113 protein-coding genes, 1 tRNA gene, 1 other RNA gene, 2 pseudogenes and 1 other annotated feature (2 of these 118 only partly in view) are annotated in these 115,343 nt (G+C 45.1%); of the genes and pseudogenes, 31 read left to right on the top strand and 86 right to left on the bottom strand.

The window, feature by feature from the left end; genetic code table 11:
* From KXD37_RS09870 to KXD37_RS09840, 7 genes are all read right to left on the bottom strand, one after another.
* Window positions 1-1,671 carry the 5' portion of an FUSC family protein gene (locus tag KXD37_RS09870; protein ID WP_263463501.1) on the bottom strand. 228 nt of this gene lie to the left of the window's left edge, so only the first 1,671 of its 1,899 coding nucleotides appear in the window; the start codon lies at window positions 1,669-1,671; the stop codon falls past the left edge of the window.
* Between the two features lie 134 nt (window positions 1,672-1,805).
* Window positions 1,806-2,462 (bottom strand): GntR family transcriptional regulator, encoded by a 657-nt coding sequence (locus KXD37_RS09865; protein WP_127696471.1) that lies wholly within the window; start codon window positions 2,460-2,462, stop codon window positions 1,806-1,808.
* A gap of 6 nt (window positions 2,463-2,468) precedes the next feature.
* Window positions 2,469-3,416, bottom strand: a complete 948-nt coding sequence (locus KXD37_RS09860) for an EamA family transporter (protein WP_106019559.1) — start codon at window positions 3,414-3,416, stop codon at window positions 2,469-2,471.
* A 94-nt stretch (window positions 3,417-3,510) separates the two neighbouring features.
* The gene (locus KXD37_RS09855; RefSeq protein ID WP_095713018.1) at window positions 3,511-3,900 is read right to left on the bottom strand and encodes a YvaD family protein; all 390 of its coding nucleotides are present in this window, start codon (window positions 3,898-3,900) and stop codon (window positions 3,511-3,513) included.
* A gap of 1 nt (window position 3,901) precedes the next feature.
* A complete protein-coding gene (locus tag KXD37_RS09850; protein WP_106019560.1) occupies window positions 3,902-4,255 on the bottom strand; it encodes a DMT family transporter in 354 nt (117 codons plus the stop codon).
* 15 nt (window positions 4,256-4,270) lie between these two features.
* Window positions 4,271-4,825 (bottom strand): TetR/AcrR family transcriptional regulator, encoded by a 555-nt coding sequence (locus KXD37_RS09845; protein WP_044159119.1) that lies wholly within the window; start codon window positions 4,823-4,825, stop codon window positions 4,271-4,273.
* Window positions 4,826-4,938: 113 nt separating this feature from the next.
* Window positions 4,939-5,733, bottom strand: coding sequence for an SDR family NAD(P)-dependent oxidoreductase (locus tag KXD37_RS09840; protein WP_106019561.1), 795 nt, complete (start codon window positions 5,731-5,733; stop codon window positions 4,939-4,941).
* A 474-nt stretch (window positions 5,734-6,207) separates the two neighbouring features.
* Between KXD37_RS09840 and KXD37_RS09835 the strand changes: the two genes are divergently transcribed.
* Entirely contained in the window at window positions 6,208-6,408 is a 201-nt protein-coding gene (locus KXD37_RS09835) for a hypothetical protein (protein ID WP_024122855.1), read from the top strand.
* A gap of 1,004 nt (window positions 6,409-7,412) precedes the next feature.
* Here the strand turns inward: KXD37_RS09835 and ssrA are convergent.
* From ssrA to secG, 5 genes are all read right to left on the bottom strand, one after another.
* Window positions 7,413-7,775, bottom strand: a transfer-messenger RNA (tmRNA) gene (gene ssrA / locus KXD37_RS09825).
* Between the two features lie 175 nt (window positions 7,776-7,950).
* Window positions 7,951-8,421 carry an SsrA-binding protein gene (gene smpB, locus KXD37_RS09820; protein WP_010331890.1) on the bottom strand — a complete coding sequence of 157 codons (471 nt, stop codon included), beginning with the start codon at window positions 8,419-8,421 and terminating at the stop codon, window positions 7,951-7,953.
* A gap of 143 nt (window positions 8,422-8,564) precedes the next feature.
* The gene (gene rnr, locus KXD37_RS09815) at window positions 8,565-10,901 is read right to left on the bottom strand and encodes a ribonuclease R (protein WP_254517879.1); all 2,337 of its coding nucleotides are present in this window, start codon (window positions 10,899-10,901) and stop codon (window positions 8,565-8,567) included.
* A gap of 18 nt (window positions 10,902-10,919) precedes the next feature.
* Complete coding sequence (locus tag KXD37_RS09810; RefSeq protein ID WP_044159124.1) at window positions 10,920-11,660, bottom strand: alpha/beta hydrolase; 741 nt, start codon at window positions 11,658-11,660, stop codon at window positions 10,920-10,922.
* Window positions 11,661-11,791: 131 nt separating this feature from the next.
* Window positions 11,792-12,022 carry a preprotein translocase subunit SecG gene (gene secG, locus KXD37_RS09805; RefSeq protein WP_003220028.1) on the bottom strand — a complete coding sequence of 77 codons (231 nt, stop codon included), beginning with the start codon at window positions 12,020-12,022 and terminating at the stop codon, window positions 11,792-11,794.
* Between the two features lie 152 nt (window positions 12,023-12,174).
* Between secG and KXD37_RS09800 the strand changes: the two genes are divergently transcribed.
* Window positions 12,175-12,939 carry an alpha/beta fold hydrolase gene (locus KXD37_RS09800; RefSeq protein WP_059353555.1) on the top strand — a complete coding sequence of 255 codons (765 nt, stop codon included), beginning with the start codon at window positions 12,175-12,177 and terminating at the stop codon, window positions 12,937-12,939.
* Window positions 12,940-12,982: 43 nt separating this feature from the next.
* On the opposite strand, the gene KXD37_RS09795 is transcribed toward KXD37_RS09800, so the two are convergent.
* Window positions 12,983-13,216, bottom strand: a complete 234-nt coding sequence (locus tag KXD37_RS09795; protein ID WP_024122859.1) for a helix-turn-helix domain-containing protein — start codon at window positions 13,214-13,216, stop codon at window positions 12,983-12,985.
* Window positions 13,217-13,367: 151 nt separating this feature from the next.
* Between KXD37_RS09795 and rghR the strand changes: the two genes are divergently transcribed.
* From rghR to KXD37_RS09775, 4 genes are all read left to right on the top strand, one after another.
* Complete coding sequence (rghR, locus tag KXD37_RS09790) at window positions 13,368-13,775, top strand: transcriptional repressor RghR (protein ID WP_024122860.1); 408 nt, start codon at window positions 13,368-13,370, stop codon at window positions 13,773-13,775.
* 28 nt (window positions 13,776-13,803) lie between these two features.
* Window positions 13,804-14,223 carry a helix-turn-helix domain-containing protein gene (locus tag KXD37_RS09785; protein WP_024122861.1) on the top strand — a complete coding sequence of 140 codons (420 nt, stop codon included), beginning with the start codon at window positions 13,804-13,806 and terminating at the stop codon, window positions 14,221-14,223.
* A gap of 91 nt (window positions 14,224-14,314) precedes the next feature.
* Window positions 14,315-14,641 carry a catDE operon transcriptional regulator CatR gene (catR, locus tag KXD37_RS09780; protein WP_010331897.1) on the top strand — a complete coding sequence of 109 codons (327 nt, stop codon included), beginning with the start codon at window positions 14,315-14,317 and terminating at the stop codon, window positions 14,639-14,641.
* 126 nt (window positions 14,642-14,767) lie between these two features.
* Window positions 14,768-16,468, top strand: a complete 1,701-nt coding sequence (locus KXD37_RS09775; protein WP_024122862.1) for a methyl-accepting chemotaxis protein — start codon at window positions 14,768-14,770, stop codon at window positions 16,466-16,468.
* Between the two features lie 45 nt (window positions 16,469-16,513).
* Here KXD37_RS09775 and KXD37_RS09770 read toward each other — a convergent pair whose 3' ends face one another.
* From KXD37_RS09770 to opuBA, 4 genes are read right to left on the bottom strand one after another with little or no spacing between them, the layout of a single operon-like run.
* Entirely contained in the window at window positions 16,514-17,194 is a 681-nt protein-coding gene (locus tag KXD37_RS09770; protein ID WP_255002008.1) for an ABC transporter permease, read from the bottom strand.
* A 15-nt stretch (window positions 17,195-17,209) separates the two neighbouring features.
* Complete coding sequence (gene opuBC, locus KXD37_RS09765; RefSeq protein WP_263463500.1) at window positions 17,210-18,130, bottom strand: choline ABC transporter substrate-binding lipoprotein OpuBC; 921 nt, start codon at window positions 18,128-18,130, stop codon at window positions 17,210-17,212.
* Between the two features lie 11 nt (window positions 18,131-18,141).
* Window positions 18,142-18,795: an ABC transporter permease gene (locus KXD37_RS09760; protein WP_095713009.1), complete on the bottom strand. Its 654-nt coding sequence runs from the start codon at window positions 18,793-18,795 to the stop codon at window positions 18,142-18,144.
* 14 nt (window positions 18,796-18,809) lie between these two features.
* Window positions 18,810-19,955, bottom strand: a complete 1,146-nt coding sequence (gene opuBA / locus KXD37_RS09755) for a choline ABC transporter ATP-binding protein OpuBA (protein WP_101864778.1) — start codon at window positions 19,953-19,955, stop codon at window positions 18,810-18,812.
* A 284-nt stretch (window positions 19,956-20,239) separates the two neighbouring features.
* On the opposite strand from opuBA, the gene KXD37_RS09750 reads away from it, so the two are divergent.
* Window positions 20,240-20,773, top strand: coding sequence for a GbsR/MarR family transcriptional regulator (locus tag KXD37_RS09750; RefSeq protein ID WP_106019566.1), 534 nt, complete (start codon window positions 20,240-20,242; stop codon window positions 20,771-20,773).
* A 34-nt stretch (window positions 20,774-20,807) separates the two neighbouring features.
* On the opposite strand, the gene opuCD is transcribed toward KXD37_RS09750, so the two are convergent.
* The 4 genes from opuCD to opuCA form a co-directional block, all read right to left on the bottom strand.
* Window positions 20,808-21,476, bottom strand: a complete 669-nt coding sequence (gene opuCD / locus KXD37_RS09745; RefSeq protein ID WP_101864776.1) for a glycine betaine/carnitine/choline/choline sulfate ABC transporter permease OpuCD — start codon at window positions 21,474-21,476, stop codon at window positions 20,808-20,810.
* Window positions 21,477-21,493: 17 nt separating this feature from the next.
* Window positions 21,494-22,360: an osmoprotectant ABC transporter substrate-binding lipoprotein OpuCC gene (opuCC, locus tag KXD37_RS09740; RefSeq protein ID WP_106019934.1), complete on the bottom strand. Its 867-nt coding sequence runs from the start codon at window positions 22,358-22,360 to the stop codon at window positions 21,494-21,496.
* A 64-nt stretch (window positions 22,361-22,424) separates the two neighbouring features.
* A complete protein-coding gene (gene opuCB, locus KXD37_RS09735; protein WP_024122875.1) occupies window positions 22,425-23,078 on the bottom strand; it encodes a glycine betaine/carnitine/choline/choline sulfate ABC transporter permease OpuCB in 654 nt (217 codons plus the stop codon).
* Between the two features lie 21 nt (window positions 23,079-23,099).
* Window positions 23,100-24,239 carry an osmoprotectant ABC transporter ATP-binding protein OpuCA gene (gene opuCA, locus KXD37_RS09730; RefSeq protein ID WP_101859940.1) on the bottom strand — a complete coding sequence of 380 codons (1,140 nt, stop codon included), beginning with the start codon at window positions 24,237-24,239 and terminating at the stop codon, window positions 23,100-23,102.
* A 262-nt stretch (window positions 24,240-24,501) separates the two neighbouring features.
* Between opuCA and opcR the strand changes: the two genes are divergently transcribed.
* The 3 genes from opcR (at window position 24,502) to KXD37_RS09715 (ending at window position 26,718) form a co-directional block, all read left to right on the top strand.
* Window positions 24,502-25,059 (top strand): opuC operon transcriptional regulator OpcR, encoded by a 558-nt coding sequence (gene opcR, locus KXD37_RS09725; protein ID WP_044159138.1) that lies wholly within the window; start codon window positions 24,502-24,504, stop codon window positions 25,057-25,059.
* Window positions 25,060-25,240: 181 nt separating this feature from the next.
* Window positions 25,241-25,855 (top strand): PH domain-containing protein, encoded by a 615-nt coding sequence (locus KXD37_RS09720; RefSeq protein WP_024122878.1) that lies wholly within the window; start codon window positions 25,241-25,243, stop codon window positions 25,853-25,855.
* A gap of 161 nt (window positions 25,856-26,016) precedes the next feature.
* On the top strand, window positions 26,017-26,718 hold the full coding sequence (locus KXD37_RS09715; RefSeq protein WP_106021992.1) for a zinc ribbon domain-containing protein: 702 nt from the start codon (window positions 26,017-26,019) through the stop codon (window positions 26,716-26,718).
* A 39-nt stretch (window positions 26,719-26,757) separates the two neighbouring features.
* Here KXD37_RS09715 and KXD37_RS09710 read toward each other — a convergent pair whose 3' ends face one another.
* Window positions 26,758-28,575 carry a zinc ribbon domain-containing protein gene (locus KXD37_RS09710; protein ID WP_263463499.1) on the bottom strand — a complete coding sequence of 606 codons (1,818 nt, stop codon included), beginning with the start codon at window positions 28,573-28,575 and terminating at the stop codon, window positions 26,758-26,760.
* 126 nt (window positions 28,576-28,701) lie between these two features.
* On the opposite strand from KXD37_RS09710, the gene KXD37_RS09705 reads away from it, so the two are divergent.
* Entirely contained in the window at window positions 28,702-29,169 is a 468-nt protein-coding gene (locus tag KXD37_RS09705) for a GNAT family N-acetyltransferase (protein ID WP_081638366.1), read from the top strand.
* Window positions 29,170-29,214: 45 nt separating this feature from the next.
* Here KXD37_RS09705 and KXD37_RS09700 read toward each other — a convergent pair whose 3' ends face one another.
* The 14 genes from KXD37_RS09700 to KXD37_RS09635 all read right to left on the bottom strand — a co-directional run bounded on the left by KXD37_RS09700 (window position 29,215) and on the right by KXD37_RS09635 (window position 44,810).
* On the bottom strand, window positions 29,215-30,447 hold the full coding sequence (locus tag KXD37_RS09700; RefSeq protein WP_151174516.1) for an MFS transporter: 1,233 nt from the start codon (window positions 30,445-30,447) through the stop codon (window positions 29,215-29,217).
* Complete coding sequence (locus KXD37_RS09695) at window positions 30,425-31,342, bottom strand: TIM barrel protein (RefSeq protein WP_095713004.1); 918 nt, start codon at window positions 31,340-31,342, stop codon at window positions 30,425-30,427. The genes KXD37_RS09700 and KXD37_RS09695 overlap by 23 nt, the downstream gene beginning before the upstream one ends.
* 3 nt (window positions 31,343-31,345) lie before the next feature.
* Window positions 31,346-32,023: a PIG-L deacetylase family protein gene (locus KXD37_RS09690; RefSeq protein WP_024122884.1), complete on the bottom strand. Its 678-nt coding sequence runs from the start codon at window positions 32,021-32,023 to the stop codon at window positions 31,346-31,348.
* A complete protein-coding gene (locus KXD37_RS09685; protein ID WP_101859935.1) occupies window positions 31,986-32,744 on the bottom strand; it encodes a WbqC family protein in 759 nt (252 codons plus the stop codon). The genes KXD37_RS09690 and KXD37_RS09685 overlap by 38 nt, the downstream gene beginning before the upstream one ends.
* Entirely contained in the window at window positions 32,717-33,598 is an 882-nt protein-coding gene (locus KXD37_RS09680) for a GNAT family N-acetyltransferase (protein ID WP_106019568.1), read from the bottom strand. Before KXD37_RS09680 ends, KXD37_RS09685 begins: the two co-directional genes overlap by 28 nt.
* 16 nt (window positions 33,599-33,614) lie before the next feature.
* A complete protein-coding gene (locus KXD37_RS09675) occupies window positions 33,615-34,859 on the bottom strand; it encodes an aminotransferase class V-fold PLP-dependent enzyme (RefSeq protein ID WP_106021988.1) in 1,245 nt (414 codons plus the stop codon).
* Window positions 34,825-35,754, bottom strand: a complete 930-nt coding sequence (locus tag KXD37_RS09670; protein ID WP_095713000.1) for an NAD-dependent epimerase/dehydratase family protein — start codon at window positions 35,752-35,754, stop codon at window positions 34,825-34,827. The genes KXD37_RS09675 and KXD37_RS09670 overlap by 35 nt, the downstream gene beginning before the upstream one ends.
* The gene (locus KXD37_RS09665) at window positions 35,751-36,881 is read right to left on the bottom strand and encodes a DegT/DnrJ/EryC1/StrS family aminotransferase (RefSeq protein ID WP_106019570.1); all 1,131 of its coding nucleotides are present in this window, start codon (window positions 36,879-36,881) and stop codon (window positions 35,751-35,753) included. The genes KXD37_RS09670 and KXD37_RS09665 overlap by 4 nt, the downstream gene beginning before the upstream one ends.
* A gap of 48 nt (window positions 36,882-36,929) precedes the next feature.
* Window positions 36,930-38,264: a nucleotide sugar dehydrogenase gene (locus KXD37_RS09660; RefSeq protein WP_188323310.1), complete on the bottom strand. Its 1,335-nt coding sequence runs from the start codon at window positions 38,262-38,264 to the stop codon at window positions 36,930-36,932.
* Window positions 38,265-38,525: 261 nt separating this feature from the next.
* The gene (locus tag KXD37_RS09655) at window positions 38,526-39,803 is read right to left on the bottom strand and encodes a M20/M25/M40 family metallo-hydrolase (RefSeq protein ID WP_101864767.1); all 1,278 of its coding nucleotides are present in this window, start codon (window positions 39,801-39,803) and stop codon (window positions 38,526-38,528) included.
* Window positions 39,804-39,985: 182 nt separating this feature from the next.
* Window positions 39,986-41,278 carry a phosphopyruvate hydratase gene (gene eno, locus KXD37_RS09650; RefSeq protein ID WP_007409956.1) on the bottom strand — a complete coding sequence of 431 codons (1,293 nt, stop codon included), beginning with the start codon at window positions 41,276-41,278 and terminating at the stop codon, window positions 39,986-39,988.
* 27 nt (window positions 41,279-41,305) lie between these two features.
* A complete protein-coding gene (gpmI, locus tag KXD37_RS09645) occupies window positions 41,306-42,841 on the bottom strand; it encodes a 2,3-bisphosphoglycerate-independent phosphoglycerate mutase (RefSeq protein ID WP_106021986.1) in 1,536 nt (511 codons plus the stop codon).
* A complete protein-coding gene (gene tpiA / locus KXD37_RS09640; RefSeq protein ID WP_010331914.1) occupies window positions 42,834-43,595 on the bottom strand; it encodes a triose-phosphate isomerase in 762 nt (253 codons plus the stop codon). Before tpiA ends, gpmI begins: the two co-directional genes overlap by 8 nt.
* A 30-nt stretch (window positions 43,596-43,625) precedes the next feature.
* Window positions 43,626-44,810, bottom strand: coding sequence for a phosphoglycerate kinase (locus tag KXD37_RS09635; RefSeq protein WP_095712992.1), 1,185 nt, complete (start codon window positions 44,808-44,810; stop codon window positions 43,626-43,628).
* Between the two features lie 48 nt (window positions 44,811-44,858).
* Between KXD37_RS09635 and KXD37_RS09630 the strand changes: the two genes are divergently transcribed.
* A complete protein-coding gene (locus KXD37_RS09630; protein WP_188323311.1) occupies window positions 44,859-45,011 on the top strand; it encodes a hypothetical protein in 153 nt (50 codons plus the stop codon).
* Window positions 45,012-45,123: 112 nt separating this feature from the next.
* On the opposite strand, the gene gap is transcribed toward KXD37_RS09630, so the two are convergent.
* The 3 genes from gap to araE all read right to left on the bottom strand — a co-directional run bounded on the left by gap (window position 45,124) and on the right by araE (window position 48,892).
* Window positions 45,124-46,131, bottom strand: coding sequence for a type I glyceraldehyde-3-phosphate dehydrogenase (gene gap / locus KXD37_RS09625; RefSeq protein WP_010331916.1), 1,008 nt, complete (start codon window positions 46,129-46,131; stop codon window positions 45,124-45,126).
* Window positions 46,132-46,177: 46 nt separating this feature from the next.
* Complete coding sequence (cggR, locus tag KXD37_RS09620) at window positions 46,178-47,200, bottom strand: gapA transcriptional regulator CggR (RefSeq protein ID WP_106019573.1); 1,023 nt, start codon at window positions 47,198-47,200, stop codon at window positions 46,178-46,180.
* Window positions 47,201-47,497: 297 nt separating this feature from the next.
* A complete protein-coding gene (gene araE, locus KXD37_RS09615; protein ID WP_024122896.1) occupies window positions 47,498-48,892 on the bottom strand; it encodes an arabinose-proton symporter AraE in 1,395 nt (464 codons plus the stop codon).
* 203 nt (window positions 48,893-49,095) lie between these two features.
* Here araE and araR point away from each other — a divergent pair, with 203 nt between their 5' ends.
* On the top strand, window positions 49,096-50,184 hold the full coding sequence (gene araR / locus KXD37_RS09610) for an arabinose utilization transcriptional regulator AraR (protein ID WP_263463498.1): 1,089 nt from the start codon (window positions 49,096-49,098) through the stop codon (window positions 50,182-50,184).
* 48 nt (window positions 50,185-50,232) lie between these two features.
* Here the strand turns inward: araR and KXD37_RS09605 are convergent, their stop codons facing one another.
* Complete coding sequence (locus KXD37_RS09605) at window positions 50,233-51,243, bottom strand: LLM class flavin-dependent oxidoreductase (RefSeq protein ID WP_188323312.1); 1,011 nt, start codon at window positions 51,241-51,243, stop codon at window positions 50,233-50,235.
* 227 nt (window positions 51,244-51,470) lie between these two features.
* On the opposite strand from KXD37_RS09605, the gene KXD37_RS09600 reads away from it, so the two are divergent.
* Window positions 51,471-51,884 (top strand): hypothetical protein, encoded by a 414-nt coding sequence (locus tag KXD37_RS09600; protein ID WP_103671304.1) that lies wholly within the window; start codon window positions 51,471-51,473, stop codon window positions 51,882-51,884.
* A 62-nt stretch (window positions 51,885-51,946) separates the two neighbouring features.
* Here the strand turns inward: KXD37_RS09600 and KXD37_RS09595 are convergent, their stop codons facing one another.
* Window positions 51,947-52,828 carry a LysR family transcriptional regulator gene (locus KXD37_RS09595; RefSeq protein WP_188323313.1) on the bottom strand — a complete coding sequence of 294 codons (882 nt, stop codon included), beginning with the start codon at window positions 52,826-52,828 and terminating at the stop codon, window positions 51,947-51,949.
* A 98-nt stretch (window positions 52,829-52,926) separates the two neighbouring features.
* Here KXD37_RS09595 and KXD37_RS09590 point away from each other — a divergent pair, with 98 nt between their 5' ends.
* Window positions 52,927-53,844, top strand: coding sequence for a DMT family transporter (locus KXD37_RS09590; RefSeq protein WP_254517881.1), 918 nt, complete (start codon window positions 52,927-52,929; stop codon window positions 53,842-53,844).
* 42 nt (window positions 53,845-53,886) lie between these two features.
* Here KXD37_RS09590 and KXD37_RS09585 read toward each other — a convergent pair whose 3' ends face one another.
* The 9 genes from KXD37_RS09585 to KXD37_RS09540 form a co-directional block, all read right to left on the bottom strand.
* Complete coding sequence (locus KXD37_RS09585) at window positions 53,887-55,230, bottom strand: amino acid permease (RefSeq protein ID WP_151174520.1); 1,344 nt, start codon at window positions 55,228-55,230, stop codon at window positions 53,887-53,889.
* Window positions 55,231-55,299: 69 nt separating this feature from the next.
* Window positions 55,300-55,538 (bottom strand) — a binding site (T-box leader).
* A gap of 97 nt (window positions 55,539-55,635) precedes the next feature.
* Window positions 55,636-56,670 carry a glycosyl hydrolase family 18 protein gene (locus tag KXD37_RS09580; RefSeq protein ID WP_263463497.1) on the bottom strand — a complete coding sequence of 345 codons (1,035 nt, stop codon included), beginning with the start codon at window positions 56,668-56,670 and terminating at the stop codon, window positions 55,636-55,638.
* Window positions 56,671-56,776: 106 nt separating this feature from the next.
* The gene (gene lutC / locus KXD37_RS09575; RefSeq protein ID WP_106019579.1) at window positions 56,777-57,499 is read right to left on the bottom strand and encodes a lactate utilization protein LutC; all 723 of its coding nucleotides are present in this window, start codon (window positions 57,497-57,499) and stop codon (window positions 56,777-56,779) included.
* Entirely contained in the window at window positions 57,499-58,938 is a 1,440-nt protein-coding gene (gene lutB, locus KXD37_RS09570; RefSeq protein ID WP_188323316.1) for a lactate utilization iron-sulfur protein LutB, read from the bottom strand. Before lutB ends, lutC begins: the two co-directional genes overlap by 1 nt.
* Window positions 58,939-58,965: 27 nt before the next feature.
* Window positions 58,966-59,682 carry a lactate utilization iron-sulfur protein LutA gene (gene lutA, locus KXD37_RS09565; protein ID WP_185848606.1) on the bottom strand — a complete coding sequence of 239 codons (717 nt, stop codon included), beginning with the start codon at window positions 59,680-59,682 and terminating at the stop codon, window positions 58,966-58,968.
* 434 nt (window positions 59,683-60,116) lie between these two features.
* Window positions 60,117-60,719 (bottom strand): two-component system response regulator YvfU, encoded by a 603-nt coding sequence (yvfU, locus tag KXD37_RS09555; RefSeq protein WP_024122907.1) that lies wholly within the window; start codon window positions 60,717-60,719, stop codon window positions 60,117-60,119.
* A gap of 16 nt (window positions 60,720-60,735) precedes the next feature.
* Window positions 60,736-61,851, bottom strand: a complete 1,116-nt coding sequence (locus tag KXD37_RS09550) for a sensor histidine kinase (RefSeq protein ID WP_198098032.1) — start codon at window positions 61,849-61,851, stop codon at window positions 60,736-60,738.
* A 3-nt stretch (window positions 61,852-61,854) separates the two neighbouring features.
* The gene (locus KXD37_RS09545; protein ID WP_024122909.1) at window positions 61,855-62,592 is read right to left on the bottom strand and encodes an ABC transporter permease; all 738 of its coding nucleotides are present in this window, start codon (window positions 62,590-62,592) and stop codon (window positions 61,855-61,857) included.
* Between the two features lies 1 nt (window position 62,593).
* Window positions 62,594-63,496 carry an ABC transporter ATP-binding protein gene (locus tag KXD37_RS09540; RefSeq protein ID WP_095712985.1) on the bottom strand — a complete coding sequence of 301 codons (903 nt, stop codon included), beginning with the start codon at window positions 63,494-63,496 and terminating at the stop codon, window positions 62,594-62,596.
* Window positions 63,497-63,803: 307 nt separating this feature from the next.
* Here KXD37_RS09540 and KXD37_RS09535 point away from each other — a divergent pair, with 307 nt between their 5' ends.
* Window positions 63,804-64,616, top strand: a complete 813-nt coding sequence (locus tag KXD37_RS09535) for an alpha/beta fold hydrolase (RefSeq protein ID WP_095712984.1) — start codon at window positions 63,804-63,806, stop codon at window positions 64,614-64,616.
* 29 nt (window positions 64,617-64,645) lie between these two features.
* On the top strand, window positions 64,646-65,845 hold the full coding sequence (locus tag KXD37_RS09530) for a PP2C family protein-serine/threonine phosphatase (protein ID WP_106019581.1): 1,200 nt from the start codon (window positions 64,646-64,648) through the stop codon (window positions 65,843-65,845).
* A 49-nt stretch (window positions 65,846-65,894) separates the two neighbouring features.
* Here the strand turns inward: KXD37_RS09530 and KXD37_RS09525 are convergent, their stop codons facing one another.
* The 7 genes from KXD37_RS09525 to lutR form a co-directional block, all read right to left on the bottom strand.
* Window positions 65,895-67,181 carry an arabinogalactan endo-1,4-beta-galactosidase gene (locus tag KXD37_RS09525; RefSeq protein WP_254517883.1) on the bottom strand — a complete coding sequence of 429 codons (1,287 nt, stop codon included), beginning with the start codon at window positions 67,179-67,181 and terminating at the stop codon, window positions 65,895-65,897.
* Between the two features lie 64 nt (window positions 67,182-67,245).
* Window positions 67,246-69,309, bottom strand: coding sequence for a beta-galactosidase (locus KXD37_RS09520; protein ID WP_263463507.1), 2,064 nt, complete (start codon window positions 69,307-69,309; stop codon window positions 67,246-67,248).
* Between the two features lie 18 nt (window positions 69,310-69,327).
* Window positions 69,328-70,179, bottom strand: coding sequence for an arabinogalactan oligomer ABC transporter permease GanQ (ganQ, locus tag KXD37_RS09515; RefSeq protein WP_263463496.1), 852 nt, complete (start codon window positions 70,177-70,179; stop codon window positions 69,328-69,330).
* Between the two features lie 3 nt (window positions 70,180-70,182).
* Entirely contained in the window at window positions 70,183-71,439 is a 1,257-nt protein-coding gene (gene ganP, locus KXD37_RS09510) for an arabinogalactan oligomer ABC transporter permease GanP (protein ID WP_024122916.1), read from the bottom strand.
* A gap of 39 nt (window positions 71,440-71,478) precedes the next feature.
* Window positions 71,479-72,744, bottom strand: coding sequence for an extracellular solute-binding protein (locus KXD37_RS09505; protein ID WP_106019584.1), 1,266 nt, complete (start codon window positions 72,742-72,744; stop codon window positions 71,479-71,481).
* 150 nt (window positions 72,745-72,894) lie between these two features.
* The gene (locus tag KXD37_RS09500; protein ID WP_106019585.1) at window positions 72,895-73,887 is read right to left on the bottom strand and encodes a LacI family DNA-binding transcriptional regulator; all 993 of its coding nucleotides are present in this window, start codon (window positions 73,885-73,887) and stop codon (window positions 72,895-72,897) included.
* A gap of 172 nt (window positions 73,888-74,059) precedes the next feature.
* Entirely contained in the window at window positions 74,060-74,782 is a 723-nt protein-coding gene (lutR, locus tag KXD37_RS09495; protein ID WP_024122919.1) for an L-lactate utilization/bacilysin biosynthesis transcriptional regulator LutR, read from the bottom strand.
* 224 nt (window positions 74,783-75,006) lie between these two features.
* On the opposite strand from lutR, the gene lutP reads away from it, so the two are divergent.
* A complete protein-coding gene (lutP, locus tag KXD37_RS09490) occupies window positions 75,007-76,698 on the top strand; it encodes an L-lactate permease LutP (protein ID WP_254517885.1) in 1,692 nt (563 codons plus the stop codon).
* Between the two features lie 26 nt (window positions 76,699-76,724).
* Here the strand turns inward: lutP and rpoN are convergent, their stop codons facing one another.
* A complete protein-coding gene (gene rpoN, locus KXD37_RS09485) occupies window positions 76,725-78,035 on the bottom strand; it encodes an RNA polymerase factor sigma-54 (protein WP_127696458.1) in 1,311 nt (436 codons plus the stop codon).
* Window positions 78,036-78,113: 78 nt separating this feature from the next.
* Between rpoN and yvfG the strand changes: the two genes are divergently transcribed.
* Complete coding sequence (yvfG, locus tag KXD37_RS09480; protein ID WP_024122922.1) at window positions 78,114-78,332, top strand: protein YvfG; 219 nt, start codon at window positions 78,114-78,116, stop codon at window positions 78,330-78,332.
* A 9-nt stretch (window positions 78,333-78,341) separates the two neighbouring features.
* Here yvfG and KXD37_RS09475 read toward each other — a convergent pair whose 3' ends face one another.
* From KXD37_RS09475 to KXD37_RS09405, 15 genes are all read right to left on the bottom strand, one after another.
* Entirely contained in the window at window positions 78,342-79,310 is a 969-nt protein-coding gene (locus tag KXD37_RS09475; RefSeq protein WP_106019588.1) for a polysaccharide pyruvyl transferase family protein, read from the bottom strand.
* Window positions 79,289-80,455, bottom strand: a complete 1,167-nt coding sequence (locus KXD37_RS09470; RefSeq protein ID WP_254517886.1) for a DegT/DnrJ/EryC1/StrS family aminotransferase — start codon at window positions 80,453-80,455, stop codon at window positions 79,289-79,291. The genes KXD37_RS09475 and KXD37_RS09470 overlap by 22 nt, the downstream gene beginning before the upstream one ends.
* Window positions 80,456-80,471: 16 nt before the next feature.
* Window positions 80,472-81,110 carry an acetyltransferase gene (locus tag KXD37_RS09465; RefSeq protein ID WP_188323320.1) on the bottom strand — a complete coding sequence of 213 codons (639 nt, stop codon included), beginning with the start codon at window positions 81,108-81,110 and terminating at the stop codon, window positions 80,472-80,474.
* Window positions 81,107-81,715, bottom strand: a complete 609-nt coding sequence (locus KXD37_RS09460) for a sugar transferase (RefSeq protein ID WP_101864748.1) — start codon at window positions 81,713-81,715, stop codon at window positions 81,107-81,109. Before KXD37_RS09460 ends, KXD37_RS09465 begins: the two co-directional genes overlap by 4 nt.
* Window positions 81,712-83,229: an MATE family efflux transporter gene (locus KXD37_RS09455; RefSeq protein WP_151174527.1), complete on the bottom strand. Its 1,518-nt coding sequence runs from the start codon at window positions 83,227-83,229 to the stop codon at window positions 81,712-81,714. The genes KXD37_RS09460 and KXD37_RS09455 overlap by 4 nt, the downstream gene beginning before the upstream one ends.
* Window positions 83,226-84,260 (bottom strand): glycosyltransferase, encoded by a 1,035-nt coding sequence (locus KXD37_RS09450; protein ID WP_106021969.1) that lies wholly within the window; start codon window positions 84,258-84,260, stop codon window positions 83,226-83,228. The genes KXD37_RS09455 and KXD37_RS09450 overlap by 4 nt, the downstream gene beginning before the upstream one ends.
* Entirely contained in the window at window positions 84,257-85,333 is a 1,077-nt protein-coding gene (locus KXD37_RS09445) for a polysaccharide pyruvyl transferase family protein (protein WP_263463495.1), read from the bottom strand. Before KXD37_RS09445 ends, KXD37_RS09450 begins: the two co-directional genes overlap by 4 nt.
* 4 nt (window positions 85,334-85,337) lie before the next feature.
* The gene (locus KXD37_RS09440) at window positions 85,338-86,372 is read right to left on the bottom strand and encodes a glycosyltransferase (protein WP_263463494.1); all 1,035 of its coding nucleotides are present in this window, start codon (window positions 86,370-86,372) and stop codon (window positions 85,338-85,340) included.
* 24 nt (window positions 86,373-86,396) lie between these two features.
* Entirely contained in the window at window positions 86,397-87,500 is a 1,104-nt protein-coding gene (epsG, locus tag KXD37_RS09435) for a biofilm exopolysaccharide biosynthesis protein EpsG (protein ID WP_024122931.1), read from the bottom strand.
* 2 nt (window positions 87,501-87,502) lie between these two features.
* Entirely contained in the window at window positions 87,503-88,651 is a 1,149-nt protein-coding gene (locus KXD37_RS09430) for a glycosyltransferase family 1 protein (protein ID WP_099043507.1), read from the bottom strand.
* A complete protein-coding gene (gene epsE / locus KXD37_RS09425) occupies window positions 88,644-89,480 on the bottom strand; it encodes a glycosyltransferase EpsE (protein WP_263463493.1) in 837 nt (278 codons plus the stop codon). The genes KXD37_RS09430 and epsE overlap by 8 nt, the downstream gene beginning before the upstream one ends.
* Window positions 89,477-90,622, bottom strand: a complete 1,146-nt coding sequence (locus KXD37_RS09420) for a glycosyltransferase family 4 protein (protein ID WP_106021965.1) — start codon at window positions 90,620-90,622, stop codon at window positions 89,477-89,479. The genes epsE and KXD37_RS09420 overlap by 4 nt, the downstream gene beginning before the upstream one ends.
* An 11-nt stretch (window positions 90,623-90,633) precedes the next feature.
* Complete coding sequence (locus KXD37_RS09415; protein WP_174754434.1) at window positions 90,634-92,454, bottom strand: polysaccharide biosynthesis protein; 1,821 nt, start codon at window positions 92,452-92,454, stop codon at window positions 90,634-90,636.
* Window positions 92,455-92,687: 233 nt separating this feature from the next.
* The gene (epsB, locus tag KXD37_RS09410; RefSeq protein ID WP_024122936.1) at window positions 92,688-93,371 is read right to left on the bottom strand and encodes a protein tyrosine kinase EpsB; all 684 of its coding nucleotides are present in this window, start codon (window positions 93,369-93,371) and stop codon (window positions 92,688-92,690) included.
* Between the two features lie 22 nt (window positions 93,372-93,393).
* Window positions 93,394-94,086: a YveK family protein gene (locus KXD37_RS09405; RefSeq protein ID WP_106021964.1), complete on the bottom strand. Its 693-nt coding sequence runs from the start codon at window positions 94,084-94,086 to the stop codon at window positions 93,394-93,396.
* Between the two features lie 245 nt (window positions 94,087-94,331).
* On the opposite strand from KXD37_RS09405, the gene slrR reads away from it, so the two are divergent.
* The 3 genes and pseudogenes from slrR to KXD37_RS09390 form a co-directional block, all read left to right on the top strand.
* The gene (slrR, locus tag KXD37_RS09400; RefSeq protein ID WP_101859908.1) at window positions 94,332-94,790 is read left to right on the top strand and encodes an HTH-type transcriptional regulator SlrR; all 459 of its coding nucleotides are present in this window, start codon (window positions 94,332-94,334) and stop codon (window positions 94,788-94,790) included.
* A gap of 74 nt (window positions 94,791-94,864) precedes the next feature.
* On the top strand, window positions 94,865-96,325 hold the full coding sequence (locus KXD37_RS09395; RefSeq protein WP_254517888.1) for a carboxylesterase/lipase family protein: 1,461 nt from the start codon (window positions 94,865-94,867) through the stop codon (window positions 96,323-96,325).
* 10 nt (window positions 96,326-96,335) lie between these two features.
* A pseudogene (locus tag KXD37_RS09390) lies at window positions 96,336-96,522 on the top strand (hypothetical protein); the annotation flags it as partial.
* A 28-nt stretch (window positions 96,523-96,550) separates the two neighbouring features.
* Here KXD37_RS09390 and padC read toward each other — a convergent pair.
* The 8 genes and pseudogenes from padC to KXD37_RS09350 all read right to left on the bottom strand — a co-directional run bounded on the left by padC (window position 96,551) and on the right by KXD37_RS09350 (window position 102,822).
* Window positions 96,551-97,036, bottom strand: coding sequence for a phenolic acid decarboxylase (gene padC / locus KXD37_RS09385; RefSeq protein ID WP_003235304.1), 486 nt, complete (start codon window positions 97,034-97,036; stop codon window positions 96,551-96,553).
* Between the two features lie 22 nt (window positions 97,037-97,058).
* Window positions 97,059-97,512: pseudogene (locus KXD37_RS09380) on the bottom strand (DUF3237 domain-containing protein).
* Between the two features lie 107 nt (window positions 97,513-97,619).
* The gene (locus KXD37_RS09375; protein ID WP_263463506.1) at window positions 97,620-98,324 is read right to left on the bottom strand and encodes an aspartate/glutamate racemase family protein; all 705 of its coding nucleotides are present in this window, start codon (window positions 98,322-98,324) and stop codon (window positions 97,620-97,622) included.
* A gap of 7 nt (window positions 98,325-98,331) precedes the next feature.
* Window positions 98,332-99,696, bottom strand: a complete 1,365-nt coding sequence (locus KXD37_RS09370) for a serine hydrolase (protein ID WP_151174534.1) — start codon at window positions 99,694-99,696, stop codon at window positions 98,332-98,334.
* Window positions 99,697-99,828: 132 nt separating this feature from the next.
* Window positions 99,829-100,395 (bottom strand): C1q-like domain-containing protein, encoded by a 567-nt coding sequence (locus tag KXD37_RS09365; protein WP_024122943.1) that lies wholly within the window; start codon window positions 100,393-100,395, stop codon window positions 99,829-99,831.
* 333 nt (window positions 100,396-100,728) lie between these two features.
* Window positions 100,729-101,148 carry an arsenate reductase (thioredoxin) gene (gene arsC, locus KXD37_RS09360; RefSeq protein WP_106019603.1) on the bottom strand — a complete coding sequence of 140 codons (420 nt, stop codon included), beginning with the start codon at window positions 101,146-101,148 and terminating at the stop codon, window positions 100,729-100,731.
* Between the two features lie 22 nt (window positions 101,149-101,170).
* The gene (locus tag KXD37_RS09355; RefSeq protein ID WP_254517889.1) at window positions 101,171-102,469 is read right to left on the bottom strand and encodes an arsenic transporter; all 1,299 of its coding nucleotides are present in this window, start codon (window positions 102,467-102,469) and stop codon (window positions 101,171-101,173) included.
* Between the two features lie 11 nt (window positions 102,470-102,480).
* Window positions 102,481-102,822 (bottom strand): ArsR/SmtB family transcription factor, encoded by a 342-nt coding sequence (locus KXD37_RS09350; RefSeq protein WP_105990931.1) that lies wholly within the window; start codon window positions 102,820-102,822, stop codon window positions 102,481-102,483.
* A gap of 595 nt (window positions 102,823-103,417) precedes the next feature.
* On the opposite strand from KXD37_RS09350, the gene sacB reads away from it, so the two are divergent.
* From sacB to KXD37_RS09320, 6 genes are all read left to right on the top strand, one after another.
* Window positions 103,418-104,839: a levansucrase gene (gene sacB / locus KXD37_RS09345; protein ID WP_095712955.1), complete on the top strand. Its 1,422-nt coding sequence runs from the start codon at window positions 103,418-103,420 to the stop codon at window positions 104,837-104,839.
* Between the two features lie 77 nt (window positions 104,840-104,916).
* A complete protein-coding gene (locus KXD37_RS09340) occupies window positions 104,917-106,467 on the top strand; it encodes a glycoside hydrolase family 32 protein (protein WP_151174536.1) in 1,551 nt (516 codons plus the stop codon).
* 127 nt (window positions 106,468-106,594) lie between these two features.
* Window positions 106,595-108,157: an aspartate/proton symporter AspP gene (gene aspP / locus KXD37_RS09335; RefSeq protein ID WP_024122949.1), complete on the top strand. Its 1,563-nt coding sequence runs from the start codon at window positions 106,595-106,597 to the stop codon at window positions 108,155-108,157.
* A 96-nt stretch (window positions 108,158-108,253) separates the two neighbouring features.
* Entirely contained in the window at window positions 108,254-108,838 is a 585-nt protein-coding gene (locus KXD37_RS09330) for a TetR family transcriptional regulator (protein ID WP_024122950.1), read from the top strand.
* Window positions 108,839-108,915: 77 nt separating this feature from the next.
* Entirely contained in the window at window positions 108,916-109,251 is a 336-nt protein-coding gene (locus KXD37_RS09325) for a DMT family transporter (protein ID WP_044160350.1), read from the top strand.
* Window positions 109,251-109,565, top strand: a complete 315-nt coding sequence (locus KXD37_RS09320) for a DMT family transporter (RefSeq protein ID WP_024122952.1) — start codon at window positions 109,251-109,253, stop codon at window positions 109,563-109,565. The genes KXD37_RS09325 and KXD37_RS09320 overlap by 1 nt, the downstream gene beginning before the upstream one ends.
* Before the next feature lie 44 nt (window positions 109,566-109,609).
* On the opposite strand, the gene KXD37_RS09315 is transcribed toward KXD37_RS09320, so the two are convergent.
* Both KXD37_RS09315 and KXD37_RS09310 read right to left on the bottom strand, forming a co-directional pair.
* On the bottom strand, window positions 109,610-110,125 hold the full coding sequence (locus KXD37_RS09315) for a DUF3231 family protein (RefSeq protein WP_024122953.1): 516 nt from the start codon (window positions 110,123-110,125) through the stop codon (window positions 109,610-109,612).
* A gap of 149 nt (window positions 110,126-110,274) precedes the next feature.
* Window positions 110,275-110,350 (bottom strand) — tRNA-Arg (locus KXD37_RS09310).
* Window positions 110,351-110,630: 280 nt separating this feature from the next.
* Here KXD37_RS09310 and clpP point away from each other — a divergent pair.
* On the top strand, window positions 110,631-111,227 hold the full coding sequence (clpP, locus tag KXD37_RS09305) for an ATP-dependent Clp endopeptidase proteolytic subunit ClpP (protein ID WP_003219849.1): 597 nt from the start codon (window positions 110,631-110,633) through the stop codon (window positions 111,225-111,227).
* 34 nt (window positions 111,228-111,261) lie between these two features.
* Here clpP and KXD37_RS09300 read toward each other — a convergent pair whose 3' ends face one another.
* A complete protein-coding gene (locus KXD37_RS09300; RefSeq protein ID WP_263463492.1) occupies window positions 111,262-111,837 on the bottom strand; it encodes a TIGR00730 family Rossman fold protein in 576 nt (191 codons plus the stop codon).
* Window positions 111,838-111,953: 116 nt separating this feature from the next.
* On the opposite strand from KXD37_RS09300, the gene KXD37_RS09295 reads away from it, so the two are divergent.
* Entirely contained in the window at window positions 111,954-112,274 is a 321-nt protein-coding gene (locus tag KXD37_RS09295) for a MazG nucleotide pyrophosphohydrolase domain-containing protein (protein WP_024122956.1), read from the top strand.
* A 27-nt stretch (window positions 112,275-112,301) separates the two neighbouring features.
* On the opposite strand, the gene KXD37_RS09290 is transcribed toward KXD37_RS09295, so the two are convergent.
* Both KXD37_RS09290 and KXD37_RS09285 read right to left on the bottom strand, forming a co-directional pair.
* Window positions 112,302-113,912 (bottom strand): SulP family inorganic anion transporter, encoded by a 1,611-nt coding sequence (locus tag KXD37_RS09290; RefSeq protein ID WP_106019611.1) that lies wholly within the window; start codon window positions 113,910-113,912, stop codon window positions 112,302-112,304.
* An 18-nt stretch (window positions 113,913-113,930) separates the two neighbouring features.
* Window positions 113,931-114,515 (bottom strand): beta-class carbonic anhydrase, encoded by a 585-nt coding sequence (locus KXD37_RS09285; protein WP_095712951.1) that lies wholly within the window; start codon window positions 114,513-114,515, stop codon window positions 113,931-113,933.
* Between the two features lie 403 nt (window positions 114,516-114,918).
* Between KXD37_RS09285 and KXD37_RS09280 the strand changes: the two genes are divergently transcribed.
* Window positions 114,919-115,343, top strand: partial view of a 2-hydroxyacid dehydrogenase gene (locus tag KXD37_RS09280; protein ID WP_095712950.1) — the beginning only. The gene runs 553 nt beyond the window's last position; the window shows 425 of its 978 coding nt (coding positions 1-425); the start codon lies at window positions 114,919-114,921; its stop codon lies off the right edge, out of view.

The following is a 115,343-nucleotide window of genomic DNA, read 5'->3' as shown; positions in this document are numbered from 1 at the left end:
CTGTACTCCAGAGATCGCCGGCCACAGCGTATCCGCTTTCGCTTTTGGAAAATCTCCAAGTGCTTTATCATATGCATCCCGAAGCCTGACTAAGCTCACTCTAAGCTGATGTCCGTCTATTTGCTGTCCGGCTAACAGTTTCTCCATAAACTGCCCTTCCAGCCTGATCACTTCCCACATGTATTCAGGCAGGCGTTTTGCTGAAAAACGTCTCCACAAAAGCATTGTTCCCAATAGGCCAATTGTGCTGCCGACAGCCACATCGGTCAGCCTCGCCGCTATAAAATAACCGGCCCCCAAGCCGCCATGCATGCTTTCTGTGATAACAAGCGCGTTTGCGGTCAGAAAAGGAACAGCCAAAGCATAATTGCGGACAATCAGCATTTCAAGAAGAAATTGAAGCATTGTGATACATAAAGCGATATACACGCCGGATGGCTTAAAGAACAGGATCGCCCCTGCCAGCATCACGCCAATTACGGTTCCTGCCGAACGCTGAATGGCTCTTTGCAGCGTAAAGACAACAGTCGTGCCCAGCATCACCGCCGCTGCCGAGAGCGGAATCCAGTAAGAACGGTGAAAACCGAAAGCATTGGCAAACAAAGCCGCCGCAAACAGCACAATCCCATACTTTAATGCCCGAATCAAAACAGGTGACTCCCAGTCAAAGGCATTTCTCAGAAAGTAATAGGAGGATGGCAGACGGCTTGGCTCCGCGTCCGATGGATCATCATTCTGTCCTGAAGCGATACTCAAAACCTCGTTGATTTCTTCATACAGCTTCCGGGCTGGCTCCGCTTCATCCTCCTGAATAGGAAACGCATCGGAAACACGAGATTGCCCCAGCATGTCGGCAGTTTGGCGAAGTGCCTTTGCGATCTGCGCCTTATCTGCGTTTGGTGTGTCGGCAGAAAAATGGATGATCGAGATGAAGAGATCATCCGCTTTTTCCAGCAAGCGGATAAAACGTTCATCATGAGGCGATTTTCTCCATCTATTCCCTTTGCCGAGCACCGTTTGACGGGCTGTTCTCAGCATCAGCACGGTCTGATGCTGCGCGTTATGAAAATCAGGAGTTCCGACATCGGAAAGGCAGGATGCAAGCTGGCGGTATGTTCTATTCAGCACTGTATTTTCCGGTCCATGCCTGTTATTGATCCAGCCAATCAAGGCGATTCCTGTGGCGAAAAGCCCGCCGGCAAATGTCAGTCCCGCTCTGAACGGAGCTTCTGAAGGATCTGCCGGCAAACCCGAGCTCACCAAAAAGGCAAGGACAAAAAACATCGGTGCTGGCCCTTGTATCCCAAGCGCGCCAAAAATAAACATTGCAGCTGCCCCGATAAGCCCCAGAACAGCCGCCATGCTCCAAAAAGTCCCTGCCAAAAGCGTCCCTAATCCAAACGATGCGGCGATCCCCATTGAAACTAACAGCAGCTTCAGAATACGTTTCGTATACGATTCCCCGCCTGCATATAAAAAAACAAAGCCGCCGATGCTAGCGGTCAAACCGAAATCCGTGTGTCCCGACAATGCGCCGACAAACACAGGAAATCCTGAAGCGACGCCTGACCCGATTGCCTTTTTCCATGGGAAAGGGGTTGCATGAATGCGAAAGGCATCCTTGACGGCACTTGGCACTGTTCTTCGATTTTGATCAGAAGACTTGTTCATATTACATAACCTCTTTAACGACATGATGTTGGTCTCTTCCCGTTTATTCGCCATAGTATGCCCAGAAACAGACCCATCTTCTCATTGGATATGCTCTCATCAAAAAAGACAGAGACATATCTTCTCTGCCTTCATTACACAAGTTTTTTCGCAATGTCATGCATTGGTTTGATCCAGTTGCTGTATGTCAGCTCAGCCGCCTTTTTCCGGTCTTTCTCCTTATATGCCTGAATGATTTGGTTATGTTCTTCAATAGAATTCTGCGGAGACTTGAAAAAGAGATACTCAAGCCGAAGAATATGCATGTGAAGAACTGAGGTAAAATTGCTGATATATTCATTATCAGCCGCCTCAATTATCACATCATGAAACGCTTTATCAATGCCAAGCACTTCATAGATTTCGTTTCGGTCAATTGCCGCTTTCATTTCGTGATTGATGGCTGTCAGCTGCTCTATATGAGACGAATGAATGTTTTCAATTGCCAATTCGGCAGCGGTGGACTGGAGAGACGCCATCGGCGGATAGACTTTGAAGACATCATTTTTTTCAATCTGTGAAATTCTTGTTTCTTTCCCCGGAGACATTTCAACAAACCCCTGCATCTCTAATAATTGCAAAGCCTCTCTGACCGGTGTTCTGCTGACGCCAAGCGCTTTGGCCAACGCATCGTCATTCAATTTTTCTCCGGGCACAAGCACTCCTTCCACGATCCACTTTTGAATTTGCTCAAAAGCAAGCTTTTTGGCAGTCTGCCGTTTCGGCTTTGGGGCATTGGACGGTATCGGCACAAAGCATCACCTCTGAATATGGGTTTGGTTTTTTAATGCTGCCGTTTTGCCGGCACTTTTCTTCTGTGAAAGGACAAAAATCATGACTAAAATGCATGCCGCTCCTGCTGCTTGAAACAACCCAAAGGACACGCCAAGCCAAAGAATAGAAGACGCTACTGCGGCAACCGGCTCAGTGCATCCCAGCATGCTTGCTTCTTGCGGGAATAAATATTTCAAACTTTCTAGGTACATGCAGAATCCCAATAACGTTCCGAAAATAACAATAAAAGCCACCGATACAATTCCAGAAACCGTCCAGCCTTCTGCCTGTACTGCCCAAGGCGGATGAATAAAGCTCATGCCGACGCCCCCGATCAGCATCCCCCAGCCAATGACGAGAGCCGACCCCCATGTTTTCAAAAGAGAACTGGAATACAGCGTATAGAAGGCAAGTGCGCCAGCAGAAAGAAGACCCCATACAACAGATAAAGGAGAAACTGTTAAATTGCTGATGTTTCCATTCGTCAGCAGCAAAAAAGTGCCTGTTAAAGCCAATAATAGCCCCAAAAAATCGGAAAACTGAAATGAATTCTTTCGGGTCAGAAGCAAATACAGCATAATCAGAACAGGCGCTAAGTATTGGAGCAGCGTGGCTACCGCTGCGTTTCCGGTTCCGATTGAAGCTAAAAACGTATACTGAACACCCAGCATGCCGGCAATCCCGAAAACAATAAGCTGGACAGCCGCTTTTTTATCTTTCCATATGCCCCAAACTGCCCTCCTGTTTTTACCGGCGGACACAATAATCAGCACCAACAGGCCTGATAACAGTAAACGCACCGTTACAAGCCACTCCACCGATACATCACTCGTTTCAAATAAATGCTGGGCAACCGTTCCCGATAATCCCCAAAAAGCAGCTCCGACAATCACCATTAAAAAGCCGTACAACCGTTGTTTCTGAGTCGCCAACGTATATCCTCCTGACATGTAATATGCAATATATTACATATTATATCGTTTTACTTTTCAGAAAACAAAGTGTTTTCAAAAAATAAAAATAGTGCTACTCGCACTGCTTAGATAAAAGTCTGTGAATAAAAAATAAAGGATAAATCAAAAGGTATCCATTAAACAGCCACCATGCAAGATCAAAATCCCCGCTAAATGTCCAGAATGATAAAGCCTGAAGGCCTGAACAGAAGGTCAGCACAAGAGAAATCAGCGCCAGCTGCCTCCATATTGCTCTTTTGACGCGCTGCAAATACAAGCTGTACAAACCAGTCATGGAGATTAAGATATCCAAGGGAAAAAAGGACCAATTCCAGGCGATCATAAACGGATCTTGATAATGTTTAAAGGCCCAGCTTTCCGGCATTAATGAAAAGCCGGCAGACAGCCAGTACAATATAAAACCGATATCAGTCACGAGAAAGAACAGTTTCATCACTCTCATGTTACTGCTCACTTTTATGTACCGTTTGAGGCTCCGCCCCTTGATCGATCAGGTTTAAAGACACAACACCGGCAATAATCAGCCCGATTGAAATCAGTTTCATGACACTTATATTCTCTTGAAAATACAAAAACCCGACAACTGTGATCAGGACAATGCCCATCCCCGACCAGACAGCGTAAGCAACAGATACATCGATAGATTTGAGCGTAAGCGTCAGAAAGAAAAGACTCCCGCCATAAAAAAACAGCAATAGCACACTCGGCAGAAGCCTCGTAAAACCCGATGAAAGCTTCATACTGACTGTTCCGGCAACTTCAAATAAAATGGCCAAACATAAAAACATCCACTGCACGCGCCACCAGCCTCCTCATTTTTCTGTTATCCCGTTACATAATACATCTACGATTGATTCAAGAACTTCTCCTGTCGTGTACTGATGTTTGAGCGGATAATCAGGATCATATACTTGGTTGATGCTTCCTATATACATTTGAACCAATAAATCAATGTTGATGTTTCTGATCTTCTTTTGCTCCCTGCACTCGTTTAACAATCCAATAACAACTGACCATTCTTCCTTCATAAACGTGTCTAATTTGAGCCACGCATCGTAATGGGATTTCTTCAGCTCTTGTAATAACCCCATGTTCAGCAGCTCCATTTCCTTTGGAAGACCGATCAGCATTTGCTTCACCTTTTCAAGCGCATCTAGGGTCTCATCTTCATAGATGCTTTTTTCCATTTGCTTCATCTCTGCGATAAACTGCGCCACGACGGCCTCCGCAAGCTGATCTTTCGACGGGTAATGCGCATAAAGCGTCCGCTTGCTTGTTCCAAGCGCTCCCGCCAGATCGTTCATTGTAAATGAAAAACCTTTCTGTCTGATCAGGCGAATGGTTTCCGCCAATATTCTTTTTTCCAAATCAATCACCTCGCTTTCGGTACTAGAAAAACTTTTTCGGTACCAAAATTATACGACAGCAGGTTCTGGAAATCAATACAATAAAAAAACCTCTTCCCAAAGGGAGAGGTTTTCTAAAAAACGCTGCGGACCAAGCCGCCGTCCGCCCGAAGTGCCGCGCCATTAATCGCGGAAGACAGCGGGCTGCTTAGGAATGTAACAAAGTGGGCGATTTCTTCCGGCCGGATCAGCCTTTGGATAATTGAAGTCGGACGGTTTTCCTTCATAAAACGGGTCTCGGCTTCTTGAACAGTCAGGTTTTCACCAGGATAAAGAGAGTTCAGCATTGTTTCCACTCCCTCTGTTAAGGTTGAACCCGGCATGACTGTATTTACCGTTACATTTGTGCCTGTTGCCAGCTCCGCCAAGCTGCGGGAAATGGAAAGCTGCATCGTTTTCGTCGCGCTGTAATGGGCCATTTCCTGAGAAGGCATGATTGCCGCTTCACTGGCAATAAAAATCACCCGGCCTTCTTTCTTCTCTATCATTTTGTGTAAATACTTGCGTGTGAGCCTCACACCGCTCATAATATTCACTTCAAAAAATCGGAACCACTCATCATCGGGAATATCAAAATACTCCGCCGGTTCAAAAATCCCTAAATTATTGACCAAAATATCAACCTGCGGATATGCCTGAAACAGGTCATTGCAGCCTTCTTCGGTTCCAAGATCAAATGCGGCCGGATAAAACACAGCCTCTGCATGCTGTGTTTTCAAATCGTCTATCGTCTGATTCACTTTTTCTTCCCGGCGTCCGTTAATGATAACCGCCGCGCCTTCTTCCGCCAACGAAGCGGCAATCGCTTTGCCGATCCCCGACGTTGAGCCGGTCACCAGTGCGGTTTTTCCATGTAAATTCAGCTTCATTCGTTCATCCCTCCGTTTTTGTTTCCTCTTATTTATTAACAGAAATGCGATTGGTAAAACATCTGCTGTAAAACCAGTATGAAACAGCTGGGATTCAAGTGGAAGTACGCACTTTTTGGTGCCTGTTATACGAAAAAAATGAAGCAGAACCTGTAAAAGGTACTGCTGGATAAGGGAAACGACATTCCTTTATACCATTAGACATATTACAAATTACTAATTTTCACATAAATATTGGAAATTCCCTTTCCATTTGCGATAATAAAACTAATATGTAATGGATAAATTGGGCGAATAAGGATATGGCATTTTAAAACAATAGCATTAAGCCTTTACTTTATTAACCGACGTGCAAGCCATTTCACCCTCTAGCAATTTTTAAACCGAAGAAAATGGGTACTTTGGATAAGCGGTAAGTAGACTCTCTGCAAGTCTGCTTTATTTTTTTCTCATAAATAAACGAGGTGAAAATCAATGAATGGTATAGAATTTTTAGAATCTGTGTCGCAATTTGGACAAATCATTTTATTGTTCTCCGGCTACGCCCTGTATTGGAGATTAGGTAAAACAAAAAGAGAACGAAGACTAACAAAATATGAGACTTTTCTTAGGTTCTTTGTAATGTTCGGCATATTGGCATGGGCGTTTTCGTTTCTTGCTTTGCATTTGTGGTAACAATCTTCTGTCGATATTTGACTTATTATGATTAAAACCCTTTTTTTGAAAAATGTATGTTGCTTTTACCATTTCAAAAAAGGGGGAGTTCACACATGTTGAAAAGATTGTTTTTTCTAGCGTCGGTTTTCTTTCTTGCTATTGCGACAATAGCACCAGCAGTTCAGCAACCCAATTGAATTCGGAGGACGGTTTAGATGGCTTAACTGAATAACAAATTGAAAAATCTCTAGCAGAAGTTGAGTACATCTTTACTAAGATTTTAGTTTTTGACAAAGAGACGGGGTATACAGTCAAAGAGATGGTATGATCGCTTTCGCTTATTATATGAATAAAGAATATAATTATACGAATGTCAAAATCAATAGTGTTCAAGGATGTTTAGAAGATGCACTTAACTTAAGTAAAGGTGCTTTGAATCAAGTTCAGGCAACACTGTATATTTACTAAAATCCAGTGAGTACGCAGTGCCCCTACAAGCTTGTTTAACCTCCTTTGTTCTTTTTCATGTGTACAGCTCCCCTAACACTAAGCCACAAACCTCCCATAGCATCTCAATTGCATCTCCCGAATAATTGAGATTAAGGATAAAATTCACATGCAGATTCAGATAGAGTCGATAGAGTAACTGTCTCTTTTAAAAGACATAAAAAATAGCGCTGAAAACACAGCGCCAGTAAAATCAGATTATAGGATTTTTGGTTCTTTTTACGATAGCATAGCGACTAGCGCAATTGATAGACGGTACGAAAAATACCTTAGAAAATCAGGGGTTAAAAAAATAGTGCTCCACGACTTCAGACTTCACATGCATCATACTTGATCAATAAAAAATGCAATCCATTGGTCATCGCATTGAACAGGTATAGTCACCTTTACCCGTCTGCACAACATGAAGTTATTGGCTTCATGGAAAACGAAAAATTTTAAAAGTGTTACCAAAAAGTAACCGCAGTGCCCTCGAAAGCTTTAGAAGCTTTGATAGCACTGCGGTTTCAAAGTATGTATGGAGACGGTGGGAGTCGAACCCACGTCCAGAAACATCGATTACTTAAGCGTCTACGAGCGTAGCCTGCATATTTGTGTTTTCACTCATCTTCTTGCCTGCGGGCGGGCCTTCCGAGAGCTAGTCTGTTTGTCTCTTCTTACGTTCTCAGACGGGAACGCAAGCGTAGCCTACTTGGATGTGCTCTTCACAGACACATAGGCAATGTCAGGAAGAGCTCGCTGCGCTTATTAGGCAGCTAATGCTACGTTTTGGTTAAAACTGTTAGTTTTGCCAGTTATATTTATGTGCGTGTTTACGAGATCGCCTCTCGGCTCGCAGCTCAAGCTCGATCCATCCCTGTCGAATCCGTAACGTCCCCTTGTTATAAGGGAAATACGGGAGAAATATCAAGCTCTCACTCAAACTGGCTACATTCTTATTATAACATGATCACGGCTCATTTCAATTGACAAATCCTTCAAGAAAAGACCGTGTCATCTTATCGTGAAATCAGTATAGCACAGGCTGGATTCCAGTATCAAGCGTTATGCTTTTTAGAACCCTTTTTGACTGTCTCTGAACGCTCTTTCAATTTCACGCTTGGCATCCTTGCGCTTCAGATCTTCACGTTTGTCATAGTTTTTCTTCCCTTTACCCAGACCGAGAAGAACTTTGGCAAAGCCGTTTTTCAAATATAGCTTGAGCGGAACGAGAGAATAACCTTTTTCCTTCGTTAAGCCGATCAGCTTGTTAATTTCCTTGCGGTGCATTAACAGCTTTCTCGTCCGGAGTGGATCGTGGTTATAGCGGTTTCCCTGCTCATACGGGCTGACGTGCATATTGTGGAGAAATACTTCTCCCCGTTCGATTTTGGCGAAGGAATCCTTAAGGTTCACGCGGCCGGCGCGAATCGCTTTGATTTCTGTTCCTTGCAATACAATGCCTGTTTCATATGTTTCTTCTATAAAATAATCGTGATTGGCTTTTTTATTTTGTGATAATACTTTTCCTGACCCTTTCGGCATGCCAGAACCTCCTCTCACTAAGGAAAAACTGTCCACCTTTGCGATACGCTCTATTTTACCAAATGTCACGCATGGCTACAATGAAAAGCTGTTTCCGAAAGAAAGCAAATAGAGCGCTGCGGCCCTATTTGCTGGTTGAGCTGCTATTTCTTCTTTTTCCGTTTCTGCTTCGGTGCGTTTTGAAAGCCGCGTTTTTTCTTTTTCTTCTTCGGCTTTGTGAACCACTCTCCTTTTTCCTCGGAAGGAGCAGGAGATACAGGCGTATTTGTGCTTAACACGCGTTTTCTGGCAGGTTTTCCGCGTTTTCGGCTGCGGCTGTCCATTTCTCTCGGACGGCGCGGGGTGCCTTTCATACCGACGATTTCGAAGTCAATATTGCGCTCGTCTTTATTGACGTCAACGACTTTGACTGTAATTTCATCCCCGATGCGGAACACATTTCCCGTTCGCTCCCCGATCATCGCAAAGTGCTGCTCGTCAAAGCGATAGTAGTCATCCGTCATAAAGCTGACGTGGACGAGTCCTTCAATTGTATTCGGCAGCTCGACAAACATCCCGAAGTTTGTCACAGAGCTGATCATGCCGTCAAATTCTTCACCGATTTTATCAAGCATATATTCCGCTTTTTTCAGATCATCTGTTTCACGCTCTGCGTCAACTGCACGGCGTTCCATTGATGAAGTATGTTCAGCGATATCCGGAAGCCGTTCAGCCCACTTCTCCTGTGTCGCTTCATCGACTTTGCCGTTGATTAAGTACGTTCTGATCAAACGGTGAACGATTAAGTCCGGGTAACGGCGGATCGGCGATGTGAAATGGGTATAGAATTCAGTTGACAGGCCGAAGTGCCCCAAGCTTTGCGGGTCGTATTTCGCCTGCTTCATGGAACGGAGCATGACAGTAGAAATCACTGTTTCCTCTGGTCTGTCACGAACTGCGTCAAGAATGCTTTGCAGCGCGCGCGGATGAATATTTCCGGCCGTTCCTTTTACAACATAGCCAAATGTTGTCACAAACTCTAAAAACTTTTGCAGTTTTTCAGCATTGGGCTCTTCGTGTATCCGGTAAATAAACGGAACGTTCATCCAATGGAAATGCTCTGCAACGGTTTCGTTCGCAACAAGCATAAATTCTTCAATCAGTTTTTCGGCGACAGAGCGTTCTCTGATCACAACGTCTTTGACCGCGCCTTCTTCATCAACAAGCACCTTTGCTTCTTTAAAGTCAAAATCAACGGCGCCGCGGTTCATCCGCTTTTCGCGAAGAATTTCTGCCAGCCGCTCCATGTCTTTGAACATTGGCACGAGCGGTTCGTATTTTTGCTTTAATTCTTCATCATCATCAACAAGAATCTGATTCACATCGGAATATGTCATTCTTTCCGTTGTTTTGATGACGCTTTGGAAGATTTCGTGCTCTGTGACTTCTCCCCGACTGTTGATGGTCATTTCACAAGAAAGTGTCAGGCGGTCAACCTTCGGATTTAATGAACAAATACCGTTTGACAGTCTGTGCGGAATCATCGGAATCACACGGTCAACCAAATACACACTCGTTCCTCTTTCCATCGCTTCTTTGTCAATCGGCGAGTTTTCAGTCACGTAATGGCTGACGTCGGCAATGTGAACGCCAAGCTTATAGCTGCCATCATCCAGCTTTGTCACTGTAACCGCGTCATCCAAGTCCTTCGCGTCCGCTCCGTCAATGGTGACAATGACCTGGTCACGGAGATCACGGCGGTCTATCAGGTCTTTTTCATCAATCGTATCAGGCGTGCTTGTCGCCTGTTCCATTGCATCGGCAGGGAATTCACCCGGCAGTCCGTGCTTATGGATGACTGATAAAATATCAATGCCCGGATCATTTTTATGGCCGAGAATGGATTCAATCTCACCCTCTGCATTCATTCGGCCTTCAGGATAGCTGGTCAGCTTAACAACCACCTTATGCCCTTCAGCCGCGCCATTTTTCCCGCTATTAGGAATGAAGATATCGCTTGTGATTTTTTTGTCATCCGGAATGACAAAACCAAAGTTTTTTGTTTCTGTATAGGTTCCGACTACCCGCTGAATCGCTCTTTCTAAAATACGAATGACGGTGCCCTCTTGTCTGGAGCCGCTTGACTGCGAATTCAGGCGTACCATTACGATATCGCCGTTCATAGCTGTATTCAGCTCATTAGGGGGAATAAACACATCGCTTAACGACGTATCCTCAGGCAGCAAAAAGGCAAATCCCTTCGGATGCGCAGAAAGCTTTCCTTTAATTAAATTCATTTTTTCCGGAATGCCGTAGCGGTCGCTTCTCGTCCGCACGATAAGCCCTTTTTCCTCCAGCGCAACCAGCGCTTTGACGAGCTCTTTAAATTCCTCGGCATCCGTAATCTGTAACATCTCCTCAAGTTCCTGAACAGTCAGAGGCTTGTACGCCTCTTCCTTCATAAACGAGAGAAGCTTATCCATAAATGCTTCTTTTTCCATAATCCGACCTCCTGTTGGTTACCAATCCAGCTTCTCTAAAAATTCATACACATCTTGATGTACGATGTCCCGTTCCTTGTCCAGCGTGATAACATGGCCTGATTCCTCATACCATTTCAGCTGTTTATCGTCAGTTTCCACTTCATTGTAAATAATATTGGCACTTTCGGTATTAATCATGTGATCATGACGGGCTTGCACAACAAATGTCGGAGAATAGATCATATCGACATTCTTTCGCACATCGGCAATCAAGTCTTGCAGCGCCTTAAGGGTATTCATCGGCGTTTTTTCAAATTCCTTCATTTCCTCTTCTATTTGCTCCGGGCTTTTCCCCTCGAATTTTTTGTAATTGCGCGCGTAGGAAAGGACGCCCTGATACATGACCTCTTCGCTTTTAATATGCATTGGCGCGCACATTGGAACAATTCCCTTTATGGGTACAGTGTAACCCAATTTCAGCGAAAAAACCCCGCCAAGCGACAGTCCGCAGGCAGCAATGTCCTCATAGCCTTCAGATTTTAAATATTCATAGCCATCCATGACGTTTTTCCACCAGTCTTCAGGCCCCGTATGTACCAATTCTTCAGGCGGAACGCCGTGTCCTTCATATTGAGGCGCGTGGCACGTATAGCCCCGTTCATTCAAATAACGTCCCAGCATTCTCACATCCGCTGTATTCCCTGTAAAGCCGTGCAGCAAAAGCACCGCTTTGTCTCCGCCTTTAAATGTAAATGGTTTTGGTGTCACAACTTTCATGCTCATTTCTCCCTTTCTTTCTGCACGATCATTTTAGTTTTCCACAGTTTGATCAGAAAAAAACGCTCTGAATAACAGCCAGAAACGTGAAAAAGGCCTGACTTTACATCAGACCTTATACAAACATTGCCCTATAGGATATAAGCAAGCGCAATCGTCAACACGAAAAACAAGACTGCCAGCACAACCGTAATGCGGTGCAGAATCAAATCAAGACCTCTTGCTTTTTGTTTCCCGAAGAGCTGCTCCGCTCCGCCTGAAATCGCACCAGATAATCCGGCGCTTTTACTGGATTGAAGCAAAACGACAATAATAAGTGCAATACTGACGATAACCAATAAGGTAATCAAAACCGCGTGCATCCCTTACACCTCCAGACTCACTGGCCTACATTACTTCTATTTTACATGAAAAGGTTTGCCATGTCACGCCGTATCAGACGCCAAAAGACCGGATAAGACATTTTGTTTTGGTTAGCCTATTCGTATGAATTGAGCGAAAAGGGAGAACAACAATGCCGATCATCAGCACAGCCAATAAGAAACATCTATATTATGAGGAATATGGACAGGGAATCCCTATCATTTTTATTCACCCGCCGGGCATGGGCCGCAAGGTTTTTTATTATCAGCGCCTTCTGGCGGATCATTTCAGGGTGATATTTCCCGATTTAAGCGGACATGGCGACAGCGATCATGCAGACCAGCAAATCTCGATTTCCTATTACGCAAACGAGATCGTGCAATTTATGGATCGTTTGCACATTGATCAGGCTGCAGTATTCGGGTATTCCGCCGGCAGCTTAATTGCACAGCACATCGGCTTCACCCGGCCGGACAAAGTATCTCATTTGGTGTTGGCCGGCGCGTACCCCGCTGTTCATACCATGGCCGGTCAGCAGCTTCACAAAATGGGAATGTATCTTCTTGAAAAAAGTCCCGGCATGCTGATGAAAATTATCGCCAGCAGCCATACGAAAAACAGACAGCTCCGAAATCTATTAACGAGTCATATGAAAAAAGCTGACCTCGGCCATTGGTATCAATATTATCGGGATTCTCTCCGCTACAGCTGCCTTGAACAATTGCCCCGTTTTAACATGCCGATGCTGTTTATGTATGGCGGCCTGCGCGACTGGACCTTTACACATGCAGGCTATTACCGGAAAGCATGCAGCCACGCTGAATTTTTCAGGCTGGAATACCAGGGCCATCAGCTGCCGACAAAACAATGGAAAACATGCAATGAACTTGTGACGGGTTTTGTTTTGACACATTGATGATAAGGCTTAGAAAACGCTTGGTTCCCCAGGCGTTCTTAAGTTATTGACTTTTGTCAACAAAATCATAGTAAAAAAGATCCTCAAACTTCAAGTCAAAATAGTGAAGCATTTTTCCGATCACAAGCTGCCCCGGCCGTCTTTCTCCATTCAGCACACGGCTCAGTGTGGCGGGTGAGACTCCGATTTCCAGCGCAAGCTGATTGAGGGAATAATCGTTATTGACCATATACTGCAATACATAATCACGTCTAATCTGTATCTTTTCTACTGGCACTTTCCTCACCTTCCGTTCATGAAAAAACTTTTTCTATACATTTACATTACGGCGTATGTTAACTTTTGTCAATACATTTCCAGCCCACCTATTCCCTTTAGTCAATAAACATACTAAAATATGAGTAACAGTGAGGGACGGGGTGAGACATATGGAAAGCTTCGGCGAACAATTACGGGCATTGCGTGAGGAGAGAAAGCTGACAGTCAACCAGCTGGCGACTTATTCCGGTGTAAGCGCGGCCGGCATCTCCAGAATTGAAAACGGCAAACGCGGCGTTCCTAAACCTGCCACCATCAAAAAACTGGCGGAGGCCTTAAAAATTCCTTATGAAGGGCTTATGTATAAAGCGGGATATATCGAAGAGATTCATGAAGCCAGAGCGCCTTATGAAACGAAGTGCCAGCTGCTTGAAAAGGCGGAGGCTTATGACCTGAAAAATCTTGCCCTTCTTGAGAGTGAAAAATGGCAGTATCTCAACAAAGAGGATTTGCTCATGCTGGATCATTATTTCTCTTTTATTTCAGACGAAGCCAAAAAACGATCTGCTGATCAATAACTCTTTCCAGAAATGCGAGGCGATCATCATGTCAACATTCGGACAGGAATTAAGGGCGCTGCGCCGCGCCCGCAAACTGACAGTAAACCAGCTTGCGGTGTACTCGGGCATCAGCTCAGCGACCATTTCAAAAATAGAAAACGGCAAGCGCGGCACACCAAAGCCCGCGACCATAAAAAAGCTCGCAGCGGTGCTGAAAATACCGCACGAAAACCTGATGGCAGCCGCAGGGCACATTACCGCTTTTCCTGAAGAAATTCGAGAGGCTTCGGAAAGCTATCAGTCTATTTATGCGATTTATCAGACGGCTGTCACTCGAGGAACGGAGAACCTGTCTCTTTTTAACAGCGAAAAATGGCGGCATCTCTCCAAGCAGGATATTGAAAATCTCAGCAAATACTTCGATTTTTTAGCTTCCGAAGCGAAAAAACGCTCCTCTTCCACGTAATCTTCTGCATCTCTTTCCGCATTTTATCAATCACGCATGCATACGTTCCCTCGTTATTTGCGTTATAATAATGACAGACGAGGTGAAAAGTATGAACCAATCAGAAATGTGTCCTAGATTTGAAAAAGCAGTCGACATCTTGAGCAAACGCTGGGTTGCTTTAATCGTTTTTCAACTGTTGAACGGTCAGCAGCGATTTAGCGAAATAGAAGCAGCACTTCCAAATCTAAGCGGCAGAGTTCTGTCAGAAAGGCTGAAAGAACTTGAGCTTGAAGGAGTTGTTAAGCGGGACGTCATCCCCGAAACTCCGGTTCGCATCGAATATTCATTAACCGACAAAGGAATGGCGTTAGCGCCCATTCTGGGTGAAATCTCCAAATGGGCGACTGAATGGATTGACCCTTCCTTTCATATGTAATTGCTAAAACGGTTCTATCTCCACGGAGAGAAGAGCCGTTTTTTATTTTTTATTTCCAGGTGAAAAAACAATTTCTCAGCCGATATATAGTACATCACATCACTTTTTTAAAAGGAGAACACGTAAATGCGACTGACGATTTCCCGCAAATTCAGCCTGGTATTTTTGACACTGATCCTCATCAATCTGCTTATAGGCGGAATAGGCGCTTTCAATATGCAGCACATCATCAAAAAGACAGATGAAATCAACACGAAATGGATAGACGGCATTAAAGAAATTACATCTATTAATTATTTGACAGAGCACCTTTCCTCTAAGGAAAAGGATTTCCTGATTTATACAGACAAAGATAAAATGGATACGCTGGACCAAGATATGAACCAGATCCTTAAGGATATCAATGAAAAGCTTGATAACTATGAAAAGACAATCTCTAATGACAAAGAACGCAGCATTTTCGAACAGCTCAAGACTGAAGTCAACTCATATACGAATATTCATAACCAGATTTTAGAGAGCGGACGCACGAATGATATAGATAAAGCAAGGGGGTTATTGGTACAGACTGAAGCAAGCTTTGAGGATATGAAAAAATCAATCACTGAACTTGTTGACTTTAATAAAGAAGGCAGCAACACGGCGGTGAAAGAAACCAAGGATGTTTATCATAAAGGTCTCAGTTACACGGCTTTGCTTCTGGCAGCTTCCATCGCCATCAGCATATGTATTTGGCTTTATATCAATCGCAGCATTGTAAAACCGATTATTCGAATGAAGTCATCTGCGAATGAGATCGCCGAAGGCAATCTGTCAAATGACATAGAGCCGCTGGCCTCAAAAGACGAGCTCGGCGATCTGAACGAAGCGCTTCAGAAAATGGTAGGGAATTTAAGAGATATCGTCGGATATTCAAAAGAAATCTCCACCCGCGTGCTTTCTTCATCACAGGTGCTGACCACTGCAACGAATGAAACAAGAACCGGCAGCAGGCATATTACCGAAACGATGAACGAAATGGCTGAAGGCTCCGAGCAGCAGGCGCAAGACGCTGTGACAATCGCCGAATCAATGAATGAATTTACAGAAAGCATTGATAAAGCCTACAATCACGGCATGACGATCAGCGATACGTCTCAAAACGTTCTCGAACTCGCCGTAAACGGAAACGAAAATATGGATACGTCAGTGCAGCAAATGAAAACAATCCATCATATCGTTCAGGAGGCCGTTCATAAAGTGAGATCGCTGGAACAGCATTCTCAGGACATCAACAAGCTTGTTCAGGTCATCAACGGCATTGCCGAGCAAACGAACTTATTGTCACTTAATGCCGCAATTGAGGCAGCCCGCGCAGGAGAAAGCGGCAAAGGCTTCGCCGTTGTGGCTGAGGAGGTCCGAAAGCTCGCAGATGGCGTATCTGACTCCGTTCAGGATATCACTAAAATAGTTGGCGGCACACAGCAGGAAATCAACACTGTCATCCAGTACCTGGAAAGCAGCTTTACCGAAGTAGAAAAAGGTACTGAAAACCTGACTGACACCGGACAGGCCATGCAGAACATTAAGCAATCGGTCACCTATGTAGCGGACAGTATTAAGGAAGTAACGGACGGATTAAAGCAGTTAACAAACCAATCGATCACAATTAACCAATCGATTGAAAATATCGCCTCCGTTTCTGAAGAATCCGCCGCCGGCATTGAAGAAACATTTTCCATTACCGAGCAATCCGCCCATTCAATGGATCAAGTGCTTCAAAATGCTGAGGAGCTTGAGCGTTTGGCGAAAGAACTTAATGAGAAAATGGATCAGTTTACAATCTAAATAAGAAAAAAGAGGCTGGAATCATCCAAGCCTCTTTTTTTGTTCTTATGCAGCTGTTTGAATACGTCTCACCCTGGTTCTTTTTTTCTTGACCGGATGTAACGCCCGCTCCACCCAAGCCATGAGCAAATCAGCCGCAACCGCCATCACCGCAGTCGGAATCGCGCCGGCTAGAATAATCGCCGTTCCGTTTGTGGCGTTTGACCCGCGGACGATCATATCCCCAAGGCCGCCGGCGCCGACAAATGTGCCGATTGCTGTAATGCCGATAGCGATGACGAGAGCCGTTCGAAGGCCTGCCATAATGACAGAAAGCGCGAGCGGGAGCTCAACCATCCGAAGAACTTGGAATTTCGTCATCCCCATCGCTTTTCCTGATTCTAAGTATGCGTGTTCAATGCTGACAATGCCTGTGTACGTGTTTCGGATAATCGGTAGCAGGGAATACAGAAATAATGATAAAATCACTGTGTTTGCGCCGAGCCCCATGACAAGCATCAGGACTGCCAGCATGGCGAGCGCCGGAATCGTCTGAATGACATTTGTTACGGCGAATACCCATCCTGACAAGCGGCTGAAATGCGCAATGAGGATTCCGACCGGAACCCCGACGACAGCAGCAAACAAGACGCCGTAAGCCGACATGAGAAAATGGCGGCCGAACTCTTCCATTACATAGCTGCCGTTCTGTGCATAATACGTCATTAACTGTTCAAGTACATTCATTGGTCAATCCTCCTTTCACGATTCGAAGTAGTGATGCTTTTGCAAATATTCCTTGGCAACGACAGACGGTTCTTTTAGGTTACCGTCGACTTCATAGTTAAGCTCCTGCATCGTGGCTGTATCGATTTTTCCGATCATTTTCTGAATGATGCCTTCCAGTTCAGGATGTTCTTTAAGCACCTGTTCCGGAACAACAGGAGAGCAGTCGTACGGAGGGAAAAATTGTTTATCATCCTTTAGCATTTTGAGATCATAGGACTTGATCCTCCCGTCCGTGGAGTAAGCGAGGACAATGTCCATTTTTCCGCTTTTCACCGCGTCATACACAAGCCCGATCTGCATCGGATACGTGCCGCCGAATGTCATGCCGTAGGTTTTCGTAAAATCCTGATAGCCGTTCCCTTTAAGCTTCATCCAATAATTATCGACGCCCAGCTTTAATTGCGGCGCCCATTTTTTGACGTCTGATACATTTTCTAAATGATATTGGTCTGCAAGCTTCTTGCTGACGGTAAAGGCATACGTATTATCAAACCCGTAGGAGTCATACCATTTTAAATCGTATCTTTTTTTAAACTCCTGCTGTGTCAGCGCCAGCGCTTTGTCCGGATCTTTTTCAGGTTTCATCCTCAGCGTGCCTGTCAGCGCGTCACCTGTATATCTTGTGGCCGCAATATCGATTTCTCCGTTTATTAAGGCCTGCTGCTGCACCGCGTTGGAGCCGAGATTTTTAATGGTTGTTGTTTTTAGATCCGTATGGTGTTCGATCAGCTGGCCAAGCATGCTTGCGATGATTTCTGATTCACTCATGCTTTGCGCGCCGATTTTAATGGTCTGGTCTGAAGCGGCACTGAGCCCGGGAAGCGAACAGCCGCTTAGCATCAGCATTACTGCGAGCGTAAAACCGCTCAGCCATTTAAGATGTTTTCTTTTCATGAGCAGCCTCCTTATGAAACTTCCTTCATTCCCTGCAGTCCGGCAGGCGTGATTTTTCGTTCCGTCAACGCAAGCACATAATCAATGACAATCGCCAATATCGTGACGGGAACCGCTCCTCCGATGATATATTCCGGCTGATATAAATTCAGGCCGATGAAAATATAATCACCCAATCCGCCGCCTCCGATAAAGGATGCAAGCGTCGCCCAGCCGATTAAATAAATCGTGGATGTTCTGATCCCCGCCATGATGACGGGCGCGGCAAGCGGCAGTTCCACGAGGCGGATTTGTTCAGCTGCCGTCATCCCGATGCCTTTTCCTGATTCAAGCAGATTTTTGTTAACGCCGCGAATCCCGGTATACGTGTTGCGCAGGATCGGCAAAACGGAATAGAAAAACAAGGCCACAATAGCCGGAACTTTTCCGACTCCCAAGAGCGGGATAAAGAAAGCGAGGATTGCCAGACTGGGCAGCGTCTGAATGATATTCACAATGCCGATAATGGTGCCGGCTCCTTTTTTCATTCTGGTAAGCACAATCCCAAGAGGCACAGCGGCAGCCACGCCTAAAATGACGGCGATGAGAGAAATGGTGATATGCTCATATGTTTTGTAAAGCAGTTCGCCTCCGTTGGTTTGCAAAAATTCAATGATATGATTCATGTCTGACAACCTCCCTATGACAATACTGCGAGCTGTTTTTCTTCTCCCCAGATGGACTCATACACAATGTCAACCAGGCTCGCTCTCGTCACAATTCCTATTAAACGGCTGTCTTCATCTACAACCGGCACGTACTTTACACCCCGTTTTAAAATTTTGTGTACTGTATCCCGCAGCAGTGTTGCGCCCAAGACGGTGTAGATGTCTTGATGCAGGACCTCGCCTACGAGCTCGGCTTTCTTCCGGCATTGATCAATGATTTCCACATCTACATAGCCTAGAAGAACATGGCTGTCATCTACAACCAGGAGCGAGTCGACACGCTCCTGCCTCATCAGCTGGATCGCTTCAGAGAGCGTTTTATCCGCCGTAATAGTCACCGGGTGTGTACTCATAATTTGATCAACCCGCTCAACATCAGGACTTGATGACTGAATCAGGCGCTCCTTGCCGATAAACTCCTCAACAAATTCGTTTGCCGGATTTCTCAGAATATCATCAGGCGTTCCGATCTGCACAATCTCTCCGCCTTTTAAAATGACGATCCGGTCTGCTAGCTTAATCGCTTCATCCATATCATGGGTAACAAATACGATGGTTTTATGTAAGGTTTTTTGCAGTTTTTTAAATTCTTCCTGAAGGGAATCCCTCGTAATCGGGTCAAGCGCCCCAAACGGTTCATCCATTAAGATAAGCGGCGGTTCCGCGGCAAGTGCCCGTAATACACCTATTCGCTGCTGCTGTCCCCCGCTTAATTCATGAGGATAACGGTCTAAATATTCAGGTCCCATATCAACCAATTTTAAAAGCTCACGCGCACGTTCTTTCCGCTGCTGCTCCGGCCATTTCAGTAGCTTAGGCACAAGTGAAATGTTCTGCTGAATGGTCATATGGGGGAACAGTCCGATCTGCTGAATGACATAGCCGATCTTACGCCTGAGTTCTACCGGGTCCTGTTCCATCATGTTCTCGCCGTCAATAAAAATCTGACCGGCTGACGGCTCAATTAATCGGTTAATCATTTTCATCGTTGTCGTTTTTCCGCAGCCGCTTGGACCGATAAAACAAATAAATTCACCTTTTTCAATTTCCAGATTCACGCTGTTCACAGCTTTTTTGCCGCCCTTATATGTTTTCGAGACATTTTTTAATGTCAGCAAACATCGCACCTCCAAAATTAAATTCATTCAATTCGTTCAGTTTGTATTTAATTTTTCAGACAATTGAATGCTTCCCATTATAGAATAAAGTTTATAAAATAAAAAGTTTACAATTTGTTCATATTATTTATAAAGTATGTGTAAACCCTGATTTACCCGTATTGACCGGTAATGATCTCCTTATTGCTCCAATTTCCTGCCAAATTCTATGATTACAGCATTTCCGCCGCATCAAAAATGTGGTATATTGACATCGGAATTGTTAGCTGAAAGGATTGAAACTGTTGGAGAAAAATCCGTTAACGATAATTGAACAGACTGAAGACCACCTCATAGAAAGAATCGCGGAAAACATGCATGCATTTGGAATGCCCTCTACCGTTGGACGTGTGCTGGGCATTATTTATATGAATCGCAAGCCGATGACGCTGACGGAATTATCAGAAGCGACCGGCATGAGCAAAACGCGAATGAGCCAGGTCGTGCGGGACATGCTCGATGCCAACATCGCCGAGAAGGTGTTCGAAAAGGGCGTGCGAAAAGACTTATACGATGTTGAAGAGGATTACTACCAAACCTTTATCACTCTGTTTACAGCCACTTGGAGCAAAGTCGTCAGCAAAAATAAAATGATGCATAAAAAACTCAACCGGGAGCTGCTCAGTATCTTGGATGAAGAGCTTTCTCCTGAAGCGGAAGAAAAGGTGAATGAGCTGTTGAAGGAATTAAAGGAATGGCTCGACTATTACAATTGGCTCGGCCGTCTGATTGAGTTTTTTGAGAGTGAAGAGATTTTTAAATATGTGCCGAAACCGTAAAAAACGCCCTGTCATGAACAAGGCGTTTTTTTTATTAAGCTGCACTGGCCAGTTTTTTCTTCTTTTTAATCGGGCTTAACGCGCGTTCAAGCCAGCCCATGACCAAATCAGCTATCACCGCCATAAGGGCTGTCGGGATCGCGCCAGCTAATATAATCGCGGTCCCGTTCGTTGCGTTTGACCCCCTGACGATGATGTCTCCAAGGCCTCCGGCGCCGACAAATGTCCCGATGGCAGTAATGCCGATAGCAATGACGAGCGCGGTGCGGAGGCCGGCCATAATAACAGAAAGCGCCAGCGGAAGCTCTACCATCCGCAGCACTTGAAACTTTGTCATGCCCATCGCTTTTCCTGATTCAAGATAGGCATGTTCAATGCTGACAATGCCTGTGTACGTATTTCTGATGATCGGCAGCAGCGAATAAAGAAATAACGATAAAATGACCGTATTCGCGCCAAGCCCCATCACTAGCATCAGCACGGCCAGCATGGCGAGCGCCGGCACCGTCTGGATCACATTCGTGACGGCGAAAACCCAGCCGCTTAATGTTCTGTATCTGGCAATCAGGATGCCAAGCGGAATGCCGACGATGGCCGCAAACAAAACGCCGTACACCGACATCAGAAAATGGCGGTAAAACTCTTGCAGCACATAACTGCCGTTTTGCGAATAGTAAGTGCCAAGCTGCTGTAATACTTCCATTTGGTCTGCCTCTTTTCTTAGTCAAAATAATGATGTTTCTCTAAAAATTCCTTTGCCACAACAGATGGCTCCTTCAGTTTGCCGTCCACTTCGTAGTTGAGCTCCTGCATGGTTTCCGTGTCAATCTTCCCGATCAGTTTATCAATAATGCCTTCAAGCTCCGGATGTTCCTTAAGCACCTTTTCCGGAATCACCGGCGAACAGTCATACGGCGGGAAAAACTGTTTATCGTCTTTTAGGATTTTCAGATCATACGCCTTAATCCGGCCGTCTGTGGAATAAGCAAGAACAGCGTCCATTTTCTCGTTTTTGACTGCGTCATAAACAAGTCCGATTTGCATCGGATAGGTTGTTCCGAACTCAAATCCATACGTGCTGACAAAACCTTGATATCCGTCGCCCTTCCGTTTCAGCCAGGCATTGTCGACCCCCAGCTTATATTCAGAAGCGTTTTTCTTCAGATCAGACACGGTGTTTACATGCTCCTTTTCCGCAAACTTTTTTGTTACGGTAAAGGCATATGTGTTATCAAACCCGTAAGAATCAAACCATTTATATTTAAAACGTTTGTCAAATTCTTTCTGTACAATGTTCAGCGCTTTTTCCGGATTCTTCTCCGCCTCCATTCCGAGGGTGCTCGTTAAATCCGTGCCAGAATAGCGTGTGGCGGATATGTCAATGTCACCGCCGAGCATCGCCTGGTGCTGAACATAGTTTGATCCGAGATTTTTGACTAAAGCCGTATTTAAATCCGTATCGTGTTCAATAAGCTGCGCAATCATATTCGCTAAAATTTCTGATTCTGTTATACTTTGCGCCCCGACCTTGATCGTATCTTGTGAGGCGCCGCCAAGTCCCGGCAGAGAACAGCCGCTCAGCAGCATGACAAAGGCGAAAGCGAGCGCGCCGATCCATCTGATTTTTTTCGTTTTCAATACAGCCAACTCCTTAAGAAACTTCCTTCATCCCTTGCAATCCCTTCGGTGTCACTTTTCGTTCCGTCACGGCTAGCAAATAATCAATGATAATGGCTAAGATTGTAACCGGCACAGCACCGCCAATGATGTATTCAGGCTGATACAGGTTCAGTCCGATAAAAATGTAATCACCAAGACCGCCGCCGCCAATAAATGAGGCAAGGGTCGCCCAGCCGATTAAATAGATCGTGGATGTGCGGATGCCTGCCATAATAATCGGAATCGCCAGCGGAATCTCGACGAGCCGGATCTGCTCCCAGCCGGTCATTCCAATCCCTTTTCCTGACTCAAGCAGATTTTTGTTTACACCTTTAATGCCTGTATACGTATTGCGCAGAATCGGAAGCACCGAATAGAAAAATAAAGCGACGATCGCCGGCACTTTTCCAACACCGAGAAGCGGGATAAAAAATGCCAGAATCGCCAGACTCGGCAAGGTTTGCACAATGTTGACGGCACCTATAACCGCGCCTGCGCCTTTTTTCATTCTGGTCAGCAGAACGCCGAGCGGCACCGCAACGATAATACCCAATACAACAGCAATAAGAGAAATATATAAATGTTCACCTGTTTTATACAGCAGCTCTCCGCCGTTCGTCTGTAAAAAAGTCATCATTTGATTCATGTGTAAGAGCTCCTCCCCTGATCAGATCGTCATTAGCTGGTTTTCCTCGCCCCATATGGAATCATATACGATGTCCACAAGGCTTGCTCTTGTCACAATCCCTGCTAAATGGTGCTCTTCATCAACAACGGGAACATACTTAATTCCTTGCTTCAAGATTTTCCGGACGGTATCGCGGAGAAGGGCTCCTTTTTGCACGGTATACATATCCGAGCGGTACACATCACCAACAACGCTCGCTTTTTTGCGGTTTTGATCAATGATTTCAACATCTACGTATCCCTTCAGCACATTTTGCTCATCTACAACAAGCAGCGAGTCGACGCGTTTTTCTCTCATCAGCTGAATGGCCTGAGAAAGCGTTTTGTCCGCTGTAACCGTGACAGGCATTCTGTTCATCATCTGCTCAACCCGCTCAATTTCAGGCCTTGTCTGGATCAGGCGCTCTTTCCCGATAAATTCTTCTACAAATTCATTTGCCGGATTTCTGAGAATCTCATCAGGTGTGCCGACCTGAACGATTTCACCCGCTTTTAAAATCACAATCCGGTCAGCTAGCTTAATGGCTTCGTCCATGTCGTGGGTCACAAACACGATGGTTTTGTTTAACGTTCTCTGCAGTTTTTTAAATTCTTCCTGAAGGGAATCCCGCGTGATCGGGTCAAGCGCTCCGAACGGTTCATCCATTAAAATGAGAGGGGGTTCCGCAGCCAGTGCGCGCAGCACGCCGATTCTTTGCTGCTGTCCGCCGCTGAGCTCGTGGGGATAACGGTCTAAATATTCAGGGCCCATATCAACAAGCTTTAACAGCTCTCTCGCCCGTTCTTTCCGTTTTTCTTCAGGCCATTTCAGCAGTTTCGGAACGAGTGAAATGTTCTGCTGAATGGTCATGTGGGGAAACAAACCGATCTGCTGAATCACATAGCCGATTTTTCTCCGCAGTTCAACCGGGTCCTGTTCCATTATGTTTTCTCCGTCGATAAAGATCTTTCCTGACGACGGTTCAATCAGTCGATTAATCATCTTCATCGTCGTCGTTTTTCCGCAGCCGCTCGGGCCGATAAAACAGATAAATTCGCCCTTGGCAATATCTAAATCAATGCTGTTCACAGCTTTTTTGCCGCCTTTATATACTTTTGACACTTGTTCTAATTTCAGCAATCCGTGCACCTCCGCAGGTTCCGTTAATTTTTCTGAAAAGTATAATCTTTATTATAATTTGAACTTTGTAAAATAAAAAGTTTACAATGTGTTGAAATTATATGTTATTTACAGATTATTTATTGTTATGACTCAGGCAGAGAGGGTGTTCTTACAATTACGCCGGATACCTCTCGCTTCCTCCGCATACAGCTGTTTTCAACAACTGGCAGAAATATGATATATTGACACCATCAATTGCCATTTGAAGGGATGATCAGCTGTGGAAAAAACTGCTCTCGACATCATTGAACATGCTGAAGAGCATCTCATCGAGAAGATTGCCGAAAACATGCATACGTTTGGAATGCCTTCTACTGTCGGGCGTGTGCTCGGGATTATTTATATGAATCGAAAACCGATGACGTTAAGCGAGCTGTCAGAAGCAACAGGCATGAGCAAAACACGGATGAGCCAGGTCGTCCGTGAAATGATTGATGCCAACATTGCCGAAAAGGTGTTTGAAAAAGGCGTAAGAAAAGATCTTTACGACGTAGAGCAGGATTATTATCAAACCTTCATATCTTTATTTGCGGCGAACTGGACAAAGGTCGTGAGCAAAAACAAAGTGCTGTACAAAAAATTAAACCGGGAGCTGACGGATCTTTTACAAAGGGACGAGCTTCCCCGAGAAGCCGAAGAGAAAGTCAATCAGCTGCTGAATGAATTAAGAGAATGGCTTCATTACTATGATTGGCTGAGCCGCTTAATTGAGTTTTTTGAGAGTGAAGAAGTATTTGAATACGTGCCGAAAACAGCTGAAAGCAGCTCCCTGAAGTAAGGGAACTGCTTTTCTACATGATGAGATTAATATTGGAAACATCATATATGAGAACATCGTATACTTCCTCCATGTGACATTGGCCTTACCAAGAGGCTGATTCTTCGCAAACGTTTATAGCCGTTCGGAAACGCCGCGTGCTACAATGAAGTGACTATGTAAATAGGAAGGATGTATCTATATGTTCAAGAAAATTGCAGCAGATGCACTCGGATTATCAGATATCGGAAAAATTATCGAACCTCAGGATTATGACAAAACAGATGCTGATGACTATGTCATGCATGAAGACAACGAAAAAATTTATTTCCTGATTAAAACAAAAGCCGATGAATATTGCTTCACGAATCTGGCGCTGATCCATGTTGACGGCGAACGTGCCACTTCCTCCAAACGAACGCTGAAACGCTACCCTTATTCCCAATATAAAATCTCTGATGTTTTTCTGGAAACCGCCGGGAAGGTCGATTTGGATGTTGAAATCAAGTTCAAGCTGGGCTCTGAACAATTTGACATCGATGTGCATAAAGAGCAAATTGAAAAGCTGAAAGATTTGTATAAAGCCCTTCTCCGTATCTCTGAAACGATCTATGAAAATGACATTTTGATCAATCAGGCTGAGCAAAGTCTGGAACGAGCAGTCACCATCCTTCAGCATACCCGCCCTGAGCACGTCAATATTGAAACACAATACAAAGAGCTGACCGAATTCGGGTTTACATGGGTCACTTCCGTCCGCTCGCAGTACCATATTAAAGATTTCGGTGACGTATTTGAAAAATATATGAATAACTAGAAACAAGACACGGGTTCGCATCTGGCAGCTCGTGTCTTGTTTCTGATACATAATCTTGGAGAAAATTTTTTACCTGGATATTGGTTACTTTTCTACTTTTTTCTTTTATAATGACATTATTAGTCTATTTTCCCTATATTACATGTAAAAGGAGTCATCATATGTTTTGTCCTCAATGCGGCCATCAAGCAGATGGCGGAAAGTTTTGTGAGAAATGCGGATCGCCTCTTCCGCACCAAGCCGGCGAAAATCAAGGAGCACAGGCGGGAGCTGAAGCTGCAAAACAAGCAGCAAAGCAGTTCGGTTCATTTGTTCTGGCTGTTCTGAAACGCCCTTATCAGGAGTGCAAAACAACAGGCGGCGAACAGCTGATCAGCGGAATCATTACAATGGTGCTTTTCAGTTTACTAACTCCGCTGATGTTTTATATTCTTTTTTCAGAAGGTCCCGGCAGTGCGAGCTTTACAGAAATCTTTTTAAAGCCAACCATTTACTTTGCCCTTTTTATTTTCGGGTTGCATGCATTGATCTTTTTTTCCTTAAAAATCGCGGGAAACCAAGTCTCATTTAAAGATTCATTCTCCAGATTTGGTGCGTTTCTTATTCCGTTTACAGCTATTTTGATTCTTGCACTTTTATTGTTTTTATTACATACAGATCTTTGTTTCACCGTGTTAGCGATTGGTTTAATCGGCGCATTCTTCGCTATTCCCCCTGCGATGCTGAGCAGTTACCAGCATTCGTATAAAGGAAAAGCTGATATCATTTACTCAACCATTGTGATTTATCTGATCACGTGCGTTGCGTTTCGGTTCATCATCGAACATTATATCAAAGAGATTTTCCGTTATATCTTTTTTTAAAAAACACCCCCATCGCCTGCTGGTGATGGGGGTTTGTTTTTATTGAATAGATGTTAAATAAATTCTTCCGTCTTTCACTACGCCGGTGTAGGTCCAGTTGTATGTTCTGCGCTTTGTACTGCCGCCTGATTTTGTAATATCAAATTCTTCATATGTTTTAATTGTGATATTCGAGCCGCTTTGATTAAAGCTTTTTACCTCTACATCAATAAATACTTCAGTCGTCCCCTCGCTGTACAGCTTCTTAACCAATTTCTGCTGATCATTATATAATGAACTTCCTTTTTCCAGATTGCCTTCCATGACCGCAAATTCATTTAAATTCACTGCGGTTGATTGATTTGTCAGATAATTAACCATAAATGATGTCACTTGTTCATCCGTGACATCGTCGGCCGATGGGCTTACGCTTGCTTTCTTGCCTTTCGAGTCTGCCCAGGCTGACGTGTACGTCTCTGCATGATCATTTTTTATTTTCTTTATATTTGTTCCGGCAGAATCAAAAGTTGATTCTGCATCTTCGAACATCCACTTTTTCTGTTTTTTATCATATGAAAGCAGATATTCATAGCTCGGGCTCTCATCCGACATTTCAGGTTTTGTATAGTCATTATAATTAGCCGACTGGTGAAGTTCTTTTCCTTTTACTGACGCCTGCCATGTACCGTCATTTTTCTGGGATAGAGCAAATGTATCCAAATCAAAGTCTGTTTCCAGATATTTATCTTTTAAGTAAGAATCCGTGTTTTTCATCGAATCCACGTTATCTTTTACTTCGGCTTTCCAACTGGCACTTGCCTCTGTCATCTGAGCTGTATTTCCATCAGAAAGCGCTTTGGAATATTGCTTTGTCGTTTTGACAATCGTATTCATGATTGTTTCTTGTGTATCTTGGTCAGGAATTAACGTTAACTCCATTTCTTTGCTATCAATCGGCACACCCGCTGTTTTTGTTTTTCCCCATGGAAACTCCGTTTCAACCGCAGCTGTCATTGATCCGTCTGTCAGAAGCGGTCCGTATGTGACAGATTTGAACGGATCCTTATGGATGGATTTACCGTTAATCAGCAAATCTCCCTTTCCATCCTTCATGTCGTCCGCTAAGCTGAATGTTACATTATCTGCTTCCAATGAGAGATCAACACGAAAGCTATTGTCACCAACCGCCTGAATGTCTTCCTTTTTCACAAGATCGACTACATCGTTTTTCAGTTTGGCTGAGACTGTATATTCGCCGGGAATGTACGGTCCGAGGGTTTGTGCTTGATCTGCTTTCTTTACAGATCCGGCTTCCTCTTTATTCACATAGAGATCCGTATGTTTATAATTGCTGGTTACTTCAAAATAAACAGGTGCTATCTTTAAATCATAATGGTCAAATACTAGCAAAGTTTTCCCGTCTTTCTCCGCGTATACAATATCCTTTTGGACTGTTTCAGCACGCAGCGATGAAAAAAGCTCATCTTTTTTGTCAGGATGATCCTTTAAATATGTAAGAAACGGCTTTACGTTTTGTTTAGTAAGCTTGAGCCTGTCATTTGCCGGTGTTAGCAGCGAAGCGATTTGGTCTTTATCCTCATCATTTACAGCCTGCTCAAATTTGTCGACTAACCTGTCCTTAGAAGTAAGGTACGCTCCGGTTTTATATGCAGCGAAGAATATGACGCACGCTGCGGCAATGCTGCTCCATAAAATGATAGTTTTCTTAGGGATTGGTTTTCGCGGAGCCTGCCTCGTTTCAGCAGTGCTTGCTGTTTCTTTATTTGCCTGTCTGCTGCTCCCTCCGATCGGGGTGCCGCATTCTTTACAAAACTTGGCCCCTTCATTATTTTTTTGACCGCATTCCTTACAAAACATGTGACTTTCCTCCTATTTTTTATCCACTATTTTGTACAGATTTCCTATGTTACATATTTTATAATAGAATGGTATGAAATTGGAGGAAATCATGAAAATATCTCTATAAACATATGAAAAGGTGGAATGTACGTGCAAAAGCTCAGGATTCAAATAAGAGAAAAAGCAAATGACGAATTATACGATCTATTGCTGCTCGCCGATCCGTCGAAAGACATTGTAGATGAATATCTTGAAAGAGGAGAATGTTACACAGCTTGGGCCGGTGATGAACTTGCCGGTGTTTATGTATTGCTAAAAACAAGGCCGCAAACAGTTGAAATTGTAAATATTGCCGTAAAAGAGTCTCTTCAAAAGAAGGGTTTTGGCAAACAGCTTGTCCATGACGCCATCGAAAAGGCAAAGGAGCTGGGTGCGGACACGATTGAAATCGGCACGGGAAATTCCAGCATTCATCAGCTTTCTCTCTATCAAAAATGCGGTTTCCGCCTGCAGGCCATCGATCATGATTTCTTTACCCGACATTATGATGAGGACATTTTCGAAAACGGCATACAATGCCGTGATATGGTGAGACTTTATTTGGATCTTTAATGAAAGAGCTGCCGTATGATAATCGGCAGCTCTTTCATATAGAAATTAAAAAAACTGATTCGCTTTTTTCCCGGCATCCCGTTGCATTCCCTGCCTCACTGACAGTATGAAAAAAGTCAGCACGAGGGTCAGACCGACAGCCAGAAAAATATAATCAGCGTCCATAAACACAAGAAGCACTGTATAAACAGCTGCTGAAAGAGGTTCTCCCATCTTTACAATAGAAAAAATAAGCGCGAAAATTCTTCCGAAGTATTCAGTCGGAACAGTCTTTTGAAAAAACAGAACTGTTTGCACATCAATATACGAGATAATAACACCTAGTATCAAAAAAATGACACATTCAAGCCCGCTAAGCTGAAAAAACAAAAACATTATGAGCAATCCGACAGCTGTTAAAGTTCTGGGATAGAGCCGTTCAAGCCGCTTAGTATTCCACTTAAAAAATACAGCAAGATTACCTAAGAGCATTCCGCCCTGAAACATTGCATACATGACGGCGAACCACACAGAATAGTTTTCATGAAAACGTTCCACTGCAAGAATCGGCCCCATAACCGAAATAAACCCGGCAATGACAAGATTCACGATAAAAAAATAACCGACAGAAGTCATCCAAGATGAGTTGCCTTTCAGCATTCTGTATCCTGTCTTAAGGGCTTCTGCCCCTTTGCTTTTTAGGCCGGCAGGTTCTGAAATGTGGATAACTGCAATCAATGCAGCGGATACAAAAAAGGCGGTTCCATTAATGAAAAACAGCAGCCCGAACGGAATGGCCGCAAGCAAAACGCCGCTGATCAGCTTTCCGACGATCAGACCAATAAGTTCGCTTGTATTCATTAAAGATGTCGCTTGATCTAGATGTTTCTGAGGGACAAGTATCGGGATAAGCGCGACTTTCGCCGGGGAAAAGAGCATCGATTGCAGCGATAAACAAAATGCGCATACACCGATGATCCATACAGTTAAAAAACCATTTGCGCTAAGGACTGCCAAGAGAATCATAATGACTGCCCTTCCTGTATTACACATATACAATATGGTTTTTTTTCGAAAAGAATCAATTAAGGGGCCTGTAAACATTCCGAAGGTCAGGGGAACGAGCTCGATAAAAGAAATCACCCCGACCAATATTTTACTTCCGGTCAAATCGAGTACAAGAAGCGGAAGCGCGATGAGCCAGACGCCATCCGCCGCGGAAGAAAATACTTGTGCAGCCCAAAGTTTGGCATAATTTGGTGTTCGATATGCCGAATCACGGCCGTTTTTGATCTTCATCAGAAGCACCGCCGAACCATTCTAATGTTCTCCATGATTCTTTTCTTTGTGTATAATCCTCTTCCATCACTTCAAATACGATACCTGTGCCATCACCGCGGTGTATCTCTTTTAACATCTCTGCTGCTTGTCTGAGCAATGTTTCATCTATCGTTCCTTCTGCGGGATGACGCCCTTCAAAACAGCGGACACCTCCATGCGGGAAGGCTAGCTGGCAAAACGAACTGAAATGATAATGTTTAATGCTGTCCTTTAAGGAAAGAAATTGAAAAAAGTCAGGGTATCTCAGCTTTTCATTCCTGAACATAAGTGATGATGATAAATGTGTCTGATAGGTAATGGCCCAATGACACAGATCCCATGTAATCCCGATATGTTTTAAACCGAGCTGAATCAGTTCCTCAAAATCCTCAGGATAAATGAATATCGGGTCAAAGTCTTCGCCCAGATTCCCGATAATCGGCAGATTTTCGACTCCAATCCATATATCTGTTCCTTTTAGCTCTTCATCAAACTCTGCAAAAAATTCAATGACTTTTCTGCGGTTTCCTTCTAAATCATAGCCTTGAAATTCTTCAACGGACATAAATTGATTGGCATGAACAATTATCCCCTTGGCGCCATATACATCCGCAAGCTCTGCAAAATGAAGCAGACGGTCCTTTATATGCGCTTCATGAACATAATCCGCATTGTCGGTGGGAAAATGAAGTGTCAATAATGACGGCTCAAGCTGTTTTGTGTAATCAAGTGTCCGCTTGAAGGTTTTAACATAATCTGTTGCTTCAAACGATTTTCCGTCAAAAATATTGGCTTCAAGGCCATATCCTGCTTCGACCCACTTTTTATCAATTTGCTTCGGGTCTAACCCGAAAAACGGTATTTGCGCAATCATCCGTCACCACGTCCCTCTCACAAGCATAAAAGCTTCTGCTGCAGAAAAACCGGATTTAGCTCCCCAAACATATGCATTATTTTCAATCGCTTGCAAGGACCGCGGATGCGGGAAATCCCTCAGCTCCGAATCGTAGCACGCCATAGCCTTCAGCTTCAGTTCAAGCTCTTCTTCTATATTAATGAAGAAATTCGCGTGGAATTGATCCTTATTCAAATAGTTCCACTCTGTCGAGGATAATGTTTCGTATGCCAGGACCTGTTTTACGGAATGACCTGGAAGCGGGCGGGTTGCCGTCATCACCGCTCTGAATACTACGGTATGGTCAATATTAATATCACCGCCGTATTGTGTATATACAATATCCGGCTGAAAGCGTTCAATTTGTTTTTCTGCTTCTTTTACGACATCCAGCAAATCCAGTGAATCAAGCCTGTTATCAGGAAGATTTAATCTGACAAAATCGCTTATGCCGAGCGTGCTAAGCGCTTGTTCCGTTTCACTATAGGAATGCTGCATGAGCGAATCACAAGGTTTTTCATAATCTTCTTTTCTGGACGATTTTCCCTCAGCCATAATGACAGCCGACACACTGTCTCCTTGACGGACATGTTTCGCCAGAGCTCCGCCGACGCCGATAATTTCATCGTCCGGGTGCGCCGCAAATACCATTACTTTCATTATATTGTCCCCCTTTGATTAACGTTTCGGAAATATCCGCCCCGCAATTCATAAGCATATCAAGCATAGAGAGATGAGGAATGTGCTCTCCGAATAACTGCGGATAATGTATTGTCCTGATTTGCTGGTATTCGATTGTAATTCCGCTTCTATCAAAATCACTTTCTATTAAATAGTCTGATCCTTGGCTGCCTGAATAATAATGATCAGCCCCTAGTTCCTTACAAAGTGCGAGCACAAAATCACTCTTTTTTTCATTCCGGCATTCGAGCTCCGAAACATAGCAAATTGGCGTTGAAATACGAAGTTCACGCAGAAAAAAATCAATGATGTACATATTCAAATCGTGAAGGTACTCCCATTCCTGCTGATAGACATCTTTAAAAAACATTTGATATTCCTCGAAATAGGGAGCCTTTGCATAATTCATTTTTATCGCCATCCAGTGTTTCTTTCGCCAGTCTTGTTCTTGATCAATTTTCATATCACGTAGCTCAATATCCTTATAATTTTTCATCTGCAGAGGAACAGTCAGCCACGTAGGGCCTTGAGACGTTTTTATCCTGTTCCGATTGAGAAATCCTTTTTTCTCAAACTGGGCTGTATCGTGAATCGCAAATACATCTGATTTATGAATTTTTTCAAAAAAACCATACCAAGGGAGATAACTGGACTGATGGCCGCTTACCACTTTTACTCCGTTTCTGTGAAATGTCGACATCGTTTCTCTTCAGCTCCCCAATATCGTTTCGGTCTGGCAATTTCTTTACTGTGAGAATATCCAAAATCAACCCATTGAAGCTTCTTGTCGATGGCGAATGATAAAGCGTTCCGCATTAACAGATAAGAAGCCTGCGTTTCTTTACCGGCAGGGCTGTTTACATTCTGCCAATAATAGAAATGAGAATGGTCATATAGAAAAATACTGCTGCTGATCATTTCATTCTCAAGAAATGCCCCTACCCAAAAGACTTGTCTGCCAAGGCTTTCATGCAGCCTCTGAAAAAAATCCTGGCTTAGCATATATGCTGCGCCGATAGCTGCTATATGCGCCTTATACAAATCGTAAAACTCATGAATCGACTCCTGTCCGATTAAGCGGACGGATACATTTTTCTTTTCCGCATATCTGACTGCAGTCCGTGCTTTTCCCGAACAGTTTGTCCATAGCTCTTCAAATGTATCGGGAAGCGACAAAATGTGTGTTGTTTTCTCCACCCATTGTTCTCCCGTTTCTTCGATAAAAGGGGTTTGGTCATGCGGAAGCAGGAGCCGCGATAGTTTCTGTCCAAATAATGCTTTGATTTCGCTTTGCAGCCATTCGAATGAAATTGGACGGTCTGAAATGACGCCGCCGTATCCTATCATATTACCGCTGAGCGAGCCATTCTGCTCAAACACCGGAACATATATCACTTGTCCGCCGTCCGATGTCAGCCTGACGGGGTGAAACGAGGTATTGGGGAGCTCTTCCATGAGCTTCCCCCAATCATAGCTTTGAAACAACCCAACCTGAAATATGTCAGCAGCCCGATCCCATGCTTGAGGAGTTACGGAAAATGCTGTTTTTTCCACGATATATCACCAACATTCATTTCTTATTCTTTTGCTTTGCATACGTTAAAACAGTTTCAGCAATATACTTCACCTGCTCTGTACCAAGAGGCGGTTTGAACGGCAGTGAAAGAACTCTTTTCCAAAGAGAATTTTCATCCTCAAGTTGTGAATAAGGCTGATATAGCGGAATCAGGTGAAGAGGAAGGTAGTTCCAGCATGTTTGAATGCCTTTTGCCGCTAAATAAACGGAGCAATCGTACCTTTCGCCTTCATGAGGAAATACGATTGTCAAATAGTTCAGGCTCTCTCCCGCCTGAGGCTGAATCATCTTGATCCCGTATAACTCTTCTGCCTCCGCAAAAATGTATCTTGCCGTCTCCAAATTTCTTGATGAGTCTTTCACCAACCGCTCCATCTTGGACAGCTGGTATTCGATAATGGCTTGTCTCACCGGATGCATTCGCAATAAAGGGACAGTAGCAGGTTTTTTCGGAAGGACTTCAAGTTTGCTCGCTTTTAAAGAAGTACGAACACCTGCTTTTCTGAATAAGAAAGATAGAGCCTTAGAACTCATCAAGGCCTGCATTCGCTGCTGTCTCATATAAGCATCATAATCAGCATCTACTTGCTTTCGCTGTTCCATCGGCAGCCTGCTGATTTTGTCCAGCACATCTTTCCGAGCGATTAATGCTCCGCCCCCTATACTGCCGAGAGGCTTCGACATTCCAAAGCTCAAGATACCAAAATCCCCCAAACCGCCTGCAAATGTTCCGGCTTGTTTTGTAAACATAGCCTGAGCAGCATCGTCGATGACACGAATACGCTTCGCTTTCGCCCACTCAATAAGATTCATGTTTTCCTTCCGACCGTAGACGTGCGTCAAAATGACAGCGCATGTCCTCTCGGTCACTTTGTTTTTCACATCTTCAAAAGACAAGGATAAATCATCATCCAGATTAGCGAAAACTGGAGAAGCCCCGGATTGAAGCACAGCATCAATTACATTCGGACAGCTGAAAGAAGAAAAAATAACTTCTTTTCCAGGCTCCGCTCCGGAAAGTTTCAGTGCAAGCACCAACGCCGCACTTCCGCTCGAAGTCAATTCGATACCCTTTCCATAGCGTTTTTCCAGTTTTTCTGCCAACCTGGTTTTTTTAGCTGAGATGAAATGAGTGAATGCCGGGAAAAGACTTCTGCCTGAAAGCTGCCTCGCATAAATGGGAAACTTGATCTGTTTGGGATTCTCAGGATAATGGAAGTTTTTGTTTTTGTCTTTCAACTTTAATCATCCTCAGGCCTTCATCAAGGTGAACTTTAGGAGCATATCCAAGCATTCGCTTTGCCTTCTCGATGGAAGGAGCACGTTTGAAAATTTCAATGTCTTTACCTCGGACACCATCCTCACCCAGCTTTTTAAAGGTGTAATTCTCTTTCTTCCTGCCTGTCATTACGTTGATTTTCTCTGCCAGCCCTTTTATGCTGATGGGCATATTGTTTCCTATGTTGAAATCTTCAAAAACACTGCCTTTATGCAGAAGTGCCAGATATGTTCCGTTAACGATATCACTAATGTAGCTGAAGCATCTGATTTGGCCGCCGTCTCCATAAAGAGGAAGCTCTGCACCAGATTCAGCCAAACTGAAGAACTTGTTAATGACAAAGTCCTCCCGCTGCTTCGGGCCGTATACATTAAAGTACCGGACAACTCTGACATTCAACGAGTTTGATGCCTGCTCCCTCAAATATTCCTCTGACTTCAATTTTGCTTTTCCATAAGCAGATTTAGGGAGCTTCTTACTCGATTCCGTATACGGATAATCGGGTGAGTCCCCGAATACCTCTGAGCTGGAGGAAAAAAGAAGGGTTTTGATGCCTAGCTCCTTGCATACCTCCGTTACGTTTTTCGTTCCCTCAAAATTTACCTTGATGACGTCCTCTTCATTGCTGCGGCAGCTGTCTACTCCGACCATTGCCGCTAAATGAACAATAGCATCTGCTCCTTTTAATGATTCCTTAAGCGATTGCCGATCTAAAATATTCGTTTGTCGGAACTCCGCCTGAAAATCCGGTTTTTTTTGATCAGCGATGATCGCATGATAGCCTTTATTCTGTAATAACCCGGCTAATTCACTTCCTATAAAGCCTGCTCCACCTAAGATAGCAATGTGTTTCATTGTCCGACCTCCTGGCTTAAAGATAAAACATCTTTAATTGATTGAACGATATATTGACAATCTTCCTTCGATAGCTGGCTATAAAGAGGCAGTGATACAATTTCAGGAAAGATGCGTTCAGTTACCGGCAGCTTTGCGGGAAAATGCTCACTATAGTAGGGATGCATATGCACAGGGATAAAGTGGACACTCAAGCCAATATTTTTCGCTTTCATATTTTCAATAAACTGGTCTCGCTCCATTTCCCCGCGTTTTTTCACCCGCAGAATAAACAAATGCCAAGAGTGGGTGATATAGCTGGGGATGTCTGTCAAAGGAAGTTCTGCTCTTTCTGATTGATTTGTAAGCTCAGACGCATAATACTTTGCGATTCTTGTCCGTTTTTCTTGGATCTCAGCAGCACGTTTCAATTGAATGAGCCCGAGCGCAGCCTGGATATCTGTCATGTTGTACTTAAAGCCGGGAAGTAAAACATCATATCGCCAGCTGCCCTTTTCACCGTATCGATTCCAAGCATTTTTTGTAATGCCATGCCACCCATACAGTCTCGCTCTCTCGGCTGCCTCTTCATCCTTAAGAATAAGAGCTCCTCCTTCTCCCGTCGTAATATTTTTGGTTGCATAAAAGCTGAAGCATACTGCATCTCCATGTGTGCCGATCATCTTCCCGTTATATCTTGTCCCAAGCGCGTGAGCGGCATCTTCAATCAAGTACAGTCCATTTTCCTTGCATATGCTGCTAAGCTCATCCAAATTTGCCGGATAACCTGCAAAATGGACCGCAATGACTGCTTTTGTGCGCGGTGAAAGCTTTTGTCTAACATCTTCCGGATCTATACATAAATCATCCTCGCAGATGTCCGCAAAAACCGGGGTTGCTCCGACATGCAAAATGACGTTTACACTTGAACAAAACGTGAAGCTTGGAACAATAACTTCATCGCCTTTTCCTACACCGAGTGCAAGCAATGCCATGTGTAAGGCAGCTGTTCCTGAATTACAGCTGATTACGTGTTCCGCGCCTAGATATTCGCCCAGCTTTTTTTCAAATTCAATCACTTTCGGACCTTTTGAAATCCATCCTGACTTGATTGTTTCGGCTACAGTTTCCAGTTCTTCGTTTGTGATATCAGGTCTGTGAAAAGAGATAAATCGTTTACTAATGGTAGTTCCCTCCTATAGTGTGACAAGCTTTGCATTGTCAGCCATTTTTTCTCTGCAAATATTTCTGGTATCGAAAATAATAGGGGCTGTATCCCGCAATATGCTGTAATTTATATCATCATGATCAGTATGAATAATGACGACATCATATTGGTTGATCTTCTCCTTAGTGAAAGGGACGGAGCGCTTGATGCTGCCGTCTTCCAGGCGAATTTCACTGATAAAAGGATCATAGTAATCTATCGTGCATCCCTTTTTCATCAGATCATCGATAATTGCAAATGCAGAAGACTCACGAGAATCATTGGTATTTTTTTTATAAGCAGCACCTATTAATAAAATGCTGCACGGTTCTTTATCAACCAGCTTCATGGCATAGTCGGACACTGAAAACGGCATTTCAGAATTAATTTCATCAGCTAAATCAATCAGCTTTGTCTGCAATCCCTTTTGATTGGCTATCCATTTAAAATAAAAAGGATCAATCGGTATACAATGGCCGCCTACGCCAGGGCCGGGGCTGAATTTTTGAAACCCGAACGGCTTTGTGTCTGCTGCATTGATCACTTCCCATATATCAATATCGAGTTCTCGGCAATTAAGTGCCATTTCATTGATGAGAGCTATATTTACATAACGGTAGGTATTCTCTAGGAGTTTAGCTGTTTCTGCTACTTCAGGTGAGGTTACTGGATGAATGCTTGTAACGATAGTGTTGTAAAACGCTGAGGCAAGTTTTGTACAATTCCGGGTCATTCCGCCGACCACTTTAGGGATATCGGCAACTTCATATTGGCTGTTCCCAGGATCAATTCGTTCAGGAGAATAAGCTATAAAAAAATCTGAGCCTATGTTTACCTGCCGCCCTGTTGCCATTTTATCGGCGATTTTTTGTTTGGTTGTACCCGGATAGGTTGTACTTTCTAAAATTAAGAGCTGATTTGTTCTTCCGTAAGCCAACATACTGTCAACTGCACTGTCTATGTAGCTTAGATCGGGAATTTTATCTTTTTTGTTCAAAGGTGTCGGAACACATATCACAATAATGTCGCAATGTTCAATGAGAGACATATTCTCACTCACTTGAAAACGCTCTGTTTGTAATACCGCTTTTAATTGGTTATCGTCTATATCCCGAATATGGCTGTGCCCGTCTTTCAGCAAAGAAACTTTTTCGCTGTTCCTATCGAAGCCGATGACGCTGTATCCTTTATTGACACATTCCAATGCAAGAGGAAACCCCACATATCCCATCCCTAATACACCTACAACAGCCTGTTTTGTTTCAATCAATTCTAAAAGCCGCTTATGACCTAGGTTTCGAGCTTCTTGTGTGACAGGATTCATTTTTGGACCCCCTATAAGATAGAAAAGGATATATTTTTACAAAATTAAACAATTATCGATCGATACTGCAATTATAACAAAAGTAAAAAAACGGTAAATGAGTTTTGTATCCTTTTATTTTGTAGGACATTATGTTGTGATTTACTAGTAATTGGTATTTTACGTACCTATGATAAGGTATTTATTAGGAGAATGGTGAGAGAATCTCCCTTAATTGAAAGAATTTAGTGAAAAATTAAAAAACAGGCCGAAGCCTGTTTTTTATTCTATATTCGCCTCTTTTACAGCAGATAGCAAGAGCTGCCCCGCTTCCTTCAATCTATCTTTGCTGATATGTGTTATATTATCATTTTCAGTGTGATACCATGAACCAGGCTCTTGTGTATCCGGGCTGAGCCAAATCCAATTAGCTGAAGGTATGCCCGCTTCATAAAAAGACACGTGATCCGAGTATCCCAGTTGTGTGAGGCGAGGTGCTTCAAGCTGTGCTTTCCGGGCAGCGTTTACTGCATAATTGACACTTGCATTTTTTTTGCCATCCGGAGTGGTTATATACATTTGGCTGGCTTCTTTCCAGTCAGTCGCAATCATATCAGCGTTAAAGTTTGCCCGGCTGTGTTTGATTTCATCTGATGTAAGCGTACTGACATAATATGAGGAACCCGCTGACCACAGCTCTTCAGCTCCGAATAAGATAAAACGGATTTCTTTGTTTTTAGGAAGATCCTTGCTTTGCTTACTCATCTCCAGCACAGCAGATGTGCCTGATGCATTATCATCAGCCCCAGGTGCACCTTTAACTGTGTCATAATGGGCAGTTACATAAAGAATATCCGGGTGTTTTGTGTGCTGCGCTTTGCGTGTCGCTATTATATTCTGTGAAGTGCGGTTTTGATAGTTCTTAAATTGAATGACAGCCTGCTTTTCTTTCAGCAAAGCTTCTCCGTCTTCTTTTTTCATTCCCGCTGTCGGTATTGTGGTGTGTTTTGGTTTTACCGGACGGATCGCGAGAGGTTTTGTCTTGCGGTTATAAATAATGACAGCTTTCGCACCAGCATCTTGGGCGTTTTTTATTTTTTGAGATACTGATATTTTCCCCTCTCTAATAACGGCTATTTTTCCTTTTGCTTCTTTTACTTCAAGGTTTAACCCATAGCCTCCGTCAAAGACGGCAGCCTCTATTTTTTCTTCATCTTCCACAAAGTTCTTATCTGCTGAGCGTATTGGATATTCATGATCGCCTGCCATTACTGAACCAGTAAAATATGTTTTCACATGAAATGGCTGAATCCGAACAGTTAACCCCTCATCTTGAAGCCGTTTCGATATGTATGATGCCGCTTCTTTTTCTTTCTCTGTCCCTGTTTCTCTCGGACCTATGACTTCACTAAGCTCATGAATGGTTTCATACGCATGCTCTTCATCAAACAACGGGGCCATTTCAGACACAGAAAGAGGCTGCTTCTCATTCAGCTGTTCAGCCGAAGCTCCCCATATGACGCTTCCGGCCAGTGCTGCGGCCATTAATATCAGTTTCATTCTTACATTCCTCCTCTTATTCACTCCTTTCTTTTCGGTTCTGCTGTGTTGATTCCTTTAAAAAGCAATAAAATGAATACTAATTACCAAATCAAGGTAATCATATAGAAGGAGAATAAGAATGACAGCTAGGAAAGTTTGCATAAAAAAAGCCGCCGAGACATATCTCGGCGGTCTTTTTATTACTTATTCAAGTTGTAGAAAGAGTTAATACCGTGGTATTGAGCAGTTTCAGCCAACTGATCTTCGATGCGAAGAAGCTGGTTGTATTTCGCTACACGGTCCGTACGTGACGGAGCACCTGTTTTGATTTGTCCTGCGTTTGTTGCCACAGCGATGTCAGCGATTGTGCTGTCTTCAGTTTCACCAGAACGGTGAGAGATAACAGCAGTGTAGCCTGCGCGTTTCGCCATTTCAATCGCATCGAATGTTTCAGTCAATGTACCGATTTGGTTTACTTTGATCAGGATAGAGTTGCCTACGCCGTTTTTGATACCTTCAGCAAGTTTTTTCGTGTTTGTAACGAAGAGGTCATCACCAACAAGCTGAACTTTTTTGCCAAGACGCTCAGTAAGAAGCTTGTGGCCTTCCCAGTCGTTTTCGTCAAGTCCGTCTTCGATAGAGATGATTGGGTATTTAGAAACCATTTCTTCGTACCAGTCAACCATTTCAGCAGATGTTTTCACAACGCCTTCGCCAGACAGATGGTATTTGCCGTCTTCTTTGTTGTAGAACTCAGAAGATGCAGCATCCATTGCAAGTTTTACTTCTTCGCCAGGTTTGAAGCCGGCTTTTTCGATTGCTTCAACGATTGTTTGAAGCGCTTCTTCGTTAGAACCAAGGTTTGGAGCGAATCCGCCTTCATCACCTACAGCTGTGTTCATTCCTTTAGCAGAAAGAACTGATTTCAGGCTGTGGAAGATTTGAGCGCCCATGCGAAGTGCTTCACGGAAGTTAGGAGCACCTACTGGCATGATCATGAATTCTTGAATATCTACGTTGTTGTCAGCATGCTCTCCGCCGTTGACGATGTTCATCATCGGTACAGGAAGCGTTTTTGAGTTGAATCCTCCAAGGTATTGGTAAAGAGGAATCTGTAAGAAATCAGCAGCAGCACGTGCACAAGCCATAGATACGCCAAGGATTGCGTTCGCACCAAGTTTGCCTTTGTTTTCAGTACCGTCAAGCTCGATTAAAAGCTGGTCGATTGCATTTTGTTCAGTTACATCAAAGCCAAGAAGCTCTGGAGAAATGATTTCGTTTACGTTGTTAACAGCTGTTAACACGCCTTTTCCAAGGTAACGGTCTTTGTCGCCGTCACGAAGCTCAACTGCTTCGTATTCACCTGTAGAAGCTCCGCTTGGCACTAATGCGCGGCCGAATGCTCCTGTTTCTGTATATACTTCAACTTCAACTGTTGGGTTGCCGCGGGAGTCTAATACTTCGCGTGCATAAACATCAACAATGTATGGCATGAGTTTGTCTCTCCTTTGATTTTCAGCTTATTTTTGAATTAAAGATGTTCCAGTCATTTCTTTCGGTTTTTCAACACCGAGAAGGTCTAATAACGTTGGTGCAAGGTCGCCTAGGATTCCGCCTTCACGCAGCGTGATGCCTTCTTTCGTAACAATTACAGGGACTGGATTTGTCGTATGTGCAGTGTGCGGTTCGCCTGATTCTGTGATCAGAATATCAGCATTACCGTGATCAGCGGTAATGATAGCGTGTCCGCCTTTAGCGAGAATCGCGTCAACGACTTCGCCTAAGCATTCGTCCACTGCTTCAATCGCTTTAATTGTAGGTTCAACCATTCCGGAGTGGCCGACCATGTCTGGGTTTGCGAAGTTAAGGATAATCGCGTCATGCTTGTCAGCTTCGATTTCTTTGACAAGCGCGTCCTTCACTTCATACGCACTCATTTCAGGCTTCAAGTCGTATGTTGCGACTTTCGGCGAGTTGATAAGAATACGCTCCTCACCCGGGAATTCAGCTTCACGGCCGCCGCTCATAAAGAACGTGACGTGCGGATACTTTTCAGTTTCTGCAATTCGAAGCTGTTTTAATCCTTGCTGAGATAATACTTCTCCGACTGTATTATCAAGATTTATCGGTTTAAACGCCACATAGCCGTCAACTGTTTCACTGAAGTGAGTCAGGCAGACGAAATGCAGGTTTTTCGGATAATTCTCGCCGCGGTCGAAATCGCGGAAGTCTTTGTTCGTGAACGTGTTGGAAATCTGGATGGCGCGGTCCGGTCTGAAATTATAGAAAATCACAGAATCGCCGTCTTCGATTTTCGCAACAGGCTCACCGTTGTCTTTTGTGATGACAGATGGAATAACGAATTCATCGTGGATTCCATTCGCATATGAATCATCAACAACATCCAGTGCGCTGCGGTATGTCGGGCCTTCGCCGTATGCCATTGCACGGTACGCTTTTTCTACACGGTCCCAGCGTTTGTCGCGGTCCATTGAGTAGTAGCGTCCGGAAATGCTGGCGATTTCTCCGACACCGATTTCCTCGATTTGTTCGTTCAGCTGGTTGATGTACGTTTTCGCTGTTTGCGGACCTACATCACGGCCGTCAAGGAAGCCATGGATATATACCTTTGTCAGCCCTTCTTTTTTCGCAAGCTTTAACAGCGCGAATAAATGATTGATATGGCTGTGCACGCCGCCGTCTGATAATAGACCGAACAGATGCAGGGCTTTGTTGTTTTCTTTCGCATTGCTGATCGCGTCAAGGAATGTTTGATTGCGTTCGAACTCTCCCTCGCGAATGGCAACATTTACGCGTGTTAAGCTTTGGTACACAATACGGCCCGCACCGATATTTAAGTGGCCTACTTCGGAGTTCCCCATCTGTCCGTCAGGAAGACCTACAGCCTCGCCTGAAGCAGTCAGTGTCTGATGAGGATACTGATTCCAATAGCGGTCAAAATTCGGTTTTTTCGCCAAAGCGACTGCGTTCCCTACTGTTTCGTTTCGTAATCCGAACCCATCAAGAATGATGAGTGCAGCTGGTTTTTTACTCATATTGACCTTCCTCCAATAATTGAACGAATGACTGTGGCTCAAGGCTCGCGCCGCCGACCAAAGCACCGTCAATATCGGACTCTGCCATATATTCTTTAATGTTTGCAGGCTTTACGCTTCCGCCATATTGAATGCGAAGCTTGTCTGCCGCTTCTTGGCCGAAGCTTTCAGCGACGGTTTTACGGATATGCGCACACACGTCGTTCGCATCTTTAGATGTAGAAGATTTGCCTGTTCCGATTGCCCAGATTGGCTCATAAGCAATAACAGAAGCTGCAACTTGTTCTTCAGAAAGACCAGCAAGGCCTTTTTTCACTTGGTCAGCCACAAGATCATTTGTTTTGCCGGCTTCGCGCTCTTCAAGCGTTTCACCAACACAGATGATCGGCACAATGCCGTGTTTGAAAGCAGCATGTGCTTTTTTGTTAACTGTTTCATCAGTTTCAGCGAACATTTCACGGCGCTCAGAGTGGCCGATGACGCAGTAGTCAACGCCAAGGTCTTTCAGAGCAACCGGGCTGATTTCGCCTGTGAACGCGCCGCTTTCTTCGAAGTGCATGTTTTGGGCGCCGACTTTAAGGTCAGTGCCTTTAACAGCAGAAGTCAGCTTTTCTAGGAAAAGCGCTGGCGCGCAAACAACAGCTTCCGCTTTGTCTGCTGCTGGAATGGAAGATTTCACTTCTTCAACGAAGCTGACAGCCTCGCCGAGTGTTTTGTTCATTTTCCAGTTACCGGCTATAATTGGTTTTCTCATCTGTTCCACTTCCTTATAGCAGTTTTAAAATTATTTATCGTTCAGTGCAGCTACCCCTGGAAGCTCTTTGCCTTCCATGAACTCAAGGGATGCGCCGCCTCCTGTTGAGATGTGGCTCATTTTGTCAGCTAGGCCGAATTTTTCAACCGCTGCTGCAGAGTCTCCTCCGCCGATGACAGAGTATGTATCTTTTGCCTCTGCCAATGCTTCCGCAACCGCTTTTGTTCCTTGAGCGAACAAGTCGATTTCGAATACGCCCATCGGTCCGTTCCACACGACAAGTTTGCTGTTTTTGATTACATCAGCATACGTTTCGCGTGTTTTTGTACCAATGTCAATCGCTTCTAAATCACTAGGGATTTCAGAGATCGGCACAATTTTTACGTTTGCATCGTTAGAGAAATCATCTGCAACGAGTACATCTTCAGGCATGTAGAAGTTAACGCCTTTTTCTTTCGCGCGATCCATAAATGTTTTCGCAAGCTCGATTTTATCTTCTTCAAGCAGAGATTTACCAACCTCATAACCAAGCGCTTTAACGAATGTGTAAGCAAGACCGCCGCCGATGATCAGGTTGTCTACTTTATCAAGAAGACTTTCGATGACGCCGATTTTATCTTTTACTTTCGCTCCGCCGATAATGGCAGTGAACGGACGATCAGGGTTGGAAATTGCTTTTCCGAGTACGTCAAGCTCTTTTTCCATTAAGAAACCTGCAACCGCTGGCAGATGCTCGGCAATTCCAGCTGTAGATGCATGAGCACGGTGGGCAGCACCGAATGCGTCATTCACATATACATCTGCAAGCTCAGCAAATGCTTTTGCAAGCTCAGGATCATTTTTCTCTTCACCAGGGTAGAAACGTACGTTTTCCAATACAAGAACGTCTCCGTCCTTCATGTCGGAAATTTGTGATTTTACAGCATCACCGTATGCTTCATCCGCTTTTTTCACTTCTTTGCCAAGCAGTTCGCCGAGGCGTGCAGCAACAGGAGTTAAACGAAGCTCCTCAACAACTTCGCCTTTCGGGCGGCCTAAGTGGCTCGCAAGAAGGACTTTCGCGCCTTGGTCTGCAAGGTGTTTGATTGTCGGAAGTGCAGCACGGATACGTGTATCGTCTGTTACTTCCCCGTCTTTCATTGGAACGTTAAAGTCAACGCGGCAGAATACAACTTTGCCTTTTACGTCGATGTCTTTGAGAGTTTTCTTATTCATGCTTTAGGAGATCCTCCTTCAAAATGGTTTGCATGCAGCACGAAAAACGTGAAACCGTCTGATCAAGCGATTACTCCGCGAGGGCAGATCGCATACTTTTCGGCACAGGGCAGATCGTCTGAAGCCAGGGCAGTGGCCGCAGGCAAAGGCGCCGGAAAGCTGCAAAACGCAGATGCTTCTCTTTCACAGAACGTTTTCTGAAAGCCGGTCTTCATGGAAAAAGGGAAAGGGAGTCCGTCCCCTTCCCTTGTCCGCTTTCATTATAGCGCTTCTATTCAAAAGAACCAAGTCAGGTCCTTTTTTCAGCTATGAATTAAAGACCTTTTTTAGCGATGTAAGCTGCAAGGTCAACAACGCGGTTAGAGTAGCCGCTTTCGTTATCGTACCAAGAGATTACTTTTACCATGCTGCCTTCCATAACCATTGTAGAAAGAGCATCGATTGTAGAAGAATTTTTGTTTCCGTTGTAGTCGCCAGAAACTAATGGCTCTTCGCTGTAGCCTAGGATTCCTTTAAGATCTCCTTCAGCTGCTTCTTTAAGAGCTGCATTTACATCTTCAGCTGTTACTTCTTGGTTCAGTTCAGCTACCAAGTCAACTAAAGAAACGTTTGGAGTTGGAACACGCATTGCTCCGCCGTTCAGTTTGCCTTTTAGTTCAGGAAGAACTAGAGAAACTGCTTTAGCAGCACCAGTTGAAGTTGGGATGATGTTTTCAGCTGCTGCACGCGCACGACGGTAGTCTTTGTGCGGAAGATCAAGAATTTGCTGATCGTTTGTGTAAGAGTGAACTGTTGTCATCATACCGCGTTTGATGCCGAATTTGTCGTTAAGTACTTTTGCAAACGGCGCAAGGCAGTTTGTTGTGCAAGATGCGTTAGAGATAACGTCGTGGTTAGCCGCATCGTATTTATCTTCGTTAACACCCATAACGATTGTGATATCTTCTTCGTTAGCAGGAGCAGAGATGATTACTTTTTTCGCGCCAGCTTCTAAGTGCTTCGCAGCGTCTGCGCGTTTTGTGAAGAAACCAGTAGATTCAACTACGATTTCAACGCCTTGTTTACCCCAGCTAAGTTTAGCAGGATCGCGTTCTGCAGAAACTTCAATTGTTTTACCGTTAACAACAAGGTTGTTACCGTCAACTGAAACCTCAGCGTCTAATTTTCCGTGTACAGAATCATATTGTAAAAGGTGAGCGAGCATGTTAGCATCTGTTAAATCGTTAACCGCTACTACCTCAACTTCAGGATTGTTTAATGCTGCGCGGAATACGTTACGTCCAATACGACCAAAACCGTTAATACCGACTTTTACTGCCATGATTGTTTCCTCCTTTAAATAAGTGAGAGATATTTATATTGAGGGATTATTCATCCCTTAATAACTTCTTTGCGGCTCCTTCGTCAGTGACGAGAACCGTGTTGCGCGGCTTTTTAAAGTAAGCCTCGATCGCCTCGGCTTTTGATGATCCGCCCGCTACCGCTATTATATCGGGAATGGCGTCTATGTCATCCAGCTGCATTCCGACAGAATGCACTTTATGGACCACTTCGCCGTCCGCGTTAAAATAGTAGCCGAACGCTTCTGTCACCGCGTTGTTATCATCTATTTTCTTTAAGTCTTCTAAAGGTGTGTTTCTCCGCTCAGCCATAGTTTTAGCTTCGCCGATTCCGTGAACCAGCATACTCGCTGATTTAATCGTGTTCAGCACCTCTTTGACAGAAGGTTCTTCAATAATAGATGAATAGGCGCCTTGTGACAGCTGTCCCGGAACAAACAAAAGCCGGTAAGTGCCTGAAGCCTTTTCCGCCATATGCGCGCATATGGTGTTCGCCTGGTTTTTTACGTCTTCGCCTAAACCGCCTCTTGCAGGCACAAACAAAAGCTCGCGGTTTTTAGAATCCGGCGTCATCATCTCGGCGACAGCTTCAATTGTCGTACCGCCGGTCACAGCGACGATATTTTTGCCTGAAAATCTTTTTTTCATACATGCGGCAGCCGCTCTTCCCATTTCTTTTTTGACCCATGGGGATTGATCGCTGTCTCCGGATACAATAATGACGTCCTTTAGATTTAAACGTTCTTTTAATGTCTTTTCCAAAAGCGTCAAACCTAAAACATCTTTCATCGTATCTTCTAAAACGGAAAGCAGTTCATAACCTTCTTCTGTCAGCGTCATGCCGTTTGTTTTAATATCGACCAGATTCTGTTCCTTCAAAAACTGAACCTCGCCTCTCAGCACACGCTCGCTGATTCCGAGACTGGCAGACAGGCTTCTGCGGCCGATGGGTTCTGTCAGCCTGATATACTGCAAGATTTCGAACCTCTTTTGCATAACGAGCAGAAGATCAGGCAATAATTTTTTTTGAGCTTGTATTAACTGGTTCATGACTCAAACGTTCCTTCCTTTTTTGCTGGACACCAAACGTCCCGCTATGACAAAAAACGTCCCATCATAGCCAAAAAAAATCATTTCTGCTTTCTTTAATTATTTTAACAGGGTGGAAATGTTTATTCAACTGTTAAGAGCCAATTCATCGACAATATTCGCGCAGTTTTCATGCAGCTGCGTTTATTATTCAATATTTTTTCCTTTATATCTCTATCTTATACAGCAAACCGTTAATGGTGCGCACAAAATAAAAGAGCCCTCTCAATCGAAAGGGCTACATATTTTAAAGCGTTTTCATTTTATCCATAGCTTTTCAATCTCTTCGAGCGATTTATTCTTCGTTTCCGGACAGATTGTGACGACAAACAGGAAGCAGAGAATGTTAATGACGGCAAAGATCCAGAACGTGTAGGCCAGTCCGAACGAGCTGATCATCATCGGCACAAACTGCCCGATCGCCCAGTTTGCTCCCCATAAAAAGATGGTGGCGATCCCTGCGGCTCTCGCCCGCAGATGGTTCGGGAAAATTTCAGAAATCATAATCCATGTGATCGGCCCAACCGATACACAGAACGCGGCGACAAACCCTAATATAAAGAAGATCAGCATAAATCCGCTTGTTAACTGAAAATAAAACGACGTCCCGATTAAGATCATAAAAATAGCCATGAAAGCAGAACCGATGGACATCAGTTTTTTGCGCCCGACTTTATCAATCAATAAAACTGCGATGACGGTAAAAATGACTTCCACGACACCGACAATACAGGTTGTCACAAATCCGGCATTTTGTCCGAATCCCATCATTTTAAAGATTTCCGGTCCGTAGTAGGTGATGGCGTTCATGCCGATCACTTGATTAAAGAGCGCCAGCAGGATTCCAATGATAAGCGCTTTTCTGAGACCTGGTTTGAAGAGCTGTGATAGTGACCCCATTTGTTCTATTTTTAAAGAGTTTTCAATGTTCTTCAATTCTTCTTTTGCGACAGTTTCTCCATTAATGCGTGTCAGAATCGATAACGCTTCTTTTGTTCTGCCTGCTTTCGCCAGCCATCTTGGACTTTCCGGCACGACCAGCAGGACAAGGAAAAAGATAACGGATGGCACCATTCCGTAAGCGAGCATCCATCTCCAGCCGGTTTGCACGCCCCATTCATATGTTCCGGAGCGCTGGACAGCGAGATTAATAAAGTACGTTGCGGAAATACCTAGTATCGTAAAGAGCTGATATAAGGAAGATAAACTTCCGCGTATGGCGGGCGGCGCCGCTTCCGTAATATAAGTGACGGATAATGACGAACCCATTCCGATCCCCAAACCTCCGATAATTCTCGCAATGATTAAGGTCGACACGTCTTGTGAAACAGCAGAAACAACTGCTGATACCGCAAATAACAGGGCCGCTGTCATTAAGATTTTTCTGCGCCCGAACCTGTCGCTTAAAAACCCGGATACCCCGACTCCCGCAACTCCTCCAATCATAATGCTTGAAATCACCAGCCCCTCCATGAACGGACTCAGGCTGTATAAATCCTTTAGAAAACCAATAGCACCGGAAATAACTGCAGTGTCATAGCCGTACAATAAACCGCCAAGCCCCGCCGCGCATGATATCAAAATCACAAATCCCATTGAATGGCTTCTTGTTACAGGAGCATTTGGTTCTAATTGAGTTGGAGTATTCTTCATTTCTCTGCCCTCCCGAAAGTTGAGTAAAGCGTTTACATTTTTCGTTCCAATTGTACGTACTTATTTAAAAATTTAACGAAAATTACTGTTTATTAGTACGTACAAATATAGAATAATCCCGTTTGCATTTTCTGTCAATGTTTTCTTGTATAGATCACTGTGATATACTGAAATTTGTCCGTATACATTTTGGAGGAATGGATATGTTACCAAAATATGCTCAAGTAAAAGAAGAAATCAGTTCATGGATTAATCAAGGCAAAATTCTGCCCGATCAAAAGATCCCTACCGAAAACGAGTTAATGCAGCAATTTGGCGTCAGCCGGCATACCATTCGTAAAGCCATTGGAGACCTCGTATCGCAAGGCCTGCTTTACAGCGTGCAAGGCGGGGGCACCTTTGTCGCTTCACGCTCTGCTAAATCAGCGCTGCATTCCAATAAAACGATCGGCGTTCTGACGACCTACATATCAGACTATATTTTTCCGAGCATCATTAGGGGAATCGAGTCTTATTTAAGCGAGCAGGGATATTCTATGCTTCTGACAAGCACAAACAACAATCCGGATAATGAACGCAGAGGATTAGAAAACCTGCTGTCACAGCATATTGACGGATTGATTGTAGAACCGACAAAAAGCGCTCTGCAAACGCCGAATATTGGCTACTATCTCAATTTAGAAAAAAACGGCATTCCTTTTGCGATGATTAATGCGTCATACGCCGAGCTTGCCGCACCGAGTTTTACTCTGGATGATGTGAAAGGCGGCATGATGGCGGCCGAGCACCTGCTCTCTCTCGGCCATACGCACATGATGGGTATTTTTAAAGCTGATGACACGCAGGGTGTCAAACGGATGAACGGATTTATACAGTCGCATCGCGAGCGTGAGTTATTTCCTTCTCCGGATATGATTGTGACGTTTACGACGGAAGAAAAGGAATCAAAGCTGCTGGAGAAAGTAAAAGAGACACTGGAGAAAAACAGCAAAAACATGCCGACTGCTATTCTTTGCTATAATGATGAAATTGCACTGAAGGTTATTGATATGCTTCGGGAGATGGATATCAAGGTGCCTGAGGATATGTCCATCGTTGGGTATGATGATTCCCATTTCGCACAAATCTCCGAGGTGAAATTAACCTCTGTGAAGCACCCGAAGTCTGCGCTGGGAAAAGCGGCTGCAAAATATGTTATTGACTGTTTGGAGCATAAAAAGCCTAAGCAGGAAGATGTCATTTTTGAGCCTGAGCTGATCATCCGCCAGTCCGCAAGAAAGCTGAATGAATAAAAAAGCAATGTATGGGTTTCCCCTTTACATTGCTTTTTTTTATGGCCTTTATCTGTTTTTCCAAATGTCAGCCACGATTTCAAATGAACGCATTCTGTCAGCGTGATCAAAGGTTTCTGAGTTGACCATAATTTCATCGGCCTGAGTTGTTTTGACAAAGTCTTCAAGCTTTTCCTTCACTTCTTCAGGACCGCCGACGATGGTTGAACTAAGCTGCTCATGAACCATTGCCTTTTCATATGGGCTCCAGATTTGATCCATGTCTTCTACTGGCGGCTTCAGCTGGTTCGGCGTGCCGCGGACAAGATCAAGGAATCGCTGGTAATGCGATGTAGCCAGATGCTGCGCTTTCTCGTTTGTATCTGCGGCGATAATCGTTACGCCGACCATCGCATACGGTTCATCGAGCACTTCTGACGGTGTAAAGGAATTGCGGTACAGCTCCAAAGCGGGAACCGTATTCGCCGGTGAGAAATGAGCAGCGAATGCAAACGGAAGGCCCAGCTCACCTGCAAGACGGGCACTAAAATCGCTTGAGCCCAGCAGCCAAATCGGCACATCTATGCCCTCTCCCGGAATGGCGCGGACTTGATTGCGCACGTTTCCTGACGGTTTAAAGTAATTGCGCAGTTCCTCTAATTGTTCTGGGAAATCTTCACCGCTGCCGATGTTTCTGCGGAGCGCCCTTGCAGTCAATTGGTCTGTTCCCGGTGCACGTCCGAGCCCCAGATCAATCCGTCCGGGATACAGTGTTTCCAGTGTGCCGAATTGTTCAGCGATGACAAGTGACGAGTGATTCGGAAGCATAATACCGCCGGAACCGACGCGGATTTTCTTTGTGCCGCCGGCTATATGGCCGATCAGAACCGCGGTGGCAGAGCTTGCGACACCTTCGATATTATGATGCTCTGCAAGCCAATAGCGGTGATAGCCCCACTCCTCTGCACGGCGCGCCAAGTCCATGCTGTTTCGGAATGACTCTGCTATCGTTCCCCCTTGAACAACAGGAGATAAATTCAAGACAGAAAGCAAGGTATCTTTGCGTTGGTTGTTAGACATATTGTTCTCCTTTGCAGTTGTGATATAAGTAAACAGCCTCATGCTGTTATGTCTTTATCGAAAGGACTTCTATCACACCATAACACAACTGCGTTTAGGATGAAAAGAATTTGATTCGATGAAATTCGAACAATTCTCTATAGAAATTACAAAATTCTTAATCATTCTTGCTACCAAATGTTACTAATGTTAATATAAGTAATATAATAAAATGAAAGGAAGTTTATATGTTTAAAAAATTTTTATTGATGGGGTTCACCGTAATCTTATTAGCAACATTAATTTCAAGTGGTAACACTAATAAAGCCTTAGCTGCTGATTGGATCTGGTCTGGTAATCAACAAAACTTAAATGTAAATGGATTTACTGATGCCTCTTACTACACTAAGAAAGCAACAACAGTTGATTTTACTCTTGGATCACCGTATCCAGGTGGTCATACATTTAAAGGAAATCTGTACTTACAACGAAAGTCCGGTAGTAAATGGACTACATGCAAGAAAACAACTTTTTCTTTTAAAGTATCTGTAACTAAATCATTCTCTCTAAAAGGTTGTAAAACAGGCTATTATCGTGTTAAAGCTACCTTTCAGGGTTCTAAAGCAACAAATACTACCAATACTTTTAAGATAAATCGATAATAATTAAGATATATATCTATTAGCAAAGGAGCTCAAAAAAATGAGCTCCTTTATTAACATTCTTATTTTCCCACAATAAACAGTTCCTGTGCCATCTCAATGAAAAGCTTAGCCGCCAAAGAAGCCTCCTTCAGCGACGGAACAGCAAGCTGCACATCGCGGTATACCTGCGGGTCCAGATCCCGCGTCACCACATGCTCCGGCAGCAGCATGCCCGACATGGACATTTCTGATAAAATCGCCAGCCCCAAGCCTTCTCTGATCATATTGATCGAGGTGTTCATGTTATAGACTGTAAAAGCGGCGTTCAGCGTAGCGCCCGCCTGCCTGAACATATCGTGAAAAGGTGATTCATAGCCGCCGTCACAGACGATTATCGGTTCATGATCGAGATCTTTCAGCGTAATGGCTGAACGGCTGCAAAGCGGATGATCATCTTTGAGCACGACGGCCATTTTGTCTTTTTTCAGCCGAATGTACTCCATCTCGTTTGCCGGATACAGAAGAATGCCGGCATCGATCATCCGCGTGTGAAGCCACTCCTTGACTTCATCTACGGTTCCTTCATGCAAAACAAGCTCTAATTTCGGATACCTTTGTTTAAACTCGCTGATCAGCTTTGGCATAAAATAAGCGGAAGCGGTTGGAAATGTGCCGATATGAATCGTTCCCAGCTCAAGCCCTTTTTCTGCCGCTGCGACCTGCTCAACTTTTTCGATTCCTTTTAACACTTCTCTGATATGGACTAAGATCTTTTTTCCCGTGTCCGTCAGCATCAGGCCGTTTCGGCGGTCACGGATGATCAGTTTCACATCAAGCTCGGCTTCAATTGCGGAAATGGCATGGCTGACAGCCGGCTGTGTCATGTTCAGCGCCTGTCCCGCTTTTGTAAAACTCCCCGTTTCAGCTACTTTGACGAAAACTCTTAATTGTGTAATGGTCATAACAATTTACTTATGCTCCTCATAAAAAAGATTCATTTTATTTATCTTATGTTCTACCGTATCATATGATGGAAATGTTCTACAAGGAGTGATCAAAAGTGAAGCAGCTATCAAAAACGCGGACAGCGCTCCTTCTCGCCTTTCTCGTTATCATGTGGGGGGTCAATTGGCCGCTGTCGAAAGCCGCGCTCGCCTATTCGCCGCCTTTATTGTTTGCGGGCATCCGGACGCTGATCGGCGGGCTTTTATTAGTGATTGTCGCATTGCCGCGTATTCATAAACTGCGTTTTAAAGAGACGTGGCCGATTTATCTTGTTTCTGCTCTTTTAAATATTACGTTATTCTACGGCCTGCAAACGATCGGGCTGAATTATCTTCCAGCCGGCTTGTTTTCCGCTATCGTCTTCTTTCAGCCGGTGCTGATGGGTGTGTTTTCTTGGCTGTGGCTTGGCGAATCGATGTTTGCGATGAAAGTGATCGGGCTGATCCTCGGTTTTGCAGGTGTAGCGGTCATTAGTGCCGCGGGCTTTGGCGGGCATATTTCTGTCATTGGGGTTCTGCTCGCTCTCGGTTCCGCAATCAGCTGGGCGTTCGGGACGATATATATGAAAAAAACAGGGAGCCGCGTCGATTCCATTTGGATGGTCGCCTTGCAGCTGACGATCGGAAGCGTGTTTCTGTTGATATCCGGCTTTGGGACAGAAAGCTTTTCCGCGATCCAATGGACAGCTCCTTTTATCACGAGCCTGCTGTTCATCTCTGTATTCGTCATCGCGCTCGGCTGGCTTGTCTTTTTTACCCTTGTCGGTTCAGGAGAAGCAAGCAAGGTCGCATCATATACTTTTTTGATCCCGCTCATATCAATCGTGGCCAGCTCCATTTTCCTGCATGAACCGCTCACCTTAAGCCTCTTGGCGGGTCTGCTGCTGATTGTCACGAGCATCTGCCTCGTGAATTCGAAATCCAAAGCACAGAAAACCGCGTCGATTGGTGTAAAGGAGAAGGCCGCACAATAAGAAAAACCCTCTTGCCGGATGTGACAAGAGGGTTTTTCTTATTTACTGATACTTGCGTCCTTTGACCAAATATGCAACTGTAATCAAAAGGTAGATCGCCGCAGTGATGAGCGTAATGACAATTGACGTTGTCATGATGACCCCGATCAGAATGGCGAGTAATGCCAGAACCGCAAACCATGTCGTGTACGGGAACCATTTGACATAATAAGCAGGTGTTTCTGTTTGATGTTTTCTTGATTTCAAATGGGCCAATCCGATGATCAGCCAAATAAATAAGACTGTATATCCCAGTGATCCCATTAAGTAATTAAATGTCTGGCTTCCGGCGAACAGAGAAATCAATACGCCAATATATAAAGAAGAAGTGCACATCAGTATCGCAAACATCGGGACGTTTTTCGATGAAAGCTTAGAAAAGATCCGCGGCAGTCTTCCGTCAGTTGCCTGTGTATACAAAATGCGGGACGATCCGTATAAACCTGAGTTCATTGAAGAAATGATCGCCAAAAGGATGACTGCGTTCATGATATGATCCGCGCCCGGAATGCCAACCATTTTAAAGACCATCACGAAAGGACTTTCCGGAACGGAATTCACTTGATTCCACGGGATCAGGCTGACGATGATGAAAAACGGCAGCAGGTAGAACGCGACAATCCGTGTCAGTGTGCTGCGGACAGCTTTCGGAACAACCTGTTCCGGGTTCTTTGTTTCAGCAAGCGTCACACCGATAATTTCTGTACCGCCGTAAGAGTAGATGACGACAAGCATCGCCGTAATCAGCCCTGTGCCGCCGTGCGGGAAAAATCCGCCGTGCTCTGTCAGATTCGAAAACCCGGCCGCTGTATGATCACCGAATGATACAAATAAGAGCAGCAATCCTAATAAAATAAAGATAACAATAACGGTAATCTTGATCATAGCCAGCCAATACTCAGTTTCGGCGAAGATTTTTACAGAAAGCAAGTTCACAATCGTAACAACAAGAGAAATTGCTAATGCCAGCACCCAGATCGGGCAGCCCGGCAGCCAATATTGAATAAAGATCGCAGCTACAACAGCCTCAGCCGCAATGTTAAGCACCCACATTTTCCAGTAGATCCAGTCCAAGAAATATGCAGCGTAATTTCCTAACACCTGCTGCACAAGATCACGGAAGGTTCTCGCGTTTCGGTTGCGCACAGCCATTTCTGCGAGCCCCTGCATTATAAACAGCAAAATAATGCCGCCGAGCAGGTATGCGATAATGACCGATGGCCCTGCCACATCAATTGCCGAACTGCTTCCTTTAAATAAACCTGCTCCGATTGCACCGCCCAGCGCCATCATCATAATATGGCGGGACGTCATCGTGCGTTTTAACGTCTGATTGTCCTTTTTCATCCTCTTTTTCCTCTCCTTCTCGTCTTCAAAAACAAAAAAAGCCCGCCGTCTCTTATCTATACGAATAGATAAAGAGACGACGAGCCTTCGGCTGACCGCGGTACCACTCTTGTTGATCCTTCCTAGAAGAATCCAGCTTTTTGACCCTGTAACGAAGGTTAGCCGTTAAAACATGGGGAATATTCAATCTATTCCGTTTCGTCCTACCACTCCCGGGCGAGTTCAAAGAAGAATCAGGCTGCGTCGCACCATCCCGCAGCTCTCTGTACTGATACCTTTCTTTTACTGCTCCCAATCTATGTGTTTTAGTTTTCTGAAAAACTTAAATTTTATGATCTGAATATATTAACATAATATACGTGCTTCTCTTTTCTCTGTCAATAACTTGCGAGAAAAAAGAAATTGTTATTTTGTCCCTTTCTGAATGGCCTTCCAGAAGGATTCCGATTCGTGTCCTAAAGCATAGACAGAGACACCGGCTATTTTATATTGTTTCGCCAGACGGCTTTTTGTTTCGATTGTTTTTTCATTTTCATACCAAACGACATGTTTATGTTTCTTTTTGTCAGTGTAAGAAAACGTCATAGAACCTGTTTTTTTATTGAATGCCGGCTTTGCTTTCTGCTTCTTAATGAGGGACTTGATGTCATTCCATTCCTGCGCTGAGCTGCTGCTTCCGTCTTTCAGATCCCAATCATAGCCGTACGCAGGGACCCCCATGATCACTTTGTTTGCTTTGATTTTTTTGACAGAAAACTGCAGCGAGCGCTTGATCCAGCCTGTGCTTGCCACTGAGCCCGGTTCGCCCCAAATGCCGTGTTCGTCGTAAGTCATGACTTGCACATAGTCGGCATATTTCCCGATTTTCGCATAATCATACGGCCAGCTCCAGTCATCGTTTTTATCATCGGCGCTTTTGGCCGGAACGGAAACCATTGTTTTGATATGTTTCTTTTTCAAAGCTTGTGAGACATATTGAATGAAGCTTGAGTATGCAGAACGGTCTTTCGGATTAACTGCCTCAAAATCAATATTGACTCCGTAATAGTGGTGCTTTTTTGCCAAAGAAATGAGCTGGTCTGTGAATCGTTTTCTCGCTGTTTTGTCAGTCATGACCCGATTCGCTAAGTTTCCGTCAAAATCATAAATAGCGTCATTATAATTGGAAATGACGGCCCACGTTTTGATTTTATTTTTCTTCGCGTATGTAAGCTGCTTGCTCGGGGCATCGCCAATCACACGTCCGTTTTTATCAAACGCAAACGTATCAGTGGCAATGGAGCTGATATATTTATGGTACTTCGTAAGAGAATTGTATGATGCCGTATCCCCGGTTGTATAGCCTAATGTCATACCGGCCGCCTTTGCTTCTGTTTTTGTATACATAAACAGAACGATCGCAATCGCTAGTGAAACAGCTATGATCAGCCATTTTTTCATTTCGTTCCCTCCTTTTTGACGTCATATTCTTCTCATCGGCCAAATTTTTGGAAAATGAAGTTTTTTCAAGCAGAAAGCCCGGCATAAGTTGCCGGGCTTTTTCAGATCAGCGGTCAGATACGAGAATATAAGCCGCTTTAACCGGACCGTGAACACCGACCACCAAATCCATTTCGATGTCGGCGGAGTTGCTCGGTCCTGTAATGTAGTTAATGCATGAGGGAACCGTGATACCGTCAGCCATATTTTGCCGGATGATATCACTGGCTTGTGTCATTCTCGGCACTATGCTTGATTTCGGCACAATGGCAATATAGGTTGTCGGCAGAAGACTGACAGAGCGGCCGATGTCTTTTGAAGAATAAAGGACAACCGTACCCGACTCGGCCAGTGTGATTTCACTGAATGTAATCCCCACATTGGCTTGCTCCGCTTTTTTGATATTTTCTTCACCTTGGTCAGCATCCCATTCCCAGACTTGCGTTCCTTCACCAGGCCAGTCTTTGGTGAGCAGGCTATTTAAACCGTAAGCCTCAAACCGGGGGTCCTTCGGAATGATGACAGGCCCTCCGGAAAACCGGCTGACTTGTTCGCGCAAGGCATCGTACAAACCGGTTGAATCCGTCTCAATCAGCTCAGTATGGATTTTGACACAATGGTTTTTGAGCACCGTGACTAAGTCATCGGCCGAATACCCTTCAAATGTTTTATATTGCGGCTGATGCGCCCACTCAGGGACGGCCACGCCACCCGTTCTTCTGTCTCGGCCAAGGCGTGACGCGATCCGGTTTAAAAAGCTCTCTTGATTCTGAATGGTTCCCTTCGTCATCACTGCTCCTCCTTCGTGCGTTCACTTGTTTCTCTGTCTGAAAACCAGTCTCTGAATCTTGATTTATGCGGTGCCGGGAAGTCGCGGATTTGCGTCCAGCCTTTAAGCGGGCCGGGCCCTTTTGAAATTTTGTCATCCTCTGTAAAAGGCGTCATGGCGGCCGGCGCCCATTTTGAGCCCATTTTATAAAGCGACAAAGAGGAAGACCCAAGACCGAACGCTTTCATCGCAAGCTTTTCACTGATCGGCGCTCTGCCTTCTTTTTCGACGATGTTCTGACGATGCTTGAGAAGCAGCTCATGAAGCGGGATTTTGACCGGGCACGCTTCTGAACAAGCCGCGCACAGTGTAGACGCGTACGGCAGCTCCTTATAATCGTCATAACCGCCGAGCAGCGGCGATAAAACGGCCCCGATCGGCCCCGAGTAAATCGAGCCGTATGAGTGTCCGCCGACATGGCGGTACACAGGGCAGACATTGATACAGGCAGCACAGCGGATACATTGCAGCACAGACTGAAATTCGGTGCCGAGAATGTTGGACCGGCCATTGTCAACAATGACAAGATGGAATTCCTCCGGGCCGTCGATTTCGTCTTCCAGTTTGGGGCCGGTTAAGGCCGTGATATAACTCGTCAGCCGCTGTCCGACAGCACTTCTTGTCAGCATGCCGACAAGCACTTCAAATTCGGAAAATGACGGGACAATGCGCTCCATTCCCATAACAGTAATTTGTGTTTTCGGCAATGTCGTGACAAGCCGCCCGTTTCCTTCATTGGTTACAAGGCTGACTGAACCCGTGTCGGCAATGGCAAAGTTGCAGCCGGTAATGCCGATATCGGCTTCCAGAAATTTTTTCCGAAGGATGCCGCGCGCATGCATGACGAGCTCTTCCGGTTTTTCTGTCTGTTTATAATCCAGTCTTTCCTTAAACACATCGCGAATCTGCTCTTTATTTTTATGAAGAGCCGGCGCCACAATATGTGACGGCGGGTCATGATCATCAATCTGCAAAATATATTCGCCGAGGTCAGTTTCGACGACTTCGCAGCCTTCCTTCTCCAGCACTTCATTCAGATTGATTTCTTCTGTCACCATAGATTTAGACTTTACGATTTTTTTGCCGTTTTTCTTTTGAATCACGCTGCGGATATAAGAGGATGCTTCTTCAGCTGTCTCAGCAAAATAAACGTGTCCTCCTCTGCTTGATACATTGGATGCAAGCTGCTCCAAATAAAAATCAAGATTTTCAAGGACATGCTGTCTGATCTCCTCAGATAACGAACGCCATTCTTCCCAGTTTCCCAGCTCTTCGGCTGCTTCCAGCCGTCTCGTCCGCAGACGCTCCTGCGCACCCGAGACAGCGCCTCTCATAAATTCATTATCGATCCCCTGTGATACCCGCTCTTTAAAAGCGTCAGTACCGATTTTCATCGCCATGATCCTTTTCCCCCTCTGTATCCAGTGTTATCTGCTGTTGAGCACTTCGGCGATGTGCATCACTTTGACATTCTTGTCTTTTCGGCCGAGCCGTCCCCCGATATTCATCAAACAGCCGCAGTCAGCGCCGATGAGCACCTCTGCTCCCGTTTCCTCCACACATGCGACTTTCTCATCAACCATCTGTTCAGAAATCTGCGCCATTTTAACAGAGAACGTTCCTCCGAATCCGCAGCAGTTGTGTTTTCCCGGAAGTGACGTGAATTCAAGCCCCTTCACATGGCTCAGCAGTTTCATCGGCTCCTCAGATACGCCGAGCAGCCTCGTCATATGGCATGACGTATGTAAGGTCGCTTTTTTATGAAGGGTCGCGCCGACATCCTCTACCCCAAGGACGTTGACGATAAAATCTGTTAATTCATACGTTTTATCCGCCAGCTTCTGCGCTTTATCCGCCCATTTCGGATCATTTTTAAACAGGTGCGGATACTCCCTGAACATTGTGGTGCAGGAACCGGATGGACTGACGACATAATCTGACTCCTGAAACGTTTCAATCATTCGTTTCATTGCTTTTTTGGCGTCATTGACGTAACCGCTGTTGTAAGCCGGCTGGCCGCAGCAGATCTGCCCCTCCGGAAAATCAACCTCACATCCGAGCCGCTCAAGCAGCTCTACCGTTGCTTTTCCTACGTTTGTTTGAAACATATCAACAAGACAAGTGACAAAAAGTGAGACTTTCATGATGAACCCCTCTCTCATCCCCAATATATGATCCGGTCATCTGATGACCTGAAGTTAAAGCTTTTACCAATATCGTACACTATTTGGACACAAAATTGAAAGCATTTTCTAATGATTTCAGCAATAAAAAAACGCTTGCACATAGGACAGAGCGTTCAAAAGGGCTGATATTGCTTTTTAATGTTCCTGCGTATTTCTTATATGTTTTCGCAAAGAGATAAAGGAACGAAAGAGCACTGAGAAGGACGATCCAACCCGCGCCTCCCCTCATTAGCGCAAAAGCCGTTTCAAACAAAAAGCACCGATGAACGCTGATCCTGACATATCCCATAACCCCGGTGTATAGTACAAGCTTTTGCGGACAAATAGACCAACCAAAAATAACCATGTAAATAAAAAGGAACCTGGTTATGTATGATTAACCAGGTTCCTCATTAAATCCATCCTTTCTCCTCAGCAATACTAGCCGCTTCTGTCCGATTTTTCGCATTCAGTTTTTGGATGATTTCTGAAATATAGTTTCGGACTGTGCCTTGAGATAAATAGAGTTCAAGTGTGATGTCTTTTGTTGTCTTGCCTAAAGCAGCCAGCCGCAGTATTTCTTGTTCTCTTACAGTCAGCGGATTTTCATCACGAATCATGTTGAAGGTTAATTCCGGGCTGAACATCCGTTTTCCCTTTACACACTTTCGTATGGCATCTGCCAGATCGTCAATTTCCCCATCCTTCAAAAGATATCCGTGTACGCCGGCTTTGACGGCGCGTTCAAAATATCCTGGGCGGGCAAAGGTTGTCAGAATAATGACCTTGCTTTTACAGCCTTTTTTCATTAGCTCCTCTGCAACCTCCAGCCCGCTGTGAACCGGCATTTCAATGTCCATGATGCAGACATCCGGCTCCAGCCTGAGAATGGCTTTCAGCGCCTCTTCTCCATTTAACGCTTGTCCGATGACCTTCATATCCTCTTCCAGGTCAAGCAAGGATCCCAGAGCGCCTAAAAGCATTCGCTGATCCTCAGCAATAAACAGACGAATCATCTATTTCGTCCTCCTATCATTCTGCTTTTCTAATGAGCGGAATCGTCAGTGTCAACACCGTTCCGTTATGGTCTGAAAGAGTCATCTCTCCGTCAATAAACATCAGCCGCTCTTCCATTCCCCGCAATCCATTCCCAAACATCTTCTCCTTCACCGCTCCTGTTCCGTCATCCCTTATGAGAACGGTCATTTTGTCGGCATATTGAGAAATGGTGACTGCACAATGGGTCGCTTTGCTGTGCTTGATGATATTTGTCACTGCCTCCCGCATACACATACTGACAATATTTTGAGTGACGGGAGATATGTCTGTAAAATCTTCGGCCCCTTCGTATTGAAAGGTAATATTACCCGCTCTTAAAATGTGCCGAATGTTGGCTAGCTCCTCCGTCATGGTGACCGTTCTCATATCCGCTACAAGCTCACGAACTTGTTTGAGTGCCGCACGCGAGCTTGTTTCCATTTCTTTCGCTTCAAGCTTGGTCCGTTCTGCATCTGCTGCCGCCAGCCGCTGAATCAGCTGGCTTTTTAACGTGAGGAGCGAGAGGGTATGGCCGAGTGTATCATGAAGATCGCGGGCTATCCGAACACGTTCCTCTCTTTTGGTGAGTTCCTTTATATGTTCGTTGGCTTGGTCAAGCTTTTTTTCAAGCTCTATTCTTCGAAACATGGAACGAATTCCGAAGGGAGAAATCAGCATAATGACCAGAAACGGAAGAACAGAAAACAGCTCCCTGATCGAAGCAGAATCCGCCAGAAAATGATACAGGCAAGGAAATATCAGCATGAAGACAAGCCCAAAGAAAGCACGGTTGAACTTCGTTTTCTCACGGTAATAGCCTACAAAGTTTGCCGGGAAAAAGCCTAAATAAATATAGCTGATATGATAAAACAAACTATAAATAAAAATAATGGCCATTTGCGCGCATAACCAATACGTAAATGAAGGTCTGTCCGCACTGACGAACAATTGACGATATGTCACAACAAATAGGAGCAGCATGCCATATCCCAGCACTTGTTTGCTGCCTGATTCTCTCAATAAAGAAAGAAACGGCATAATGGTATACACCAAAAAGATATAAGGGAAAAAACCGAAATGCTTTGGAAATATGGAATTTATGAGTTTCATGTATTACACCGCTTCTTGTTTTCTTCTTATATACTTAAATAGTAGCATGAAGATCACTAAATAAGCGATTAACATCAGAATATTTTTCCAGGTTGGAAGCTCGCCTTGAACAAGAGCCCACGCTCCGCTCCCAAAATGATAAGACGGGAGCCATTGACCTATGTTTTTCAATATGTCCGGCATGACCTCGATCGGCATCCACATGCCCCCGCTTATCGCCAGCAGCATGTAAAGCACATTACTGACCCCGGCTGCCGTTTCTACTTTTCTCATGAGACCGATTAATGTCCCTAACGCTAAAAACGGAAATGCCCCAATTAAAATCCAAAGCCCGCTCATGACCCATTCAAACGGTGACAAGTCAATGCCGTTTATGATGGCGCCGGCAAGAAAGATGACAGTAATAGATAAAAGATGAATGACACTTTGCCCGATCATCTGAGCCGCCAAATAAATATGATCCGGCAGAGGCGTGATGCGGATAAAAACTGACCAGCCTTGTGCCCGTTCTTGTACCAAACGGATTCCAAGCGTCATCATAGACGAACCCATTACGCTGAAGGTGGTCATTGACATTAAATAATGGGCATTCCAGGCATCCTTGTCAGGAACATTGGTATTCACTACGTTTGTAAAGAGATAGTAAAAGGCAATCGGCATAACAAGCGACCAAAACACAAAGTATTTATTCCTGAGCACCCTTTTCATTTCAGCTATGCACTGTTTCCGCAGCATGTTCATCTCACATCGCCTCCCTGTTCCCGTCAGCAAGCTGTCGAAATGCCTCATCGAGCGTTCCTTGTTCGATTCGAATATCATGTGCATTGATGTTTTCTTGAAAGATGAGCCCTAACACTTTATCAGTATTTGACGTTTGAATGCTGACTCGCTGATGCTTTTGAGTCACTCGTTCTACTTCCGGATGCCGATAGAGCTTTTCCAATGATTCATCCGATGAAACCTTAAAGGAAACAGACTGCTTCTGAATCCTTGCTCTGATTTGCTTCGGCGTTTCGTCTGCGGCAAGCCGTCCTTCAGCAAAAAACAAAATGCGCTGCGCGGCATCATCTGCTTCCTGTAAATAATGAGTTGAAAAAATAATGGTCTTTCCTTGATCCGCCAAGCTGTTCACTGTCTTCCAAAACTGGTGTCTTGATGTCGTGTCCATTCCGACAGTCGGTTCATCAAATACAAGTAACTCCGGATTGCCGGCAAGTGCCAAAGCAAAGCTCAGACGGCGTTTTTGTCCGCCGGATAATTTCTCTGCCGGTGTTTTCAAATCTTCTTTTGTGAGTGCTGTCAGCGAGACAAGCTCTTTCATGGATAATGGATGGGGATAATAACTGCGGATAAGCTCGAGGGTTTCGCAGACCTTTAATCCCGGCATGACACTTACTTCCTGCAGCATGGTACCGATTTTTTCACGCACCTGTTTTTCATCAGGCTGACGGTTAAATAATTTGATTTCACCCTCACTTGGCTTCAGCAATCCCAGCATCATAGAGATCGCTGTTGTCTTCCCTGCGCCATTCGGGCCAAGGATGGCCACGATCTCTCCTTTTCCTATGCTGAAATGAATGTTCTTCACTGCTGTTTTTTGCTGAAAATGTTTTGTGACATTTCTTACTGACACAACCTCATTCATTTTATGAGCACCTCCTGATTGCTTACATTGATTGTAAAATACCGGATCAGATGATTTTAGTAAGGGGTGTCATGATTTGAGATGACAAATGTCATTTGTGTCATTCAGATGATATTACCGCTTTATATTATATCCGGCACCTAGGCAATCCTTCCGCTACATCTTCCAATCAATCCAGCTCTCCATGCCGCATGTCCTCTTTCTGCAAGACGCCTATTTACTTTCATAGAAAGCCCGCAATTCACGCCTTGAAGTGGTATGATATACATATTAATCTTCATGTCGTTTTAGCTGAAAGGAGCCGACTATGGATCAAGCTATTTTGACTAGGAATCATGTGAAGGTGAGGGGGAACGGCACAACACCAATTGTATTTGCACCTGGATTCGGGTGTGATCAAAGCGTGTGGGATGCCGTAGTTCCTGCCTTTGAAGACGAATACCAGCTGATTCTATTTGATTATGTAGGTGCGGGAAATTCTGATTTGCACGCATATGATATGGTTCGTTACCGCACACTTGACGGCTATGCCCAGGATGTTCTGGATGTTTGTGAAGCGTTAGATCTGTCAAAAGCCGTTTTTGTGGGGCATTCTGTGGGGGCTGTGATTGGCATGCTTGCATCATTACGACGTCCCGAGCTTTTTTCACAACTGATTATGGTGGGGCCTTCTCCTTGCTATTTAAATGATCCGCCTGAGTATTACGGGGGTTTTGAGGAAGAGCAGCTCCTTGGGTTAATAGATATGATGGAGAAAAACTACATAGGCTGGGCAACCGTTTTTGCGGCGACCGTAGTGAATCAGCCGGATCGGCCAGAAATTAAGGAAGAGCTGGAAAGCCGTTTTTGTTCTACTGATCCTATCATCGCACGGCAATTCGCGAAGGCGGCGTTTTTTTCAGATCATCGAAAAGATCTTCCAAAGGTGACCGTGCCTTCGCTTATCCTGCAATGTTCGAATGATGTCATTGCACCGTCATTAGTAGGTGAGTATATGCAAAAGCATCTCCCTTACAGCACACTCATACAGATGAAAGCCAACGGGCACTGCCCGCATATGAGCCATCCCGAAGAGACAATACAGCTGATCAGCGATTATTTGAACGCATACGTGATTTAGGAACGAAAGGGATAGAGGTGACCCTCTGAATGGATCAACAATTGAATTATGCACCATGCGGTTTCCTTACTTTATCTGAAGAGGGTACAATTTTAGCTGTCAATCACACCTTGCTTAAGATTCTTGATTACGAATCGGAACAGGTGATCGGCCAGCATGTCAATGCTCTTTTAACCGTTCCTGCAAAGCTTTTTTATCAGCTTTATTTTGTTCCGCTTTTGCAGCTTGAACAACACATTGAAGAAATGTACATCTCCCTGGAAACAAACAATGGGGAAGAAGTCCCCGTCCTTGTAAACGCAGTTCGGAGAGCGGATCAGGAAGCCGCTGTAACAGAATGCGTTGTCATTCCGATGCGGAAGCGAAACGAATATGAAAATGAGCTGCTGATTGCCAGAAACGCGGCTGAGGAAGCACTGCTCGCCAAACAGAAAGCAAATGCGGAGCTGGAAATTGCTTTGCAGACGCTGAAGGTGAAACAAGAAGAGCTTCTTGCGATCAATAAGCAAAATCAGCAATTCAGATCGAATACAAAAAGAGAGCTTGAACTCGCCAGAAAGATTCAAGAAAATTCATTGACCGAGCCGATCTTGAATGATCAAATTCAGATTGATTCGTATTATAAAGCATCCAGTGACTTATCAGGCGACTTATATGGATTTTATCAAATCGATGAGCACCGCTACGGCTTGATCCTCCTTGATGTAATGGGACACGGCATTTCTTCTGCATTAGTTACGATGTCCCTCCATCCTTTATTCCAGCGATTAATGACACAAGGGATCAGTCCCGACAAAGTCATGAAGGAACTAGACTACCATCTTCACAGTTTGTTTCAAAACGACGAGGAAGCAAGGCATTACTGTACCGCTATTTGCCTCATCATTGATACAGACCGGCAAAGAATTGATTATGTCAACGCGGGCCATCCGCCCGCGTTATGGCAGGATGCCGAGGGAACCCAATCAACGCTGGACGCAACCGCACCGCCGATTGGGATGTTTGAAGAAGCGGTGTTTCAGTCAAGCACCCTTCACTATACACGCGGCGGAAGGCTGCTTCTTTATACAGACGGTGTGATGGACCCGACGGCATCATGTTATTTACACCGTTTAATAAAGGATCATCCTGATTTGCCTATAGCTGAGCTGAAAAACAAAATCCTCTCATCTCTTCAAGCTGAGCCCAAGAACGATGATGAGTGTTTTATTTTAGTAGATGTAAAATAAAAGAATCCATGAGAGATAACAATGCGTTGTTACACCTCATGGATTTTCATTATTTTTTCGGGATATGACCTGTTTCCGCGTATTTGAATACCTGTAAGGACGGCAGCGGATGTCCGTTGAAATCAAACAAAGCTTGATTATCCACTGCACTTCCTCCATACCACTTACCTGCGTCTTCAGGATCGTATTCGGCTGCATAGCTGGAGGCCCATCCGGAACCATATGTTTCCCATATCGTTTTATTTTTCTCCAATTGCGTCTTCGGGCCGACCGGAATCCACGCAGGCTCCCAATAAAAAACGCCCAATCCGGCTGTTCCTGTCTTTGCCACTGCGTCCATCACATCTCTTACGGCATTTGCCTGGCCTTGCACTGAAATCGGGTATGGCAGCGTCTGACCGCTTTTAGGCGCTGTGTTTTCATGTCCGTCTCCGTCTTCAGCCGTATAGGTGTATGACGTTTCCGCCACCATGACTTTTTTGCCGTACGTATCCGCAACAGCTTTCAGCACGGAGGACAAATTGTGTAACGTACCGTGCCAGAATGGATAATATGAGCTGGCAAATACATCATAATCGACTTTGTTTTTGTTGAGGGTTTCAGCAATATATGAATATCGTCCTGACGTTTCTGGGTTGGTGAAATGCAGCGCGACCAATATGTCACGATTTGTTTCCCTGACTGCCCGGCTTCCTTCATTGAATAATTGACTCATCTTCTTCCAATCCGTTTCACCGGCAAATGCTCCTGTTGTTTCGTTTCCGACCTGTACCATACCGATATCAATGCCTTCCTTGACCATGGCTTGCAGACTTTGTTTTGTAAATTCATAGAGCTTCGCTTTCTTAGCTTCGAAGCTTAAGTTCGCCCAAGCCTTTGGCACCTTCTGTTTTGCAGGATCTGCCCAGAAATCGGAGTAATGAAAGTCTGCCAGCAGCTTCATCTCGTTCGCGGTTGCTCTTTTTCCGATTTGGATGGCTTTTTGAACATCATTATTGCCTCCCCCATAACCATTGCCATAAGCGTTATACGGATCATTCCAAATGCGGACGCGGACATAGTTGACGCCTGCTTGCTTTAAGGTTGTAAAGATGTCCTGACGTTTCCCGCTTGCATTGTAAAAGGTTACACCGCTGTTTTCTAAAGCAATAATGCTCGACACGTCAACTCCCTTGATAAAGTCCTTGTTCATGCCCGCTACCTTTTTAACAAAAAGGGCATTTGCCTGAAGCTCTGACACATATTTCTCCCCCTCTGCGGCGGCATATCCCGTCGAACTTCCGATCCCGCTCCAGACGATGACAGCGGCTAACAGCACGATGATTCTGCTTTTCATATTTCCACCCTCTCACGTAAGCGATTTCAAAAAAGACCCCGCCCATATAGAGCTGAGGCACACCTCAATGTGAGTTCACGACAATTCTCACTTCATATTTTTCCAAGATCAGGTCTCCTGAAAGCATTTCACCAGTAACGATATCCTTCACACGCTTATCAAACGAAACCAGCTGCTGTTGTTCCGTAAAATTCATGATGAAGATATAGTCATTGTGCTGATCCTGTCTCGCCTGTACGGAGACGCCTTTACCATGCTTAACCGGAAAAACCGGAGACAAAGACAGTTCTTTTATCAAACTTTGATAAAAATCCTGGTGAAATTGATCCTCTAAACGCGCGCCGATAAAATACGCTTTTCCTTGTTCATATTGATGGCTTGTAACCGCAGGGGTATGCGCATAAAAGTCATCCTGATACACACCCTCTGCCGTTGCGGCTTTCAATTCGATCACCGTTGCATAATCTTTCATTTCATACGTTTGATTGCGGTAGCTGACGGCATTTCGGTCTTTCGGATACAGCGTATCTGTTTCGAGCGGCTCAATTCCAAATATCGTTTGCAAGTCTGGGTGCCAGCCGCCTGTGTACGTTAAGTCATGCTCGTTGACGATTCCGCTGATATAGGTCATCACCAAGGTTCCGCCGTTAGCCGTAAACTTCTTTAATCGCGAAATGGTTTCTTCACTGATTACATACAGCATGGGGACGATCAGCAGCTTATACGCTGAAAAATCGTGTTCTTTTGTAATGACGTCGACCGGGATATCCTGTTCCCAGAATGTGCGGTAATGCTGCTGCAGTGTTTGCGGATAACGCTTTGTCGCTTTTGCAAATCCCTGAGCGTCCTCAAGCGCCCAATTATTTTCCCAATCATACAAAATAGCAGCTTCAGACGGTCTCTTCGTTCCAACGACTTCAGACAGCTGTTCCAATGTCTCCCCGACTTTTGCCACTTCTTGAAAGACGCGGTTCTTTGTGCTGTTGTCATGATCCACAATCGCCCCATGCAGTTTTTCCGATGATCCTCGTGATTTTCGAAATTGGAAATAGAGGACGCTGTCTGACCCGTGGGCAATCATTTGCATAGATGAAAGCAGGTTCATGCCCGGGCGTTTTGCTTTGTTTACGTTATGCCAATTGACAGCGCTAGGCGTACACTCCATTAATAGAAAGGGCTGCTGCTTCAGGCTTCTGTACAGATCATTGATAAAGCCGACCTTCATCGCCAAATCTGCTGTGCTTTCCCAATCATTGTGCCACACAGGATAAGCGTCCCAGCTGATAACATCCACATGCTTTGCAAATTTGCTGTAGTCGAGACCCTGATAAGGAATTAAATCTGGTGTATCACCCATAAAATTCGTTGTTATCGGAATGTCCGGCGTCAGCTCTTTCAGCGGTACGATTTCATTTTCATAAAAGGAAATGGTTTGATCCGTGACAAACCGGCGCCAGTCTAAGTTCAGGCCGTGCAAGCCATTTTCTCCAATCGGGGAAGGGCTTTCAATTTGTGACCAGTCATTAAATGTATGACTCCAAAACGGCGTCCACCACGCCTTATTTAATACCTTGAGACTATTGTCATATTTCGTTTTCAGCCACTCTCTGAAAGCGTGCTGACATTGGTCACAGTGGCATTCTCCTCCATATTCGTTGGAAATATGCCACATGAAAAGCGCCGGATGTCCGCGGTATCTTTCTGCTAATAAACGGTTGATGTGCCGCGTTTTTTCACGATAGACCTTGGACGTCAGGCAGTGGTTATGCCGTCCGCCGTGCAGCTGTTTCACTCTGGAGGCATTGACCCGCAGCACCTCAGGGTAGGTTTGCGACAGCCAGGCAGGACGCGCTCCGCTCGGCGTTGCTAAAATGACACGGCCGCCGATACTGTGGATACGGTCAAAAACATCATCAAGCCATTCAAATTGATATACACCTTCCTCCGGCTCAAGCGCACTCCATGCAAAAATGCCGACAGAAAACGTATTGGTATGGGAAAGCTTCATCAGCTTTATATCGTCGGCTAAAATATCCGGCCGATCCAGCCATTGATCAGGGTTGTAGTCTCCTCCGTGGAGCATAAACTTCGCTTTTGTAACGTGCTTTTTTTCAAGCTTTGACATGATTTTCTCCCCCTTATTCTCTTATCCTTTCGTTCCGCCTGCGGTTAATCCGGACACAAAATTCTTTTGCAGCATGATAAAGATGACGGCAACCGGAATGCTGATGAGCAAGGCACCCGCCGCAAATGTCGTATAGCTTGCTCCCATGACATCATTAACTAAATTGAATAAGCCTACGGGCAATGTATATGATTCAGGCGTTCTCAATATCGTTGATGATAAAACAAAATCTCCGAGCGGGCCGGTAAATCCATTCATCGCAACCACTGCCGCCATCGGTTTTGACAAAGGCAGGATGATCTGCAAAAAGATCCTCGTGCTGCTTGCCCCGTCAATCTTTGCGCTTTCGTCTAAATCAATCGGAATGGAATCCATATATCCTTTCATCAAGTACGTATTCATCGGGATCAGGCCGCCGATATAAAGCAGGATCAGCAGCCAATGGCTGTTGATCATTCCTAACATTTGAGCCAGCACAAACAAGGCGATCAATGCAGAAAACTGAGGAATCATTTGCAGCAATAAAAAGAGCGTTAATGCGTATTTCCTCCCTTTAAACCGAAAGCGGGAAAACGCATAAGCCGTAAACGTCACACAGATCAGTGAGCCAGCCATCGTAAACAGGCTGATTTTTATCGAATTGATATACCACTGCACATATTGAAGGCTTTCTTTGCCCGCAAATAATTCTTTGTAGTGGTCAAATGTCGGATTCTTCGGAATGAGGGATGTACTGATTAAACTGTTGCCGGGATTAAAGCTGGCGCCTGCCGTCCAAAGGAGAGGATACACAATGATGGCCGCCATGCAGGCTAAAAACAAGTAAGAGAAAAGGAGCCGCATAAATTTTCTGACCTTCATATCTGCCAGCATGTCTCAGCCCTCCTCTTTAAAAGACTTCGTCTGTCTGAATTGCCACAATGCAATGGCAATCACAAACACAGACAATAAAATGGTTAAAGCAGCCGCAAGGGAATATTGGCTGGACTGCATCGTCAATTTATAAATCCACGATACGAGGATATCTGTTCCGCCGGCTGTTGATCCCGCAACAGCCGGACCGCCTCCATTGAAAAGATAAATAATATTGAAGTTATTAAAATTAAATGTGAACTGCGTAATGATAATCGGAGCCATCGCAATGAACACCATCGGGAGCGTGATGTATCTCAGCTTTGAGAAGATGGAAGCACCATCAATTGTCGCCGCTTCATAAAGATCTTCAGGAATCGATTGCAAAACACCCGTTGAAACAAGGAAGATATACGGAAAACCAAGCCAGCCTTGCATGAGGATCAGCGCCAGCCTCGACCAATTCGCATCTGTCATCCACGGAAGCGGATCAATGCCAAAGAAAGCCAAGATGTCATGATTCATTGCGCCGAAACTATCGTTAAACAAACCTGCAAAAATTAAAATCGTGACAAATCCGGGAACAGCCCATGGCAAAATCAAAATAGTCCGGAAAAACCGTTTAAACCGGATGTCTTTCTGATTCACAATGATCGCCAGCCATATCCCCAGACTGACTTGCAGAGTGGAAGCACAAAGCGTCCACACCACCGTCCAAGCCAGCACATCAAAAAAGGTCGAGCGCCAAATATCGACAGTAAAAATATCAGTGAAGGTTTGAAAACCAACCCAATCTACTAATTTAGCAGGAGGAGAATGATATAAATCATAGTTTGTAAAAGCTAAGGCAAAGCTGAATAAGATGGGAAAAATCACCGCGAAAACTAAAATAAACAGAGATGGTCCGCTGACGACATATGGATAGCCCTGAGCGACGATATTTTGATATTGTTCCTTGAGAGAGCTCAAGGGCCTCTTTTCATCACGGCGTTTTCCGCTTTGATAAGCGTCTCGCAAATTCACATAATATACCGCAAGTCCAAAGCATGTCACAATGACAGCGATAATGCCTTCCGCCAGCAGAAACACCGAGTTATCCCGCGGCACCTCTGTTCCCAGCGTAAAGATTCCCCAAAGCCCCATATTCAGCAAATCTCCAAATACCGCAAAAAACGATGCGCCCAAAAGGAGAAACAGGAGGCCTTTAATCCATTGTTTGTTGTAGAATTGACCAAGGCCCGGAATGATTGACAATAACAAAGCGACTTTACGATGCTGCACCGTTTTCACCTCTCTTACAATACAAATCTACTTTTCTCTTTATGTTCCGCTATGCTTTGCCTTCATCTGCCCTTTGGCTGTTTCGGCAGCCTGATCTAAGGCTTTTTTCGGGTCCGCTTTTCCTGTTGCAATCGTTTGTAATGCCGAATCAGCCGGGGTCCATATTTCATTCATTTCCGGTATATTCGGCGTCTGCTCTGAGAAGCGGGATTGTTCGGTGACCGCCCGTGCCGCTTCGCTTTTCATGATCGCCTTGTCACTCGCTAATGATTGAACGGCCGGAACTTCTTTCGTTTGTTCATATCGTTTTTTGGAATTCGTTTCATTTGTCAGAAAAACGGCTAACTCTTGCGCCAGCTCTGCATGTTTTGAAAATGCGCTGACATTGTAGCTTTTGACGCCGATAAAGGAGCTCATGTTTTTGCCGTTTTCCAGCTTCGGAAGCTTGGTGATGCCATAATCAATTCCCGCTTTCGAAAAGGCTTCTACATTCCACGGGCCTGAGATAATCGCAGCAGCCTTTCCTTCTGTAAACAGTGATTCGAGTACATTGATTCCCTGCTCTCCGACAATGCCAGCCGGGAATAAGCCGTCTTGATAAAACTTCTGAATCAGCTCAGCACCTTTGACAGCGCCTTCATTATTGATTCCAAGATCAGACGGATCATCGTTTCCATCCTTATCCTTTCCAAAGATATATCCGCCGTACCCGCCCATGACACTTTGCGCGTAATAAATTTGATCAAATAAGGCTAAAAATCCAAATTTGCTGCCATCAGCCGTTTTTTTAGAGTAGTCGTACCACTCTTCCAGCGTTTGCGGCAATTCGTCCTTTGAGATGAGATCTTTGTTATAAAAAAGCACTGTTGTTTCGACGGCTTTAGGTAGGCCATAAAGCTTCTGATCCACCATTTGAGACTGAATGGATGCGTCTGTGTAGAGCGATTGAACATCCTTTTCGACGTTTAATTCTTTGATTAATCCCTCTGTGACAGCCGTTCCGATCTGGTCACCGGGCATTGTTAACACGTCAGGCCCTGTGCCGGCCGGGCCGTCCATACGCAAATCTTCAATCTGCTGGGCATAAGGTTTTTCAACAACTTTGACCTTTACATCATGTTCTTTTTCAAATTCGGCAACAGCGTCTTTAATGCCGATGCTTTTTTCTTTATCCTCCCACACGACAAGCTCTGAGCCCTTTGAACTTGTTTTTTCGCTGCTGCTTTCCTGCGGTCCGCAGGCGGCTAAAGATAAACTGACAGCCGCGCAGAGCATGACACCGGCGTACTTTTTTATCATTTTCATCAATTGTCACCCTTCCGTATTAGATGAAAGCGCTTTAAAAATAATATAGCATGACTAAGAAAATGTGTAAACAAACTATTTACTCTTGTAAGTAAATTTTTTTACCAAACAAAAAATGACTTAGAATACTAAGCCATTTTGAAATACGATTTAATTCATGCTCTTTCTGACGATTAATTCAGCTCCCATATATAACGTTTTAACCGTTTTCCGCTTTTCCAGCACTTGCTCAAGCAATAATTCCACAGCGTTTTTACATAGTTCCTTGATATCAATATGAAAGGTCGTCAGCGGCGGAGAGACGTACTTGGCAAAGCTGATGTTATTGATGCTCACGACGCTCACTCTGTTTGGTATCGCGATTCCTTTTTCATTCAGGGCCTGCAGACAGCCGACCGCAATCGGGTCTGCCGCGATAAAAAAGGCGGTCGGAAGCTGATCACCCAATGCTTCAATCGCTTTAGTCATCAGGCGGTAGCCATTTTCGACGGAGAAGCTGCGGTGGCATAAAATATAGCGCTCGTCCAGCATCCCTTTTTCCTGCATATAGGATCGGAACGTTTTTTCACGAATATCCATTTCATCTTGATTCGTGTTCGGATTTTTGTACGTGCCGCCAATAAATCCGATATTCTTATGCCCTTTTTCAACTAGGATGTTTACCGTTCTCTTCGTCATTTGCGCTAAGTCCGGCCTTACCGAATCAAAATGGTCGGGATCAGGGGAAGAGTCAATAAAAACGCCGTTCTCCGTCAGATTTCTGAGAAACGCTAATTCTTTATCAGAAAAGGTGCCCACGGCAATAAAACCTTCTGTATGAGCTGGAATGCATTCAATACCGTCCGTTATTTTATAGGTCGTCATGTCGACATTGAAGGTTTTCGCCAATTTCTCTACTTCTAATCTCATTGTTTTGAAATAGACATCTTCCAGCTCCTCTTGATCTGTCAGCCAATATAAAAAAGCGATGTGTTTCACCAGCGGCCTTACAGTTTTCTTGCGATAATTAAGTTTCTCCGCGGCTTCATATATCTTTTCACGCGTCTCGTCCGGTACAGAAAGGCTCTCATCGTTATTTAAAACACGGGAAACGGTTGAAATCGAAAATCCCGCGGCTTGTGCGATATCTTTAATTGTCGCCATTATATCTGCCTCCATTTTCAAACATGCCAGTGTTCGTTTTAGTAAAATATTTTACTTTCTTTTTCGTAAATGTCAAGCTGTGTCAGCCGCACAATGTAAATAAGACTGAACCATTACAGCTCAGTCTTGGTTGTGTGTATGCACCGGCAGAATTGCCCGGGAAATGAGTCGGTTATTGCACGTTTTCCTCAAAATATCCCGAAAGGACATCTTCCACATTCGTCAAGTGTGCCAGCATCGCTTCTTCCGCCTGTGCTCCGTCTTGGGCAGCCACGGCATTATAAATCCGTTCATGCTCCTCATAAAGCCGCTGTACCGAGGTCTTCTTGGAAAACAGCCAGATTTTCCGCGTTTCTCTCATCGTTTCCAGCAGCAATGATGATACGTGATTCATCAGATGTTTGAGCAGATCGTTTTGTGAAGCGTCAGCGAGTGCCAAATGAAAGGCGAAGTCTGCTTTTTCACCTAGCTCCCCGTCTGCTTCGATCTCCCCCATTTCCTTTAACGCCGCATGAATGCTTTGGAGATTCTCTTCTGTCCGTTTTTCGGCAGCTAATGAAGCCACGCCGATTTCAAGCAGCTTTCTGACCTCGAGCAGCTGTTTGACATCTTCTTTTTTCATTAAAAGGGCGGCTGACAGAGGCTGAGAAATTTGATCAGGTTCAAACTCCTTCAGATAGGTGCCTTCTCCCTGTTTCATTTCGACAAGCCCCATCGCTTTTAATGCGGAAAGCGCTTCGCGCACCGCTGAACGGCTGACTTGAAAGCTTTCGGAAAGCGCCTGAACGGAGTCAAGTTTATCCCCCGGCTTCAGTTGGCCGGTTTTGATCATATCTAATAATGCATCCGCTACTTCTTCATATATCTTTTTTGTTTTAATCTGTTTATATTTCAATGCAATTCACCCCGCAACTTGTAGGTCTGGCTGTTTACGATCTATTATACTCCCTTTTGGGCGCCGCCAAAAGATTTAGACAATTTCGTCAAAAAGTCTTGTACTTTGATTTTTTTCAAAATATAATGCTAGGTAACTGGTCTTATTATCTAGTCATCAGATGATCATATCATCTTTAGAAACCGCTTACACATAGCCAGTTATGTTTGAAGGAGGGGTTTGGGATGCAATGGACACAGGCATATACGCCTATAGGGGGAAATTTGCTTTTATCTGCGCTTGCCGCACTTGTACCGATTATTTTCTTTTTCTGGGCACTCGCAATTAAACGAATGAAGGGGTATACAGCGGGATTGTCCACCTTGGGAATCGCGCTGCTGATTGCTGTATTGATTTACGGGATGCCGGCGGAAAAAGCGCTGATGTCCGCTACACAAGGAGCCGTATACGGCATTCTGCCAATCGGCTGGATCATTGTGACGTCTGTTTTTTTGTATAAAATCACTGTCAAAACGGGACAGTTTGATATTATTCGCAGCTCTGTTCTCTCCATTACCGATGACCGCCGGCTTCAGGCGCTGCTGATCGCTTTCTCATTCGGGGCTTTTTTAGAAGGAGCGGCGGGCTTCGGGGCGCCGGTCGCGATTTCGGCCGCACTGCTTGTCGGCCTCGGTTTTAACCCTCTTTATGCGGCGGGGATCTGTTTGATTGCCAATACGGCACCAGTAGCCTTTGGGGCGATTGGGATTCCGATTACAGCTGTAGAAGGGCCGACAGGGATTCCGGCGATGGAGATTTCTCAAATGGTCGGGCGGCAGCTGCCGTTTTTATCTGTATTTATTCCTCTTTATTTAATTATCATTATGAGCGGATTCAGGAAAGCCTTTGAGGTATGGCCGGCGATTCTTGTTTCCGGTGTTTCCTTTGCCGCTGTTCAGTATCTCAGTTCCAACTTTCTGGGGCCGGAGCTGCCGGATGTTTTGTCGGCGCTAGTGTCGATGGCTGCGCTAGCTGTGTTTTTGAAATGGTGGAAGCCGAAGAAGACATTCCGGTTTGCGGGGGAGCGGGAATCGGCCGCCGCGATTGAAACGGCAAAACTGCACCCTGATGCACCGGCTTACACCGGCGGGCAGATTTTTAAGGCCTGGTCGCCGTTTCTGCTGCTGACGGTGATGATTTCTGTTTGGGGCATTCCTTCGGTCAAATCCGCGCTGACAGGGCATTATGAAGGCACAGCCATTGTCTTAAAATGGCTGAATGTGATTGGAGAACAGCTGACTTTTGCTCCTGGGGTGCCTTTTTTGAACAAACAGATCGTCAATGCTGACGGCACTCCGATTGAAGCGGTTTATAAGCTTGAGGTGCTCGGTTCGGCAGGCTCCGCGATTTTAATTGCCGCAGTGCTGTCAAAATTCATCACGTCCATTTCGTGGAAAGACTGGGGAGCTGTTTTTAGCGAAACACTGAAGGAATTGAAGTTTCCGATTTTAACGATCGCCTCGGTCGTTGGTTTTGCATATGTCACCAACTCCTCGGGAATGAGCACGACGCTCGGCATGACGCTGGCGCTGACAGGCTCGATGTTTACCTTCTTTTCGCCGGTTCTCGGCTGGCTCGGCGTCTTTATTACCGGCTCGGATACGTCGGCTAACCTGCTGTTTGGAAACCTGCAGAAAGTAACGGCCTTATCGGTCGGAATGGACCCTGTCCTATCGGTCGCGGCCAATTCATCAGGCGGCGTCACCGGCAAAATGATTTCCCCGCAGTCAATCGCGGTCGCGTGTGCGGCAGTCGGACTCGCCGGGAAGGAGTCGGATCTTTTCCGCTTTACGATCAAGCACAGCTTGTTTTTGCTGCTGCTCGTCTGTATCATCACCTTTTTGCAGCACCAGTTTTTCAGCTGGATGATCCCGTAAAAAAATCCTCCCTTACAGGGAGGATTTTATTTGTACCGTTTTCTTGCTGCCGATGACGGAATGTTCAATTGATCGCGGTATTTCGCCACTGTGCGTCTGGAGATTTGGATGCGATGCTGTTCATATAACAGGTCGGCAAGCTTTTGATCTGAGAGGGGTTTTGTTTTATCCTCTTGCTGAATCAATGCTTGAAGATGCGTTTTGACCGCATAGTTGGATGTATCGCCATCCCCAGAGGCCTCTGCTTTTCCTGAGAAGAACATCTTCATCTCAAACAATCCGTAAGGCGTTTGTATCGTTTTCCCTTTAATGGCCCGGCTGATGGTTGATTCATGCAGGCCCAGACAATCCGCCACCTCTCTCAGTGTCAGCGGCTTCATGGCGCTCCGCCCTTTCAGGAAAAAATCTTTTTGACGTGCGGTCAGCTCATTTACAATTCTGGTGATCGTCTGCTTCCGCTGCCTCAGCGCGCGGCTCAGCCAGCGCCACTCCTGATATTTCGCAGATAAATAGGAAACCGTATCCTGACAGGCGCCCGACGATAGAAGCGGCCTGTACTGCGGATGCAGCTCAATCTCCGGGAACGAGCGGCTGTTCAGTTCCGCTGTGATCTGGCCGTTTTTAACGATGATGAAAATGTCAGGTTCAATATACATATCCTGCTCCGGACTGGCAAACAGAAGGCCGGGTCTTGGGTGAAGCGCAGCAATTTTATCAGAAATGTCCTGAATCGCGTGAAGCGGGATTCCAGTTTCTTTTGAAAGCGCTTTCCAGTTTTTTTGCGCAAATACATCAAAGTGTTCTGAAACAAGCAGTTCCGCCTGTTTATTTCTGTTCGGAAGACGCTGTAATTGCAGCAGAATACACTCTTGAAGAGATCTTGCGCCGATTCCCGCTGGTTCAAGCGACTGAAGTTTTCTCAGCACCGCTTCCGCTTCCTCTGCCGAAACAGACAGGCGCCGGGCTGCCTCCTCCACATCTTCCTCCAGATATCCGTTTGAATCAAGCGAATGTATCAGATAATTAAAAATCTTTTTTTCAGTGTTAGACAGATTCATATCCAGCGACTGCTGTTTGAGGACATCCTGCAGTGTTTTTTGCGGATTGCTTAATTGAAGGCCCGTCTCCTGCCTGCTGATCCTGTTTTTGCTTGTTTTATGGTAAGATAGTGGCGGTGTGTCTGTTTCCTTTCGTTCAATAAGAGGGTTTTCCAGTGAGAGCTCATCAATGTATTCGGCCAGTTCCGCCGAATGATAGCCAAGCAGCGTGATGGCCTGCCTGAGCTCCTGTGTCAGTTGAGGCTTTAGTACTTGTACTTGCTGAAGTTTCATATCCATCTTGCTCACTCCCCTTTCTTCATTGTACATGATTGGGATGACACCGTATACATTTATGAAAAAGGAGCTGCCAAAGAAATGTCTGAACTTTTTTCTGTACCGTATTTTATTGAAAACTTAAAGCAGCATATTGAAATGAACCCGTCTGAGGATAAGATCCACGCAATGAACAGCTACTACCGTTCTGTGGTCTCAACACTTGTGCAGGATCAGCTGACAAAAAACTCAGTTGTCCTGAAGCGGATTCAGCATTTAGATGAAGCCTACAACAAAGTAAAACGCGGAGAATCAAAATAAACCTTCCGCTCACATGTGAGCAGGAAGGTTTTCCTTCTTTGAGGCGTCCCGAATGATTTGAGTATTTGGCACTCCCTCCATCCAAGTATGATAGTAATTGGCGTTTTTTCCGTAGGAATTATCAATGACCGTGTTTTCTTTTTGAAGAAGAGAAGACAAAATATGGCCGTGCAGCCTTGACGTTTCCACCGATTTGTAACGGCTGAAAAAGCGAATGGCTTTGGTGACGATGTAATCCGAGTATTTTCTCCATATAAATGCGATCGGCAGAGGATTGCCCGCTTTTTTGTTCAGGACGTTCAGCGTTTGGAGAAAAGCGATTGTCCGGCGGTCTGAAGCTGACAGCACTGTACGCCAGTCATAGCTTTCCGCTTGCGCATGTCTTTGAAGCTCATCATTTGCTTCATGATCTGTTCTGATAAATCTCAGCTTTTGGCCGGTCGGCTGCTGTGTCGGAATGATGGGAAACAGCTGGTGGGCCATATCAGGCAAAAGCTTGATATGATTGTTTTGAAAGTACGCCTGTGCCGTGGCATAGGAGGCTTTTTCCCTTGTGATGATATGCAGATTTGAATGGGCAGAGAAAATGTCAGCTGTCCGTTTTAAGTTATCTTCATTCTGATAATAGATCGATTGCGGCAGGATGACAATTTTGTGGTCCGGATAGGTTTGAACGATTTTCTCTCTAAATCCTTGATAGTACGGATATAAATCCCCGAAGTTGCCGCCTCCCTGACAGACGATGATCAGATTCGGATCAAGCTTACGCCCGATTGGGAAATTGTCTGGATTCCAGCGGTTTCTGACCCGAATGTCATTTTCTTTAAAAAAGGCTTCCGTTCCTTTCATTATAAATAGATCCCCTACATTTCCGTATAGAGGATAGTCGGCGTAAATGATTTCGGATTGCTTCGGAATCATTTCGAGCAGCCCGGCCAGTTTTTTCTTCAGGCTGATTATTGAATGCTTGCTGTCCATCTCTTCACCTCTGTTGTTTGGAATAAGTGTAACAACACATCGATTACTCGGTCTTGATCTTCTTCGGTCATATTTGTTCCGGATGGGAGGCAGATCCCTCGCCTGAATAAGTTTTCGCACACACTTTCAGAATCTGAATGGGAATAAAATGCAGACGAAGTAAACAGAGGCTGGGTATGCAGCGGCTTCCAAAGCGGTCTCGCTTCAATCTGTTCTTCAGCAAGATGCTGAACTACCTCATATGGAATCAGCCCGTTATCGAGCGTGAGTGCAGTAAGCCAGCGGTTGGACACGCCTTCCGAGTATTCCGGCATAAAGCAAACGCCATCTATGCTGCCAAGCGCTTTTTCGTACCTCGCAAAAATCTCCCGTCTTTTCTCCACCCGCTCATCCAGCACCTCAAGCTGGGCAATGCCGACTCCGGCAAGGATATTGCTCAATCTGTAGTTGTGCCCGATTTCACTGTGCTGATAATGAACAGCAGGATCGCGGGCCTGTGAAGCGAGAAATCTTGCTTTTTCAATGGCGGCTTCATCGTCTGATACAAGCATCCCGCCTCCTGAAGTGGTAATGATTTTGTTTCCATTAAATGAATAAACGCCGAAACGGCCGAATGTCCCGCTCTGCTTCCCTTTATAGACCGAACCGAGGGATTCAGCCGCATCCTCAATGACCGGCACGCCGTATAAGCCGCACAGGCTTACAATCTCATCCATTTTCGCGCTTTGTCCGTACAGGTTGACGGCAATGACCGCTTTTGGCGGATTTCCATTTCGTTTCGCTTCCCCCAGTGCTCTTTCAAGTGCTTTCGGAGACATATTCCACGTATCCGGCTCAGAATCTATAAAAACAGGCACCGCTTTTTCATATAAAATCGGGTTTGCCGTTGCCACAAATGTAAAGGACGGACAAAACACGATGTCTCCCGCTTTTACATCCAGCAAACGTAGCGCCAAATGAATCGCGGCGGTGCCTGAGCTGACCGCAGCCGCCCCTTTGGCGCCGACTCGTTCAGCCAGTTTTTCTTCAAATGTATTCACAAGCGGCCCAAGCGGCGCAATCCAGTTAGAGCGAAAGGCTTCTGAAATATAGTGCTGCTCCCTGCCGCTCATATGAGGGGCGGATAAGTAAATTTTTTTATGCATGTAACCATCCTTTGCTTTAGGTTTGAATAGAGGAAATCACGCGCGCCGGGGTGCCGGCTGCCGTTACTCCGTCAGGGATGGAGCGGATCACCGCGGAGCCTGCGCCGATAATGCTCCAAGAGCCGATAGTAACCTGCGGAATGACGGAGGCCCCGGTGCCCACATGAGCCCCTTCTTGAACCGCAATACCACCAGAAAGCGTGGCGCGCGGAGAAAGATGAACAAAATCGCCGATCTGATTGTCGTGCTCTGCAATCGCGCCCGTATTGATGATACAATGGGCGCCGATCTGAACATCAGCCTGAATAATCGCACCGGCCATAATAACCGTTCCCTCCCCGATGACAGCCGATTTGCTGATGATGGCTGACGGGTGGATTAATGTGATGAAATCTTCTTTGTATAACCCCAGCCGCTCCGCCAGCTGTTTCCTGACGCTGTTGTTTCCAATTGCAATCACAAACATGACGTCAGGGATCAGTCTGCGCAATTCAGGAATTGCTTCCGAGGGGCCTGTGTACAGCTCTTTCTCAGCATCAAATGTGCTGAATTTATCGTCCAGCACCGCAGCTAAGCGCGTGTCTGAACGGGCGCTTATGAGTTCTCTGATCACCTTTCCGTGACCGCCGTCTCCCACAATGGCCACGTTTCTCATGAGGACACATCTCCGCTTCCTGTGAAGCGTTCTGCGGTCACATGATTGGTTTGCTGTATACCTTCTGACACAAGAACTTTGCGTACCGTCAGACATAAAATTTTCAAATCGATCAAGAATGAACGGTTGTCAACGTACCAAACATCCAGTTCAAATTTCTTTTCCCAGGAAATCGCGTTTCTGCCGTTGACCTGCGCCCAGCCTGTAATCCCGGGTTTCACCTCATGGCGCCGTGCCTGCTGTTTCGTATAAAGCGGCAGATAGTCCATCAGCAGCGGCCGGGGACCGACGAGGCTGAGGTCTCCTTTCAAAACGTTCAGAAGCTGTGGCAGCTCATCAATGCTCAGCTTTCTGATCAGCCTGCCTGTTTTCGTAAGCCTGACTGCATCCGGCAGCAGATTTCCCTCACTGTCCCGTTCGTCCGTCATCGTTCTGAATTTATAAAGGGTGAACGGCTTCCCATGCAGGCCGGGCCGTACTTGTTTAAAAAAGACAGGCGATCCTATTTTCAGCCTGACAACGGCGATAGTGAATAGAATAATGACACCCGTGCAGCACAATAAAAGAATAGCGGCCGTCAGATCAAAAAGACGTTTCAGGATCAAATATTTACAGCTCCTTTCGTTTTTCTAAACCGTTTCAGCACCAGCTGTCGTTCTTCTTTCGTACAAACAAGCATAAAAGCGAATACCCCGTAGCAGCAGCTGACAGCGGCACCTGCGGCAATCAGTGATGTCCAGCTTTCAATGGTGATACATAACTGAATGGCCTCACAAACCGCCCAGGCAAATAAAGCGGCAAAGACCGGACCGAACATGCCTGTAAAGAACACATGCTTTTTGTAGCCGGTAATGCGTGATACATATAGCGGCGTAAAGATGACATTTTTCAGCACAAGCGAAATCGCCCCGGCCAGCGTAATGCCGTAAAGCCCCAGATGCGCCGGCCCGCTTAATGTGACCGCCAGCACAACATTCACTGCGCCTAACAGCAGGGTGACGAGCGCCGGTGTTTTTTGTTGATTAAAGGCGGTCCATATATAAAACAGCGGCATAAAGGCAAGACTGACCGCCAAATATCCGGCGTGAATATATAAAAGCGGCACTACAGAGGAAAAGGACGGTCCAAGCCAGATCGTCAGAAAAGGCCCGGCCAAACCTCCCAATAATGCAGCCGGAAGCGCAAGCAAAAGCCCGTTCAGTCTCACTGCCTGATTGGCGTACTTGACCAAGCCGTCCATATCGCCTTTTGAATAATAAGAAGTAATGACAGGCGCAAATAGAGATGCGACTGTTCCTGCCAAACTGCGCAGCAGCAGCGGAAACTGGATAATCGCCGCGTATTTTCCCGCTTCAGATGCACCCAGCACCAAGTTGGCGGTCAATAGGTCGATCTGCAAAAAAAGCAGCACGCCGATCTGATTGACTGAGTTCCAGGTTCCTGCCTGAAACAGTTCCTTGCTTATGCGGAATGACAAGTCTTTCAGCCTAAATGAAAACCATGGAATCAGTTTTCTGAAAAAGCAGAAAGACAGAATAGACGCTATGACGGCACCGGCTAAAGCGGCAAGCTGAATCTGCCAGATTTTTGGCGTAAAGCAGGCAAACAGCGCCAGCACACACAATACACGGATGAGCATTTGCACCGCCTGAATAGAACTGGTGATATACAGCCGATTGGCATAAAACGGCGCCGCCCCAAACCCCGCCATCAAAAATGTTAAAAGAAACAGCAAACTTCCAATCAAAATCGACAGCCGAACATCAGCCAAAAGATCCTGAGGGACGTTCATAACGCGGTCAATAAAAAAAGCCGCACTCAAAAGAGGCAGCAGAAGCAGCAATGAAATCAAAACAGACGCAGCCAAATAATTGCTGATATACGCATTTGCTTTTTCCTGCTCTCCCCTGTGGGCTGCAACAGAAAAAAAACGCACAACCACGGAGCTGAGCGCCACCGTGATAATTGAAAAATAATTAATCACATTTTGCGTTAAATTCACAAAGCCGAAAGCCTCCACACCGAGCGTTTTGACAATAAAAGGCGTCATCCAGACAGACAGGAATACGGACAGAAGAAAAGCTGTGAGATTGGCGCTGAAGTTAATGGTGAATTTCATGCCTGCTTTGCACTGCCTTTCATGGTTCCCCGTGTCTCAAAAAACAGTTTGATGAGAAAGATCAGCCGCCATTTGCACAGCCCTAAGACCAATCGCTCGCCTCTGCCTAATTTCTCATGCTGGAGCGGTGTGTGTCTGACAGCCTGCCGCACCATGTCATAGGATAAAATCTGTCTGATCTGTTTTTTGATGTCTTTCGCCGGCTGCGGTGAGGCACAGGCGTTTGCCAGAAGCATCGGAAGCTGGTGCTTGCAAATGTACACATCTAAATCTTCTTTGCATACAGCCGCTAAGCCGCACTGATTGTAGAATGCGAGTTTGGCTTGATATTGTTTTTGGATATTTTCATCCATCGCAGGTTTATAAGGGAGTTCCGTCAGGCTGTTCGGATTTTCACGGTATATGTACAAGCCTTCATCCAGCATTTTTACCCGCTCGGCTTCATAAAAAGCAGATAAATTAAAGGGTGAATCTTCAGCAAAACGGATGTTTTCATCAAACCACAGGTTCGCCCTTTCCAAAAGCTCACGGCGATACACATATCGCCATACATACCAGATAAATCTCGTTTCGTGGGCACATTGGAGCTGTACAGCTATATCCGCTTTTGTCAGCATACGGCCTGTTTCGAGCTGCGGCGGTACGTATACCCGTTTGTCTTCAAACTGTTTATAAAATCCGCAGCCAGCGATATCGAGCCGGTGCTGCTCCGCTTCTTCTGCAAGCCTTTGAAACATGGCGGGAGAGACATAATCGTCTCCGTCTACAAACCCGATATACGTGCCGCGCGCCGCTTTGATTCCCGCGTTTCGTGCCGAACTCAAGCCGCCATTTTTTTTATGAATGACTTGAACTCTTGCATCCCGTTTCGCGTATGCCGCTGCCATCTCACCAGATCGATCGGGTGTTCCATCATTAACAAGGATGATTTCTATATCGGAAAGCGTTTGGGCAAGCAGTGAATTGATGCATTCTTCAATGAATGGTTCAACGTTATACATCGGGACAATAATGCTGACGAGCGGTGTCATTGTGCTTCACCGCTGATTTTATCCCGCAGCCCTTTAAAATACATATCCCGCGGAAAGCCGGCACGGTTTGTTTCTTTTGTCAGCAGCTCTTTCACTGCGGCTGTCACAATTTCCGGCTCCGGCTGTTCAATCAGCTTCATGGTTGGAATACCTTTCAGCCATTGGTAGCCTTCCATGACTTTATGATCAAAAGACCGGATCACTACACACGGCGTTCCTGTCAGCGCACAAAAAATCATGCCGTGCAGCCTGTCTGTGACAACGGCTTCAGCACTTTGCAGCTTAGACCAAAGCGCTTCCAGCTCCTGTTCCCGTGTGCCGCGGCTGACCCGGCGACCGATCGTTGTCGTAAAAGCTTTGATATCACCAAATTCATCAAAAAGAGCGGCCTTCACGCGGTTTCTCTGATCCTCCTGAAGCACGCTTTCCTGATCCTCGCGCAAACACATATAAACCCCTTCGCGATCCGCAGGGGTGCTGCTTCTATCTAAATACAGCACCATATCAGGCTGCTTCAGGATCTTTTTTTCTTTAAAATGCCGCTTCATAAATTGATACGTAGTTTCATCCCGGGCCATCAGCAATAAACCAGGGTGCGCGTTATAAATTTTCTGCGCCCGTTTCAGCTCTCTTCGTCCCTTTTTCGTATCAGAAAAATGAACGGTTGCCGGTAGCTGGACGATTTGATAATCATGAAACGTTTTAATGATAAAGCGGCGCGTCCACTCTTCATACCGGTATAAATCCCCCATGTTTCCGCCGCCGATGATAAAGACCATATCCTCCGGGTGGCGGGAGCGGATCAGCGCTTTTGCTGATTTGTATATGTCCTTCATATCGACCTCAACGATTTCAAAATCGGAGTATTCATGCTCAAGAAACGCTTTGCTCGCATAAGCAATGGCGTGATCCCCCAAATTGTCATGGGAAGGCAGCAGGGTCAGAATGATTTTCTTTTTATGTGCGGCAGCCTTTTCCGGCTGATCGGCCGCCCCCAGCCAAAATTGAGACGGGTACTTGACCTTTAGCAGCAGCCATTCTGCAAGATTGATTTTCAATGAATGTAACGACATGTCTTCACCCTCTGATTTTCATTTTGTACTCGATCACTCGCTGATACGCGGCGGACGCCATGGCAACGAGCGGAATCATTCTGTATTTCGCCATCAGCAGCAGGCATGACCGTTTTGCGTCAAAAGGCGCTGTCCCCGTTTTCGACAGACTGCCTTGAAACACCGGATCAGCGCAAATCACGCCGACCGTTTTGAGCCTTTCCAAAAGACGCCGGCTGCCGCTTGTTTTCCATTCGTTCAAGAGACAGATGGTCCCATGGAGAACGATAAAGAAATCAAGCTCCTTTCGGTACTCCTCCAGCTTGTTGTTCTCCTGTAAAAACGCTGCGTTTGCCTGATACAGCGCCAGTCCTGATTCAAACAGTTTTTTCTGATAACCCTGCACGATGGAGGAAAGGTGAATGCGATAATGGTAGAGAGGCGCTTCTACATAGGAAACCGAGCGGGCGAAAAAATGTGCCCTGAAGCTGAAAAACTGATCCTCGACATGCTCCAGCTCACCTCTGAGCGGGAACGAAAGCCGGTGTGCGTCAATCATGCTTCTTCGGTACAGTTTATTCCATGAAAATCCCCTGACCTTCCCTTCGAATAACGCCTTGATATAGGACTCCTTCGGCTGATCCTGATAGGTTTCCGCAATGTCTGAGACAACGGTTTTTTCAGTGTCCTCAAACTCCGCGGCATAGTTGCAAATGACCAGATCGGTTTCCTCCGATGCTGCCTGAACCATTTGCAAGCAATAATCAGGCTCGATCCAATCGTCTGAATCAATAAAAGCCACAAATTCGCCGCGGGCCGCCTCGATCCCTCTGTTCCGGACCGCACCGAGCCCTTGGTTTTCCTGGTGAATGACTCTGAATCGTTTATCCTTTTCTGCATATTCCTCCGCGATGTCCGGGCTGGCGTCTGCCGAACCGTCATTGACGATGATGATTTCAATATTGTCCAATGTCTGGTTCTTTAAAGATTCAAGGCAGTTTCTGATATAGGTTTCTGTATTATAAACAGCGACTAACAGACTAACCGCAGGTGTTTCCATAATGACCGGCTCCTCTTGCATAAATTACCGGGAAAAAATCGTTCTGTACGGCAGAACGGAAGAATCAACCGGCATAAGCAAATAACTGTATAAAAAATAACAAACCACAATGGCGATATAGATCAACGCATTCGATTTCTCATCAAATATTCTGACAAAATAAGGGACTAGGATCATTTGATACAGTCCGAAGTAAATATTAAACCTGGCAAAGATCACGTCCTTTGTGGCCAAGAGACCGAATAAAAACCCGAGAAGGCACAAATTGACGACAATATCGATTTGCGGCCACAGCTTTCGGAGACGCTCCCTGTAACAAAAGGCCAAAAACAGCGGCAGGACCAAAACAGCGATTTTGACCACATTCATTCCGTTTGTATTTGTCATCAGCCACTTTTCATAATGGCTGTATGAGCTGTTTTCAAGGACAACGACAAATACCGAAATAAATTTCTGATACAAAAAGGTCATGCCGAGAAATAAAGCTGAGAGGCCGAATATTGCCGGTGACCAGGCTTTTCTTCTGACAATAAAATAGACCGGAATCATCACCAGCGCCGAGGAGTGAAAGAGCGAACTGACCAGCACAATCAGAAAATAACGCTTCCAGTTTCCATTGATGATATAGCGAATCGCCCAAAACAAAGCGGCTGCCACCATGTATTGTCTGATTCCGTTAAAGGATGCGTAATAATGAAAGGTTCCTAAAAATAAAAAGACGCTCAGCTCAAACGGTCTTCCGTAGTCTGCCAGCGTCTTGATAATAAAGATATAGGTCACGGCCGCAACGGTCACATACATGATTTGCGGGTCCTTCGTGATGAAATTCATCAGCCATAGCAGTGCGGTAAAGCCCGGATCTGTTGCCGTTTTCGCCGTGCCGAAACCGAATATCTGCCAAATATTTTGATAGTCTCCTGCCATTTGATACAGCAGCGTATACGTCTGAAAATCTGTACCGACCCTGTAACGCAGGCCCGAAACAAGCACAAGTGAGGCAAGCGGAATCCAAATGAGAAGCTTGTTCGGACGATAGCCGGTCGCAAGTGACTCATCCCGGCCGCCGCACATTTTAGCAAACCAAGACCAAATATATACAATTCCCATATTGACGACATACACAATCATTTTTATTGTCCTTTTTCAGTGCTAATCTGATATAAATTCATCAATGCACCCACATTTCGCCGCGCATCATAGCCAAGTTTCGCAAGGGTATCTTTCACGAGCTCCCGCTTCGGCCTGCCTGCGGCGGCCGCTCTTACAATTGTTTCAGCCCAAATATCCATCGGCTTAGAGAGACTCACCCTTTTCACAAGTCCGAGCCCCGTGTCGACTTTTTCTGTGATCGTGTCGGAAATAATGCACGGAAGGCCCGAAGCCTGCGCTTCCACAAGCACAACAGGCAAGCCTTCGTACAATGACGGCATGACAAATACATCAAAGGTGCGCATGAGCTCATGAATGTGTTCTTCAGTTCCTAAAAAGAGGACATCTGAAAGCAGATTCAGCCGCCGCGCTTCCTCCTCCATCTGCTCCCGCAGCGGTCCGTCTCCTGCGAGAACCATCTGAAAACGAACTCCCCGTTTTTTCAGGTGAACGGCAAGCTTCAGCAAAAACGCGTGGTTTTTCACTTCATGAAATCGGGCCACATGACCAATGATCAGACGGTCAGATGCTATGCCGCGTGCTTTTTTTTCGTCATCGGCCGCCTGCCCGGCGGGAGAGAACAGATCAAGGTCGATTCCGTTCGGCAGCAGATGAACACGCTTCCGCTCCATATTGGATCGCCCGAACAAAAACCGGCCCGCATCCTCTCCGCAAGCGCACAATTCAGTCGCATAAGCCAAAATGAGGCGTCTGAACACCATCAGCTGCAGGCGGTCCTTCCAATTGAAGCCGGTCTTCCACGAGGTGTTATGGGAATGGCATACTCTGACCTGCACCCCGGCTAGCCTTGCCGCAAGCGCGATAAAGCCGGTTTGAAAATCTGTGTGCGCATGAACCGCGCTGAACGGCCCGTTTTCTTTTATTGTGTTTCTTACATTCTTCACAAATGTGAGGGGATTGCTTTGTCCGATACTCGGGACATAAAAAAGCCGCCCGCCTAGCGATAAAATTTCTTCATCATAAGCGCACGGATCATTTCGATAGGTTAAAAAATCAAATTGCACCTTGCTTCTATCCATTTTCCGATATAAATTCATGACCATGGTTTCCGCGCCGCCCCTGTTCATGCCGCTGAGAACATGGAGCACGCGCTGCTGGCTGTTATTCATGCTTCACAAGCCCTTCCTTCTGATTCATCACTCTTTTTTTATGATAACGATTCATCACAGCAGGAGGCATAAACGCGCGAATGAGCGGTTTTGCGATATAGATGTAAGCGGAAAAAGGAAGCTTCAGGCGTCTGCATGCCTGGTACACAAGAATAGCGTTGTCGATTGAATAGGTAAAAGACCGCCTCTTGAATGCGTCGCTGTCTTCCCTTACTTTATACAGCGCTTCTTGGAGGTTATAGCCTCGGAAGCCCTCTCCAAAAAAGCGGAGCCACAAATCGATATCCTCCATTCGTCTTGTCCGCCGCACCGAACGATAGCCTTTCAGCGTACGGTAAGCGCTGGCTCTCATCATGATTGTCCCATGACAAAACGGCGTCCCTTTCGCCATGATGGCCGGCTCCGGAACAGAAGGCAGCATCCGTGGGCCCCTTACGCCAAATTCATCAAACACTAGCATGCCGGTGCCGACCACCTGGTAGTGCCGATGCTTTTCTAAAAAGGCAACCTGCTTCTCCAGACGGCGCGGAAAGGACAGATCATCTCCGTCCTGACGGGCGATATACTCGCCTGTCGCATAAGAAAGACAGTGATTTAACGAAGCGGCCAGCCGCTTGTTTGTTTGATTGTGAATCAGCTTGATGCGGTCGCTGTAATGAGCGGCATACTGCTTCGCAATACGGAGCGTGCCGTCTGTTGACGCATCATCGCACATAATCAGCTCCCAATTTTTATAGGATTGGCTGAGAATGGATTCAATGCTTTCCGCCAAAGTGCGTTCACAATTATAAATGCCCATAATGACAGAAACTTTCGGTCCTGAATTCATACGCTTTTCTCCTTTTTATCCATATCCATGTACACGGAATAAATATCTGCCATTTCTTCTACCGTTCGCGCTTCCGAAAAGCGCAAGGCTGTTTGGCGGCCTTCCTGTCCGAGTGTTCTCCGCAGTTCCGGCTCAAGGTAGAGCTGTTCAATCCGATCGGCAAAAGCGGCGCTGTCGCCAATTTTGATGAGAAACCCGTTTTTTCCGTCCCGGATGATTTCCCGGTGTCCGCGGTTCTCAGTGGCAATCGCCGGCTTCTCCGCCGCCATTCCCTCAAGCACATTCATGCCGAGGCCTTCTCTGATGCTGGATGCGACAGATACATCCGCAAGCTGGATCAGCTCGTGAATATCGCGGCAAAAGCCGTAAAAGCAAACATTGCGGGAAGCTCCAAGCTTTTCAGCTAAGGCCCGATACGTTTGTTCCATCGCTCCTTCTCCGGCAAAAACAAGACGGAGCTCAGGAATCTTATCTTTCAGCAGTGCGGCAGCTTCAATTAACAGCTTCTGATTTTTGTTTAGGTTCAGTTCAGCCGGATAGATCAATATAAAGTCGTCTTTTTGGAAGCCGTGCTTTTCTCTCAGCCTATGCTGCTCTTCAAGGCTGACTGGCCGGAACCTGTCTGTATTAACGCCGATGCCGTGAATTTTTTCTGTCATTCCGCCCGGTCTTTGAAGCCCTTTCGCTCGTGTGTAATCTTCTTCATTTATGGTGATCAGGCAGTCTGTATAGGCAGAAAGCCATTTTTCAACCGGATAATAAAGGACCCAGTTTTTCATCGGCGCTCCGCTGCAAAAATGAAATCCGTGAGCGGTGTAGATCACCTTTGTTCCGTTTCGTCTCGCATGCCGTGACGCAAGCCGGGCAAGAACACCGCCGACCGGCGTATGGCAATGGACGATGTCGTACTGATTGGTCTCGATCACTTTCTTCAGCTGTCTGTAAACGGCAATGTTCTGAGGATGAAAGGGTGACCTTCGGATCGGAATGGAGAATTTCTCATCGACATACGGCAGCCGCGTCTGTCCGCTCGCAGCAACATGAACCTTCCAGCCCAATTGTTTAAACCATTTAAAGTAAGGAAGATGAAAAGCTTTAAAGTGATAATCGACAGTGGCACAAAATAGTATTTTTTTCGTCATCTCCACTCCCCCTAACGAACGCCGGCAGCCGTCATTTCGTTTGATGTGTCTATTGCCGCAAACAGCCGCTCTCTGAGCTCGGCTTCCGGCAGCTGATTGAAATCTTCTATAAAGCGCATCAGCAATGGCCAGTCGCCGTCCACCGCTTTGCCGATATGGATTTTCGGAAAAACTTGTTCAGCGTGAACTTCATTTTTGTTCAGCAGCTCCTCATACATTTTTTCACCCGGGCGAATGCCTGTGAACTCAATCGGAATCTGCTCCGTCGTGTAGCCAGATAAATGAATGAGGTTTTTGGCGAGATCGACAATCTTCACGGGCTCGCCCATATCAAGAACAAAAATTTGGCGTCCTTTCGCCAGCGCTCCAGCTTGGATGACAAGCCGTGACGCTTCGGGAATGGTCATGAAATAACGGGTCATCGCCGGATGTGTCACCGTAACGGGACCGCCTTTTTCAATCTGTTTCTTAAAAACCGGAATGACGCTGCCTCGGCTGCCAAGCACATTGCCAAAGCGGACAGCGACGAATTTTGTTCTGCTGAATTTCCCCAAATTCATAATAATCATTTCAGCAAAGCGTTTTGTTGCCCCCATTACATTGGCCGGGTTCACCGCTTTATCAGATGAAATGAGCACAAATGTCTCTGTCCCGCACATATCTGCCGCTTCCGCCACATTTTTTGTTCCGATAATGTTGTTTTTGACTGCCTCTTCGGGGTTGTGCTCCATTAAAGGCACATGCTTATGGGCAGCCGCATGATAGACGACGTGCGGTTCGTATTTTTTCATTAAGGTAAACATTTTGTCGCGGTCCTGCACATCCGCAATTTCTGTGTGGAACACGATGTGTTTGCCGAATCGTCCATTCAGTTCAGAATAAATAGAATGAATGCTGTTTTCCCCATGGCCGAGAAGAACGATTTCCTTAGGCTGGAACGCGCTGATTTGCCGGCAGATTTCCGAGCCGATTGAACCGCCCGCTCCTGTGACGAGAACTGTTTTTTCTTTGATGCGGTTTGAAATTTCGCTTGTGTCGAGGGTTATCGGCTTCCTGCCGAGTAAATCCTCAGCCTTTACATCTCTGATTTGCCCGGCAGTGCGCGTTCCAAGCAGCATTTCATCAAAATGAGGCATGATTTTGATGTTCACTCCGGTCCGCACGCATTCTTTGTATAGCACCTGCAGTTCATGGGTACGGAGAGAAGGAATCGCAATGATAATATAGTTAATTTTGAGCTTTTGCACCGCAGGCATGATACTTTCTTTTCCGCCGATGACGGGCAGTCCCATCATTTCCAGCTTATGTTTCGTTTGATCGTCATCAATAAAAGCGACAGGTGTAATGTCAGGATCGTCTTTCTGCAGCAGCTGCCTGACCATCAGGGTTCCGCCTGATCCCGCTCCGATAATCAATGCGCGGGCCGACGTGCTGCGTTTTTTTCTGATGCTTTCTTTTAATATTCTCGATAAAACGCGGGTCCCCCCGATGAACAGAAGCTGAAGCACCCAGCACGCCGTTAACAGCCGGAAAAACATTGTATGATACACAGCGTACTGAATGATGCCGGTCACAGCGGCTGAAATCGTAATGACCTTAAGCAGAGCGATCAGTTCGCCAAGCCCGGTGTATGTCCAGACTTGTTTATACTGACGGAACAGGATAGCACATACATGATAGCTGAGGAGCAAGCTGACAGCGGTAAGCAATAATGCTCCGGAGTCATAAAATTGATAAGAATCTTTTAAAAATTGATATCCTGCAATAACTGAATTCAAAACGAGATAAGTATCCAGCGCGATAATCATTGACAGTCTTCTCCGGTAACTCAACCTTTTCCCCCCTAATACTTTTATCGGTTTAGCTGCGGCGGTTTCGTCATCTAAAAAACGACAGCAGCTAAACCGATAACATTTCCTATGTATATCAAATAAGTGGGCATTTAACCCGTCCTCACGCCCCGCCAGCGACGACCAGCATCTAAGGCAGCCTGTTCAAGCTTGCCCACAGCGGAGCCGAGTGCCTCCATTGATACAGGTAAGGAGACATCACCTAAAAGCAAAAATTAATAGGAATAGTGTTCAGATTTTTTCATTTTCTTTTTATTTAAGAGAGCGCCTAACAGCTTTGCATTGGATTGCTCCAGTGCGTCCTTCGCTTTCAGGACGGTATCGGTTTTTGTTTTTCCGCTTAAGACAACGAGCACGCTTCCATCTGTCTGGTTCGCTAAAATTTGAGCGTCCGCGACAGCTAAAAGCGGAGGAGAATCAAAGATCACCAGACTGAATTGGTCATAGATATCTGATATCAAATCTCCCATTGCCTTCGAGGATAACAGTTCTGCCGGATTCGGCGGCGTCGGTCCGCTTGTCAGCACATATAAGTTATCGATCGGGGTCTTTTGCACCGTTTCATTTAGAGAAGCATTGCCGACCAGCACATTTGTCAGCCCGGTCAGATTTTCAACCTGAAACGTCTGGTTAATTGTCGGTTTTCTTAAATCGGCGTCCACCAGCAGCACTTTCTTTTCCTGCTGCTGCGCAAAGACTGCCGCAAGATTCGCTGCACTGAACGATTTTCCTTCACCAGGCACAGAGGAGGTGACGAGAATGGACCGCAAGTTGGTCTGTACGGATGAAAACTCAATGTTTGTCCGAATGGTGCGATATTGTTCCGCAACAATTGATTTATGATGTAAAACGGATATTTGAGCCAAACCTCGCCTTGCTTTCTTTTTTCTAAAGACCACTCACTTCACTCCTCGAAATGTTTTATCCAACCCTGCGATTCCGTTTCTTTTTGACATCAGGGACGGAGCCTAAGCAGGGCAATCCGGTTTTCTCGCTGAGCTGCCGTGCGCTTTTGCACGTATCATCGAGAAAATGCAGAAAAAATGCCAGTGTAATGCCGCCCATCACGGCCGCCCCAAAAGCCATGACCATATTTCTCATTCGGGACGGCTTGATCATCGAGCTTTCAGAAGCCTTCGCCTCTGATAGAATATGTACGCCTTGGACATTCATTCTTTCATCTACTTCTTTTTCAAACTTGCTGACTAACGTGTTCGCAATCTTAGCCGCTCGCTCGGGATTGTGATCCTGAACAGCAATGGTAATAATTTCCGATTCATTTTCACTGCTTGTCATCACTTTTCCTTTCAGCGAGGAAGCCGATTCAGAAAGATGCAATTCCGACTTGACCTCTTCCATCAAGGCCGTGCTTTTTATAATCGATTGGAACGTGCTGCTGTACTGAAGATTTCGCTGGATGTCACTGAGATTCGAGTTTTCTTCACCGTCTGATTCATGAATCAGCACTTGAGTCGACGCCTGATAAGTCGGTGAAATAACCTTAAATTGCACAAAACCTGTAATAAAGGTGACGCCTATTGTGATGAGCAGAATCAGCACGAATCTATGTCTGACAATCGCGTATAACTCTTTAAAACTCATATTCTCATTCATATATTCATAGCCTTCAGCCTTCTCACGGCTGGCTTCCCAAGCCCCTTTCTGTTAATGATTGGATTATAAAAGAAAACTTTATTATTTAAAAATTGCAAAATAAGCCAATAAGTTCTCTTTAGAGAACAATATCATGATTTTCCTCTTATTTACTGCGCTTCCCTTATTATTTTAAATTTTATAAAGAACGAATAATTCCTTATAATGAACGAAATAACGACAGGAATAGAGGAGAATTTCATATTATGATTGGAAGAATTATCCGTTTGTACCGCAAAAGAAAAGGCTATTCTATTAATCAGCTGGCTATCGAGTCAGGCGTTTCTAAATCCTATTTAAGCAAGATTGAAAGAGGCGTTCATACGAATCCGTCCGTTCAATTTTTGAAAAAAGTATCAGCAACCCTGGATGTCGAATTAACAGAATTATTCGACGCTGAAACGATGATGTATCAAAAAATCAGCGGCGGAGAGGAAGAATGGCGTGTGCATCTTGTACAAGCTGTTCAAGCCGGAATGGAAAAAGAAGAATTGTTCACTTTTACGAACAAGCTAAAGAAAGAGGAGCCTGAAACCGCCTCCTACCGAAACCGAAAGCTGACAGAATCGAATATAGAAGAGTGGAAAGCGCTGATGGCGGAAGCGAGAGAAATCGGCCTGACGGTTCAGGAAGTCAAATCCTTTTTAAAAACGATGGGAAAATGAATATCGTAGAAGGGCTGAGGTTCGCATCGTAAGGTCAAATATGGCTATAATGGGGGGAAAAGGGAGAGAACGCTATGTCTGAATCAGTGGTCAAAACGCAATACGGCACAGTGAAAGGCATTTCAAAAAACGGTGTCCAAACATGGAAAGGCATCCCCTACGCAAAGCCGCCCGTCGGACAATTGCGCTTTAAAGCACCTGATCCGCCGGCGGCCTGGGAAGGCGTACTGGACGCAACTGCATACGGCCCGGTTTGCCCGCAGCCGCCTGATTTACTGTCATATTCATACCCTGAACTCCCCCGCCAGTCTGAGGACTGCCTGTATGTAAATGTATTTGCACCTGACACTCCGGGCAAAAATCGTCCTGTCATGGTGTGGATTCATGGCGGCACATTTTATCTCGGCGCGGGCAGTGAGCCTTTATACGACGGCTCGAACCTGGCGGCTCAGGGAGATGTCATTGTCGTCACTCTGAACTATCGGCTGGGGCCATTCGGCTTTTTGCATTTGTCTTCCATTGATGAAGCGTATTCCGACAACCTTGGACTGCTTGACCAAACCGCGGCTCTGAAATGGGTCAAGGACAATATCTCTGCGTTTGGCGGCGATCCGGAAAATGTAACGGTGTTTGGAGAATCAGCAGGCGGTATGAGCATTGCCGCACTGCTTGCCATGCCTGCTGCAAAAGGCCTGTTCCAGAAAGCAATCTTGGAAAGCGGCTCTTCCCGAACCATGACAGAAGAAAAAGCGGCAAGCACCGCGCATGCTTTTTTACGAATCCTTGGAATTGACCGTTACCAATTGGACAGGCTGCATACTGTGTCTGCGGAAGATTTGCTTAAAGCCGCCGACCAGCTGCGAAAAACCGAAAATGAAAATATCTTTCAGCTGTTCTTCCAGCCTGCACTTGATCCGAAAACACTGCCTGCTGAGCCGGAGAAAGCCATCGCTGAAGGAGCCGCTGACGGCATTCCGCTGTTAATCGGAACAAATCGTGATGAAGGGTATTTATTTTTCACGCCGGATTCAGAAGTTCACTCTCAGGAAACAATTGATGAAGCGCTTGAGTATCTATTGGGTCAGCCGCTGGCAAAGAAAGCGGCCGAGCTGTATCCGCGCTCTCTCGAAAGCCAAATTCATATCATGACCGATTTGCTGTTTTGGCGCCCGGCCGTCGCCTGCGCCTCCGCCCAGTCCCGTTACGCACCTGTCTGGATGTACCGATTCGACTGGCATCCGGACAAGCCGCCGTACAATAAAGCGTTTCACGCACTGGAACTGCCGTTTGTGTTCGGCAATCTAAACGGACTGAAACGAATGGTACAAGCAGACATTACGGATGAGGTCAAACAGCTCTCACACACGATACAATCAGCATGGCTTGCCTTCGCAAAAACAGGAAATCCAAGCTGCGAGGATGTACAATGGCCGGCTTATACTGAAGACAAACGAGAAACCTTGATTTTGAATTCCGAACTTTCTATTGAGCATGATCCTGATGGTGAGAAGCGGAAAAAACTATTAAACTCATAAGGAGAATCACATGGGGAAATCGGGCTGCTTGGGTGCCGTCATCGTTGTGGCAGCGTGTATCTTCATTTTATCAGCAGTCGTTTTTTTGCGAGACACAGCTTATTACCAGCCCATTCGCTGGATTGGAATCATACTGTTTTTCGCAGGAATTGTGATGGTGCCCACATACTCAGCAAAAAGAACCCGGTAAAGAGAAGTCATTCTCTTTACCGGGTTTTTGTTTTTTTACAATTTTCCTGCGCGAATATCGTCTGTCATTCCTTCATAAGGTGCTTTAGAAATGACTTCCTCATTATCGGCTCCCTCATTTTTCAAAAATGTAATTTCCGCAAATTCAGGCACTACGTATTTTGGATAGGTTTCATATTTTTCGCGTGATTCTTTCATCAGGTCAATGTGGTCATTTTGGTAGCAGACCGTAATTTCAGGATGTTCATGCACCCATTTCGGGAAGAAAATAATGCCGTGCATGCGTTTTTCATTCGGCATAAAGTTTAACGAAACATCTGTGCCTGTCGGCTCTGTCCAAGACACTTTATATACGCCCTCTGTCAGTTTGACAATGTTCACTTCCTGATCCCGAACCCAGCGTCCGGCAACCATTCCGCTATGAATTCTATAATCAATTGTATGGTCATTTTTAATATAAATCTCGTATTCCCAACCGTTTTCATAAGTATAAATCATGTGGCTTCCGATAAAGTTTTCCATATTTCACACTCTCCTTAGTCTTTTACTCTACTTCATAAATATCTAATCGAACGTAATCAGGGGTTCTTTCTGCGGAACCGATAAACAAGCGGTCATGCAGCCATTGATAGGTTTCACTGCCTGTCTCAAAAGTCGGCACCGTACGGAAATAAACATGCTCGGTGTCAATCATTTCTCCGGCAGCTGCTTGGGTTCGGAACGGCTCGCTGACTTGCCGTATTCCATTGTTTTCAATGTAAATCAGTTCATGATCTGCAGTTTCTATGACATATCTGGCAGATAAATCTGTTCTGCCGTCAGCGCGAATGATTTGCGAATCAGCCGCCCGGCAAAATACGTCCTTCCACTTCCCCGGTTATTGTTCCCGATCGAATCGGAATCCAACGTCTCAGCCCTAAGCCTGTCTCACCAATGGTGATCGGAGGATCAACCTTCATGTCTAGAGAGACGAATTTCTTTAAAACTGGCTTCTTCATAAGCACCACCTGACCTTCAGAAGAGATCATGTAACTATTTACATGTTTACTTTAACAACATTACATGAGGCTGTCAAACGATAAGAACACAAAAAAACAAGAGCCGATTACATACAGCCCTTGTTGAATGGTTCGTTTTGATAGGTAAGATACGTGCTGACCGTGCTTTTTGCGAGACAATCAGAGGAATTTATAATCGGGATATCACCGTGAAAATGATCTAACACCGTGTTCAAATCTGTGCAAGCCGAAATGATGAGATCCGCTCTTTTACTGATTTCCAAATATAGCTCCCGCCATATGTCCTGAGTTTTGTGAACATGATTCGGCTGTTTGATCGCGGCGATGAGCTGATTGACTTCCCGCTGCCAATGTTTCTCATGAATAAACTCATGTCCGCCCGCCTTCAACCCTTTTTGATAAATACAGGATTGTATGGTTGAATCTGTTCCTAAAACAGCCACTTTTTGTGCTGAATCCGGAAGCTCCTTCATCGTTTCCTCAATGATATGTAACAAAGGAATCGACAATGCCTGCTGGATGTCTTCAAAATAGGCATGCGCGGTATTACAAGGAAGAGAAATAAAGTCCGCACCGGTCTTCTCCAGCTTGACGGCTCCATCAATAATCGCTTTTTTCATTTCATCATGATCGATTGGACGATCGACATAAAAGGGTGTCGGACAGGAATAAATCATCATCTGCGGGTAGTCGATATCATGTGAAGCGCCATAGAGCTTCTGACAGTAATCAATGACATTATCTAAAAACGGAGAGGTCGATTTTGGCCCCATTCCAGCTAATATGCCAATCTCAAATTCATTCCTTTCTATCCGTCCGGACCGCTTCTTCCTCTGTTCCGTCCTGATAAATGATAAAGCTCTTCGCAGCACCATCCCCTAACATAAATTCAACTTCAACAGGCAATGATTGCATAAAGAAACGGGTTTCCGAGGAAGGAAATAATTCAAACCTCATCTGTCCGGTAATTTGCAGATAAAGCCGCTCGTTCTCGGCTGTCACCGCCGCAGCTGTCCCATCATGAATGGAGTAGCTGCCAACATAGCGGCTGTAAATCGCTGTATCAATGTCTTTTTTCTTTTTATCAGCAGGACGTTCCGGGATTTCATAAGGCTGGTCAAATAAAATATTCTCCGCCGCCTTCAGTATCGCTTGCTCATAATCAGCATCCTGTTCCATATTGCTCAAATAGATCAGCGTTTTACGATGGTCTATATATCGGATCATCATCGTCGAATAGCCGGGCCAGCCTCCGCTATGGCTGACAATTCGTCCTTTTTCAGGACTGTTTTGCAGCACCCAGCCAAATCCGTAGTCAACCGTTTCCCCATTGTTCAGTTGTACAGGAGAAAACGCTGCTTCCTTAGAAACCTCGCTGATCAATTTGTCCTGATATAAAGCCTGATCAAATCGAAATAAATCGCTTGTGACAGAATTCACTGTACCGTCTCCCTGTATTCCATCCAGATACACAACATAGCTGGTTTCCTCCAGATCATCAGGAAGAACGTACTGTCCGGAATGCACATCATACACATAACCATACGCATAGCCTTCAATCTGCTCAGGACGCAGCCTTCTGTTATATACTCTCGTGTTCGCCATACCGACCGGGGTGAAAATATGTTGTTTCAAAAAGTCCGCATAGCTCATGCCCGATGCCTTCTCAATCAAAACTGCCAGCAGCACATACCCCGTATTGCTGTACAGCCAGCCTTCATTCGGAGCAAAATAGCAAGGCGGCTGCTCATTCATCAGCATATCCACTACATCCTGATTCACTGCAATCTTGCTTTTATTCCAATTGGCAAAAAACCACTCTATATATTCCGGAAGCCCGGATGTATGGTTCAATAAGTGCCGAATCGTAACGCCTTCATAAGGAAATCCGGGAATCCAGCGCTCCACCGTATCCTCATAACCAAGCATCCCTTTCTCCTCCAATAGAACAACTGCCATTGCTGTAAAAGGCTTTGATAGTGATGCCAGCTCAAACAAAGAATTCTCTTGCAAAAGCCGTTTTCCCGGCAAATCCGCATAACCGAAAGCGTGATGATATAATATGTCGCCATCCTCTGCGGCTAAAACCGCCCCGTTGAAATGTTTTCTTTCACCTAATGTTTCAAATAAAGTCTTAAGTTCCTTCCTTTTCTTCTGCTTCATTGCTCCACCTCCCCTTTTTCATACGATACTGAGCTATTAATGTTTCAATTATTTTGAAAATATAAAAAAAGCTGATCAATCCTCTAACAGGAAAAATCAACTTTAGATTTACATTGAATCAAAATCTCCTTTTTACGCAGTCGGAGAAGGAACTCTGGCGGCTGCAAAACGGGTTCTCGGAGTCGCTTGAATGAATCCTGCGGCAGTACTTCTCATTGCAACTGTCACCGTATCTCCGGCGTTTAACTGAAGAATTTCCGTAATGGCTACGACTGCCGGAAGATTTCCTGCTTGAAATTGGCTATTTCCGCCTATCACATCTTGATTCACGAGAAATACGACTTCTAAGTTGAAGTCAACAATCGCATTCGTTTGAAACTCAACTGATGCATTTAAAGAATATACGCCTGCTGTTCTCGGTGAAAATGTAGATGTGTTGGGGTTATATTCATTCGCCAAATCAAATTGTACATTTTGAAATCGGACTCCGCTAGCTGCATTTGCAGCCACTGACAGATTCGCATTGCTGGTGGCTCTGAAAGCAGAAATAGGCTGGTTCGTATCTGATGTAATTGGTGCGAAGAGCTGGTTTTGTTGAGTGGATGGGGTATTTCCATTTCTGCCTTGCATGACACTTGGTGATAAAAGAGGTTCCGGTCGATCGTTTCTCTTAATCCATTTAGTTGGCCGTGGCGGCATTGACTTATTCCTCCTTATACGTTTTCTTTCGCTTCTATCATTTGTTTGCTTTCGCAATACATTATTATATTGATCGTTACAGGGTTTGAAACGGTATCTGCCCGACTAAACTCAAAACAAAAATGAAAGCTGCTAGTTCCAAAACGGATTACTGCCTCTATTACAAGACCTATAAAAAAGATATAAGATCAATTCACATTTTAAATTGCGATTACGAGAATTACCAATGGCAATATCGTTTGGTATCCCCTGTTATCTGCGGGTACAGCCAGCATCATCACCGCGATGAGAGCCACAAAAAAGCCGGGATACCATCCTCCCGGCCTTTCCAGCTTATTTACCTGTTTCCGCAAAGCGCTTGAGCCGCTCGCCGATTTCGTCACGAACTCGCTGAAAGAACACCCATTTTTCCGCTTCCGATCCTTCTGCTTTTGCAGGGTCATCAAAGCCCCAATGCTCGCGCTTGACGTGAGGCGGTGTCATCGGGCATTTATCAGCCGCGTCTCCGCAAAGCGTCACGACAAGATCAGCACTGTTTAGTATAGCCGGATCGATGATATCTGATGTTTGGCCGGAGATGTCGATCCCCGCTTCCTTCATCGCTTTTACAGCATTCGGATTGAGCCCGTGCGCTTCGATTCCCGCGCTGTATACATTCCATTCATCTTCTAGATATTGTTTCGCCCAGCCTTCAGCCATTTGGCTGCGGCAGGAGTTGCCCGTGCATAAAAAGTAGATGATTTTTTTAGTCATGTTTGTTCATCTCCCAGATGTTTTAGTGAATGATCAATAACCAGATATAAAGGCCAAAAAGAGTCATCAGCAGGGTCGGAACAGTCAGGATCACCCCTGTTTTCACGTATGCCCCCCAAGAGATTTTCACTCCTTTTTGCGCGAGAACATGAAGCCATAACAGCGTCGCCAGCGACCCAATCGGCGTGATTTTCGGCCCCAGATCAGAACCGATGACATTTGCATAAATTAAGGCTTCTTTCATCATTCCATGTGTATCCGTACCAGCTATCGCAATAGCATCAATCATGACGGTCGGCATGTTATTCATTACCGATGATAAAATAGCCGCGATAAAGCCCATTCCCATGGTTCCCGCCAACAGCCCCTGGTCTGCGGCTGCCTGTATAAGGCTGGACAGAAGGTCTGTTAAGCCGGCGTTTCTTAACCCGTACACGACGACATACATCCCAATGGAAAAAAACACAATCGCCCACGGTGCTCCTTTGACCACCTGCTTCGTATGAACGGCCGGGCTGTTCTTCGCCATAATAAGAAAGAAAACAGCCACCGCACCGGCGATAAAGGATACGGGGATGGACCATATTTCGCTTACAAAATAACCGATTAATAACATGGCCAGCACAAGCCATGACATACGAAACATGTTTATATCTTTAATGGCGTCAGCCGGTTTCTTCACCTGACTGAGATCATAATGTTTCGGAATCCCTTTTCTGAAAAATAAGTATAAGACGAGTATACTTGCCGCAAGCGAAAAGAGATTCGGGACAATCATCCGTGCCGCATATTCAATGAACCCGACGTGAAAGAAATCGGCCGACACGATATTCACCAAATTGCTGACCACAAGCGGAAGCGATGTTGTATCAGCGATAAACCCGCTCGCGATAATAAATGGGAACACCAGCTTTTCTTCAAAACGCAAAGCCCGCATCATCGCAAGCACAATCGGCGTTAAAATAAGCGCCGCACCGTCATTGGCAAAAAACGCCGCCACGACGGCGCCTAAAACGGAAATATAAATAAACATACGAAGGCCGCTGCCTTTGGCCGCCTTCGCCATATGCAAAGCAGCCCATTCGAAAAAGCCAATGTGGTCTAAAATGAGCGAGATGAGAATGATCGCCACAAACGCCAGAGTCGCATTCCATACAATGCCGGTAACGTCCGCCACATCCTTTACGCTCACAACCCCCGCAAGCAAGGCCAAAACCGCTCCCCCGCAGGCTGACCAGCCAATAGACAGATTTTTCGGCTGCCAAATAACAAAAATAAGTGTAAGGATAAAGATACTTGCTGCTAAAACTGCTGAACTCAAACGAGAACCTCCTACTTACAAGAAACTTGAGTTTCTTTTTTCTGAATAGACTGCAACACGTCATCATCTGAGCTGATGTGACCGAGAATCGATTGAATCAATCCATATTCAGGACAAGCCGAATTAATTGAATAAAACCGCCATTGTCCCTTTTTCTCTTCTTTCACAAATCCGGCCTGTTTCAGCTTCCGTAAATGCTGGCTGATAGCTGGCTGGCTCATGTCAAACATATCGACAAACTGGCAGACACAGTATGTTTTTTCCTCCAGCAGCTTCATGATCAAAAGCCTGGTTTGATCATGAAGAAGCTTCAGGCAGTGACTGATTTCAGCAGATGTCAAGGCATGCTTCATCAAAGCATCAGCTCCCTTCCGCGTTCATTGTATAATTCACCAATTATATAAGTCAATACTTATATGCTAGAAGAAAAAGGACCACCGTTTAAAATCTTTTTTATTATCATTCCTGCCCTTATGAAGCTAAAATGGCTTTATTTATACTGTCACATATTGTGAATGATTTATGAATTTACATTTCTTTATCACTTTTGTGTTGTCGGATAGGCCTGATAAAAAGGAACTTTATGCCCATGCGAAAGCTTTTTATAACCTGTAGAAGATGTAAAGAAACAATCAGCCATATTAGTCCATAAGACCTGTACTCTTAAATTCTTTTTCTTCATTTTCTATCAAACAAAAGAGGAAAATAGACCCGTTGAAATAAGGATCAGTGTCTAATAGAATAATGTCGAAAAGTAAATTACGCAGGTTTGTTACTGATAAAGCAGGCAAGACCTAAAATGTGTTAAGGGCAAAGTGTATTCTTTGACGTCACCCCTTTACATATTTTAGGTCTTTTTTATTGCACGTAACCGACTTGCCATTATCAACATGAGGGCTGGAAGAAAGCAGACCGCTAACACAGTACATAAAAAAGGAGACATGAACGATGAACATCAAAAAGTTTGCCAAACAGGCAACAGTATTAACCTTTACAACCGCACTGCTGGCAGGAGGCGCGACTCAAGCGTTTGCGAAAGAAGCAGATCACAAACCGTATAAAGAAACATACGGCATTTCCCATATTACCCGCCACGACATGCTGCAAATCCCTGAACAGCAAAAGAATGAAAAATATCAGGTGCCTGAATTTGACCAATCGAAGATTAAAAACATCTCTTCTGCAAAAGGTTTGGACGTGTGGGACAGCTGGCCATTGCAAAACGCGGACGGCACAGTCGCAAACTATCATGGCTACCATGTTGTCTTTGCATTAGCCGGAGACCCTAAAAACGCGGATGACACATCGATTTACATGTTCTATCAAAAAGTTGGCGAGACTTCCATTGACAGCTGGAAGAACGCAGGCCGTGTCTTTAAAGACAGTGACAAGTTTGATGCAAATGATCCCATCTTAAAAGATCAGACACAAGAATGGTCAGGATCAGCTACATTTACATCTGACGGCAAAATCCGTTTATTCTACACTGACTTTTCCGGTAAACATTACGGCAAACAAACACTGACAACTGCACAGGTTAACGTGTCAACTTCAGACAGCTCTCTTACGATTAACGGTGTAGAAGATCACAAGTCCATCTTTGACGGCGACGGCAAAACATATCAAAATGTTCAGCAGTTCATTGATGAGGGCAACTATAGTTCAGGCGATAACCATACGCTGAGAGACCCTCACTATGTGGAAGATCATGGCCGCAAATACCTGGTATTTGAAGCGAACACAGGAACTGAAGACGGCTACCAAGGCGAAGAATCTTTATTTAACAAAGCTTATTATGGCAAAAGCTCATCATTCTTCCGTCAAGAAAGTCAAAAACTTCTGCAAAGCGATAAAAAACGCACTGCAGAATTAGCTAACGGCGCACTTGGCATGATTGAGCTTAACGATGACTACACACTGAAGAAAGTCATGAAGCCGCTGATCACATCTAACACAGTAACTGACGAAATCGAACGTGCGAATGTCTTCAAAATGAACGGCAAATGGTATCTGTTCACTGACTCTAGAGGATCAAAAATGACAATCGACGGCATTACATCTAACGATATTTACATGCTGGGTTATGTCTCTAACTCCTTAACAGGCCCGTACAAGCCGCTGAACAAAACCGGCCTTGTGCTGAAAATGGATCTAGATCCTAACGATGTGACCTTTACTTACTCACACTTTGCCGTACCGCAAGCTGAAGGGAACAATGTCGTTATTACAAGCTACATGACAAACAGAGGTTTCTATGCAGACAAACAGGCAACGTTTGCGCCAAGCTTCTTACTGAACATCAAAGGCAAAAAGACATCTGTCGTGAAAAACAGCATCCTTGAACAAGGCCAACTAACAGTTAACAAATAAAACGCAAAAGAAAATGCCGATACCCTATTGGCATTTTCTTTTATTTCTTTATTAAAATCTAAAGCGGAGAAACCGAAATGAAATATAAAAAAACATGCAAATGGTCAGCCGTATTCCTCATCTTTACAGGAATACTTTTGTTTATAGACTTATGGTCAAACGAGGAGCCCGACAAAAAATCAAAATCTGCCCATAGACCGGACTACCGGGCGGCATATCATTTTACGGCTCCTGACAAATGGAAAAATGATCCCCAAAAACCCATCTATTTCGATGGAAAGTATCATTACTACTATCTGTATAACGGTGATTATCCAAACGGCAATGGCACGGAATGGCGGCATGCTGTGTCAGAGGATTTGGTGCATTGGACAGATGAAGGCGTGGCAATTCCCAAATACACAAATCCAAACGGCGACATCTGGACCGGATCATTCGTCATCGATAAAGAAAATACAGCCGGCTTTGGCAAAAATGCACTTGTCGCCATTGTGACTCAGCCTTCAGCCAAAGACAAAAAGCAGGAGCAGCATTTATGGTACAGCACAGACAAAGGGAAAACATTTAAGCCCTACACTGACGATCCCATTATGCCCAATCCGGGGACAAAGGATTTCAGAGACCCAAAAGTCATATGGGATGATCAGCATAATAAATGGGTAATGGTCATGGCTGAAGGAACAAAAATCGGCTTTTACGAATCCGATAATTTAAAGGACTGGCAGTACACAAGCGGTTTCTTTACAGAGCAGGCAGGCATCATTGAATGCCCCGACCTTTACATGATGCGGGCAAGTGACGGGACGACGAAATGGATTCTCGGCGCCAGCGCAAACGGGAAACCGTGGGGCAAACCCAATACGTACGCCTACTGGACCGGAGGCTTTGACGGAAAAGAATTTTCTGCGGATCAAACCGAACCCCAATGGCTTGATTACGGATTTGACTGGTACGGAGGCGTAACATTTGAGGACGGGAAAAACACAGATCAATTGAATAAGCGTTACGCGCTGGCTTGGATGAACAATTGGGATTACGCCAATAACACGCCGACCAGAAAAAATGGCTTTAACGGCACAGATTCAATCGTGCGGGAAATCCGGCTCCAGCAGCAGGACGGCGCATACAGTCTCATCTCACAGCCTGTCGAAGCATTGCAGCAGCTTTCCGCTTCCACTGACGAAGTGAAAGAACTGAATGTCAACGGCTCCAAAACCCTGTCCGTAGCAGGCGATACGTATCAGCTGGATATGGACCTTTCTTGGACAGATATGAAAAACGCTGGCGTCCGGCTGAGAGAATCGGCAGACAAAAAACGCCATATTGATGTCGGCATATTCGCTGAAGGCGGCTATGCGTATGTCAACAGAGCTTTCACAGACCAGCCGGATAAAAGCAAAATGTACGTTGAAAGCAAAGCGCCCTATGACACCAGCAAACAAAACGCGCACTTAAAAATTCTCGTTGATAAAACAACGATAGAAGTGTTTGTCGGTGACGGGAAAACCGTTTTTTCAAATGAAGTGTTCCCAAAATCCGAGGATAAAGGCATTACTCTCTTTTCTGAAGGCGGCTCAGCTTCCTTTAAAAATATAAAAGTGAAACATTTTGATACGATTCATCAATAAAAACAGATGCAGCGCTTGCTGCATCTGTTTTTTTATGAGAGCCGAAACAGCAGTCAGCCTGTGCGTATTGTCTGTTTCATATTGGGCATTGTAAGAAATATAAGGCTTGTTTCTAAGGAGGAAGCGGATGTCTAAACAAGGAAATTTTCAAAAATCGATGTCGCTGTTTGATCTGATTCTGATCGGGATGGGAGCTATCTTTGGATCAGCATGGCTGTTCGCTGTCAGTAATGTCGCTTCAAAAGCAGGACCCTCCGGCGCTTTTTCCTGGATTATCGGAGGAGCCATTATTCTGTTAATCGGACTGGTGTACGCAGAACTCGGAGCCGCTTTACCCCGCACTGGAGGCATCATCAGGTATCCGGTCTATTCACACGGCCATTTGGTCGGCTATTTAATTTCATTTGTCACAATTGTAGCTTACACAAGCCTGATTTCGATTGAAGTCACAGCCGTCCGGCAATATGTGGCCTATTGGTTTCCTGGCCTGACCAAAGAGGGCTCTGACTCACCGACCATTGCAGGCTGGATTTTGCAGTTTGCCTTGCTCTGCTTGTTTTTCCTGCTGAATTACTGGAGCGTTAAAACCTTTGCAAAGGCCAATTTCATTATTTCTATTTTTAAATATATCGTACCGGTCACGATCATTATTGTGCTGTTTTTTCATTTTCAGCCGGGAAACTTATCGGTTGAAGGGTTTGCGCCTTTTGGTTTTACAGGCATACAGGCCGCCATTTCGACGGGGGGTGTCATGTTTGCATATCTCGGGCTGCACCCTATTGTGTCTGTTGCCGGTGAGGTACAAAATCCGAAACGCAATATCCCGATCGCTTTAATTATCTGTATTATCGTTTCAACCATTATTTACACGATTTTGCAAATCACCTTTATCGGTGCGATTCCGACAGAAACGCTGAAAAACGGCTGGCCGGCAATCGGCCGTGAATTTTCATTGCCGTTTAAAGACATTGCGGTTATGCTCGGTTTAGGATGGCTTGCAACGCTTGTCATTTTAGACGCCATTCTGTCTCCGGGAGGAAACGGGAATATTTTTATGAATACGACATCTCGCCTCGTTTACGCTTGGGCGCGGAATGGCACATTATTTGGCATATTTTCAAAGGTCAATAAAGAAACGGGGACACCCCGTGCTTCACTCTGGCTTTCATTTGCCATGTCGATTTTCTGGACGCTCCCCTTCCCTTCGTGGAACGCGCTCGTCAATGTCTGTTCTGTCGCTCTCATCCTTTCTTATGCGATTGCACCAATTTGTTCAGCCGCACTGAGAGTAAATGCGAAGGACTTAAACAGGCCGTTTTATTTAAAAGGAATGAGCATCATCGGGCCGCTTTCATTTATTTTTACGGCGTTTATTGTGTACTGGTCAGGATGGACAACCGTTTCCTGGCTTCTCGGCTCACAGCTCGTCATGTTTTTGATCTATCTCTGCTTCAGTAAATACGCGCCTAAAGAAGACGTCAGCCTGGCCCAGCAGCTGAAATCAGCCTGGTGGCTCGTCGGATTTTATGTCATGATGCTGATTTTTTCCTATATCGGCTCTTTCGGGCATGGCTTAGGCATTATCAGCAATCCCGTCGATCTCATATTGGTTGCCATCGGCTCGCTTGCGATTTACTATTGGGCAAAGTATACCGGGCTCCCGAAAGCCGCGATTGATTATGATAAATAAAGAAGCAGGAGTTTCTCTTGCTTCTTTTTTCGCTTTACAAACACCATCACTCAAGATAAAATGAATGATAGTCAGTCATTACAGGAGGTGTTCCTCGTGCCAAAACAAACATCAGGAAAATATGAAAAGATTCTGCAGGCGGCGATTGAAGTCATTTCGGAAAAGGGACTCGATAAAGCCTCCATCTCAGAGATCGTAAAAAAAGCCGGCACTGCCCAAGGAACGTTTTATTTATATTTTTCATCCAAAAATGCTCTGATTCCGGCCATTGCGGAAAACCTTCTCACTCATACGCTAGAGCAAATCAAAGGAAGACTGAATGGCGAGGAAGATTTTTGGACCGTCTTACAAACCTTAATTGATGAGACGTTTCACATCACAGAGCGCCATAAAGATATTATTGTCCTCTGCTATTCGGGGCTTGCCATCGACCATTCCATGGAAAAATGGGAGACCATTTATCAGCCTTATTATTCTTGGCTTGAGAACATCATCAACAAGGCGATCGACAGCCAAGATGTGATCGAAGGCATCAATGCAAAGTGGACGGCAAGAACCATCATCAATTTGGTTGAGAACACAGCAGAACGGTTTTATATCGGGTTTGAACAAGATGAAAACCTTGAAGTATCTAAAAAAGAAATTTTCACATTCTTAAAACGGAGCTTAGGTAAAGCTTAAAAAATGACTGGGTGACACCGCTCATTTTTTAATGCCTAAAAATGACTGACGTTCATTCACAAAAAGAGGTGTTACTGTTGTATTGGGTACTTGTTTTGATAGCAGGGCTTCTAGAAGTGGTTTGGGCCTCCTCCCTCAAACATGCGGATTCGCTTTTTGATTGGATTATCGTTTTTCTATTAATAGCGATAAGCTTTATACTGTTAATCCGCTCTTATCGAAAAATTCCTATGGCCGCGGCGTATACCGTATTTGTCGGAATTGGAACGGTCGGAACCTACACGACCGGGATCTTCTTAGGCGAATCCTTCTCAGCAGCGCAAATCTTCTTTTTGATGCTGCTGCTAGCCGGTATTTTAGGAATGAAGCTTTTCACAAAAGAAAATAAAACTCAGCCGAGAGGTGAAAAATAATGGCGTGGTTTTTATTATTTATTGCGGGTATAGAAGAAATTATAGCTGCCATCGCCATGAAATATATAGACGGCACAAAGAAAAAATGGCCGATTATTGTGATGACTGCCGGATTTGCTTTATCTTTTTACTGTCTTTCACAGGCCATGCAAGTCCTGCCTTCCGGTGTTGCTTATGCCGTCTGGACCGGTATAGGCAGCATAGGCGTAACAGCAGTCAGCCTGATTTGGTTTAAGGAACGGTTTCAGCTTTCTCAGCTGATTTCTCTTTGCCTGATACTTGCCGGCGTCATCGGCCTGCGTCTTACGTCTTAGATCATAAAAGGCATATACAGAAAGCTGTATATGCCTTTTATCTTTTACTCATCATCTTGATGTTTATGAAGATGAAGCGGCGGCGGGATGAGCCAGCCTTTGTTTTTCAGCAGCCTTAAGTATTTTGCCCCTGTTGCCGCCTTGGTCATATGAAATTGCCCAAACATCATGGCGATGTCTTCGCGAATCGACTGCCCCATAATTTTGCTGCATGTCACAAGACCGGCTGCATTTTGCGCCGCTGCGGATGCGGCCACATCCGGATCGAGAAACCGCGCGCCCGGCGGAATGTCGTTAAGATCTGCATCCGGCGGCTCAGGAGAAGCGGGCGGAAGCCCCACGCCATTTTCTTTCAGGATATTGCTGACCTGTTTGATTTCATCTTGGCATTTCTCGATGGACTCACGAAGCAGCTTCTTTAAATCGCCATCACCAACATGATGCAATAACATCTGGTAATTGCCGATCATTTTATTTCCCGCCATCACATAACTCCACAAACTGAATACCTCACCGTAATGCATCGGTTCTTCCTGCGGGTTTCCGCTTAAAATACCCATTGTCTTCCTCCTTAACAAATTCAATACTGTTCATCACCTACGATGCCCAGCAGGAGGAAAAATTATGTACTCAAGAGAAGTTTTCTGGAAACAAAAAAGACAAGAGCGGCAAAATGCCAAACCCTTGTCTTTCCTGTTGTTCTATTGGACGCGCTCGGAGGGATTCGAACCCCCGGCAGACGTGGTACCGGAAACCACCGCTCTATCCAACTGAGCTACGAGCGCATATTGACATATTTTCACTGTGTGATGATAACGTCAGCATAACTCATTATACGGTATTTCAGCCGAAATAACAACCCTCTATTTTAAAGGGCTGTTTTTTTAAGAAGACACATCATCTTCTTTCAGAAGCTCACATACGATGGTTTGAACCGTTGTATTTTTGGGGAAAATGGGAAAAAGAGAAGAGTTTGCATGTCAAGCCAGCTTTTTGTTTGACCTTTATTGACCAAAAATGTATCATGTAACTACATACTTACCTAAAAGGTGAAGGAGGAGCATTATGAATTTAATACCTACAGTCATTGAACAAACGAACCGCGGGGAAAGAGCGTATGACATTTATTCTCGTTTATTAAAGGATCGTATCATCATGCTTGGATCTGCGATTGATGACAACGTTGCGAACTCCATCGTTTCACAGCTTTTATTCTTAGAAGCGGAAGACCCTGAAAAAGATATTTCTATTTACATCAACAGCCCGGGCGGCTCTATCACGGCCGGTATGGCGATCTATGATACCATGCAGTTTATTAAGCCGAAGGTATCTACAATTTGTATCGGTATGGCTGCGTCAATGGGCGCGTTCTTGCTTGCTGCCGGAGAAAAAGGCAAACGCTATGCGCTTCCGAACAGTGAAGTTATGATTCACCAGCCTCTTGGCGGAGCTCAAGGTCAAGCGACAGAAATTGAAATTGCCGCGAAACGTATTCTCTTGCTTCGCGACAAACTAAACAAAGTGCTTGCTGAACGTACTGGCCAGCCGCTGGAAGTGATCGAACGCGACACAGACCGCGATAACTTCAAGTCTGCTGAAGAAGCGCTTGAATACGGCCTGATTGACAAAATTCTGACTCGCAACACTGAAGAGCAAAAGTAAAACGAGAAGAGCCTTCCTTTCGGAGGGCTCTTTTTTAAATTTCTGTCCACTTTTTCTCTAAAATCGGATATGAGTAGTTCTTCATTTGCTCAACTAACTCATCGGGCCGTGAAGAGCTATGAATCAGTTTAAGATGAGAGTCGTTAGAAAATCCTTCTTGAATGCTGTATTTGACCATTTTCATCATCGGTTCAAAATATCCGTTGACATTATACAGTCCGATCGGCTTTTGATGAATGCCGATCTGCGCCCAGCAAAGCACTTCAAATAATTCTTCATATGTACCGAAACCGCCCGGCATGGCGATATAGCCGTCAGCCAGTTCGCTCATTTTTGCCTTCCGTTGGTGCATGCCGTTGACTTCAATCAGCTCTGTCAAGTTTTGATGGACAACCTCTCCGCTGAACAGGCCGCTTGGCATCACTCCAATTGCAGTGCCGCCGTTTTCCATTAACGCATCGGCAATCGCGCCCATCAACCCTACACGAGAGCCCCCGTATACCAGGCCGATTCCCTGCTCTGCCATATACACGCCAAGCTCTGTCGCTTTTCTTTTATACGCTTCATTTCCCCCCGGGTTTGAGCCCGCAAATACACAAATTGTTTTCATCTCGTCATCTCCGCATCTATATATCGTATTAACATTCAAAAAACACACTATATATTGTCCCACCTTCATGTGATAATATCAATATGAAATACATAAAGAATGCAGGAGTGATGATGTTGCAGCTGGCTGATGCTGAAAAATGGATGAAAGAGTTTTACGAAAAAAGGGGCTGGACGGAATACGGACCGTTTATTCGAGTCGGGTTTTTAATGGAGGAAGCCGGAGAGCTGGCACGGGCTGTCAGGGCGTACGAAATCGGCAGAGACCGGCCGGATGAGAAAGAATCGACACGAGCTGAGCAAAAACAAGAATTGATTGAAGAAATGGGAGACGTCATCGGAAATATCGCCATCCTTGCTGATATGTACGGCGTTTCTTTAGAAGACGTGATGATAGCCCACCAAGAAAAACTGACAAAGCGATTTGAGCATGCATAAAAAAAACGGCCGCAGTCGGCCGTTTTTTCATCCTGTGATTTCATCATGATGATCAAAGAAATGCTGCTTTCCTATTTTGTGAAAGAGGCCTGTTTTATGCAGGAGCTCTTTAGGCTGAGACTGCAGCCCTACGATCATCAGCTTTCCGTTGTGGCGCTTAATTCTGTTCATGATGTTCACAAGCACCGCTTCTGCGGACGTATCCATGTAATGCACTTTATTCATGAGTAAAATCAGGGTCTTCGGCTTTTTCTGTACATGCTCTAACAGTGACGATTCAAGCGAATCAATCGATCCGAAAAACAGCGGTCCTTCTATGGAGTACATGCTGACAGAAGGATCTGTCCCCTGCTCCCTCTTAGCCGCTTTCGCAAGAGCTGGATGAGACTCCTGATTGTGAATACGGGTCGCTTCACTCATTCTTCTGATGAAGAACACAAATGCGAGTAGCAATCCGGTCGCCACACCGACGATTAAATCAAACAGAACCGTCAGGGCAAAGGTAGCGGCTAAAATGAAGGAATCGGCGTTTTTCAATCTCAGCATGTTTGCGACTTCCTTCCGCTCACTCATATTCCATGCGACAACCATCAATATCGGCGCCATACTTGCAAGCGGAACGTGGGAAGCATAAGGCGCGAATACAAGCAGTACAAGAAGAACCACGACGCCGTGAACGACACCTGAGACAGGCGAAACCGCTCCGTTTTTAATATTGGTTGCCGTCCGCGCAATCGCTCCGGTAGCCGGGATTCCGCCAAACAGCGGCGCGGCCATATTCGCAATCCCCTGGCCGACAAGCTCTTTGTTGCTGTCGTGCTTTGACCCTTTCATATTATCGGCAACCATCGCGGATAATATTGACTCGAGGCCGCCAAGAAGCGCGATGACAAGCGCTGCCGGAAACAGCATGACCATTTTATCTATTGTCAGCTCCGGAAACTGAAATTCAGGCAAATGGCGAGGAATATCTCCATAGGTTGAGCCAATCGTTGCCATGCGGTCAGGGAAAAACACAACCGCAACAAGCGTAGAAATGAGAAGAGCCAATAAAGCTCCGGGTACTTTTGGCATCACTTTGGCGGATACAAGCAAAATGACAAGTCCGATGACTGCTGTCAAAATGGCATATCCGTTAAAGGTGCCGAGCTTCTGTGCAATTTCAAACATGTTGTGATGAAAGTTCTCATGTTTTTCTACGTTTTTCAAACCGAGAAAATTAGCGATTTGTTCAGTGAAGATTAACACGGCGATTCCAGCCGTAAACCCGACGATAACTGGCTTCGGCACATACTTCATAATTTTGCCGAGCTTAAACAATCCGAACAGCACCAGCATGACGCCTGCCATAAATCCCGCTATCAGCAGATTTTCCAGCCCGTACTGCATCACAATACCGAATAAAATCGGGACAAACGCGCCAGTCGGACCGCCAATTTGATATTTAGATCCCCCGAACAAAGAAATACAGATCCCCGCCACGACAACAGTATACAGCCCGTATTCAGGCTCGACTCCCGAGGCAATGGCAAACGCCATCCCTAAAGGAATTGCCACGACTCCTACTACGATACCTGCAATGAGGTCTTTCTGAAATTTCTGCAAATTGTATCCCTTGAATCTCCCAGAGAATCGCATATTTTGTTAAAACCTCCCTTATGAATTAGTCTTTATGAACTCAGTTTCATAACCGTTAATCACGACATCAAGTTTGCCTGTCTCCGGGTGTATCACAAGCCCGTGAACCGGCAGCTTTTTTGGCAGCAGCGGATGATTCTTGATCAGATTGACACTGTGGGAAACGCTTTCTTCCACACTGTGAAAGCCGGTCAGCCAAGTTTTTAAGTCTAATCCGGCGCTATCAAGCAAACTCAGACAGCTTGCTTCTACCCCACGTTCCTTTGCTTTTTCAAGAATCGAGGCCGCATTCAGGCCTGACATCCCGCATTCATGGTGGCCGATAATGCAAACCTCTTCAGCCTGCAATTCATAAATGGCGACCAATATGCTGCGCATGACACTTCCAAATGGGTGAGAAACGATGGCTCCCGCGTTTTTTACAATCTTAGCGTCGCCGTTTTTAAGCCCCATTGCTTGCGGAAGAAGTTCTGTGAGTCTTGTATCCATACAGGTAACAATAACGAGCTTTTTTGAAGGGAATTTTGTCGTTTTGTAGGGTTCGTACTTCTTCTCTCTGACAAACTGCTGATTGTGTTCCAAAATTGATGTTAAAGAAACCATTCTAATTCATCTCCCATCCATATGATTTTGCAAGCCTTCTTACCCAGCTTACAGTAAGGAATTATAGCATAGGAACAGGCCGCGAAAAGGCTTTCAACAAAAGACGATCTAATTGGACTGTAAAATAAAAACTCAAAAATTTATATCTTTCAAAGATAATAAAATTTATATTTATTGAATCCTATAATCCAGGTTCTGCTGGTATTTTGGTGATTTGTCTGACAAAAAATATAGGCGAATTCAGATAATTAAAAAACTTATTTAAGCAGAGGCTGCTATTTTTTCATTCATCACGATCATTTTAAGTTCAAAAGAACCAGAAATTTTAACAAACGCAGCAATATTTCTAACTTCTATTTCTTTCCGATATAATAAAATAGACAACAGCCATAAAGGGGGAGCCTTGTTGAAACCATTTGTATTTATCACCAAACCGATTCCTGAAGAGATTGAAAACATGATCAGTGAGCATTGCCGCTATGAGATATGGCAGGAGGATACACTTCCGCAAGAGGTGCTATTCGAAAAAATGAAAGATGCTGAAGGGCTTTTAACTACTGGAACATCTGGGCCGTCCATCAACAGCGAGCTGCTTGAACATGCTCCTAAGCTGAAGGTCGTCAGCAATCAATCCGTCGGCTACGATAATTTTGATATAGAAGCGATGAAAGAAAAAAGCGTCGTCGGCACTCATACGCCTTATACACTGGATGACACAGTGGCCGATCTGGCCTTTTCTTTAATTCTATCATCGGCCAGACGTGTTGCTGAACTGGACCGTTTCGTCCGGGCCGGTAAATGGGGTACGGTTGAAGAAGAAGACCTTTT

The sequence above is a fragment of the Bacillus sp. XT-2 genome, from assembly GCF_025696525.1.
Classification (GTDB): domain Bacteria; phylum Bacillota; class Bacilli; order Bacillales; family Bacillaceae; genus Bacillus; species Bacillus halotolerans.
The sequence above is the reverse complement of the archived record's forward strand: the minus strand, read 5'-3'. Positions and strand labels throughout refer to the sequence as shown.

Excerpts from the sequence above, each read along its gene's own strand:
- KXD37_RS09855 (WP_095713018.1), bottom strand. The coding sequence starts at position 3,900 with ATGAGAGTGATGAAACTGTTCTTTCTCGTGACTGATATCGGTTTTATA.
- KXD37_RS09840 (WP_106019561.1), bottom strand. The coding sequence starts at position 5,733 with ATGAAGCTGAATTTACATGGAAAAACCGCACTGGTGACCGGCTCAACG.
- KXD37_RS09835 (WP_024122855.1), top strand. The coding sequence starts at position 6,208 with ATGAATGGTATAGAATTTTTAGAATCTGTGTCGCAATTTGGACAAATC.
- smpB (WP_010331890.1), bottom strand. The coding sequence starts at position 8,421 with ATGCCGAAAGGGTCAGGAAAAGTATTATCACAAAATAAAAAAGCCAAT.
- rnr (WP_254517879.1), bottom strand. The coding sequence starts at position 10,901 with ATGGAAAAAGAAGCATTTATGGATAAGCTTCTCTCGTTTATGAAGGAA.
- KXD37_RS09810 (WP_044159124.1), bottom strand. The coding sequence starts at position 11,660 with ATGAAAGTTGTGACACCAAAACCATTTACATTTAAAGGCGGAGACAAA.
- secG (WP_003220028.1), bottom strand. The coding sequence starts at position 12,022 with ATGCACGCGGTTTTGATTACCTTATTGGTTATCGTCAGTATTGCACTT.
- KXD37_RS09800 (WP_059353555.1), top strand. The coding sequence starts at position 12,175 with ATGCCGATCATCAGCACAGCCAATAAGAAACATCTATATTATGAGGAA.
- rghR (WP_024122860.1), top strand. The coding sequence starts at position 13,368 with ATGGAAAGCTTCGGCGAACAATTACGGGCATTGCGTGAGGAGAGAAAG.
- KXD37_RS09785 (WP_024122861.1), top strand. The coding sequence starts at position 13,804 with ATGTCAACATTCGGACAGGAATTAAGGGCGCTGCGCCGCGCCCGCAAA.
- catR (WP_010331897.1), top strand. The coding sequence starts at position 14,315 with ATGAACCAATCAGAAATGTGTCCTAGATTTGAAAAAGCAGTCGACATC.
- KXD37_RS09775 (WP_024122862.1), top strand. The coding sequence starts at position 14,768 with ATGCGACTGACGATTTCCCGCAAATTCAGCCTGGTATTTTTGACACTG.
- KXD37_RS09770 (WP_255002008.1), bottom strand. The coding sequence starts at position 17,194 with ATGAATGTACTTGAACAGTTAATGACGTATTATGCACAGAACGGCAGC.
- opuBC (WP_263463500.1), bottom strand. The coding sequence starts at position 18,130 with ATGAAAAGAAAACATCTTAAATGGCTGAGCGGTTTTACGCTCGCAGTA.
- KXD37_RS09760 (WP_095713009.1), bottom strand. The coding sequence starts at position 18,795 with ATGAATCATATCATTGAATTTTTGCAAACCAACGGAGGCGAACTGCTT.
- opuCD (WP_101864776.1), bottom strand. The coding sequence starts at position 21,476 with ATGGAAGTATTACAGCAGCTTGGCACTTACTATTCGCAAAACGGCAGT.
- opuCC (WP_106019934.1), bottom strand. The coding sequence starts at position 22,360 with ATGCTGCTGAGCGGCTGTTCTCTGCCGGGACTTGGCGGCGCCTCACAA.
- opuCB (WP_024122875.1), bottom strand. The coding sequence starts at position 23,078 with ATGAATCAAATGATGACTTTTTTACAGACGAACGGCGGAGAGCTGCTG.
- KXD37_RS09720 (WP_024122878.1), top strand. The coding sequence starts at position 25,241 with ATGTTCAAGAAAATTGCAGCAGATGCACTCGGATTATCAGATATCGGA.
- KXD37_RS09715 (WP_106021992.1), top strand. The coding sequence starts at position 26,017 with ATGTTTTGTCCTCAATGCGGCCATCAAGCAGATGGCGGAAAGTTTTGT.
- KXD37_RS09710 (WP_263463499.1), bottom strand. The coding sequence starts at position 28,575 with ATGTTTTGTAAGGAATGCGGTCAAAAAAATAATGAAGGGGCCAAGTTT.
- KXD37_RS09705 (WP_081638366.1), top strand. The coding sequence starts at position 28,702 with ATGTACGTGCAAAAGCTCAGGATTCAAATAAGAGAAAAAGCAAATGAC.
- KXD37_RS09700 (WP_151174516.1), bottom strand. The coding sequence starts at position 30,447 with ATGAAGATCAAAAACGGCCGTGATTCGGCATATCGAACACCAAATTAT.
- KXD37_RS09695 (WP_095713004.1), bottom strand. The coding sequence starts at position 31,342 with ATGATTGCGCAAATACCGTTTTTCGGGTTAGACCCGAAGCAAATTGAT.
- KXD37_RS09690 (WP_024122884.1), bottom strand. The coding sequence starts at position 32,023 with ATGAAAGTAATGGTATTTGCGGCGCACCCGGACGATGAAATTATCGGC.
- KXD37_RS09685 (WP_101859935.1), bottom strand. The coding sequence starts at position 32,744 with ATGTCGACATTTCACAGAAACGGAGTAAAAGTGGTAAGCGGCCATCAG.
- KXD37_RS09670 (WP_095713000.1), bottom strand. The coding sequence starts at position 35,754 with ATGAAACACATTGCTATCTTAGGTGGAGCAGGCTTTATAGGAAGTGAA.
- KXD37_RS09660 (WP_188323310.1), bottom strand. The coding sequence starts at position 38,264 with ATGAATCCTGTCACACAAGAAGCTCGAAACCTAGGTCATAAGCGGCTT.
- KXD37_RS09655 (WP_101864767.1), bottom strand. The coding sequence starts at position 39,803 with ATGAAACTGATATTAATGGCCGCAGCACTGGCCGGAAGCGTCATATGG.
- eno (WP_007409956.1), bottom strand. The coding sequence starts at position 41,278 with ATGCCATACATTGTTGATGTTTATGCACGCGAAGTATTAGACTCCCGC.
- gpmI (WP_106021986.1), bottom strand. The coding sequence starts at position 42,841 with ATGAGTAAAAAACCAGCTGCACTCATCATTCTTGATGGGTTCGGATTA.
- tpiA (WP_010331914.1), bottom strand. The coding sequence starts at position 43,595 with ATGAGAAAACCAATTATAGCCGGTAACTGGAAAATGAACAAAACACTC.
- KXD37_RS09635 (WP_095712992.1), bottom strand. The coding sequence starts at position 44,810 with ATGAATAAGAAAACTCTCAAAGACATCGACGTAAAAGGCAAAGTTGTA.
- gap (WP_010331916.1), bottom strand. The coding sequence starts at position 46,131 with ATGGCAGTAAAAGTCGGTATTAACGGTTTTGGTCGTATTGGACGTAAC.
- cggR (WP_106019573.1), bottom strand. The coding sequence starts at position 47,200 with ATGAACCAGTTAATACAAGCTCAAAAAAAATTATTGCCTGATCTTCTG.
- araE (WP_024122896.1), bottom strand. The coding sequence starts at position 48,892 with ATGAAGAATACTCCAACTCAATTAGAACCAAATGCTCCTGTAACAAGA.
- araR (WP_263463498.1), top strand. The coding sequence starts at position 49,096 with ATGTTACCAAAATATGCTCAAGTAAAAGAAGAAATCAGTTCATGGATT.
- KXD37_RS09605 (WP_188323312.1), bottom strand. The coding sequence starts at position 51,243 with ATGTCTAACAACCAACGCAAAGATACCTTGCTTTCTGTCTTGAATTTA.
- KXD37_RS09600 (WP_103671304.1), top strand. The coding sequence starts at position 51,471 with ATGTTTAAAAAATTTTTATTGATGGGGTTCACCGTAATCTTATTAGCA.
- KXD37_RS09595 (WP_188323313.1), bottom strand. The coding sequence starts at position 52,828 with ATGACCATTACACAATTAAGAGTTTTCGTCAAAGTAGCTGAAACGGGG.
- KXD37_RS09585 (WP_151174520.1), bottom strand. The coding sequence starts at position 55,230 with ATGAAAAAGGACAATCAGACGTTAAAACGCACGATGACGTCCCGCCAT.
- KXD37_RS09580 (WP_263463497.1), bottom strand. The coding sequence starts at position 56,670 with ATGAAAAAATGGCTGATCATAGCTGTTTCACTAGCGATTGCGATCGTT.
- lutC (WP_106019579.1), bottom strand. The coding sequence starts at position 57,499 with ATGACGAAGGGAACCATTCAGAATCAAGAGAGCTTTTTAAACCGGATC.
- lutB (WP_188323316.1), bottom strand. The coding sequence starts at position 58,938 with ATGGCGATGAAAATCGGTACTGACGCTTTTAAAGAGCGGGTATCACAG.
- lutA (WP_185848606.1), bottom strand. The coding sequence starts at position 59,682 with ATGAAAGTCTCACTTTTTGTCACTTGTCTTGTTGATATGTTTCAAACA.
- yvfU (WP_024122907.1), bottom strand. The coding sequence starts at position 60,719 with ATGATTCGTCTGTTTATTGCTGAGGATCAGCGAATGCTTTTAGGCGCT.
- KXD37_RS09550 (WP_198098032.1), bottom strand. The coding sequence starts at position 61,851 with ATGAAACTCATAAATTCCATATTTCCAAAGCATTTCGGTTTTTTCCCT.
- KXD37_RS09545 (WP_024122909.1), bottom strand. The coding sequence starts at position 62,592 with ATGAACATGCTGCGGAAACAGTGCATAGCTGAAATGAAAAGGGTGCTC.
- KXD37_RS09540 (WP_095712985.1), bottom strand. The coding sequence starts at position 63,496 with ATGAATGAGGTTGTGTCAGTAAGAAATGTCACAAAACATTTTCAGCAA.
- KXD37_RS09535 (WP_095712984.1), top strand. The coding sequence starts at position 63,804 with ATGGATCAAGCTATTTTGACTAGGAATCATGTGAAGGTGAGGGGGAAC.
- KXD37_RS09530 (WP_106019581.1), top strand. The coding sequence starts at position 64,646 with ATGGATCAACAATTGAATTATGCACCATGCGGTTTCCTTACTTTATCT.
- KXD37_RS09525 (WP_254517883.1), bottom strand. The coding sequence starts at position 67,181 with ATGAAAAGCAGAATCATCGTGCTGTTAGCCGCTGTCATCGTCTGGAGC.
- ganQ (WP_263463496.1), bottom strand. The coding sequence starts at position 70,179 with ATGCTGGCAGATATGAAGGTCAGAAAATTTATGCGGCTCCTTTTCTCT.
- KXD37_RS09505 (WP_106019584.1), bottom strand. The coding sequence starts at position 72,744 with ATGAAAATGATAAAAAAGTACGCCGGTGTCATGCTCTGCGCGGCTGTC.
- KXD37_RS09500 (WP_106019585.1), bottom strand. The coding sequence starts at position 73,887 with ATGGCGACAATTAAAGATATCGCACAAGCCGCGGGATTTTCGATTTCA.
- lutP (WP_254517885.1), top strand. The coding sequence starts at position 75,007 with ATGCAATGGACACAGGCATATACGCCTATAGGGGGAAATTTGCTTTTA.
- rpoN (WP_127696458.1), bottom strand. The coding sequence starts at position 78,035 with ATGGATATGAAACTTCAGCAAGTACAAGTACTAAAGCCTCAACTGACA.
- yvfG (WP_024122922.1), top strand. The coding sequence starts at position 78,114 with ATGTCTGAACTTTTTTCTGTACCGTATTTTATTGAAAACTTAAAGCAG.
- KXD37_RS09475 (WP_106019588.1), bottom strand. The coding sequence starts at position 79,310 with ATGGACAGCAAGCATTCAATAATCAGCCTGAAGAAAAAACTGGCCGGG.
- KXD37_RS09470 (WP_254517886.1), bottom strand. The coding sequence starts at position 80,455 with ATGCATAAAAAAATTTACTTATCCGCCCCTCATATGAGCGGCAGGGAG.
- KXD37_RS09465 (WP_188323320.1), bottom strand. The coding sequence starts at position 81,110 with ATGAGAAACGTGGCCATTGTGGGAGACGGCGGTCACGGAAAGGTGATC.
- KXD37_RS09455 (WP_151174527.1), bottom strand. The coding sequence starts at position 83,229 with ATGAAATTCACCATTAACTTCAGCGCCAATCTCACAGCTTTTCTTCTG.
- KXD37_RS09450 (WP_106021969.1), bottom strand. The coding sequence starts at position 84,260 with ATGACACCGCTCGTCAGCATTATTGTCCCGATGTATAACGTTGAACCA.
- KXD37_RS09445 (WP_263463495.1), bottom strand. The coding sequence starts at position 85,333 with ATGTCGTTACATTCATTGAAAATCAATCTTGCAGAATGGCTGCTGCTA.
- KXD37_RS09440 (WP_263463494.1), bottom strand. The coding sequence starts at position 86,372 with ATGGAAACACCTGCGGTTAGTCTGTTAGTCGCTGTTTATAATACAGAA.
- epsG (WP_024122931.1), bottom strand. The coding sequence starts at position 87,500 with ATGATTGTGTATGTCGTCAATATGGGAATTGTATATATTTGGTCTTGG.
- KXD37_RS09430 (WP_099043507.1), bottom strand. The coding sequence starts at position 88,651 with ATGAATAACAGCCAGCAGCGCGTGCTCCATGTTCTCAGCGGCATGAAC.
- epsE (WP_263463493.1), bottom strand. The coding sequence starts at position 89,480 with ATGAATTCAGGACCGAAAGTTTCTGTCATTATGGGCATTTATAATTGT.
- KXD37_RS09420 (WP_106021965.1), bottom strand. The coding sequence starts at position 90,622 with ATGACGAAAAAAATACTATTTTGTGCCACTGTCGATTATCACTTTAAA.
- KXD37_RS09405 (WP_106021964.1), bottom strand. The coding sequence starts at position 94,086 with ATGAATGAGAATATGAGTTTTAAAGAGTTATACGCGATTGTCAGACAT.
- slrR (WP_101859908.1), top strand. The coding sequence starts at position 94,332 with ATGATTGGAAGAATTATCCGTTTGTACCGCAAAAGAAAAGGCTATTCT.
- KXD37_RS09395 (WP_254517888.1), top strand. The coding sequence starts at position 94,865 with ATGTCTGAATCAGTGGTCAAAACGCAATACGGCACAGTGAAAGGCATT.
- padC (WP_003235304.1), bottom strand. The coding sequence starts at position 97,036 with ATGGAAAACTTTATCGGAAGCCACATGATTTATACTTATGAAAACGGT.
- KXD37_RS09370 (WP_151174534.1), bottom strand. The coding sequence starts at position 99,696 with ATGAAGCAGAAGAAAAGGAAGGAACTTAAGACTTTATTTGAAACATTA.
- KXD37_RS09365 (WP_024122943.1), bottom strand. The coding sequence starts at position 100,395 with ATGCCGCCACGGCCAACTAAATGGATTAAGAGAAACGATCGACCGGAA.
- arsC (WP_106019603.1), bottom strand. The coding sequence starts at position 101,148 with ATGACTAAAAAAATCATCTACTTTTTATGCACGGGCAACTCCTGCCGC.
- KXD37_RS09350 (WP_105990931.1), bottom strand. The coding sequence starts at position 102,822 with ATGAAGCATGCCTTGACATCTGCTGAAATCAGTCACTGCCTGAAGCTT.
- sacB (WP_095712955.1), top strand. The coding sequence starts at position 103,418 with ATGAACATCAAAAAGTTTGCCAAACAGGCAACAGTATTAACCTTTACA.
- KXD37_RS09340 (WP_151174536.1), top strand. The coding sequence starts at position 104,917 with ATGAAATATAAAAAAACATGCAAATGGTCAGCCGTATTCCTCATCTTT.
- aspP (WP_024122949.1), top strand. The coding sequence starts at position 106,595 with ATGTCTAAACAAGGAAATTTTCAAAAATCGATGTCGCTGTTTGATCTG.
- KXD37_RS09320 (WP_024122952.1), top strand. The coding sequence starts at position 109,251 with ATGGCGTGGTTTTTATTATTTATTGCGGGTATAGAAGAAATTATAGCT.
- KXD37_RS09315 (WP_024122953.1), bottom strand. The coding sequence starts at position 110,125 with ATGGGTATTTTAAGCGGAAACCCGCAGGAAGAACCGATGCATTACGGT.
- clpP (WP_003219849.1), top strand. The coding sequence starts at position 110,631 with ATGAATTTAATACCTACAGTCATTGAACAAACGAACCGCGGGGAAAGA.
- KXD37_RS09300 (WP_263463492.1), bottom strand. The coding sequence starts at position 111,837 with ATGAAAACAATTTGTGTATTTGCGGGCTCAAACCCGGGGGGAAATGAA.
- KXD37_RS09290 (WP_106019611.1), bottom strand. The coding sequence starts at position 113,912 with ATGCGATTCTCTGGGAGATTCAAGGGATACAATTTGCAGAAATTTCAG.
- KXD37_RS09285 (WP_095712951.1), bottom strand. The coding sequence starts at position 114,515 with ATGGTTTCTTTAACATCAATTTTGGAACACAATCAGCAGTTTGTCAGA.